A 115,343-nucleotide genomic window follows, 5' to 3' on the forward strand; every position below is an offset into this window, starting at 1 on the left:
ATGTACATTCTATTTTATATCAACTTACTTTTTGTCGCTAACTCTTGAGGAGATCCCAGTAGGAGTGGCTTATGCAATATGGTGTGGGGTTGGAATAGTTCTTGTTTCAATATTAGGAGCTTTCTTTTTCAAACAAAAACTCGATGCCCCTGCTATCATCGGAATATTGATGATAGTACTAGGGGTAGTTATAATGAACTTATTTTCTAAGGTTAGCGTATAGTATTTATCTCTTATAAATACTATATAACTATGTTACCTTTCACCAAACTAAATATAGCAATAAAAGCACCTATCATTGCTATAGCAAATATCACAAGTTCACTAGTAGAAAAAATTTTATTTGTTTTTTGCTCTCTCTTAGTTAAAATAAAAAAGATTGTACCAGGACCATATAGGACTGCAGATAAAAGAAGATACTTAAGACCTCCTGCATAAATCAACCAAGTTGTGAATATAGTAGCTAAAGCACCGCAAATAAAATCAAATCTTCTTTGTTTATAATCTTTTGAGAGATAAGTTTCACCTGTAAAAGCTAGTTTAAATCCATAAGCTGCAACCAAAAGATAGGGAATAAGATTCATAGAACTAGTTAGCTCCCTTGCTAAAACAAAAGCTTCCTGTGCTAGAACAGTAATAATAAGAAAAACCTGTATAGTTATGTTAGTCATCCATAATGCAGCAGATGGAACTTTATTTTTATTCTCTATCATTAAAAACTTTGGCATTGTGCCAGATGCAGCTGCAGTATACAAAACTTCTGCTGCTAACAAAGACCAAGAAAGATAGGCGCCTAATACAGCTATTAATAAGCCAAAACCTATTAAAACAGCTCCCCAATCACCAACAACTGCTTGTAATACACCGGACATAGATGGGTTTCTTAATCCTGCTAACTCATCACGATCCATAACACCATATGAAAGCATAGTAATTAAAATTAATATAATTAAAACACTTATAAATCCAACTAATGTTGCTACTCCAACATCTTTTCTATTTTTTGCATAACGAGAATAAACACTTGCACCTTCTATCCCTAAGAATACAAACACAGTTACAAGCATTGTTCCTCTAATCTGTTCAAAAATACTAGACCAACTAAATTCTCCTCCACCCCAAAAATTCCTCATAAAAATTTCTGGCTTAAATCCAATTGCAACTAATATTAAAAACATAATTATTGGAATGATTTTAGAAATTGTAACTATGTTATTAAGATAATCTGCTTCTTTAATTCCTCTCAAAATTAAAAAATGAAAAGCCCATAATATTACTGATGATAATAATACTGCATATATCGTAGTTCCATCATCTAACACAGGAAAAACAGCACCCATCGTAGAATTTATAATAATAAGATAGGTTACATTACCCAGACAAGTTCCAGCCCAATATCCCCAGGCGGAAGAGAAACCTAAATAATCTCCAAAACCAGCTTGTGCATAAGAGTGAACTCCAGAATCTAAATTTGGTTTCCTACAAGACAAACTCTGAAAAACAAAAGCCAACATTAACATACCAAAGCCAGAAATAGACCAAGCAATCAAAGCTCCAAATGGCCCAGTTACTTGACCAAAATGTTGGGGTAGAGAGAAAATACCTGCACCAATCATAGAACCTATAACCATAGCAGTCAGTGTCATAACAGAAAGCTTCTGAGTACTGGACTCACTCATATAAATACACTCCCATTAAAATTTTGCCTATTACAAAATCTTATTCTAAATAATATTCAAGGAAAAATATCATAAAAACTTTAATTAATATCTGTAAAAGTTATTATGACAGATTAAATTATTTCAAATATTGAAAGATACCATTATATAGTCTTTAATCAAGAAGTATATTATAATGATATTAAAGTTTTACTATAATTCATTGCATTTAAAAAATCGATTATAAATCAATTCAAATATATATGTAAAATAACTACATTTTTGGCAAATAAATTACCTTTTTATGTTTAATCCTTCTATAGAACAAGTTCGATTTTTTTTTATTGACGCCTGGAAAAAATTCAACAATCCTAAAACTCAATTACTATTATCTCCTATAGAATTATTAGCAATAGAATTGATAAAAGAACATCCTGAATATCACAAGGTTTTAGAAGACAAAAATGCTGTAAAAAAAGATTATAATTTTAGAGAATTAAATCATAATCCATTTCTACATTTATCTATGCATCTTGCTGTATCTGAACAAATAATTATAGACCAACCTTTTGGTATAAAAAAAGCATATATAAACTTATCTGAAAAAACTGATAAACATAAAGCAGCTCATGAATTAATAAAATGTCTAGAAACTGTAATGTACGAAAGCAATATAAAAAGACACCAAATTAACCAAACAAGATACATAGAACTCATAAAAACAATCTCATCAATCTAATAAATCATTATTAGCTAACTAAAGAACTCCTTAACTCTATCTGTCCATGATTTACTATTTGGTGAATGACGACCACCAGTATCTTTAAGAGACATTTCAAAATTTCTTAATATTTTTTTCTGCTCCTCGTTAAGTTTAACTGGTATTTCTACTATCACATGACAATACAAATCACCAGTATGACTAGATCTCATGCTCTTTATACCCTTTCCTTTTAACCTAAATATCTTGCCAGATTGAGTTCCCTCTGGAATAGAAATTTCAGCCTTACCATTTAGAGTAGGAACTTGTACAGACCCACCTAAGGCAGCAGTAGTAAAAGGTATTGTTAATTCACAATGCAAATTATCAGAATCTCTTTGGAAAATCTTATGTTTCTTAATATGTATTTCTACATATAAATCACCTGGTTGACCACCATGCAAACCAGGCTCTCCATTCCCAGATAAACGTATCCTCATTCCATTATCAACGCCAATAGGAATATTAACCTGCAAAGTTTTTTTACTACTAGTCTTACCTATACCATTACATACAGGACATGGGTCACTTATTTCTTCGCCAACTCCACGACAAACATGACATGTCTGTTGAACACTAAAGAAACCCTGTTGCATTCTTACAGAACCTTTTCCTCCACATAAAGAACATTTCTTTGGAGAATTTCCAGATTTAGATCTTTTACCATTACATCCTTTACATGTATCCCAACCAGGAACATGAATATCAACATTACAACCACTAGCAGCTTGTTCGAGAGTAATTTCTAAATCATATTTTAAATCGGATCCTCTAAAACGATTGCTGTCATCTCTTTTACCTGAGGAACCAAAAATTTCACCAAAAATATCGCCAAAAGCATCTGCAAATCCACCCTCCATGCCTTGCCCAGCAGAAAATCCATTTTGACCAAACCCGGAATGCCCGAAGCGATCATAAGCAGATCTTTTTTCTGAATTTCCAAGTATTTCATAAGCCTCATTTATTTCTTTAAACTTATCTTCAGCTTCTTTATTATTAGGATTGCGATCAGGATGATATTTCATAGCTAACTTACGATAAGCTTTTTTTATTTCATCTTCAGATGCATCTTTCTTTAAACCCAATACTTCATAAAAATCACGTTTTGTCATATCCAACACACAATTTAACTTTGTTAAAAAGAAATTTTCTAGTACCATGAAAAAAGCCCGAGAAAACTCGGACTTTTAATTTAAAAAAAGAAAATTAATCTTTCTTAACCTCTTTAAATTCAGCATCAACAATATCTTTATCAGAAGTTGATTCGCCAGCCGTTTCGTTAACTTCATTATGATTTTCTGATTTATTATCAGAATAAATCTTTTCACCTAACTTCTGAGCAGCAATTGAAAGAGCTGTTATTTTAGAATCTATCTCTGACTTATCTGATCCTTTTACTGCATTTTCAAGATCCTTAATAGCATTTTCTATATTTTCTTTATCAGATGCTTCTAGTTTTTCTCCATTCTCAGAAATAGATTTACGTGTAATATGGATCAAACTATCAGCCTGATTTCTAGACAATGCTAATTCTGCAATACGATGATCTTCTTCTGCATTTGCTTCAGCATCCTTGATCATCTTTTGGATTTCTTGTTCAGTTAATCCTGAATTAGCCTTAATAGTAATCTTCTTCTCTTTACCTGTTCCTTTATCCTTTGCAGAAACATGCAAAATACCATTTGCATCAATATCAAATGTTACTTCTATTTGTGGAGTACCACGAGCTGCAGCAGGGATACCTTCCAAATTAAACTCACCAAGAACTTTATTAGCTGAAGCTAATTCTCTTTCTCCCTGACATACCTTTATTGTTACAGAAGGCTGATTATCTTCCGCTGTAGAAAATACTTGAGAATACCTTGTAGGTATGGTCGTATTTTTCTGAATCATCTTTGTCATAACTCCACCAAGGGTTTCAATTCCAAGAGATAATGGAGTAACATCTAACAAAAGAACATCTTTTCTTTCACCAGATAAAACAGAGCCTTGTATAGCAGCACCAGCAGCTACAGCTTCATCAGGGTTAATATCTTTCCTTGGTTCCTTACCAAAAAAATCTCTAACTTTCTCCTGAACTTTTGGCATGCGTGTCATACCACCAACTAAAATAACGTCATCTATATCAGAAGCAGAAATACCTGCATCTTTAATAGCTATCTTGCAAGGTTCAATTGTTCTATCTATTAAACCTTCAACCATAGATTCCAGCTTAGCTCTAGAAATTTTTACATTTAGATGCTTAGGTCCAGAAGAATCAGCTGTTATATAAGGTAGGTTAATTTCAGTTTGCTGTGATGAAGAAAGCTCTATTTTTGCTCTTTCTGCAGCTTCTTTTAACCTTTGTAAGGCTAATATATCTTTAGAAAGGTCAAGACCTTGATCTTTCTTAAATTCAGCTATTATATATTCAATAATACACTGATCAAAATCTTCTCCACCTAGAAAAGTATCTCCATTAGTAGACAATACCTCAAACTGTTTTTCCCCATCTACTTCTGCTATCTCTATTATTGAGACATCAAAAGTTCCCCCACCAAGATCATATACTACTATCTTCCTATCACCTTTTTCTGATCTATCCAACCCAAATGCCAAGGCTGCAGCAGTTGGTTCATTAATTATTCTTTTTACATCTAAACCGGCAATTTTTCCAGCATCTTTGGTAGCCTGTCTTTGACTGTCATTAAAATAAGCAGGTACTGTTATAACAGCATCAGTTACTTCTTCACCTAAATAATCTTCAGCTGTTTTCTTCATCTTTCTTAGAATTTCAGCTGACACCTGTGGAGGAGCTATTTTCTTTCCTCGAATCTCTATCCAGGCATCATTATTTTCAGCTTTAACAATAGAGTAAGGCATAAGAGAAATGTCTTTCTGAACAGCCTGTTCATCAAACTTTCTCCCAATCAAACGCTTACTTGCATACACAGTGTTCTTCGAATTTGTAACAGCCTGCCTTTTTGCTGGAGTGCCAACTAAAATCTCCCCATCTTCCATATAGGCAACTATAGATGGAGTAGTACGAGCACCCTCGGCATTTTCTATTATTTTTATTTGATTTCCATCCATAACAGCTACACAGCTATTTGTAGTACCTAAATCGATCCCTATAGTTTTTCCCATAGCGTCTTTACCTTGAATAAATGATACTGATTAATGTTATAAAACAAACTTTCCTGACCTTTAATTTGGGATTAAAAAATATTTTTCAAGATCAATTGTTAGAAAAAACGATTATAATCATATATAATTATTTTCAGAAACAAATCAATCATTTGAAGAAGCTACGACAACCATAGCTGGGCGTAAAACACGATCACTTATAACATAACCTTTCTGTAGAATTTCTATCACCGAGTTAGCTGGATAATCAGACTTCACAGAAGAAATAGCTTGATGTAATGTTGGATCAAATTTATCACCCACAGCAGGACTAATTTCTTGCAACTTATTGCTTTTAAAAACTGAATCTAACTGTTTTAAGGTTAGAGAAACTCCTTCAGTTAAACTATTAATAGTTTGATTTTTTTGTAATAGAGCCGCTTCTAAACTATCCTTAACTGATAGCATACCTTCCGCGAAAGAATCAATAGCAAATTTACGAGTTTTAATTAATTCTTCCTGAGACCTTTTTCTTACATTTTCCATTTCTGCAGAAATTCTCAAAATTTTATCATTCTGACTATCAATAATTGATTCTAATTTTTCTAATTTCTCTTGCAAACTAATATTAAGTTCCTCAGGTGATAAATTCTCAACAGATTCATTGTCCACCTCTGGATCTTGTACAGCATCATTAGAATTAACCTTTATATTCATACCATTACCTCCAATTTAGAAAACATGGATTACATTCTTTTTAGTCGAAAAATCGACAAAACTATACCCAACCATATATATGGGTTTTAATGAAATTTTCTAGACCATTTATCCAATCATCATTATCATTTAAAGCATTTATATAATGAAAATCCTTTCCACCTGAATTCAAAAATAAGTGTCGACACTGTTCATTTATTTCCTCCAGTGTTTCTAGACAATCTGAAATAAACCCAGGGCAAACTACATCTACTCTATCAATACCACTCTTAGCAAGATTTACTAATGTTTCTGATGTATAAGGCTTTATCCATTCTGAATAACCAAATTTACTCTGAAAACTTATGTATATAATGTTTTTGTCAAAATTGAGTTGACTTGATAATAGTTTAAAGGTTTCAATACAATCCTTATAATAAGGATCTCCTTTATCAATAGAATATTGAGGTAATCCATGAAAACTTACTACAAGACTATTTGGAAATCCATGCATATCCCAATAGTTATGGATATTGGTTACTAAGGAATCTATATAAAATTTAGATGAACTAAATCTTTTTATATACCTAAATTCCGGAATATCTCTCTTGTGAATTAAATATCTACCGACATACTCCACTATACTTCCAGTAGTACTAGAAGAATACTGAGGAAATAATGGAAATAACAAAACTTTTTCACAAGATCCATCCATTAAAGAATCTAAAGATTCTTTAATGGATGGATAACCATATCTCATACAGAATTCTATTCTGACATTAATATTCTTTTGTAAAAATATTCTCTCTAATTTCAAAGCCTGCAATTTAGTATACACATATAAAGGAGAACCTTCTGGCATCCATATTTTTTCATAAAGACTTCTTAATTTTCTAGGTCGAGTTCTCAATACTATGGTACGTAATATTATCTGCCAAATAAATCTAGGTAATTCAACAACACGATTATCAGACAAGAAAGATCCAATATATTCCCTAATATCGTCAATACTTGTCGATTTAGGTGTGCCTAAATTAACCAATAATATACCTATTTTACTGTTTGAATTTTTCAAATAACAATTAGGGTCCATTACAGCAGAATTATATTTCTTAGAACTTTGAGTCATAGACAAGCAAAATAATAGACTTAGTTTATAATCGCTCAGGATAATCTAATATTGCTTGCTAAGCAACTATCATCATAACTATCTGTTAATCTTTATTAAATTGCTACTATTTTATATCATAGATATATTAGTTAGAATAATTTGCTATAATGATAAATTATAAGCAATCTAACAATTAAATTTACAAATAAAAACAAAACAAGCATTTTTTTAGTTAAATCAACATTAGTGAATTTCATATGCATTTCCCCACTGTGGCTCTTATTGGGAGGTACCAAGATACTGGCCTCGATACTCCGCTAAAAGCTATTGCTAAAACCTTAAGTGATATAGGCAGAAAAGTATTAATAGAATCTACAACAGCCCATAACACAGGAATTTATGAATATGATATAGCAAGCATAAGCCAAATAGGAAAACAAGCTTCTCTTGCCATCATTACTGGTGGAGACGGCACTGTATTAAGTGCAACAAGACATTTAGCCAAATATAATGTTCCTATTCTAGGCATTAATCATGGAAGATTAGGATTTATAACTTCCTTATCGATGGATGAAACATTTAGAGCAATTATACAAATAATGGAAGGATATTATTTATCTGAAAATAGAATGCTATTAGAAGGAATTGTCTGGCGTGATAATCAACAAATTTACTCAAACTGCGCTTTAAACGACGTAGTCTTAAATAGAGCTGGTATAGGGGGAATGATAGAAATAAAAGTAGAATTAAATAATACTTTTATGTATACACAGAGAGCTGATGGATTGATCGTAGCAACCCCAACAGGCTCCACAGCATATTCTTTAGCTTCTAATGGCCCAATACTACATCCGGAACTTAATGCCATGGTTCTAGTGGCAGTTGCACCTCAAACTCTATCTAATAGACCTATTGTTATTCCTTATAATGGGATATTAAAAATGACGTTAACTGCAGTAGGTAGAACAGACATAGGAGCGAGCGTGCATTTTGATATGCAGACACTATCTGAATTACATCCTGGTGATTATATTACAATACAAAAATCACAACACAATGCAAGGTTTATACATCCAAAAGGTTATAGTTTTTTTTCTACTTTAAGAAGAAAACTTCACTGGAATATTATGCCTATATCATCAGATATTGTAGAATAATAATCATGATACGTAATCTATTTATTCAGAACTTCATAATAATAAAAGAAGCAAAAATTGTTTTTAGCAACGGACTTACAGTATTTTCTGGGGAAACAGGGGCTGGAAAATCTATTATTATAGATGCTTTATCATTTGTATTAGGCCTTAAAGTATCCAATATAGATAATATAATTAGTAAGAATACTACTATTAATACTGAAGTAATAGCTTCTTTTGATATTACAAAGAATTCAAAAGAATGGCTTCAGAAACATGATTTTAGCATCAGCCATGAAATTAATCTAAAAAGAACTCTAGATAAAGAAAACAATAGCAAAGCTTTCATAAACAACACCCCTACTACAATTGCAAATCTAAGAACGATAGGTTCCATGTTGGTCAAAATTTACGGGCAGCATGCTTACCAAGATTTATTAAATACAAATTCTCAAAGGTCACTTCTAGATCTATACGGGCAACTAGACACTCCTTTGATAAAAACAAAAAAATTTTGGAAAACATGGCGCTCTATAAAGAAAGATTTAGATAATGCTATACAACTGGCAGATAACCTTAAAGAAGAATTAAATATTCTAAAACTACAAGCAGAAGAAATTGCAGACATCAATTTTTCAATGGGTGAATGGCAAAAAATTCAACACGAATATAACAAACTATCAAATGCAGAAGATATAATTGACACATGTGATTTCCTTCTTAAGAATTTGGATGGAGAAGAATTTTCTGTATATAAAACTTTAAATACTCTGATTCAAAGACTAAATAATATCTTATTAAAAGACCCTAGTCTAAAAAATATATATGATGAATTAAACTCAGCGCAAATAACAGTAAAAGAAATAATTCATGATTTAAACAATTATATAAGTAGGATTGAAGTTGATTCAAATACAATAAATGAGCTTGAATCAAGAATGACTCTAATTACAGATACAGCTAGACGCATGAAAATACCACCAAGTGAGTTACAACATTTTCATGACACTCTAAAAGATAGAATCAACTTTATACAAAATATTACTAATGTTAATGAAATAAAAATAAAAGAACAAGAAGCTAAAAAGAATTATCTCAAGGCTGCAAATATTCTTTCTGAAGAAAGAAGTAGAAAAGCTAATATACTTAGCAATGAAGTTACTAAAATTATGAAAAAACTATCTATGGAAGATAGTAATTTTAATATCAAAATTACAAAATCTAAAGAACATAACCATGGAATGGATAATATTGATTTTTTAATATCACACCCTGGAACTGAATCTAAGAGCATTTCAAAAATTGCTTCTGGAGGAGAGCTTTCTCGTATATATTTAGCAATATCAGTCGTAACCAATCATAGCAATGTTCCAACAATAATATTCGATGAAGTAGATAGTGGTATAGGGGGAGCTGTAGCTGAAACCATAGGCAAATTATTAAGCAAATTAAGTAATTATAATCAAATTTTATGCGTAACACATTTACCGCAAGTAGCTTCCTACGGTAAAAATCATTTCTTAGTAAGTAAACAGCAAAAAAAACAAGATATTACTTCCGAAATAAAAGAATTATCTTATGATGCTAGGGTAGCAGAAATTGCCAGGATGTTAGGTGGAATAGTAATAACACCAACAACAATACATCATGCAAAAGAAATGCTTATTAACGCAATACATCAAAATATATAAATTAGAGAATACTAGAAATGTTTTATAACACTATTAGAAGCATATTCATCATTTCATTTTTCGTATCCTTAGAAGGATGTTCCTGTATTCATAAAATACCAATCCCTTACAACCAAGACATGAATCAAGGTAACGTTATTAATCTAGAACATCAAAAAATGCTAAAAATAGGAATGACGAAGAAACAAGTCTTATCTATATTAGGAACCCCTATAACAAGAAATATTTATCAACCAGAACAGTGGAATTATATCCAATATCATAAAACAAATAAAGGTAAAAAAAACATATTACAATTTACGCTGTTTTTTAAAAATGACAAACTAATTAAATGGTCAGGAGATGAATTTCCAAAACAACGAGAATATAAAATTGATATAATAAAAAAAATTACAATAGATTAAAAATAATAAAAGTTGAAATACCTTAATTAATATGCAAGGAGCAAATATGAATATAGCCATCACTGGTGTCAGTGGGAAAATGGGACAAACATTAGTTAAAGCATCTCTAGAAGATAGCTCTGTTCAATTAACAGCAGCTATTGATCGCCCTGGTAGCTCTTTAATTGGAAAAGATGCAGCTATTTTATTAGGAAAAAAAACTGGAATAATAGTTAGTGAAAACTTAGACGAGATAAGCAAAGCTAATTGTTTGATAGATTTCTCAAGACCACAAGGAACACTAACACATTTAGAATATTGTTTAAAACATAAAATCAATATTGTTATTGGAACAACAGGATTTAGTAAAGATGAACTAAATACCATAAAAAATGCATCTAGAGAAATAGCTATTGTTCACTCATCAAATATGAGCATTGGAGTAAATGTAACATTCAAACTAGTAGAAATAGCTGCTAAAATGTTAAAATCCGGATATGATGCAGAAATATTTGAAGCTCATCACAAAGATAAAATAGACAGCCCATCAGGAACATCAATCACTATGGGTGAAGCAATTGCATCATCTTGGAATGTTTCATTATCAGATGTAGCAACATGGACACGCCATGGTAATATAGGAGCAAGAAAACCAGGAACCATAGGTTTCTCTGTTCTAAGAGGTGGTGATATTATAGGAGATCATAAAGCATATTTCTGCGGGAAAGGAGAAACTATTGAGGTCTCTCACCACTCTGGTAGCAGAGATGGATATGCAAGTGGAGCTTTACTTGCCTCAACTTTTTTGAAAAATAAGCAATCTGGCTACTATAATATGTCAGACGTATTAAATTTGAATAGTTACCAATAAAAATAATTAGAATACGACTGGCTCTATTTCTAATGAAATACCCGTTTTACGGCGCACGTCTTCTTGAATGGCGTGTGCTAATACCAATACATCATTTGCATTAGCATTGTTAATATTTACTAATATTAAAGACTGTTTTTTATAAACAGCTACCGGTCCAATAACCCTACCCTTCCAACCACATATATTGATTAGCCACCCAGCTGATATTTTACAAGACACACCTGGAATATAGTTCCAAAATACAATATTTGGAAAGAGTAACTTAAGATATTCTAATTCTGATAGTTCCAATATAGGGTTTTTAAAAAAACTACCTACATTACCTAGAACCGTCACACTTGGAAGTTTCCTCCTTCTAATAGAACAAACAATATCGAAAATATACTCAGGAGTTACATTTTTTTCTACACAATTAGCAATTTGATTTCTTATATCATGATATTCTATTCTGGGAGTCCAAATTTTATCTAAACACAAACGAACAGATAGTATCAAATAATCATTACAATTTTTCTTGAAAATACTTTCTCTATATGAAAATAAACAATCTTGAGCCTTAATTTCAATAAAACAACTACTTTTGAAACTCCATGCAAAAACACTATGACAGTACTCAGAAAACTCCAAACCATAAGCCCCTATATTCTGAACAGGGGCGCCTCCTACTGTGCCTGGAATTAATGCTAAATTCTCTAATCCATACCATCCTTGGCTTAAACAAAAAACTACTATATCGTGCCAAGATTCACCAGCTCCCACATCTATCAAAATATGATTGTTATCATTAGATAGAATCTTAATTCCAAGAATACCTATTTTTACTACTAGAGCATCAACAATATTAGGAGATAAAATAACATTACTACCACCACCAATCACAAACATTTTTGAATAATTCTTACGTATTTCTATTAAATACTTTAAATCATCATAATTAGAAACACAAAAAAAATTTTTTGTGTATATATCTATTCCAAAAGTATTAAGTTTTTTAAGATTTTTATAACAAGGTTTCTTCAAAGCGATACTGAAAAAATAATTATTTAAATAAAGAACAAACTTATTATATAATACATATATAATTATCATATATAAAAAATTATTTAGGCTTTTATAAAAACATATTAAAGTTGAAATTAATATTTTTGCAAAAACATTTTTTTAGATATATAATACACCCTGTTTTATATATTTATGTAAGCAGGATTCTTTATCTACAAAAGTGCGGGAATAGCTCAGTTGGTAGAGCGCAACCTTGCCAAGGTTGAGGTCGCGAGTTCGAGACTCGTTTCCCGCTCCAGTTCTAATAGTCTAATAGTGGCGCAATGGCAGAGTGGTCATGCAGCGGATTGCAAATCCGTGTACGGCGGTTCGATTCCGTCTTGCGCCTCCAAATTAATATAAAATGCTACATTAATTTATCTATAATTATTTTTTCTTGAAAAATGTTATAATTTAATAATAATTACCAGTTATAACTATAAAATTCAATAATCCAAAGACTATTACCATGTCTATAATTTCTCGTTCATACCCAATAATCAGAAAGATTTTATTTTCCATAGATGCAGAAACAGTCCACAATCTTACATTGTCTATGCTTAATAAAACATACAAATATAATTTTTTTAGAAAATCACTACACTCTTCTATAAACTTACCAAGCAAAATAATGGGATTACATGTTAAAAACCCTATAGGTTTGGCAGCAGGTCTTGATAAAAATGGAGAATGTATCGATGCTCTAGGAAATTTAGGATTTGGATTTCTAGAAATAGGAACTGTAACTCCTTATGCCCAAGATGGAAATCAAAAACCAAGAATATTTAGGTTACCTAAAGCTAATGCCATAATAAATAGACTAGGTTTTAATAATCATGGAATAGAAAAAGTTTTAGACAATATAAAAAATAACGAATGGCAAAAAAACAATAATTTACTAGGAATAAATATTGGGAAAAACTTCAATACAGAACTAAAAAATGCTGCCAATGATTATATTTTTTGTCTAAAAAAAGCCTATCCATATGCTGACTATATAACCATAAATATTTCTTCTCCAAATACTAAAAATCTTCGTGATTTACAAAATAAAGAATATTTAGAAAATCTTTTAACTCAAATTAAAGAAACACATAAAGAATTAGCAGATCATTACGGTAAATATGTTCCTATAGCATTAAAAATATCACCAGATTTAATGAATGAGGAAATAGAAGATATATCTCGATTACTCTTAAAACACAAAATTGATGGAGTAATAGCTACCAATACAACAACCTCAAGAAAAAAAATAGAAAAATTAAAAAACTATGATCAAGCAGGTGGATTATCAGGAGAACCTTTACATGAACTATCTTTAAATGTTATTAGACGATTAAAATCGTTAATAGGACAAGAAATAACAATAATAGGAACAGGTGGTATAATTTCAGGACAACAAGCAAAGGAAAAAATAGAAGCCGGAGCAACTGCTATACAAATATATACCGGACTAATATATAAAGGCCCTGGTATTATAGAAGAATGCTTTCATATGATTAAACAAAATATCAATATTAATTAATTTAATAAAATACTTTATATGATTTTGAGACCTGAAATAAATATAGTGAAATCTTCATATAATTCAAACAATTATATAATAGCCTGCTTCTGTGCTGAATGGTGTGGCACATGCAGAGATTACCAATCTAAATTTTCTGAATTATCAGAATATTTTAAAGAGTATAGTTTCTATTGGATAGATGTAGAAGAAAATGAAAATCTTCTAGATGATGAAGACATAATAAATTTCCCAACAATATTAATTCAGAATAAATATAAAACACTTTTTTATGGTGTTATAAATCCAAATATTAACTACCTAAAAAAAATAATTAACGGAATAGATAATATGAATAATTATTCTCTATCTACTCATGCACCAAAATTATGGGAAAAACTAAAAAAATAAATCATCATTATTTTTTTCCAGTACCACCTAACAATATAGCGTAATTTTCTTTGGTAATTCGTATATTATTGGTTTTAATTTTATTAGAATGATCTTTATTATAAGAAGTAATAATATTATTTGAACCTAAAAGTACAGATTGCTTATTCCTTAATTCATCATTTGATCCTAATATCTTATTATCATTAGCGACTAATTTCATATAATTTAGAGGTAAGCGCAATATTGTACTATCTGTAAATCTTTCAATACTTGATAACAAAGCATCTTCTTCATCATTAGATATTAATGAAATAGCAATCCCGGTATTATTTGCTCTACCAGTTCTTCCTATTCTATGCACATAATCTTCAGGACTATGAGGAATATCAAAATTTATAACACATGAAATGCCAATAACATCAAGCCCTCTAGCTGCTACATCTGTAGCAACAAGAATACGTAAAATACCGTTTTTAAACCTTTCTAATACAGCTGTTCTCTCTAATTGGCTTTTATCACCGTGAATAGAATCACACTGGATATCATTTGATCGCAAAAAAGATGTAAGTTTTATAGTGGATAATTTTGTATTAGTAAAAATTATTATAGTTTCTAGAACTCTAGATTTAAGAATAGATACTACTGCATCCATCTTAAATCTATCAGGAACAATATATGATAATTGTTCTACATTATCTGCGATAGAATTCTGACTAGTAATATCTAATTCAACTGGATCTTTTAAATAAGACATCCCTATTTTACGCATAAATTTACTAAATGTAGCTGAAAAGAAAAGAGTTTGTCTATTTTTAGGCAATTTACTTATAATTTTATCTATATCTGGCATAAAACCCATATCCAGCATTCTATCAGCTTCATCAAGAACAAAGATTTCTATATTTTGTAGATGTAAATTACCTTGCTCAATATGAGCTATTAATCTTCCTGGCGTTGCTACAAGAATCTCACATCCTAACTTCAAGTTATTTTCTTGACTATTATAATCTGCACCTCCAAACAAAACAACAGATCGTAAATTAGTATTTTTGCTATAAATAACAACACTATCATAAACTTGATTTGCTAGCTCACGTGTTGGAACTAATATTAAAACACGTAGCAAATGACGAGCTGGTGATGCGCTAGAATTAGCATAAGGCAATATTTTATTAATAATTGGCAAAACAAAAGCAGCTGTTTTCCCTGTTCCTGTCTGTGCTGCACCTAGAACATCTCTTCCATTCAATATAAAAGGGATGGCCTTTTCTTGTATTGCTGTTGGAGTTTCATATCCTATAGAATTTATGTTGCTCAATAAAAGTTTATCTAGACCAAAACTATCAAATAAAATCTTCTTGTTTTTATTTTCACTTTTTTCGTTCATAACTATATCTATATCTTCCTTATTTAAACATAAAGATGTTCATATTAAAAAATACAAATATGTAACAATAGTACCTGTTACATATTTGTCAACTAGAAGTAACGTCATATATAATCAACGACTACAACTTATTTAAACAATAGTTTAATTCTAAAAATTTATGTTACAAATATTGTCTTACAAAAACTAATTCTATAAGAGCTATATAATGAAAACAAATTATCTAGAATTTAATAATCAACACAATAAAACTATATCCTGTCCATGTTATACAAAAGAAATCTGGAACATGCATCCCAGAATATTCTTGGATTTAACTAACAAAAAGATAACAATTTGCCCTTATTGCGGAGCAAAATATCAAATTAATAAACAAGAATCCAAATAGTAATGAATATAATTCATGACATTTTATAGATGATAAATAGTGATTATATATGATAAATACATAAATATTATTTAGATTATATTATCACCTCAAACCATTGATAATTTTCTAACTCCAAAATATATGAATATATACTAGGAATTAATGACTACATACCTATACTACCTATATTAAATAATGAGCAATATTAGAAAGGCTATATTTCCATTAGGAGGTGGAATGGGAACGAGACTTCTACCAATCACAAAAGCACTTCCAAAAGAAATAATTCCAGTAATTGATAAACCTCTAATTCAATATGCTGTGGAAGAGGCTATATCGGCAGGAATAACTGAATTAATTTTCATTACAAGTCGTAATAAAAGAATTATAGAAGACCATTTTGACTCATCTCCAGAATTAGAAAAGTATTTAATTGATAATAACAAACCTGAAATATTGAGAGTAATAGATAATATTATACCAAAAAATATAAAATGTAGTTTTATAAGACAATCGAAGCCACTAGGTCTTGGCCATGCAATACTAAGCGCTGAGCATATCATAAATAATGAAGAATTTGCGGTAATATTAGCAGATGATTTAATAGACTCTAAAATACCTGTTGTTAAACAATTAATGATTATCTTTCAACAAACAAATTCTAATGTTGTTGCTATTCAAGATGTTTCATTAGAAGAAATAGAAAAATATGGTATAGTTGCTACGCAAAAATATAATCAAATAAAAAACACTGAAGAAATTACTAGCATTGTAGAAAAACCTAATCGAAAAAACTCTCCATCTCAAACAGCTATTGTTGGCAGATATATATTTAAATCTGATATTTTTGATCATCTGCGTATTACCACACCAGATATAAAAGGCGAGATTCAATTAACGGAAGCTATGATTTCTCTCTTAAAAGAAAAAAAGATCTTAGCATATAGATATGAAGGAAAAAGATTTGATTGTGGGACCAAACATGGACTGTTCTATGCCAACATATATTTTGGAAAAAAATATCATGGGTTCAATACAATAAGATCATAAACCAAAAGGTATGATGTAATGAAAACAATACATGTAACACAATTTCAAAAACGTAGGAATATATTAATAGAAAGAATAAATAAACTAGGTGGTGGAATAATAATTATTCCTAATGCCAAAGAATTTTATAGAAATAAAGATAATAAATTTCAATACAGACATGATAGTAATTTCTATTATCTATCAGGATTTACAGAACCAAATTCATGCATAGTGCTAGTAGCTGGGAAACAAAACAAATCATTTCTTTTCTGCTTGCCAAAAGACAAAGATAATGAAATGTGGAATGGTGAAGTATATGGACATGAAATAGCAAATAGAATATTTAAATTTGATTATTCATATCCAATAGAAAAATTTGATATGATTATATCAAATATAATAAAGAATCATCTATATAGTAATTCCATATATATAGAAATGAATAAATATATAGGACAAGAAAATAAAATCTTTAATTCTATAAATGAGCAAATAAAAACAACAAAAAAAATAAAAAATATTTGTGATATATCTGATATTATTAGCGAAATGAGGTTAATAAAAGATGGTTCAGAAATAGAAACAATGAGATTAGCAGCTCAAATCTCAGCAGAAGCACATTTAGAGCTTCTAGAATATTGCAAAGTTGGAATGTATGAATATGAATTAGAATCTAGAATTTCTTACATTTTTAGAAAACAAGGTGCACAAGCAGTATCTTATAATAGTATAGTTGCATCTGGCAAAAACTCTTGTATACTCCACTATACTAAAAATAATCAAAAAATCAAAGATGGAGATCTAATTCTTGTAGATGCGGGATGTGAATTAAATAGTTATGCGTCAGATATAACAAGAACATTCCCTGCTAACGGTAAATTCACTCCCCCACAATTAGCCATATATAACATAGTATTAGAGGCTCAAAAAGCTGCTATAGACTCTTGTAGAATAGGTAATAGTTTTAATGATCCTCATCAAACTGCCATAAATCTATTAGTACAAGGATTATTAGATGAAAAAATTCTTGTTGGTAATAAAGATGAAATAATAGAATATCATAAATATAAACAATTTTACCCACATAGCACAAGCCACTGGATTGGTCTTGATGTACATGATGTTGGATCATACTATTATTCATCGGAAGATAATACTAAAAATTGGACAAAGCTAAAAAATGGCATGCTACTTACAATAGAACCTGGTTTATATATTAGACCATCTCATGATATACCAAGTCATTTCTGGAATATTGGAATAAGAATAGAAGATACTATCCTCATCAAAGACAATGGATGTGAAATTTTAACAAAAAAAGTTCCTGTTAAAGCTCATGAAATAGAAAAAATAATGCAAGACAGCAATAAATAAATTGCGATTTCTATTAAAAACAGCAAATATAAACATAATAGAAATCGCTTATTTACATATAAAATATTAGACAGATAGTATATGATGATATACATATAGAATAACAAAAATTTAAATTTAGAAATACTGAGTTTTTATAAAATGAAAAAAGAAGATCTTTTTGAAGAATGTATAAGAATAAGCCTTTCTCGCTATCTAGAAGATTTAGGAGATTCTGAACCTTGTAATATGCTAAAAATGGTTATGTTATGCGTTGAAAAACCAGTTATAGAGGTTGCTCTAGAAAAGGCTGGTAACAACCAATCAAAGGCATCTGAAATATTAGGAATTACTAGAAGTACTTTAAGAAAAAAATTAATTGCTCACAATATATAGATTTAGGTCTATCATAAAAACCAAGAATTTTATTTATTGTGTTTTTATAAAATATATAACATTTTTATTATTATGAAAATTGAAACTGCACTACTCTCTGTATCAAATAAAGAAGGTATTATTGATTTTGCTAAAGCCTTAGAATCAAGAAATATTAGAATACTATCTACCGGAGGAACGTCTAAACTTTTAAAAGAATCAGGAATAAAAGTTACTGAAGTATCGGAATATACTGGTTTTCCTGAAATGCTAGATGGTAGAGTAAAAACCTTGCACCCTAAAATTCACGGTGGACTATTAGCTAAAAGAGACAAGCAAGATCATCTAGATATTATAAAAAAGTATAATATAGATAAAATTGATATTTTAGCAGTAAACCTCTACCCTTTCTACGAAACAGTTTCGAAAGATAATTGCACTTTTTCTAATGCTATTGAAAATATAGATATTGGTGGTCCAGCCATGTTGCGATCAGCAGCAAAAAATCATGGAACTGTAGATGGAGGGGTTACTGTAATTGTCGATCCTCAAGATTATAAAAAAGTCATTAATGAAATAGATCTATCTGGTAATACATCCTATAAATTGAGATTGGAACTTGCAAAGAAAGTATTTGCTCATACTGCCTTATATGATGGAATTATCAGTAATTATTTAAATAGCATCATAGATGAAGAACCAAATTATGATTTGGCTCCATCAAAACAAAAGTGGCCAGATGTTATAACTATACAGACAAATAAACAACAATCATTAAGGTATGGAGAAAATCCTCATCAAACAGCTTCTTTTTATGTGGATAGAAAAAATATATCAGGCTTGCTAGGCTCTTATAAACAAATACAAGGTAAAGAACTATCTTTTAATAATATAGCTGATGCTGATGCCGCTTGGGAGTGTGTCCGTAGTTTTAATAATGCAATAGCTTGTGTTATTGTAAAACATGCAAATCCTTGTGGAGTTGCAGTTGCTTCAGATACTTTAGAAGCTTATTCAAAAGCATTTCAAACGGATCCAACATCAGCATTTGGTGGAATTATTGCGTTCAATAGTCGTGTTAATGGTAAAACAGCTAAGACAATCATAAATAACCAATTCTTAGAGTTATTAATAGCTCCTTCTTATGATGAAGAAGCTATTAATATGCTCTCAGAAAAACAAAATATCAGAGTATTAGAAATACCAATTGGATATAATCAGAATGATTTTGATCTTAAAAGAGTAGGAGGAGGATGGTTGATGCAATCACCAGATTCCTATAAAACTGAATGGGATAAAATACAGATTGTTACAAAAAGAAAACCTACAGACCAAGAAACTAAAGATATGCTTTTTGCATGGACGGTTGCAAAATTTGTAAAATCAAATGCAATAGTATTTGCTTCAAATGGAATGACTTTGGGTGTTGGGGCTGGTCAAATGAGCCGTATTGACTCGGCCAGAATTGCCTCAATAAAAGCAGATAATGCTGGACTCAGTCTTAAGAATTCTGTAGCTGCATCAGATGCATTTTTTCCTTTTAGAGATGGTTTAGATGTAATCGTCCAATCTGGAAGCAGTTGTATAATTCAACCTGGTGGTAGTCTAAGAGATAATGAGGTCATTGAGGCAGCAAATGAACATAATATAGTTATGGCAATGACAGGAACTAGACATTTCAGACATTAAAATAAAACTATATAAATGAATATAAGAATATTAGGCATAGATCCAGGATTAAGAAAAACTGGATTTGGAGTCATAGATAAACATGGCACTAATATATCCTATATAACAAGTGGTACCATATTGGTACCACTTGGTATTCCTATGTCTGAAAGACTAAAAGTTATTTTTGATAATTTAAAACAGGTCATAGATGAAACAAAACCAGATGTTGCATCCATTGAAATAATATTTATGAATACGAATCCAGCTACCACCTTATTACTTGGCCAAGCTAGGGGAGCAGCTTTTTGCTCAGTTGCTAGTAATAATATACCAACTTATGAATATACAGCACTGCAAATAAAAAAAGCAGTAGTTGGCACTGGAAGAGCTGCAAAAAGACAGATGCAAACAATGGTGCAGCATTTGCTATCATTAAATGGTATGCCAGCATCAGATTCAGCAGATGCACTTGCATGTGCTATTTGTCATGCCCATGTTAGCTCCTTACAAAATAAAATTCTAAAAATAGAAAAATTATTAGGTAGCAAAAAGAAAATTAGAAATGGCCGTGTAATTATATAACATGGCTAATTATTATATTAGGTTGTATTCCATATGATAGAAAGAATATCTGGATTGTTGTTAGAAACATGGTCTAACAGCATTTGTATAGATGTACAAGGAGTTGGTTACGAGATAGAAATACCAACAAGTCTATTACCAAGATTACCAAATATTGGAGAAAAAGTTACATTATTTACTTATCTAGTAATAAGAGAAGATGCACATATATTATTTGGATTTGACAATCAACAAGATAGAGTGGTATTTAAATTGCTTATGAAAACAAATGGTATTGGCACAAGAACAGCTTTATCAATCTTATCAAACATGACTGTTAAAGAAATAATATCAGCCATTACATTACAAGATACATCAATTCTAACTAAAATACCAGGAATAGGACAAAAAACAGCAGAAAGACTAATATTAGAAATGAGAGATAAAATAAAATCTTCACATATTGAAGATCATATTTATGAATCAAGTAAAAAAACAGATATAATAGAAGCCATGATTTCTTTAGGATACTCATCAAAAGAGATTATGTCTATAATCAATTTGTTACCTGAGCAACTAACTCTGCCAGAAACTATAAAATATGCTCTTAGACTATTAAATAAAAGCTAAAACATATTCATTACAACATATTAAATTTACCAACATTCTTTTTAATTCCATAAATTATGGATTAGAATAATAACTATACTCATATCTTAAGAAGAAACAAAATATATGGCCATAAAATCTGACCATCTAAAATCAAATACTACCAGAAATATTTTAGAACCGGCAAAATATACAGTAGAAGAAAAAATTGAAAAAGCATTGCGTCCAAAAAGTCTATCAGAATATATAGGACAAAAAAACACATGTGAACAATTAAATATTTTTATAAAAGCTGCCACACAAAGAAATGAAGCTCTAGATCATGTATTGTTATTTGGACCTCCAGGATTAGGTAAAACAACAATGGCCCATATTATTTCTCATGAAATGAAGGCCAATTTACGCCAAACATCAGGACCAATATTAGAAAAACCTGGTGATTTAGCAGCTATACTTACCAATATGGAAAAAAATGATGTGCTCTTTATAGATGAAATTCATAGATTATCATCTGTTGTAGAAGAAATTTTATACCCTGCTCTAGAAGATTTCCAGATTGATATTCTTATAGGAGAAGGACCATCTGCTAAAAGCGTAAAGTTAGATCTGCAGCCATTTACTTTAATAGGAGCAACTACTAGAGCAGGAATGCTAACAAATCCCTTAAGAGATCGTTTTGGAATTGTTTCTCGTCTTGAATTTTATGACCCCAAAGAATTAACTCAAATTATTATGCGTAGTGCGAAATTACTTAACACAAGTATTACAAATGATGGAGCTAATGAAATAGCGAATAGATCAAGAGGAACACCTAGAATAGCGAATAGATTATTGAGAAGAGTAAGGGACTATGCTCAGGTAAAAGCTGAAGGAAATATAAATGCAGAAATAGCAAATCATGCGCTAACTATGTTAGAAGTAGATCCTCATGGCCTTGATTTAATGGATAGAAAATTACTAGAAGCCATAGTCTATAGATTTGACGGAGGACCAGTGGGAATAGATAGCTTAGCTGCATCGATAGGAGAAGAAAAAGATACAATTGAAGATGTTATTGAACCTTATCTTATTCAACATGGTTATATACAAAGAACGCCAAGAGGAAGAATCGCAACATCGATAACATTAAATCATATTGGCTCGACAGATATTATCAATAATAGACAGAAAAATATACAATTTGATGGAAAAGATAAAGAATATACCTATAAATAATATTTTATTGACAAGTATAATTCACGAAGAACAATCATCACAATATGTATTATATAATAAATTTTGTTTATTATTCTAACCACTAAACAACTCAAACAATCAAAAGCATTTATGGATCCATCTAAAATAAAACCAACTATTCAAAATTTTTTATGCAGAATTATAGATAATGATATAAAAAATCATCATCTAGAAAATAGAATATGGTCAGGAGTACCAGGAGATGCTATATTTCAAAAATTAGCAAACAAAATTGATACAGCAAAAATTAGGACTAGATTTCCACCGGAACCAAATGGCTACTTACATATTGGACATGCTAAAAGCATATGTTTGAACTTTGGGTTAGCTGAACAATATAATGGGGCATGTCACTTAAGATTTGATGATACAAACCCAACCAAAGAAGAACAAGAATATGTGGATTCTATTATTGATGCTGTAAAATGGCTTGGATTTAGCTTTATAGAAAATAATAAAACTAATCTATATTTTGCTAGTGATTATTTTGATTATATGTATGATTTTGCACAAGCACTAATTATATCTGGATACGCATATGTAGATGAACAAAATTCTGAGCAAATAAAAAACACAAGAGGTTCATTAACCGAAACTGGCATTAATTCACCATGGAGAAATAGACCTTACAAAGAATCTCTGGAATTATTTGAAAATATGCGAAATGGTAAATATCAAGATGGACAACTTGTGCTAAGAGCTAAAATAGACATGGGATCTCCAAATATAAATATGAGAGATCCTGTAATGTATAGAATTAAACATGTTTTTCATCATAGAACTGCTAACAAGTGGTGTATATATCCCATGTACAATTGGGCTCATCCCATAGAAGATGCATTAGAAGGAATTACTCATAGTATTTGTACATTAGAATTTGAGGATATAAGACCACTATATGATTGGTTCTTAAACAAGTTAAAAGATCTAGGAAAAATAAGAGAACCTTTACCAAAACAATACGAATTTGCAAAACTCAAACTCAGTCATGTTATTACTAGTAAAAGAAAACTCTTACAGCTGGTAAAAGAAGGGATTGTCGAAGGATGGGATGACCCTAGAATGCCAACCTTACTAGGCTTAAAACGTAGAGGATATACTCCTAGATCTATAAAGTTATTTTGCAATAGAATATCAATATCTAAATCAGAATCTATAATAGATTATGCCCTTCTAGAACAATCTTTAAGAGATGATCTTGATCCTATTGCACCCAGAGCAATATGTATTATTGATCCTATAAAATTAATAATCACTAACTATCCTGAGGACATTAAAGAAAATTGTTATGCCCCAATTAACCCACATGATAAAGATATTGGAACTCGTGAATTGATTTTTGAAAAAGAAATCTGGATTGAGCGAGATGATTTTCAAGAAATTCCTTATGAAGGATATTATCGTTTATTTCCAGGAAATATAGTAAGGTTAAAATATGCTTATATAATAAAGTGTACTGGATTCCTAAAAAATGAAAAAGGTGAAATTATCGAGGTATATGCAGAATATATGCACGATACAAAAAGCGGCTCTCCTGGATCAAATAAAATAAAGGTAAAAAATACCATAACATGGCTTTCTACTTCTCAAACACAATCTATTATTGTTAATTTATATGACAGATTGTTTTTCGACCCAGAACCAGATTCAGGTAATAAAGATTTCTTAAAACTTATAAATAAAAATTCGAAAAAAACTACTAAAGCTTTATTGGAACCAAATTGCTTTATTAAAAATGATACCAATTGGCAATTTGAAAGATTAGGTTATTTTGCTTTGGACTATAAAGAAAGCAAAGATAATTGTTATGTGCTCAACAGAGTTGTAACCTTAAAAGATTCTTGGTCAATTTAGAATATGATAAACAAATCCTTAATTGAATTTAAAAGTGCCAGTTTTAATATATATGCTCCGAAAATTATACTGCATACTGCTAATATAAACGACTTAAGAATTTTAATAACAAAACATATATATAATTCTGGAAATTTTTTTAAAAATGAATATATAGTTATAGATGCTAATCAGATAGACCAAATTATAGACTGGGACATACTGATTAAAATTTTTAAAGAACATGAGATCAATATATTAGGAGTAATAGCTAATAATATTAATATTAGGAATGCGATCAAAGCCGGCTTATCTCCGTTGGATATTATAAATAATAAGAATATTAAGATCGAAACAAATACTACACAATTACCAACTATGCTAATTGATAAACCGTTACGCTCTGGGCAAAAAATATATGCTGATAAATCTGATCTTATCGTCATTGGAATGGTTAGCCAGGGAGCTGAAATTATAGCAGATGGAAATATACATGTGTATGGTCCACTAAGAGGTAAAGCAATGGCTGGAGCACAAGGTAATAAAGAAGCTAGAATATTTACAACACAATTAAATGCAGAATTATTAGCTATATCAGGTGTTTATCAAGTTATAGAAAATAATTTAAAAAATACTGTTATGAATAAACCAGCTATAGTACATCTAATAGCTGAAAAACTAACAATAACTAGTATATAATTTTTAAGAATTAAACTTATTATAATAATAGTGGAATTTATTAAGATAATAAAGTATTATTAGAAAATAATATTGACATTATAATTTATTTATAGTATTAGCTTAGGTAAATTATAAATACCAAATATTAATTTTAAAACTTTGAACATTCATAAGGATTTACACGTCGTGGCGCGAGTTGTTGTAGTAACTTCTGGTAAAGGAGGCGTGGGTAAAACCACTAGCAGTGCTAGCTTTTCTGCTGGACTAGCTTTGCGCGGCTATAAAACTATCGTAATAGATTTTGATGTCGGATTACGTAATCTTGATCTTATTATGGGTTGTGAAAGAAGAGTAGTATATGATTTCATAAACGTAGTACAAGGAGATGCTAATCTCAAACAAGCTCTAATAAAAGATAAAAATACTGATAATCTGTTTATACTTCCTGCTTCGCAAACAAGAGATAAAGATGCATTGACACAATCTGGAGTAGAGCAAGTTTTAGAAGATTTAAAAAAAATGGGTTTTGAATACATAGTATGCGACTCTCCAGCTGGGATAGAGTCCGGTGCTTTAATGGCTGCCTATTTTGCAGATGATGCTATTATTGTAACAAATCCAGAAATCTCTTCTGTAAGAGACTCTGATAGAATTTTAGGGATACTATCTTCAAAATCAAAACGTGCTGTAGAAGGCTTAGAACCTATAAAAGAATTCTTATTGATAACTAGATATAACCCAAAAAGAGTTATTAATGGTGAAATGCTCTCAATTTCGGATATAGAAGACATTTTGCGCATTAACTTAGCTGGCGTTATACCTGAATCTGAATCAGTGCTACATGCTTCTAACCAAGGCCTGCCTGCTATTCATCTTAAGGAAACACCAGTATCAATAGCATATAATGATCTTGTTTCTCGTTATTTAGGTGAGTCCATTCCAATGAAATTTACAGAATATGAAAAACCTAGCTTTATCAAACGACTTTTTGGAGGTAGATAAAACATGTCATTTCTGTCGTTTTTATTAGGAGAAAAGAAAAAAACTGCCTCTGTTGCTAAGGAAAGATTACAAATCATTCTTGCGCACGAGCGCTCAAACAAAAACTCACCAGACTATCTAAATAAACTACAACAAGAACTTATAGCGGTTTTATCGAAGTATGTTGCAATAAATCCTGATGATATTAAAGTTAATATTGAAAGTCAAGGCTCTTTGGATGTACTTGAAGTAAAAATAGAGATGCAACAAAAAACATAATAAAATAAATAAGTCTATGAACATGAGCATAATTTCTGTTAACTGATATTAATGCTCATGTCAAATTCACGCTATACCTACCTTAATGATTTAAATTTTAGTCTTTTGGGAATTAAATCATTATCTTTCATTAATATTTTTTTGTTAGTTTCATATTCACTATAATTGCCATTAAAGAAAACTACTTTTGAATTACCTTCAAATGCTATTATGTGAGTAGCTATTCGATCTAAAAACCATCGGTCATGACTGATAACTAGAATTGAACCGGCAAACTCTATCAAAGCATCTTCTAATGCTCTCAATGTCTCTACATCTAAATCATTTGATGGTTCATCTAACAACAAAACGTTTGAACCATTTAATAGGGTTTTAGCTAAATGAAGCCGCCCTCTTTCACCTCCAGATAATAAACCTATTTTTTTATTTTGGTCACTACCTTTAAAATTAAACCTACTTAAATAGGCGCGTGTAGACATTAAAAATTTACCAACAGTAATATTATCTGCACCTTCAGATATATAATTAAAAACAGTTTGATCAGATAATAAATCATCCCTTGATTGATCAACATAGGATATACTAACCGTTTTCCCTATAGAAACAGAGCCTGTATTAATATCCTCTGCTCCTGTGATAATCCTAAATAAAGTAGATTTACCTGCTCCATTAGGGCCAATTATACCAACAATAGCACCCTGAGGAACATTAAAGCTCAAGTTATCTATTAATAATCGATCACCATAAGACTTGCTTACATTACTAAATTCTATGATATCGTTCCCTAATCTCTCAGCAACAGGAATAAATATTTCTTGTGTTTCATTACGTTTTTGATATTCATAAGATGACATCTCTTCAAAACGCTTCAAGCGAGCTTTTGATTTAGACTGCCTACCTTTAGCATTACTAGAGACCCACTCTAATTCTTTCTTGATCGTTCGTTGTCTAGCAGACTCTGTGCTTTCTTCACTCAATAAACGTGTTTCTTTTTGTTTTAACCAAGAACTATAGTTTCCTCTCCATGGTATGCCATAACCCCTATCTAGCTCTAATATCCACTCTGCAACATTATCTAAAAAATATCTATCATGAGTAACAGCAACGACTGTACCACTAAATTTATGTAAGAATTGCTCCAGCCATTCTACACTTTCTGCATCTAAATGATTAGTTGGTTCATCTAGTAAAAGCATATCTGGCTTAGATAAAAGCATTCTACATAAAGCTACTCTTCTTTTTTCTCCCCCCGAAAGATCGCTTATTCTAGAATCCCAAGATGGTATACGTAAAGCCTCTGCAGCTATTTCAATTTGGAGATCTAAATCATCAAAACCACTAGATGCAGAGGCCGTTATTATAGATTCTAACTCAGCCTGCTCTAGTGATAATTTATCAAAATCAGCATCAGGTTCAGCATAAGCCGCATATACTAGCTCTAAACGTTTCTTTGCAGCATAAATATTACCTAGTCCTTCTTCTATTATTTCTCTCACTGATAAATTAGAATCAAGTATTGGCTCTTGAGGAAGATAACCTATCTTAAGACCAGGCATAGGTGTAGCTTTCCCATCAATATCATTATCTAAACCAGCCATGATTTTTAACAATGTTGATTTTCCAGAACCATTTAACCCAAGAACACCAATTTTTGCACCAGGAAAAAATGACAGTGAAATATCACGAAGAATATTTTTATTAGATGAAACAGTCTTACTAACTCGATTCATCGTATATACATACTTAGTCATTTATATACTATTAAATATTAATTAAATCAAAGATATAAAAACATTATAACTTTAAAAAAATTTATACAGTAACCATAAACATCAGTTACTGTATAATCTAAGGAACTCTAATTGAAAACATCAATTTTAGCAAAAAGAATATAAAGATATCCTTATACAATGCTATAACAAATTATAATCATAGAAGGAAAAAATTTTCCAATATGGTCAAAATAAGCTAAAAATCAAATTTTCTTTATTTTTTCTAACATCTTAAATACATCTTTTGATAAATTTACAAACAATCTTTTATAAATTTTACTAAGACAACGACGTTCAAGTGTATTGCGTCTCACACGTTTACGTTCTGCCACAATAAGTCTCCTTAAATATTAAAAATAATCTATTTATTAAATAGGATCAATTATTATATAAATATGTTATCAATATACTATAATTACAAGAAAAACTGTACAACCTTTAACTATTAAATAAAAACAATAATTTTAGTTTATAACAGTCTGGGATTATATGAGTGGAAAAATCAAAATATCAGGAGCATTACAAAACAATCTAAAAAATATCAATTTAGAAATTGATACAAATGAATTTGTAGTTATTACTGGGGTATCTGGTTCTGGCAAAAGTTCACTAGCTATAGACACTTTGTTTTCTGAAGGCCAAAATAGATACCTAGAAACATTCTCAACATATGCAAGACAAATTTTAAATTCTGCAAATAAGCCAAAGGCAGATAAGATAGAAGGCATACTACCTGCTATTCTTATTAATCAAAAAAATACCATAAAACATTCCCATAGCACAGTTGGGACTATTACTGAAATATGTGACTACTTAAAACTATTCTTTGCAAATAACTCTAAGTTATTTTGCAAAGAATGCAATACTTTAATACAAAAGAATAATCCTGAATCTATATTTCAAAATGTTTTATATAAAACAAAAGAGATAGACAAACCAAAATTAATTATATCTTTTGACTTTTTAACTTCTGAAGAAATAAAAGATGATATATTAAAATTCTTAGCCAGCAAAGGATACTTAAATGTACATCAAGATAACGTTATTAAGCAAGAAAATGGCATAACTTACATTGTTTTAAATGTTATACAAGACAGATTGATTCTAACTCATCAAAATAAAACCAGATTCCTAGAATCCGTAAATACTGCCCTATCAATGGGTAAAAATATGGTTACAATCCAATTGTTGGATAAAGATAAAATTACTAATACATGGAAATATAGTGGTTCTCTATACTGCACGAATTGCAATATAACATACAGCGATATTACATCTGATCATTTTTCATTTTCATCTCCATTAGGAGCTTGTGTTGAGTGTAATGGTTTTGGCAATAAAATAGTTATAGATATAGATAAAGTGATCCCAGACAGCTCTATTTCTTTATTAGATGGTGCAATAAAACCATGGAGAACAGATACTTTTAAAAGTTGTCAAATGGATTTAGAAAGATATGCTGCAAAATACTCAATACCACTATCAAAACCATGGAAAAGCCTAAAAGAAAATGAAAAAAACTGGGTTATTAATGGAGAGGCTTCTTGGGAAAACAATGATTATTCTTGGAAAAATGTATGGTATGGGATAAAAAATTTTTTTGAATATCTAGAATCAAAATCATACAAAATGCATATTAGGATATTACTATCAAAGTACAGAAAACATATTATATGCCCAAAATGCAATGGAAATAGATTAAAAAAAGACTCTTTACTATGGTATATATGCTCAAAAATAGAATATAAAAATAATGAAATAACTGAGAAGCAAGAATATAAAAAAGAATTTAATATCAGCGATATACTAAATTTGCCATTAGAACAAACTCTCTCACTACTTAAAAAGTTTTCTAAAAATCAAGATCTTAATGAAAAATCGACAATACGAGAGATTATAAAAAGAATACAAACACTAAATAATATTGGAGTTGGATATTTAAATCTAAATAGGCAAAGCAAAACACTCTCTGGTGGAGAATTACAAAGAATTAATTTAACTACAGCACTTGGCTCCTCGTTAATAAATACTCTTTTTATAATAGATGAACCAACCAATGGTCTTCATTATTGTGATGTCCATAAAATTATTAGAGAACTAAAACAATTACGTAATATTGGTAATTGTGTAATTGTAATAGAACATAATAAAGATGCAATATTATCAGCAGATAGACTTATAGAAATGGGTCCAGGATCAGGAATAAATGGAGGAAAAATTATCTTTGATGATCATCCATCAAAGATAATAAAATCAAACACCATAACTGGCAAATATATACAAGAAAAAAATCATCATTATAAATCAAATTTTCAACAAACTAATCAAATAAATATTATAGGAGCGAATGCTAATAACCTAAAAAATATTAATTTAAAAATACCATTAAATAATTTTATATGTATTACTGGTATCTCAGGATCAGGAAAAAGTTCCCTTGTTAAAGAAATTATCTATAACTCTATATATGACTTTAAAGAAACAGGCACTATAAAAACAAAAACAGTAAAAAATATAACTGGAATAGAAAATATAACAGAAATATATCTTATAGATAGCAGTCCACTCATAAAAAGCTCGAGATCTACACCAGTTAGTTATCTTGGAATATTTGAAATAATTAGAGATATTTTTGCAAAAGCAGATATATCTATAGAAAGAAATTATAAATCTAATGTATTCAGTATGAATAGTGGTTTAGGTCGGTGTCCTGAATGTGAGGGTAAAGGATTAAAGAAAATTGAGATGCAGTTTATATCTGATATATACATAGAATGTGAAGAATGTGAAGGAAAACGTTTCCGCCCAGAAATATTGGAAGTTAAAATTTATAGGAACAATCAAAAATATTCTATAGACCAAGTATTAAATATGACTATACAAGAAGCAATAATTATATTTGATAATGATAATCTGCTCACAGACTCTCTTTCTTGTATGGTATCGTTAGGTTTAAATCATATAACTCTAGGTCAAACTATATCTATAATGTCTAATGGAGAAATTAGAAGATTAAAACTTGCAAAATACTTAGCAAAATTTAGATCAGGAAATGCAAATCAAAATTCTCTATTATTATTAGATGAACCTACTGCAGGCCTACATATTAACGAGATTGATTTGCTCATAACAGCCTTAAAAGACGTGGTAAAATCAGGAAATACAGTAATAGCAGTAGAGCATAATTTGCAATTAATTAGATCTTCTGATTGGATATGTGATTTGGGACCAGGCGCTGGAGAAAATGGAGGGAAGATAGTAGCAATAGGTACTCCAGAAGATATTAAAAAGAACGATATTTCGTTTACTGGCAAAGCATTAATAGAACAAGACATATTATCAAATAATACAATTTTGCAAAAACAATATTTCCATAGAAACAAAATAAAAAGAATAAGGAAAGATAATAATATTAAAATATTTAATGCATATGAAAATAATCTCAAAAATATTAATTTAGAGTTACCTTTAGGAAAATTTATCGCTATTACTGGTGTATCTGGATCAGGAAAATCAACTATAGCATTTGATATATTATTTAATGAAGGCCAACGAAGATATCTAATGACTATGAATGCTTATGCTCGTTCAATCATACATACAGCACAAAAGCCACATGTTGATAAAATCCTCAACCTACCACCAACTGCTGCTATATCTCAAAGATTAAATAGTACAAGTCATAAATCAACTGTTGGGACTATATCAGAAATAAATAATTTTCTAAGATTGCTATTTTCTAAATTGGGACAACAACACTGTTATAAATGTGGTTTAAAAATAACCACATTCACTATAGAACAAATTATTTCTCGCATAAAAAATATTTTTTATAATAGAACTATCATTATTTCAAGCCCTATAAAAACTAGCAATAAAACCTTGATAAGAAATCTTGCTAAAAAATTAAACCTATCTATAGATATAAATAAAACAAAAGAAAATACAATTATATATTTGCCAATAGAAGAAATCAAAATTAGTAAAAAAAATGAAATACTATTAAATAATATAATAAAAAATGCCTTAAAATATAGTGATGGATTCGTTCAAATAAGTGAGAAAATAGAATCTGAATCTCTTAAGCTAGAAAATAAAGCAATTATTTATTCAACAAAGCAAACATGTTTACATTGCGAAATTGATTATCCAAAAATAGATTCCCAATTATTCTCATATAATAATAAAAAAGGATGGTGTTATAGCTGCCAAGGCACAGGCATACTAATAAAAAATCAATCATTACAAAAAACAAATGATCTAAAACAAAACAACAATGATTTAAAATGCAAGGTATGTGATGGGAAAAGACTGAATAACATATCTCTATCTGTATTATGGAAAAACCTTAATATTAATGATTTCACTTCAATGTCTATAGATGATTTAAAAAATTTTTTTAATAAAAATTGTGCTGAAATCACAGAAAATAAAATAGCTAATGAAATTATAAAAGAAATTATAAAACGTTTAGATTTTATGGATAACCTAGGAATAGGCTATCTTTCTCTAAATAGATCTGAACCAACCCTATCAGGCGGAGAATTACAGAGAGTACATTTATCATCACAATTAGGATCAGAATCCCAAGGAATATGTTATATATTAGATGAGCCAACCATAGGATTGCATGCACGTGATAATAAATCATTAATCAAATCGCTTGCAAATCTTACAAATAATGGAAATACAGTTATAGTAGTAGAACATGATCCAGAAGTCATTAAAAGTGCTTCTTACCTTATAGAGGTAGGACCAGGTGCTGGGGTTAGAGGTGGTAAAATTATCAACCAAGGACCAATGGATACAATTTTAAAAAACAATCAATCTTATTTTACAAAACACAACATTACACTTAATAATATTAATGAACTGAATTCCAACAAAAAAATTTCTTCTAAAAATAATTTAGAAATTAAAAATGTATCACAAAACAACTTAAAAAATATAAATGTAAAATTTCCTCTAGGTTTTTTAAATGTGGTCACAGGAGTATCTGGATCAGGAAAATCAACTCTAATACAAAAGGTTCTGTTTAATAATATTAAATCTAAACTCGATGATAAATCATATATCTGGGAACACTGCACAAACATTAAGAATTTCGAAAACATAAATAAAATACTATCTGTAGACCAAACACCGATAGGAAAAAATTCTCGTTCTTGCCCTGCAACTTTTATAGGTTTTTGGGATGAAATTCGTAAAATTTTTGCTAATTCTAACGAATCAAAAATTAGAGGATGGTCAGCATCAAGATTCTCCTTTAATTCTAAAGAAGGTAGATGTGAAGAATGCAAAGGTACAGGCATAAAAACTATTGAAATGAACTTCATGACTAATTCTAAGAGTCAATGTAATTTATGCAAGGGCAGTCGATTCAATAGCGAAACAAAAACTATCGAATTCTCAGGATTTAATATTGGTGAAATTTTATCTATGGATGTTGATCAAGCTTTAAAAACCTTTACAAATTTTCCCAGAATTAGTCATCCCCTGAAACTAATGCAAGAAATTGGCCTAGGCTATCTACCTATTGGACAATCATCTTCAGATTTATCAGGAGGAGAAGCCCAAAGAATAAAAATAGTAACTGAATTGTCAAAAATAAAAGACTCTACACACACACACAACACTATATATGTATTAGATGAACCAACTATAGGATTATCATCTTATGATATAAAAAAATTGGTCTTAGTATTGCGTAAATTAACAGAATTAAATAATACTGTTGTCGTTATAGAACACAACTTAGATTTTATTATTCAATCTGATTGGATAGTAGATATAGGACCTGAAGGAGGAAAAAACGGAGGACAATTATTATTTCAAGGAACGATTAATAATTTATTAAAAGAAAATGTAAATTCCTATACAAAAGAAGCAATCATAGAATATATGAAACAATCTTTTTAACTAGAATTTTTTATACAGAATTCCTCCTCAATAATACTAATAGCTATACTAGAAGCAGCAAAACCCATAGAGGCCGTTGATGTCACAATAGATCCATATCCTGAACATGCAAGTCCATGCTGAAAATCTGTTTTAGAACAGTTATTAGGGTACACAGTATGTTGTTCAAACCACAAAGCATTTAAGCCAAATTTCCTAGGAAATCTATTGCTAGAACAACTGTTTTTCAGTAAGTTTAAAAACCTACTATCTTTACGAATTTTATATCTTAATGATGATAAAAGAGAATCATATTTAGCCAAAGAAATATCACCATACTTAAGAGAAAAGGGATCCGTTTTTCCTCCAGCAGCCCCACATAACAATAATGGAATTTTTTTACTCATTGAAAAAAATACTATTGCTAATTTTGACGCAACTTGATCTATACAATCTATAATAATATTATATTCATCTGATAAAATACTATTAATATTATCTGATGTAATAAATTCCTCTTTACAAACTATATGACACGATGGATTTATTTCTAATATACGTTCTGCCATTGTAAAAATTTTTGTTTTCCCTATAGTAGAACTTAAAGCATGAATCTGCCTATTAATATTAGATTCAGATATGTTATCTAAATCTACCATCGTAATATTCCCAACACCTGTCCTGGCTAATGCTTCTACAGCCCATGATCCTACTCCTCCAACACCTATAACAGCAACATGAGAGTTCCTAAAAAAATCAAAAAGCTTCTCATTATATAATCTAACTACGCCACTAAATCTTCTAGTCAAATTAACATCAATATTTTCTTTCATACATAATTACTTATTATAAAGGGTAATAATTTAAGATGAGATTCTTTCAAATCACTACCTAACTATTGTTAAAAACATATCTTTAAATTAATATTAAATTTTAGAATTATTTAAAGAAATAACAATTATGTCAAACATATCAAATCTACGCCAAAACTATTATAAAAACCAAATAATAGAAGAAAATCTATTGAAATCTCCTTTTGATCAATTTAGTTTATGGTTCTCAGATGCTGTAGATAATAAAATATATGAACCTAATACAATGATTTTAAGCACAGTAAATGAAAAATTACAACCATCTTCTAGAATATTATTGTTAAAAAACTTTGATAATAACGGCTTTGTTTTTTATACTAACTATAAATCTCGCAAAGGTTTAGATTTAACAAATAATCCTAAAGCTTGTTTACTTTTCTTTTGGCCTACTTTAGAGCGTCAAATTAGAATAGAAGGAATTGTTAATAAAATTTCTGCTACAGAATCTGATGAATATTTTAAAAGCCGTCCATTAGGCTCTAAGATTGGAGCATGGGCTTCTATTCAGAGTGAACAAATTGCAAGTCGTAAAATACTCGAAGATAAAGAAAAGTATTTTCAAAATAGATTTGGTGATAATCCTCCAAGACCTGACTATTGGGGTGGCTATAATTTAAAACCATCATACTTTGAATTCTGGCAAGGAAGACCTTCTAGGCTACATGATAGAATTGCATATATTCTGGAAAATGATAACTACTGGATCATCAACAGACTATCTCCATAAAACATCATAAGAATCATAAAAGCATAAATATAAAATATCCCTATGGAAGAAAAATTACGCAAATCATTTGGAAAATATGTTACTGGAGTAGCTATTGTAAGTACAAATTTCAATGACAAAGCTGTTGGGTTAACTATAAATTCATTTTCATCATTATCTCTTGATCCGGCAATGGTAATTTGGAACCTTTCTGTTAAATCATCGGCAAAAAATATATTTACAAATTGCAATAACTATGTAATACAAATCTTATCTAATCAACAAATTCATCTTGCAAAAATTTTCTCTAAAAAAAATATTTTTGAAAGATTTGATACCGTAAAAAAAATAATGTCTCCAAGTGGAACTTTTATGATAAATGATAATTTTACTGCATGGTTTGACTGTTACAATTACAAACAATATGTTGAAGGAGATCATATTATTATGATAGGAAAAGTCGAATATCTTTTTTATTCAGAACTTAATCCTTTAATTTTTTACAATGGAAGACTAAATGAAAATTTCAATTCCTAATAAATATTTTAGAATTCAGTATAAAAATGAATAACTATAATATAGACTTGTTTTTACCGAAGTCCAATAATACTGATTGTTTTGCAAAGATACTAGCCACAACTATACTAAATCATAATAAAAAACCTATTAGACTTTATCTAAAAGGAGAAATTGGTACAGGAAAAACTACTTTTGCAAGATCATTTTTAAAAACAATTGGAGTTATAGATAAAATTAAAAGCCCAAGCTACTCTATTTTAGAGCAATATAATATTAAAAATTTGAATATATATCATTTTGATTTTTATAGAATAAATAATCAGTTAGAATTCCTAGATCTAGGTTTCAAAGATTTATTAGATGAAAAAGCAATATTTATAATAGAATGGCCAGAAAAAACTAAAGAATTGCTACCTATACCTGATATAGAAATTTTTTTTCAATGTTATAAGGAAGGAAGAATAGCTAAAATATTAGCCCAAACAATACAGGGAATAGAATGGATCAAGATAATGGAGATAAAAAAAACAAATCTCTAAAATCTATTATGAAACGACAATTTATAATCCTGATTTCATTAATAATCTTATCTCTCTTATTTCCTAAAATAGGTTTCTCACACTCTAACAAGGTACTATCAATTAGGTTATGGCCCTCAGAAGAATATGTAAGAATAATAGTTGAATCATCAAAATACTTAAATCATAAAAGTTTTTTTTTGAAAAATCCCAACAGATTAGTTTTAGATATAGAAAATATAGAAATAGATTCTACTATAATAAAAAATATAGAAAATATTAAAATTACCAATTCTTATATTGAAAATATAAGAATTGGTAAAAGAAACTTGAACAACTTTAGACTAGTATTCGATTTAAAAGAAAAAATTGATTCTCAAATATTCACTCTAAAACCAATAGCTAGTTACAAATATAGGACCATTTTAGATTTATACCCAAAAATTACAAATGACCCAATTAAAGCAATCATATATAATCAAAAAGAATATAGAAATAATAAATTAGAAGAAATAATAACAAATCTTATAAAAGATAATGACCATTGTGATGAAAAAAACAATAATATAAATTTAACAAATCAAAAAATCATAATAGTAATTGATCCTGGTCATGGTGGAGAAGATCCTGGAGCTATAGGAGTTAATGGAACAAAGGAAAAAGATATAGTCTTATCAATAGCAAAAAAAATAGAAACATTATTAAAAACACAAAATAATATTGTGACTTACTTAACTAGAAATGATGATTGTTTTGTGCCTCTAACTATACGCACACAAAAAGCTAGGCTTTTAAAAGCAAATCTTTTTATTTCTATCCACGCAAATTCATGGATAGAACCTGGAACAAATGGAGCCTCAGTATTTGCATTATCAAAAGATAAGTCATCTAGCATACAAGCTAAATGGCTTGCTGACAAAGAAAATAAATCTGACTTAATAGGTGGAGTTAATTTACATAATCAAGATGAAAAAATAGCTAAAATATTACTAGATTTATCTACTGCTGCACAAATTAAAGATTCAAAAAGAATAGGAGCCATATTACTAAAAGAATTAGAAAAAATTAGCAAATTACATAGTAAAGATGTAGAACAAGCAGAATTTGCAATTTTACAAATTCCTGATATACCATCTATTCTAGTAGAAACAGCTTTTATTAGTAATCCCAAAGAAGAAAAATTACTAAATTCAGATCAACATCAAAATAAAATAGCTAATGCTATTTTTAAAACCATTATTAAGTATTTTAAAATAGAGTGTAACTCAAATTAAAAATAAAAAAATATATTAAATTTGATGATATGAATAAAAATTTAATTTACAAAAATCGTGCAATATTAAAACTCTCAGACTTATTAGTGAGTCAAATAGCTGCAGGAGAAATTATAGATAGACCATCTTCAATTGTAAAAGAATTGCTAGAAAACTCTATCGATGCAAAGTCAACGTCTATAGAAATTTATATTGATGGTGGAGGCATAAAACAAATAATAGTAATTGATAATGGTCAAGGAATAAGCAAACAAGATTTAGCAATGGCGATTACTAGACATGCAACAAGCAAAATATATAACCTAGAAGAATTAAATTCTACATTATCACTAGGTTTTCGAGGAGAAGCATTAGCTTCTATCAGTTCAATATCTGATTTAACTATCATTTCCCGTACAATCAAATCACAAAATGCTTGGCAAATTAACTCAAAAACACAAAAAATACTTCCTGCCCTAGGTTTGCCTGGAACAACAATTAAAGTACAACAGATTTTTGATAATATACCAGCACGCCGAAAATTTCTTAAATCTGAAGGAACAGAATGGCTTCATTGTCTATCTATAATAGAAAAAATAGCAATATCACACCCACAAATATGTTTTAAAATATTTCATAATAAAAAACTACAAAAACAATGGATGGCTAATGATACATATAGTAGAATCAAGGATATTTTTGGAAAAAAAATCTCAGATACATATCTTAAAATAGATCAATCAAGTAATGATATAAGGATTAGAGGTATTATTTCTCAATCAATTGATAATCAATTAAAATCACACTACCAATATTTATATGTAAATGATAGATATGTGCAAGATAGGATCGTAAATCATGCTATAAAATCAGCATATCAAGATATACTACACCACAATAGCAAATTATCATTTATTATATTTATTTATATTAATCCTAATCTAATAGATGTAAATATTCACCCACAAAAAAATGAAGTAAAATTTCGTGATAGCAATGCAATTTACAAATTTATAAGAACAGTAATTAATAAAACTATTTCTAATAATAGTAATCAAATTATTTCTAAACAGATAGAAGATGAAATAATAGAAAATATTGTTGAAGATAACTACAAACAAGTAAATATAGAATATTCTGCATTTAAGAATACAAATAATAATAATATTTTTGAAAATAATTCAAAAACACAACAATCACAAATAAAGCAGAATAATAAAGAATATCCACTTGGTTTAGCAATAGCACAGATACATGGTATATACATATTATCTCAAAATAAAAATGGACTAATTATAATAGATGCACATGCAGCACATGAACGTATAATATATGAAAAACTTAAAAAATCGTTTGTTAATCATTCAATACAGATACAAAAGCTTATTTCTCCTATAAATATAGAAGTTAAAGAAGAATTTTTAGAGATTGTTAAAAATCATCAATCTGATTTATTAAGTCTTGGGTTCGATATAAGTTGTAACATAGCTAAATCTTATATTTCTATAAAACATATTCCATCTATAATAAAACTAAACAATCTTGAAGAAGTACTATTAAATATCTTTAATGAAATTAATTTAATAGGACAGTCATGCTCTATTCTGGAAAATTATAATAAAATACTAGCTACAATTGCATGTCATTGTTCTATAAGGGCAAATCGTATATTAAATCTAGAGGAAATGAATAGCTTGTTAAGACAGATGGAACTTACAGAAAAATCTGACTATTGTAATCATGGAAGACCTACATGGGTTCAACTGAGCATTAAACAAATTGATAAATTCTTTTTAAGAGGTAAATAATTATTAATAATTATTCAACTATTATTTGTCTTACTGGCCCAACAGCTTCGGGAAAAACTGCTATTGCTATAGAATTATCTAAATACTGGCCAATAGAAATTATTAATATGGATTCAGCCACTATTTATAAAGGAATGGATATAGGATCTGCTAAACCATCTAGGGAAGAACAAATAATAACTAAACAACACCTGATAGATATAATTGACCCAATTGAATCATATTCAGCAGCAAGTTTTTGTTCTGATACATCAAATTTATTATCAGATATTTTAGAAAGAAAAAAAATCCCTATAATAGCTGGTGGAACGATGATGTACTATAAATCTTTAAGAGAAGGTATTGATGATTTACCTACATCAAATCGAATCATGCGTCAAATGATAGAAGAGAAAGCCAATAAAAATGGATGGCCTTTTCTACATGATTATTTAAAAAAAATAGATCCTACTACAGCAAGTAAAATAGGTGTTAGAGATAAACAAAGAATACAAAGATCGTTAGAGGTTTTTTTTACAACAGGAAAACCATTATCAAGTTTACTGAAAATCAGAAATAATCAATTAACTCATAATAAATATAAATATATAACTATCAGTTTAGAGCCATCAAATAGATCTATTCTACATGATAGAATAACTAAAAGATTCAACACAATGATACAAAATGGACTTTTAGAAGAAGTAGCTTCTCTTTTTAAGAGAGGTGATCTAAACACAACAATACCATCGATAAGATGTGTTGGATATAGACAATTATGGGAATATTTTGAAGGAAAAAACTCCTTAGAAATTGCCATTGAAAAAAGCATAATAGCAACTAGACAATTAGCTAAAAAACAGATGACTTGGTTAAGATCGCAGCCAGAAAGAATTATTATAGATTGTTTAGATAAAAACTATAATAAAAAAACTATAGACGCCTTAGCACCTATAGTTGAAAACAATTATAAAAATAGCAAGTAAAAACTTAGACTACATAAGTACTAGACATATCTTTTTCTCTACTTACTATTTCACCTATTTTGACTACATCTTCACCATTAGCCAAAAGATCACTCATTATTTCATCTGCTTGATTTCTAGGAACTACTAAAACCATACCAATCCCACAGTTAAAAACTCTGTACATTTCATTATCTTTTATATTTCCAGATTTTTGGAGCCAACTGAATAGATCAGGCATTCTCCAAGAATCCCTATATAATTTAGCTGAAATATTTTGGTTTAAAATTCTAGGAATATTATCTAACAACCCTCCTCCAGTAATATGAGCTAACCCTTTAATCCCTTTACTGAACTTATTAATTACAGATAAGATTGATTTAACATAAATTTTAGTTGGAGCCATTACTACATCAATAAGTGGCTGACCATAAAAATCTTGATAAGGTTTAGAATCAGTTACATCTATAATTTTTCTAATTAAAGAATACCCATTAGAATGAGCTCCACTAGAAGTTAGGCCTAAAATAATATCTCCAACATCTATTGAACTACCATTTATAATTGATGATTTTTCGACAGCACCAACAGCAAATCCAGCAAGATCATATTCACCATCTGGATACATTCCAGGCATCTCTGCTGTTTCACCACCTATCAATGCACAACCTGATAGTTCACAACCCTTAGCAATGCCAGCTATCACAGAAGAAGCGATATCTACTGACAGTTTACCACAAGCAAAATAATCTAAAAAAAATAACGGTTCAGCACCTTGTACTAATATATCATTTACACTCATCGCAACTAAATCTATACCTACTGTACCATGTGAATTCCATTCAAAAGCTAAACGTAATTTCGTTCCAACTCCATCTGTACCAGACACCAAAACTGGATTAACAAATTTTTTTGGAACTTCAAATAAAGCACCGAATCCTCCTATACCAGTCAATACTTCAGGACGTGTTGTCTTAGCTGCAAAAGGCTTTATTTTACTAATTAAAGCTTCACCTGCATCTATATCAACACCTGCATCACGATAATTTAAGGAAGTAGAATTTAAATTAGACATATTTAACTTTATATAAAAAAACTACAATTAGTTAAAATGAAAACAATATTTTAACCACCAACACTATAATGTATATTTATAACATTTTTTCTAGACTTGTTGTCAATGATTTTCATGAAACTCATTGATAGATTTCAACAAAGTATAGTATATACTAGAGATATAATTATTTATACTCAGTAATAGAATTAACCTGTAAAGCATGAAACAACATCAGCTTATTTTAAATATACTACCTAATATTGAACCATCTTTATCTAATTATATTTTAGGAATAAACACTGAAGCATTACATGCTGTTAAATCAATAACAGGAGGAAGAGCTTTATATATATGGGGCGAGAAAGGTTCTGGAAAAAGCCATATATTACGTGCAATTACTAAGGAGAGAAACAGCGCATATATTAATTATAAAAATTGCTATGAAATATTCGATCTAGCAATTAATAATGAAGTAGAATCTATTCCGAAGTTGATAGCTATAGATGATGTTCATCTGCTCAATAATAGCCAACAATCTGGACTATTTAGTCTATATAATCGTTGGCGTGAACTGTCACAAACTGAAAAATCTTTTGCTATGATTTTATCTGGTGATAAAAAACCAATACTAATGAATATAAGAGAAGATCTAAGAACTCGTCTAGGATGGGATATATCATTTCGTATTGAAACATTATCAGATAAAGACAAATTAAATGCGTTAAAAACCTTAGGAAATAAACTAGGAATTAGAAATCTAGATAATGTTATCCAATGGATGTTAAAATATTGTAACCGAGATATAAAATATCTCATGAATCTATTAATTCTATTAAATAAATACTCAATTTCGACAAAACGTCCTATTACTGTAAATTTACTTAGAACCATGCTAAAAGAATCGGAGTATATCCAGATATGAACAATAATCTTGCCCTATTCGACCTAGATCATACCTTGATACCTATAGATAGTGATTATCAATGGGCTAATTTCCTAGCAAGAACAGGAAGAACTGGGACAACACCAGAAATAGCAATTAAACTAAATAATGAATTAATGGAGAAGTATAATCAAGGCAAATTATCAATAGAAGAATCTGCAGAATTTATGCTTGGTTTACTAAAAATACATACTCCTTATGATTTATCAAAATTTCATGAAGAGTTTATGCAAAAAATAGTTAGACCTTCAATAAAAAATCCAGCAATAGATATTGTAGAAAAACATTTAAAACAAGGTGACCTTTGTGCAATAGTAACTGCTACCAATAATTTTGTAACTATACCAATAGCTAGAGCATTTGGAATACCATACTTGATAGCAACAGAGGCTGAATATATTAATGGTAGATATACAGGAAAATTTATTGGTACTCCTAGCTTCAGAGAGGGTAAAGTTATTCGCGTAAATCAATGGTTATCTACTTTAAATTATAGTTTTGATAATTTTAAAAAAACATATTTCTACAGTGACTCTATAAATGATCTTCCTTTACTAGAAAAAGTGACTAATCCAATAGCCACTAACCCTAGTAAAAAACTTAGGAATATAGCTCAACAAAAAAATTGGGAAACCATAGATATTTTTGAAAATTTAGATGACAATAAATCTTAATGTTGACAAAAATAATTCATAAAATATGCTATTTTTTCGGATATATGAAACCTAAAATAGTAAAAAAAAATAAACATAATATAAATATAGACGATATATCAACTAATGCTATAAAAGTATGTGAAACTCTACAAAAAGCAGGATTTATGTCTTATATAGTAGGAGGGGCTATTAGAGATTTGATTATTGGATTGAAACCTAAAGACTTTGATATAACAACAAATGCTAGCCCAGAAGAAGTTAAGTCACTATTTAGAAGAGCTTATATAATTGGCAAACGTTTTAGAATTGTCCATGTAATTATGGGGAAAGAACTTATAGAAATTTCAACTTTTAGATCAAATCCTTTGGAAAAAGATGAGTTTGGACGTATTTTAAAAGATAATTCCTTCGGCTCACATCAAGAAGATGCATCAAGAAGAGATTTTACTATAAACTCACTGTACTATAATCCTATGAAACAAGAAATAATTGATTATTATTCTGGATTAAAAGACCTAGAACATAAAAAAATTAGAATAATAGGAAATGCTGTAGAAAAATATAGAGAAGATCCTGTAAGAATGCTAAGAGCTGTAAGATTATCCACTAAAATTAATGGAACTCTAGAAAAAAACACCAATTTTGAAATAGATATATTAAAAGATCTGATTACTAATATCCCGCAAGCAAGATTATTTGATGAAATAATTAAAATTCTTACATGTGGAAATTCTTTTTCTTGTCTAGAACAATTACATGTTAAGAATATATTACATAACTTAATTCCATCATTAAATAAAACATTTACAAATAAAAAAGATATTAACTTCATAAAAATTGCATTGGATAATACTGATTATAGACTATCAACAAATAAAAGCATAAGCCCTGGATTTCTATTAGCTATAATACTTTGGGAACCAACAAAATCTTTATGGATCGAATTACTATCTAAACAAAATAATTCTTTTTTATCAATGGACCAAGCATCAGACAAAGTGCTATTTGATCAATCAAGAACTCTAAAAATACATAAAAGAATCACTATCGATGCAAAAGAAATTTGGTTAATGCAAGCAAGATTAGAAGCAAAAAATATAAAAAATTATTATAGAATCATCGAAAATACTAAATTCAGGGCTGCATTAGATTTTATGCAATTAAGAGCACAAGCAAAAGAGATAGATAATGTATTATCAAATTGGTGGCTTGATTTTTATAAAGCTAATGATGATTTAAGAAAACAAATGATCATAGAAAGACAAAATAAAAAATCAAAAAAAAAAAAAACAAAAGATAATTAAATTTTAAAATTTTAAATAATTAATGAAAATGCATTTTATAAAGACTTATATTGGATTAGGTTCTAATCAAGGTGACAGTATCGAAAATATTAAAAATGCTATAGATTATATTTATTCTGTTTTTCATAAAAATAATTGTAGAACATCTAAATTATATTCAACAACACCTGTAGATGCTGAAGGACCAAACTTTACTAATTCTGTAATGGAGATATATTTGACTAACAGCCCAATAAATCTCCTTGATAAGCTACACAGAATAGAAAACAAATTTGGAAGGATAAGGCCGTATAAAAATGCCCCCAGAACACTTGATATTGATATATTATTGTATAGTAATCAAATAATACAAAGTCACGATTTAGTAATTCCTCATCCTAGGATGCATGAAAGGCTATTTGTTTTAAAACCATTACAAGATTTAGAACCAAATATAGAATTACCTATTTATGGCAATATTAATAATTTAATAAAAAAAATTAAGAATCAGAAAATTAGTATTATTGAGTAATATAAAAAACAAATTCAAACAGAATAAAATCATTCAAATACAATATGCTTTTTTGCAAAAACACATAAAATGCTTACATTTCAACAAATTATATTTAATTTACAACAGTATTGGAATAAACAAGGTTGTATCATACTACAACCTTATGATATGGAAATAGGTGCAGGTACATCTCACACAGCTACTTTCCTAAGAGCTATAGGACCAGAACCATGGAGAGCTGCCTATGTTCAACCATCTAGACGTCCTAAAGATGGTAGATATGGAAAAAATCCTAATCGTTTACAACAATACTACCAATTTCAGGTAATTTTGAAACCATCTCCTCTTAATATTATAGATCTATACATAGAATCCTTAAAAGAACTAGGCATAAATCCAATAGATCATGATATCCGCTTTATTGAAGACAATTGGGAAAATCCGACATTAGGTGCCTGGGGTCTTGGATGGGAAGTATGGTTAAATGGAATGGAAATAACACAATTTACATACTTTCAACAAATAGGTGGAATGGATTGCAATCCAACTACAGGAGAAATTACTTATGGTTTAGAAAGATTAGCAATGTATTTACAAAATGTAAATAATATATACGATATTACTTGGACAAGAAATAATCATGATATTTCAATATCATATGGTGATATCCATCTTCAAAATGAACAAGAACAATCAAAATTTAATTTTGAATATGCTTCAATTGAAATGTTATTTAATCATTTCAATGACTATGAGAATGAAGCACAAAAACTAGTAGAACTATCGCTACCAATCCCAGCTTACGAAAGAACACTAAAGGCAGCTCATATATTTAATTTATTAGATTCACGTGGAGCTATAAGTGTAACAGAAAGAGCATCATATATAGGAAGGATACGTAATTTATCTCGATCAATTGCAAATGCATACTATATAAGCAGAGAAAAAATAGAGTTCCCTTTAATATCGAAAAAATAATATATTATCCAATGGAATATGAAGAAATGAGAACAAAGGCATTAACAATAGAATTATTAACAGAAGAATTACCACCAAAAAAATTATTTGAAATTGAGAATACTTTTACTAATTCTATAAGTTTAAATTTGTCTAATAATAATATTATAGGCGATAATAATATTACAAATTGTTACTCTACTCCCAGAAGATTAGCTATTTCATTTTCTCATATACTAGAAAACTCACCTGATGTAACAAAAAAAGAAAAATTAATGCCTAAAAAAATAGGCTTGACAGAAGATAATCATCCTACAAAAGCATTAATAAAAAAACTATATTCAAAAGGTTTAAGTGAAAAAGATGTATCCAGAATAAGAATTGAATTGAATGATCAACAAGAATATCTAATAATAGAAAATTCTATTACTGGAAAAAAAATTCAAACTATCGTCCAAGAAGCAATAGACACAACAATTCAGAATATATCTAACCAATATCAATCAATGAGATATCAACTTCAAGATGAAGTTAAAACAGTTAAATTTATTAGACCAGCAAGAAACCTACTTGTTTTATTTGGTGAAGAATTATTAGATATATCTGTTTTAGGCATAAAGTCTTCAAATGAAACTATTGGACATAGATTTATGTCCAATAGTTTCATAAAAATAGACCATGCTAATAAGTATGAAGATATTCTAGAAACGAATGGTTTTGTAATACCATCATTTATAAAAAGAAAAAATTATATTTTGAACGAATTAAAAGATAAAGCTTCTCAAGTAAATAATATACTGGGAGATCATAAAGAATTAATGAATTTATTAGATGAAGTGACAGCCACAGTTGAATATCCATCTGTACATATAGGTGAATTTGATAAAGAATTCTTAGAATTACCTAGAGAATGTTTAATTCTAACTATGCGTTCACATCAAAAATACTTTCCTTTATTTGAAAAAGAAAATAATAAATTAACAAATAGATTCCTAATTGTAAGCAATGTCTATTCTGGCAAAGAAGAAAATATAGTCCTAGGAAATCAAAAAGTAATATATCCAAGATTATCTGATGCCAAATTTTTTTATGAAACAGACAATATGGTATCTCTAGAGAATAGAGTCCTAAAACTTAAAAATGTAATATATCATAATAAAATAGGGAATCAACTAGAACGTGTAGAAAGATTGCGCTTGATAAGCAAATATCTTGCGGAAAAGTTATTAGCAGATCCCATATTAGCAGAACGTGCTGCTATGTTATCAAAATCTGATCTGGAATCATTAATGGTTAGCGAATTTCCTGAATTACAAGGAATAATGGGATCTTATTATGCTAAACAAAAGGGAGAGCCAGATAGCATAGTAGAAGCATTAAAAAATCAATATATAAACAGATTTGAAAACCCTGTTACAAACAAAAATATAATCTCAGCTATACTTTTTCTTTCTGAAAGAATAGAAAAACTTATAGGTTTATTTAGCATAAAAATATATCCTAGTGGAGAAAAAGATCCTTATGGACTCAGAAGAGCAGCTATAGGGATAATAAATATTTTTGAGAAAATGGTTGAAGGTAAAATATTAGAAGTAAACTACTTTAATTATATCGATATCTTAGACTTATCTGAACTAGCATTATCATTATTTCATAAACAAAACATTGATTTAGAAACTCCTAAAAAAGTGGTAGATTTCATACATGAACGTTACAAACACCAATTATTAAATAATTTTAATAAAGATATTATAGAATCAACTTTTGCAAAAACACCTCCACTACATTTAATATTGCCAATATTAAAAACATTAGAAGCATTTAAAGCCACACCAAATTTTTCATTTTTTCTTACAACAAATAAACGTGTAAACAATTTTTTGAAACAAAATAATCTGTCTATAAATTCTTTTGAAGAAAACCTAATAGACAATGATGCCGAAAAAATTCTTTATGAAAACCTCTTAACTACAGAACCTACCCTATTAAAACTATTACAACTTGGAAAGTTTTCAGAATATTTAGAATTAACTTTTTCATTAATCTACAAAACAGATAACTTTCTAAATAAGGTTACGATAATGACGACAGATAAAAGAATTTGTAATAACAGATTAGCTCTTTTATCAAAGATAAGAGAACTAATCAATAATTTTGTAGACTTTTCATACTTAACACATGAAAATAACAATATTTGATAAAAACATATAATATAAAAATAAAATTTATTTATTGGAATATGAAAGCATTAATAATTTTTTTAAGATCTTTTATATATATGTTGTTTTTAATAATAACAATTATACCTTATTCAATATTAAGTTTAATGACATTCGTTTTGCCTCTAAATATACGTTATAAAATAATAACATTATGGCCTAAAATAGCATTATTGGGATTAAAATTTATATGTAATCTTCGATGGAATATAAAAGGAATAGATTTAATTCCAAATCAACCTCTAATTATTGTGTCTAATCATCAATCTATATGGGAAACTTTATTTTTTATTGCCTATTTTCCTCAAAAAATATGTTTTATATATAAGAAAGAACTTAACTATATACCTTTTTTTGGATGGGGATTGATTTTATTAGACATGATAGCAATTAACCGATCTGAAGGCTTAAATTCTTTTAAGAAAATATCAGAAATAGGCACAAAAAAATTGGAAAATAATTATTCAATATTAATATTTCCTGAAGGAACAAGAGCAGCGCCTGGAAAAATAAAAAAATTCAAGATTGGAGCATCATTATTAGCAAATAATACTAGATGTAATATTCTACCAATAGCACACAATGCAGGTAATTTCTGGAAAAAAGATAGCTTTATAATACGACCTGGTATCATAAAGCTATCTATAGGTAATGTAATAAAAGTAGATTCATTAACTCCAAGTGAAATTAACATAATAATTTATGAATCGATCAAAAAAGAATTCACTAAAATAAACCGCGAAGATAATACCTGTCTTGATTAATTTATTTCATTGTATAAAACCATGGCAATGCTTAAATTTTTTTCCACTCCCACAATAACATGGATCATTACGTCGAATTTTCCCAACAGGTTTTGTATCTCTAAACTCATCTTCAGAAGAAATATTGCTATGAAAGTCAACTAATAACAAATTCTTTGCTATATCTTTTTTTATATTTTCTAACATTAAAGAAAAATTCTCAAATGCCTCTTTTTTATATTCTTGTTTAGGGTTCTTTTGAGCATACCCTCGAAGATGAATGCCTTGTCTCAAAGAATCTAAAAAAGATAAATGATCTCTCCAATTTGTATCAATAGACTGTAAAAAAATAAATCTTTCTATTTCTGTCCAATCTAAATTACTAGACATCTTTTTTCTATTTGAATAAAAATTTATTAAATAATCTGCGACTAAATTTAATAAAGTATCGATATCCTCGATATTATCGATATTCTTCTGAAAAAAATCTATTAAATCTAAATTCACATGTAATAGATTTTTTATAGCATATTGTAATTCGAGTAATTGCTCTTTATCAAAAAGATCTACCAATATAGAATGAGAAATATTATTTATGACTGTCTTAAAAACAATACTAATAGCGTCACTAAAAGACTGTCTTGATAAAATATCATTTCTTTGCAAATAAATTATTTGACGCTGTTCATTTGCTACATTATCGTACTCTAACAATTGTTTTCTTATATCAAAATTTCGACTTTCAACTTTACGTTGTGCATTTTCTATAGCCCGGTCAACCAAACTAGATTTAATTGGTTCCCCATCAGGCAATTTCAAACGCTTCATTATATGTTGTAATTTTTCACCAGCAAAAATTCTCATCAATGAGTCATCAAGTGATAAATAGAAACGAGAAGATCCTGGATCTCCTTGTCTACCAGCTCGTCCTCTTAATTGATTGTCAATTCTTCTAGATTCATGCCTTTCTGTACCTATAATATGTAGACCACCAGATTTTTTTACATCTAAATTTAAAGAACTCCATTCTTTTTTCAATTTATCAATAATTATATCTTTAGAACTAGCATCTATCTTATTGCTATACAAAACTTTCTCTATTTGCTTATCGATATTACCGCCTAATAAAATATCAGTACCACGTCCTGCCATATTAGTAGCTATGGTTATAGAATATGGTTTACCAGCTTCAGCAATAATATCAGCCTCGCGTTCATGTTGTTTTGCATTTAGAATGTTGTGTTTTAAACTCTTCTTTTTCAACATACCAGACAAAAGTTCTGAATTTTCAATACTGGTAGTTCCTACAAGTACAGGCTGACCTTTAGTATTACAAGAAACTATGTCTTTTAGTATAGCCTCATACTTTTCTTCCTGCGTCTTATAAATATGATCATTATAATCACATCTTATCAATGGTTTATTAGTTGGTATTACTAAAGTTTCTAAACCATATATTTCTTGAAATTCATAAGCTTCTGTATCAGCTGTTCCTGTCATTCCAGATAACTTATCATACATTCTAAAATAATTCTGAAAGGTTATTGAAGCCATCGTATGATTCTCAGCATTGATAGCAACTCCTTCTTTAGCTTCAATTGCTTGATGTAAACCATCTGACCAACGCCTACCATTCATTAGCCTACCTGTAAATTCATCTACTATAATAATTTCATTATTCTTAACTACATAATGGTGATCTCTTCTAAATAAATTCCACGCTCTTAAAGCTGCCATAACATGATTGATGAGATGAACGTTGTTATAATCATATAAAGATTCATTGTTATGTAATAAACTATGATTCTTTAAAAAGCGCTCTACATTTTCATGACCTGACTCTGATAAATACACCTGCTGATTTTTCTCATCAATCCAGAAATCTCCGTCAGGTTCATTCCCGTCTCTATCTGGCTCTGTAACCATGCGTTTTAATAAAGGAATAATACGATTAATTTTTATATATAAACCGGTACTGTCACTTGATGCTCCAGATATTATTAAAGGAGTACGAGCTTCATCTATCAGTATAGAGTCAACCTCATCAACAATAGCATAATTCAATGTTCTTTGACGTTTATTATCTAAGCTAAATTCCATATTATCTCTTAGATAATCAAAACCAAACTCATTATTTGTTCCATATGTAATATCAGCTTTATATGCAACAATTTTCTCTTCTGGAGTTTGATTAGCAACAACAACTCCTATAGATAAACCTAAGAAATTATATAGCTTACCCATCCATTCAGAATCTCTACGTGCTAAATAATCATTAACTGTAACAACATGAACGCCTTTAGAAGGTATAGCATTTAAGTAAACAGCTAAAGTAGCTGTAAGAGTTTTACCCTCACCTGTTCGCATCTCAGCAATTTTGCCATTATGTAAGGCAATTCCTCCTAATAACTGCACATCAAAATGACGCATATTATATACCCTTTTACTTGCTTCCCTAACAACAGCAAATGCTTCTGGTAATAAATCATCTAAAGAAATGCCTGTTTCAAATTGCTCACGAAATTGTTTAGTTTTAGATTTTAGCTCATCATCAGTTAAAACAATTAGTTGTTCTTCAAAACTATTTATTATATTAACTAAATCATAATATTTTTTTAATAACCGATCATTACGACTACCAAAAATTTTTTTGAATAAAAAGAAAAAGTCCATTGCCAAATTATAAGACTCCATTATAAGACATCTAGAATCAATCACTAGATTCTGATTTTTGCAGAAATTTAAATTTATATGCTTTATTAGTTATTGTAATTTCATTTGTAATAACTAATAATTATTTTATAATCTAAATATTTAAACCTATATAATAATTATTTTACCAGTATAAAACTATACTCTATATTTAAAATGGCTATTCATTATAAAAAAAATAAAGGAAACTATAAAAACATATTGGATATATTAGTTGTTAAATGGTTAACTTTAGATAAAAATACCAATAATATTATCAACATAGCACAAAACATAATAAATATAGAGCATGCTATTTCTATTTTCATACCTAATAACTTAAAAATTTCATATAAACTGATTAAATTTGAAAATAACATTCTATCAATTGCAGTGCCAAACTCAGAAAATGCAACAAGAATACGTTATTTCTCAAAAGAGATTATAAAAAATATGCAATCACAATTTTGTTTAAAAATTGATGCAATCAAAATAAAAATATATAGCAATTGTTTTATAACACATAAAAAAATTGCAAAGAATAATACAAAGTGTTTTCTAAACGAAAATAGTCTAAATAATTTCAAACAATTAGAAAATAAAATACAAGAAGGACCTTTAAAAAAATCTATATCAAATTTGATAAAGAAAAACTCTATGTTATAAAAACGCAAAATTATGTTATCATAAATTCATATTATAATCGTATTAATCAACTGTAATATATTCCCACATATCTTGGTTTTTTAATAAAGCTCTAACTAATTTATTGTTCAAAGAATGACTAGATTTACCAGCTGTATTCCGAGCTATTAAAGAATGTCCTAATAAATATAGATCTCCTATTGCATCTAGAATTTTATGCCTTAAAAAATTCATCTTTATAACGCAGACCTTCATTATTTACAATCTTATTATGATATAAAATAATAACATTGTTTAAACAAGACCGTAATGCTAGACCTTTAGGTCGCAAATAGTTAACATCTTCTATAAATCCAAAAGTTCTTGCCATAGAAATATTTTTTATGTAAGTTTCCTTAGAAATATTAATTTCCATATTATTAGTAGTAGATATAATAACAGGATGTCTATATTCATTGAAAAATTTATAATAAACTTACTACAAGGCTCTAATCTAGCATATTTTTTTATTTTTCATCCTCATCAAAAACCTCTATTGGCTTAAGTATTTTTATAAATTTTTTAGGTGCATCTTGTTCAACAATACCAGACGATAATAAATTAAAAAATGGAATAGAACTACCGTCCATTATTGGAATTTCCTCTGCATTAATATCTATATGCAAATTATCTATCCCCAAAGCAGATAGAGCAGACATTAAATGCTCTACTGTAGATACTCTTACGTCACCACACTGTAAGACTGTTACCAACTGTGTATCAGCTACATAATTCGCATAAGCTGGGATATCAACGACAGGATCTATATCTATTCTATGAAATAGAATGCCACTATTAACATTAGCAGGCCTTAAAATCAAATCAATAGTTGGATCCCAATACCTCTTATACTAACAATTTTCTGTATGCTATATTGTTTTAGCATAAATAAACCTTATTTACAGAATATAATATATATAATCTAATCGACTCGCTTTCTTAAGAAACTAGGAATATCAAAATCATTATTACTTTTGACAGATTTATCGTTGTCAACATTAGATTCTTTGACTCTAGGATTTGTAATTACAGATGGAGAAGAAACTTTATTTTGATATTTATTAGATTCAAAAGATGCTCTTTTCTTATCAATAGAGATACTCTGCAATTTATTATTGTTTATGTTATCTGAAGACTTATTCAAACCTGTCGCTACAACAGTAACTCTAAGTTCATCACCCATAGAATCATCATAAGCATTACCAAAAATCACAGTTGCATCTTCTGAGGCATAGGCACGTATTATCTCCATAATTTCACGAGTTTCCTTCATTTTTAGTGATCTACTAGAAGTAATATTAACTAACAATCCTTTTGCTCCTTCTAAATTAACTCCCTCTAGTAATGGACAAGCAATCGCCTGTTTTGCTGCAATTTTTGCACGTTCCTCACCAGATGCTACTGCAGTACCCATCATGGCTTGTCCATGCTCTCCCATAATTGTACGAACATCTTCAAAGTCAACATTAACATTACCATCTACGTTAATTATTTCTGCAATACCGGCACAAGCATTATGTAAAACACTATCAGCAGCTTTAAAACAATCTTCTTGAGTAGCATCCTCATCCATAAATTCATAAAGATTCTCATTCAAAATCACAATTAAAGAATCCACATGTTTTGATAATTCTTCTATACCCTCTTCTGCTAAACGCAGACGCTTATTACCTTCAAATAAGAATGGTTTTGTTACGATTCCTACTGTCAATATACCTAAATTTTTTGCTATTTCTGCAACAATAGGACTAGCTCCAGTACCTGTACCTCCTCCCATTCCTGCAGTAATAAATACCATATGAGAACCATCTAATACAGAACGGATCTCTTCTCTTGCCGTTTCAGCGTGTGCCCTTCCTTGTTCTGGTTTAGCTCCTGCACCTAAACCAGTCTCTCCAAGACGAATTTGTACAGGAGCATTAGTAGCAACTAAAGCTTGAGAATCTGTATTTGCACATATAAAATCAACACCCTTAATTCCACTATTAATCATATGTGCTACAGCGTTACCTCCTGCACCTCCGACACCTATAACTTTTATAATTGTTCCTTTGGAACTATTATCTAGAATCTCAAACCTCATATGATCCTCTCAAACCTTTTCAGTATTATTACTAATAAAAATAGTATTCAATATGTAAAATAATAACCACTAGAACTAGACTCTACATTATCTAAAATATACCATAATGTTATTTAATTCTTGCATGAAGCCATCGATAATATGTTCAAACATAAATCTTCATAACTAATTCCATTAGCTTTTGCCGCAATTGGCATTAGAGAATTTAAAGTCATACCAGGACAAGTATTAATTTCTAACAACCAAGCTTGATTAAACCTATCTAAAATTAAATCTATTCTAGCCCAACCTTTACAATGAATCACTTCATAAGCTTTTTTTGATATCTTTATAATATTGTTCTTCAGTTCTATAGGTAAATTAGCTGGACATAAATACTTAGTTTCTTTGGAAAAATATTTACTTTCATAATCGTAACATCTATTATCCGGGGTAATTATTTCTATAATTGGTAAAACTTTAATTCCTGAAGAATCTTCAATAATAGAAACTGTCAATTCTCGACCAACAATTAATTTCTCAGCAAAAACTTCATTATTAAAAACTGATGCATTGATATATGCTTTCTCCATATCCTCATAAAATTTTACTACTGTTGTTCCTACGGTGGAACCCTCTCCAACAGGCTTAACAATTAAAGGCAATCCTAAAAAATCGCATGCATTGCTAAAATCTTTTTTCCCTGATAAAGACATAAAACCAGGAGTCAATAATTCTTCATATTGCCATAATTTTTTCGTAATTATTTTATTGATTGCTATACTAGATGATAATTGACCACTTCCAGTATATGGAATACCCAATAGATCTAGAATACCCTGAATAACACCATCTTCTCCAAATCTGCCATGTAACGCAATAAAAACAACAGCAAATTTTTCTTTTATCAAATCATCTAGACTATTAATTCCTGTATCAAATAAATAAACATCTAATCCTTTACTTTTCAACGCATTAAATATATTTTTTCCTGAAATCAAAGATACCTCTCTTTCAGAAGATTGACCTCCATACAATACTCCAACCTTGCCAAAAGATATAGTCATATAAAATCTCCTATTTGACAAGCTACCTTACTAATAGATCCAGCTCCCATAATAATTACAAGATCATTATTTCTAACATAATGAACAATAGCTTGTGGTAAATCTGTGCTTTTTTCTATAAAAATAGGATCCACTTTTCCAGCTAATTTCACAGCTTTAGCTAATGACCTACCATTTGCCGCTATCAAATGATCTTCTCCTGCACTATAAACCTCTGTTAATAATAAACAATCAACTGTACTTAAAACCTTAACAAAATCGTCAAAACAATCTCTAGTTCTAGTATATCTATGAGGTTGAAAAACTAGAATTATACGACTATTAGGCCTAGCACCTCTTGCAGCAGATATTGTAGCTGCAATTTCTACAGGATGATGTCCATAATCATCTATAACCTCGAAAAAACCACCTTTATTATTAGAAACTGGAAACTTACCAATATAAGTAAATCTTCGCCCAACCCCAGTAAAAGAATCCAAAGCATTACATATATCATGATCTGAAATTCCTAGTTCAGTTGCGACTGCTATAGCAGCCAAAGCATTCTGCACATTATGCAACCCAGGCAAATTTAATCTGACTTTTAAAGGAATAAGTAATTTATCAATATATCTTCTAACTGTAAAACACATAGACATATCATTTGCTTGAATATCATAAGCATATATTTGAGCATCTGAATATATTCCATATGTAATAATAGGACGAGAAATATATGCTGCTATATCAGAGACTATTTCATTATCAGAACATAGAATTGCTTTACCATAAAAAGGCAATCTATGGACAAACTCTATAAAAGATTGTTTAAGTCTATCTATATTATGAGAATATGTATCCATATGATCTGTATCAATATTTGTAATAACTGCCATTACTGGTAACAAATTCAAAAAAGATTCATCAGACTCATCTGCTTCCACTACTATATATTCACCCTCACCCAAACCGGCATTAGAACCTATAGAATTTAATTTGCCACCTATAACAAAAGTAGGATCAAAACCACCAGAAGCTAACATACTAGCAATTAAACTAGTTGTAGTAGTCTTCCCATGTGTACCAGCTATGGCTATTCCTTTCTTAAATCTCATAAGTTCGGCTAACATGACAGCTCTAGACACAATAGGTATATGTTGACTTTTAGCTGCTATTAATTCAGAATTTGTATTTAAAATCGCTGATGATATAACAACCACTTCAGATCCACTTATATTTTTAGGATCATGTCCTATATGCACAACAGCTCCCAAGGAACTTAAATGTTTTGTAATCAAGGATTCTTTTATATCTGAACCAGTAATGTAATATCCTAGATTAAGCAGAACTTCAGCTATTCCACTCATTCCAGAACCACCTATCCCTATAAAATGTATATGTCTAATATTTTTTTTCATATATGTTATTTTTCTTAAATATCTCACAAGATTCAGCAATAATATTATTAGTATCAGGTTTATATAGCGAATATGCTTTAACAGCTCTTTCTAAGAGATCATCTCTATTAAGGTTCTTTAACCAACAAGCCAACCATTCTGCTGTAAATTCATCTTGTTTAATCAACCATGCAGCTCCAGCTTTGTATAAAAACTCAGCATTTTTCCATTGATGATTCTTTATAGCTTTAGGAAAAGGAATTAATAAAGAAGCAACTCCAACAGCTGTTATTTCAGCAATAGTCATTGCTCCAGCCCTACAAATTACTAAATCAGCCTTAGATAGCTCCTCAGCTATATTAGCTATAAAACCTACACAATCTACCTTTAAACCAAGTTTTTCATATTTATGAGTTATTTTATTTAAATGTTTATTTCCACATTGGTGAAGAACAATTGGCCTTTCTTCTGGCTGCAATAAGTAGATTGCCTCCGGTAAACAATTATTAATATCTCCAGAGCCAAGACTACCTCCCAATACTAACAATTTCAATGTTTTATTGGAACGAAGAGAATACCTAAAGTAGGGTGAAGAGATGCTTAAAAATTCATTACGAACAGGATTACCAACAAACTTTATATTTTTATACTGACTAATAGGGTAACCACTCAAAACCTGTGAGGCAAATTTATAGAGAAGACTGTTTGCTCGACCCATAATAGCATTTTGTTCATGTAAAATAATAGGTATTCTTCCCAGCGAAGCTACTAAGCATACAGGAATAGTTATATAACTACCCATACCAATTACTAAATCAGGTTTTTCCGAATAAAATATTTTCCAGACATTAATCATCGAAATTAACAATTTAAATGGGAAACTTAGTAGTGTAGTAATTTTTCTATTTGGTAACCCATAAAAATTAATAGAACGAAAATTTAATCCATTTGATCTAACTATATCATGCTCCATTTTATGTTTATTACCTAGCCATAGAACATCCCAATTTCTTTTTTTTAAAATATCAGCTATAACCAACCCTGGCATAATATGACCAGCAGTGCCCCCAGCCACAATAATTACTAAACTTTTTTTCATATGTGACTCTCTCAAAATTTTTAGGTTTTTCGAAGCAAAAAACTAATTTGAAATGAAATATTAGCTATATAAATATATCTAATATTATGCTAACAATAATCAAATAAATAAATTGTCATTATGATTTGGAAAGATTCATTACTACATCAGAAAAAACATTACCTCTATGACTATAGTTATCAAACATATCAAAACTAGCACAAGCAGGAGATAATAAGACGATATCTCCTTTTGTAGCACAACTTGAAGCTTTCAAAACGGCCTCTTCCATAGTAAGTGAGAAGAAACAAGGGATGTTAGTTATTTTAATTGCCTCATAAATCTCTAAACTATCTATACCTATCAAAATAACCATTTTTGTATATTCTGCAATTGTTTCACAAATACGTGAAAAATCTTGATTTTTCCCTACGCCACCCATAATCAAAATGGTTTTTTTATCAAAACTCTTCAAAGCTGTTATAGTTGCACTTATATTAGTACCTTTGCTATCGTCAAAATAACTAATGCCATCTATTTCAGCTACAAATTGTATTCTATGTGGCTCTCCTAAGTAATCATATGTTGTTTGTAACATCGAACTAGTTAATGGCATGATAAAACTAATTAACTGCAGAGAAGCTAATACATTGGTATAATTATGTATTCCTCTAATTTTTAATAAATTGGATTTTAATAAATAATAATTAAATCCTTTCTTTAAATCTTCTTTGTAGCTAAGATCATTACCTATCTTACAAGAACTCTTGGAACCTTTCTCAATAAAAGCTACAAGCCATCTTATATTTTCTCTAATAATCAAACCAAAACAAGAGTCATTCATAGGAATATCTGACCCAAAACTATATGAATCTATCTTAGATTCTAATATTTTTTGTCTTAAGATTCGATCATTACGATTAATTATTGATATTTTTGACATTCTTAAGAGTTTTAGCTTTGTATCCCAATAAGAATCCACTGTTCCATGCCAATCAATATGATCAAAGTCCAAATTAAGAATAACTGAGACATCTGAACATAAAGACTTGATTGTATACAACTGAAAACTCGATATTTCTAAAACCCATACTTCAGGCAAAATATTTTGTTCTAATGCATCCATCAATGCCTTTAAAACTGGAGGTCCTATATTACCAGCTTTACAAACCAATACACCAGATTTTTTCAGTATTTCATAAGTTAAAGAGGTAACTGTAGTTTTACCATTGGTACCAGTAATAGCTATTATTTTAGGATTATAATCATATACTATTTTTAAATCACTTAAAGCCCTAGCAAATAATTCAATATCTCCAATAATTTCAATATTTTCATTACTAGCTGCTGCAAAAATTTTTTTAGCAAAAACTTTATTAGGACTAATTCCTGGACTAATAACTATATAAGCAACTCCGGTTAACCACTCTATACAAAAATTTTCTTCGCATCCTAAATGATATATAATATTTTTACTAGGGAATTTCTTCGTTAACTCTACAATACCTTTAGAATCCTTGGAAGAATCTATCACTATAATATCGAAACCTGAATATAAACACCACAAAGCAGAAAACAATCCAGAATCACCTAGACCTACTATCATCACCAGCGGATTATTTTGAATGTTCATCTTATGATCAAAGAAGATAATGCTATCAATACCAATATAATATTTACAATCCAAAATCTTACTACTACTTGAGTCTCTTTCCAACCTACAATTTCAAAATGATGATGTAGTGGGGTCATTTTGAAAAATCTTCTACCAACTCCATATCTTTTTTTTGAATATTTGAACCAAAAAACCTGAATCATAACAGACATAGCTTCAGCAACAAAAATACCACCCATTATGATAAGTGTTATTTCCTGTCTGACAATAATAGATATAACTCCCAATGCTGCACCTAAAGATAAAGAACCTACATCACCCATAAATACTGTAGCAGGATGTATATTAAACCATAAAAAGGCTAGTTCAGAACCTATTATGGCTGCACAAAAAACTAATAATTCATTAGACGCATTTACATAAGGAAATAATAGAGTATTAGAATATGTTTCATTCCCAATTACATAAGCAAAAATACCTAAAGAACCAGCAACTAAAATTACAGGGAAAGAAACAAGACCATCTAGACCATCAGTTAAATTAACCGCATTACTTGTTCCGACAATAACAAAAATAGTTAAAAAAATAAAAGTTATAAGACCAATTTTGCAACTAAGATATTTAGAAAATGGTAACAGTAAATCATAACTAAAAACAGACCTTTCATCTATGATCATATATGATATGCTAAGAGCAATTATTCCTGCACTAATTATCTGTAATAATATCTTTAATTTTGCAGAAATTCCCTCTGGGTTATTATAAATAACCTTAACAAAATCATCAAAAAAACCTATCATTCCGAATAAAACCATTGTTATAGATACAATCCAAATATACTTATTATTTAAATCAGTCCACAAAAAAGAACTAACAAAAATTGATATTAATATAATTAGCCCTCCCATTGTCGGAATTCCATCCTTCACTAAATGAGATTTAGGACCATATATACGAATTGACTGTTTAATTTTTAATTGTTGTAATTTCCTAATTAGATATGGAGATAATAAAACACCTATTAACATAGATGTAAAACAAGCAAATAAAGCTCTTAAAATAATATTTTCACACACTTGCGAATAAGCAAGGTATTTAAAAAACTCATAAAACATTTATTCCTCTATCATAGATTATCATTTTCAAAATGAGATATAACCTGTTCCATTTTCATAAAACGAGATCCTTTAACTAAAATACTAGCAGGACCTGGAATCTTACTTATTATTTCAATAATTTCTTCTATATCTTTACAAACCAAAGAGTTACTACCAAAAGATTTTGACAAAATACTACTAAATTTCCCTATAGCTATTAATGAATCAATACCATTTTCATATGCATATTTTCCTATTTCATAATGCATACTGCTTCCCTCTGAACCAACTTCGCCCATATCACCAAATACTAAAATTTGAGGTTTCTGTAATTTTTTTAAAACGTCTATTGCAGCTATAGCAGAATCAGGATTGGAATTATAAGTATCATCTATTAGTAAAACTCTATTCTTCAATCTGTGAAAACACATTCTTCCTTTTAAAGATTTAAAACAGGAAATATATTGAATAATCTTAAAAAATGGAATACCGAAAGCCAATGCAACAGTAATTGCAGCTAAAGCATTCTTTAAATTATGTATTCCTGGAATATTTAGCGTTAATGGAGATGATATTTCTCCATTAAAAACAACAATACAACTAGTTTTTTCTTTCGATAGAAAAACATCTTTTGCGTATACGTTACAATTTTCCTTAAGACCAAACCGTAAAACTTTTTTCTCAATAGCTAACTTATCCCAAATTCCTGTACAAACGTCATCTCCTGGATATATAACAAACCCATTATCTGTAATAAAATTTATGACACTACCATTTTCGTAAGCTACGGAGTTGACATCTTTCATAAACTCTTGATGTTCTCGTTGTGCATTAGTTATAACAGCTATATTAGGATTTACTATTTCAGACAATATGTTAATTTCACCAGGATGGTTCATTCCAAGCTCAAAAACACCAACTCTATGATTTTTTTTAAGACCCAATATAGTTAAAGGTACCCCTATATGATTATTAAGATTACCTTTTGTGTAAAGACAAAAATTATTGCCTACAAAACTAGATAGAATAAGCGCAATCATTTCTTTAGTAGTCGTTTTTCCATTGCTGCCAACTACTGCTATAGACGAAATATTGTACCTTCTTCTCCATGAAAAACTTATATCAACTAATGCATCATGAGTATTATTAACCAAAATTTGAGGTATTTTTTCTAAAGAATTATATAAATCATGAGAAACAATCGCAGCACAAGCACCTTTTCTATACGCAGAACCTAAATAATCATGACCATCAAAATTAGGACCTTTTAGAGCAAAAAACAAATTACCTTTCTCTAAAGATCTCGAATCTATTGAAATACCAGAAACATTAGGCAAAATCATAGCTAACTGAGCCCATTGAGCATCATCAAAAAATATTTTTCCATATATACCTTCTTGATATTTTTCATGCCCTTTACCTGCTATTAAAACAATATCTCGATAGTCTGAATTCCATATTGCATACAATATCGCTCTAGAACGTTCAATAATAACGACAACATTGTCAGAATAATTATTTCCTTCCAACATTTGGGCTATAATTACTTTAGGATCTTCAGTACGTGGATTATCACTAGTAATCACTACTTTATCTGAAACTGATAAAGCAATTTTAGTCATATCCTTTCTTTTTCCTGGATCTCTATCTCCTCCACATCCAAAGACACATATTAATTTTCCTTGTCTCAAAGTACTTTCTTCTTTTAAAGACATCAATGTTTTCTCTAGAGCATCAGGAGTATGAGCATAGTCTACAATCACAGTTACAATGTTATTACGTCCAAAATCTAATATAGGTTCAACAATCTCCATTCTTCCGTGAATATTTTTTAGTTTTTCAATAGCGTAGATAATATCTTTATTGGCCATACCAATTACTTTTAAAACACCAGCTACTAATAAAACATTCGATATATTATATTTCCCTATAACGCCAAATTCCACATTAGACAGATAATCAAAAATAGCTATCCTGAAACGATAACCTATATCAGTTTTACTTATATCATAAGCAGTTATATTAGGATTTAAATTATGATCCAAACCAAATGTTATTTGTAAACTACGGGGAATTTGTTTTAAAATTTGCCTACCAAAATGATCATCAATATTTATTAAAATATTACTTAAAGATTCAAAACTAAATAACTTACTCTTTGCTAATTGATAAGCATTTAAATTTTTATGATAATCCAAATGATCTCTAGTTAAATTACTAAAACAAGCAACTTTTAATTTTACTGAATCTAATCGTCCTTGATCTATACCTATAGAAGATGCCTCCATAACTATAAACTCCACCCCGTTCATATACATCTCACTGATTATCCAATGCATCGTTAGAATATCAGGGGTAGTTAATCCTCTATAAATAACTTTACCATCTGGCAAAATAGCACCAATAGTTCCAATAGCCCCACATTTTTTGCCATAATTATTCAAAGACTGTACTATCCAATTTACACAAGTAGTTTTGCCATTAGTTCCTGTAATAGCAATAATGTTAATTTTTGATGAAGGATGGTCATACCATTTATCTGCTAAACGACCTAATATAGCACCTAAATTTCTAACCTTTAAATACTTGATATTTTTATGTCTTCTAATTTCATTAGAAACCTCGAAATGTTCTTCTATTATAATAGAAGAACATTTCTTATTTATAGCTTCTAGTATATAAGATACAAAATCATTTTGATTTGATACACTATTCAGAATAAATACATCACCATGCAATATCTTCCTAGAGTCTGGAATTAGACGAGCGTAATTAGGCGCATTTTTTTTTAGCCATAAAAATACTTCCTCAACCTGATACGGGGAGGTATCTATTAAATTTATCATAAATATACAACCCTTAATTTTTTGTACATATTAAAACAAAAAATTAACTCTAAACCTATTCATTAAAAGATTTTTGAGCAACTCTTAAAACTGCAGAACGAGCTCTTGGATTTCTTAAAATCTCACTTTCATCAGGTAATACTCTTAATATTTGTCTTACTTTGGGAGTAGGCAAGTCCTTTTGTAGCAAAGGAAGTTCTGAATATATAGATTTTTTTGACTCATCAAATGTAATAATATTTTTAACGATTCTATCCTCCAAAGAATGAAAACTTATAGTTACCAATATTCCTCCTGGTTTCAATATTTCTATGGCTGATGCGATACCTTTCGATAAATCAAACAATTCGTTGTTAATATAAATCCGTAAGGCTTGGAAACTCTTAGTTGCTGGATGCTTACCATTCTTTTTTTTGGGGACGACACAGGATATACACTCGGCCAGATCAAGGGTTGTTGTAAACGCCTTCTTCTCTCTACGAGCAACAATTGCTTTTGCAATCTTAAAAGCAAACCGTTCTTCGCCATAATTAAATATCACCTCCCTAATTTCATCAATACTTGCTATAGATAACCATTCAGCTACTGAAATGCCTTTTGTAGGATCCATCCTCATATCTAGAGGACCATCTTTTAAAAAAGAAAATCCTCTATTACCATTATCAAGTTGTGGAGAAGAGACTCCAAGATCTAGAAGAACACCATCAACACAAAAAATATTTCTGCGGAAAAGTTCATCTTTAATATTAGAAAAACTATTATGAATAACTTTTATCCTATTATCTTTTTCTGACATTTTCCTAGCAAACTCAATAGCTTCTGGATCTTTATCAAAAACAAATATTTTAGAACTATTATCTAGAAAACTTAATAATTCCTTACTATGTCCACCTCTACCAAAAGTACCATCTATAAATATACCATTTGTGAGTTCATCCTCTCTTGAGGAAAACATATGCGTCTTTTGTTCCTTTTTTAATAAAGAATTTACTGCCTCTTTTAATAAAACTGGTCTATGTTCAAAATACATACCAAAAAGATATAAGAAAATAAAATTTAAAATATTTATTCAATATTAAGTCAACAAATAATCAATAATAAGAAATTGAGCAATCAAAAAAGAGTAAGTCTATAGGCCGGATTCTGTAGGTTTATTAAAATATAATAAACTGACGATCATTCATCTGCACAAATTTTTGCAAATTTGTTGTAGCCATCTACCCGCATACTAAAGCGGATTACTCTTCATGATATACTATCAAACGTATGCCTATTTGATGTTGCTCCGGATAAAGGTTGCCGCGTTTCACCTTGCAAAAATAATATTTTATCAAAAAATTAATTGCAAACTCGTCTCTGTGGCCCTATTTCTTAGCTTTATGCAAAACTAGACGGCTGTTAGCCGCTATCCCATCCTATGGAGTCCGGACCTTCCTCGAGATATGTAACACCCCGCGATCATCCAACTTACTCTTAAATATATTTTAATGTAATTTGAAATTATATGAAACAATTTTATTTTCTTGAAAACTTATTAATTTAAAACATATGAAATTATTTGACCTAATTATTATCTCTGGAGCTACTTTATCACATGCAAATTATAAGATATTAGATAATATTAGCTTAGTAATAAAAAATACTGATCGCATTGGGTTGATAGGAAAGAATGGATCTGGAAAGTCATCTTTTCTTGATATGATTAATGGGAAACATTTAATCGATAATGGATCTATAAGCAAAAAGAATAACATAAAAATATCATATGTTGAACAAGAGCCCATATTACAAGAAGATATTGATATATTTAGAACTATATATAATGATATATCATCTGATTATCAATATTATGATAATAGCAAAGTAGCAAGAACAAAAAAAATAATCAATGATCTCAATCTTAAAGAGAATATTTTAATAAAGAATATATCAAAAGGAATATACAAAAAAGTTGCCTTAGCAAAAGCAATAGTAGATGAACCTGATTTATTAATATTAGATGAACCAACCAATCATCTAGATATTGAAGGAATAGAATATTTTGAAGATAAATTATCTAAATGGAAAAAATCATTAATTTTGGTAACACATGACCGTTATTTCCTAGATAAAATTTGCAATAAAATTATTGAAATTGATAGAGGCAAATTACTTTATTTTCCTGGTAATTATTCCAAATGGCAATCTCACAAAGATCACATTATTGAATCAGAAGAAACAATAGAAAGAAAACTTGATGAAGTCTTATACCAAGAAGAATTATGGATTAGAAAGGGTGTCCAAGCAAGAAGAAAACGTAATGAAGGAAGAGTTAGACGTTTGGAACAACTCAGACAACAACGAGAAGAAAGAATAAAAAATATAGGGAAGATAAAAATAAAATTTAATGAAAGCAAAACATCTGGAAAAATAGTATATAAGGTTACATCAGTTAGTAAAAGCTATAATAATATAAAAATTATAAATAATTTTTCTACTGATATAATAAGAAAAGATAGAGTTGGCATAATTGGCCCTAACAGTGCTGGAAAAACGACATTATTAAACATAATTTTAAAAAAAGACCACCCAGATTCTGGTAATGTAGAAAGTGGAACCAACATAGATGTCGGCTATTTTGATCAACACAAAAATTCACTATATGAAGACAGAACTATTTTAGAAAACATAAGCATAAACGGAGAATGGATATTTTATGATAATCAAAACATACATGTTATTAAATATCTAGAAAATTTTCTATTTCATCCATCAAAGATTAATAACCTAGTGAAGACTTTATCAGGAGGAGAAAAAACAAGATTAGCACTAGCAATGTTATTATCAAAGCCAACAAATGTACTGATCCTAGATGAGCCCACTAATGATCTAGATATAGAAAGTATAGAAATACTAGAAGAAAAACTACAGAATTACCATGGAACTATCATAATAGTTAGTCATGATCGAGCCTTTCTAAATAATATAGTTACTCAAACAATAGCATTTAAAGGAAATGGTAAATGGCTTAATACATTTGGAACAATAGATGTAAATGAATACTTTTACCATAAAAAACAAGACAAAGTTAATAAAAATATATTGATAAATAAAAACTTAGAGAAAAAAACAGAAAGAAAATTAAGCAAGCTACAACCTTGGGAAGAAAAAGAATTAGAAGAAATTACAAAAACTATAAGTATATTAGAAAATAAACTACATGAACTAACTATAGAACTTAGTAATCCTGAAATATATCAAAAACCTAATTCGTTTTTAGAAGAAATAAATATTAGAGTAAAAACAATACAGCTAGAAATTGAAGAAAAATATACAAGATGGGAAGCTCTTGAAGAAAAAAATAATAAACAGAAATAATAACTAATTAAATACACCAGTTAATCATGCTGCCAGCGCCTAAAGGAATAAGTTGAATTTTACCCATCTCTAACATATCAGGAATAATATTTTCTTGTCTACGCAAAATAAAAGAATCTCTATTTCTAGGTAAACCATAAAAATCAGGCCCATTAAAACTAGCAAAAGCCTCAAGCTTATCTAGGCTATTATTCTCATCAAAAACATTTGCATATAAAGACATAGCATTATATGCATTATAACACCCTGCACATCCACATCTATTTTCTTTTAAAGAACGACTATGGGGAGCACTATCTGTCCCCAAAAAAAAACGTTTACTACCACTAAAAACAGCTTTAAGTATAGCATTCCTATGTTCTTCTGTTTTTAGTATAGGCAGACAATAAAAATGAGGATTTAATCCTCCAACAAAAAGGCTATTTCTGTTATATATCAAATGTTGAGGAGTTACTGTGGCACCAATTGGGCCTATATCCTCTATAACAAAATCAACCCCTTCTTTTGTAGATATATGCTCAAATACTAATTTGATTTCAGGAAAATCTCTTCTTAGAGGAATCATGACTTTATCAATAAAAAATCTCTCCCTATCAAAGATATCAATATTTTTATCTGGTAATTCTGCATGAATTAAAAGAGGCATACCAATATATTGTAATTTTTCAAGCACTCCTCTACAGTTTCTAAACAAATTAGAAACACCTGCACTAGAATTTGTTGTAGATGTAGCAGGATAAAACTTAAAAGCAAAAACAAAACCTGACGAATGAGCATATAAAACTTCTTCAGGTTTAGTATTATCTGTTAAATATATAGTCATTAATGGTGTAAAATTATTTTCTTTGGATATTTGCTTATTTTTTTTCAATCTAGCAAGTGCATCTAAAATTCTAAACCTATAATTCTCTGCCATTTTAGTCGTTGTAATAGGCTCTATTAAATTTGGCATTATTATAGCTCTTGAAAACTGCTTAACCGTATCAAAAATAACAGCATCCAACATTTCACCATCTCTGAGATGAACATGCCAATCATCAGGCTTAGTAATTATAACTCTATCAACTAATTTATCCATATATTAAAAATCAAGCAAAATATAAAATCTATGTATTTGTATTATAAGGAGAAATATCATCATATAAACAACTAAAACCTTTAACCAAACGATACATTACCCAAACAACAGTTAACAAAATACCTAGATAACCAATATAAATAAAAGTTAAAATGAGACATGTTGTTATTAAAAATAAAGATAACCAAAAAGTGTATAATAACCAATCAAAATGCTCTACATATACAGCATTATGAAGATCGCCCCTTTTGTTATATATAATGACTACAGATAAGATAGTTGAGGGCCAAAAAAAACCTGATGTTATAAAGCCTAAGGCAAAAAGAATATATACAGTCTTTACTATTGTTTTAGGATCTGAAAAAAATCCTGAAGATGAAGAATCATAAAAGTTCACTATATTATCTCCTTGAAAAATCAAATATTTACTAGTTCAAGTCTAGTACTAATAAATATTTAGCACAAGAAAAAAATAAATATAGCCATAAATATAGCCACATATAAAATATCATAGAGATTAATTATTAAGAATTAATTTTAGATACAAAAATACCCTACAGACTTTTATCTGTAGGGTTTTAAATAATAGCCTGACGATAACCTACTTTCACAGACTAAAAGTCTACTATCATCGGCGCAAAGGCGTTTAACTGTCCTGTTCGAGATGGGAAGGAGTGGAACAACCTTGCTATAGTCATCAGGCATAACCTGTACACTGTTTGTCTAAAAAAATAACAAACATAAAAACAATCTAGAAGAAGCAACAAAAATATAAATTAGGATGTAAGAACCTTAATTAATAACATAACATATAATTATCTTAATAACCTGTAGAGTTATAGGATCAAGCCTCACGGGCAATTAGTATCGGTTAGCTTAATACATTACTGTACTTACACACCCGACCTATCAACGTCCTAGTCTTGAACGACCCTTTAGGGGGATCTAGTCCCCGGGATACCTTATCTTCAGACGAGTTTCCCGCTTAGATGCCTTCAGCGGTTATCTCTTCCGTACTTAGCTACCCGGCTATGCCATTGGCATGACAACCGGTACACCAGAGGTACGTCCACTCCGGTCCTCTCGTACTAGGAGCAGGCTCTGTCAAGTATCCAACGCCCACGGCAGATAGGGACCAAACTGTCTCACGACGTTTTAAACCCAGCTCACGTACCTCTTTAAATGGCGAACAGCCATACCCTTGGGACCGACTACAGCCCCAGGATGAGATGAGCCGACATCGAGGTGCCAAACACCGCCGTCGATATGAACTCTTGGGCGGTATCAGCCTGTTATCCCCAGAGTACCTTTTATCCGTTGAGCGATGGCCCTTCCATTCAGAACCACCGGATCACTATGTCCTGCTTTCGCATCTGTTCGACGTGTCAGTCTCACAGTTAAGCACGCTTATGCCATTGCACTAACAGCACGATTTCCGACCGTACCTAGCGTACCTTAGAACTCCTCCGTTACTCTTTAGGAGGAGACCGCCCCAGTCAAACTGCCCACCATGCACTGTCCCAAATCCGGATAACGGATCAAGGTTAGAATCGCAAACAATCCAGGGTGGTATTTCAAGGTTGGCTCCACATAACCTAGCAGTCATGCTTCAAAGCCTCCCACCTATCCTACACAAGATTATTCACAACCCAATGCAAAGCTACAGTAAAGGTTCATGGGGTCTTTCCGTCTAGCCGCGGGTAGATTGCATCATCACAAACACTTCAACTTCGCTGAGTCTCAGGAGGAGACAGTGTGGCCATCGTTACGCCATTCGTGCAGGTCGGAACTTACCCGACAAGGAATTTCGCTACCTTAGGACCGTTATAGTTACGGCCGCCGTTTACCGGGGCTTCGATCAAGAGCTTGCACCCCATCACTTAACCTTCCGGCACCGGGCAGGCGTCACACCCTATACGTCGACTTTCGTCTTTGCAGAGTGCTATGTTTTTAATAAACAGTCGCAGCCACCGATTATCTGCGGCCTCTTCATGCTTTGAGCGCAAGCTCATCACAATAATGAGGCATACCTTCTCCCGAAGTTACGGTATCAATTTGCCGAGTTCCTTCTCCTGAGTTCTCTCAAGCGCCTTAGAATATTCATCCCGTCCACCTGTGTCGGTTTGCGGTACGGTCTTGTACAGCTGAAGCTTAGAGGCTTTTCTTGGAACCACTTCCAATCACTTCGCGAAATTTATCCGCTCGTGCCACACCCTTGAATTACGTGACCGGATTTGCCTAATCACCATCTATAATGCAGCAACAGGGATATCCAACACCCTGATGATTTTCCACGATCCGTCCCCCCATCGCACTGTACAATGGTACTGGAATATTAACCAGTTTCCCATCAGCTACGCATCTCTGCCTCGCCTTAGGGGCCGACTCACCCTGCGCCGATGAACGTTGCGCAGGAAACCTTGGACTTACGGCGAGGAGGCTTTTCACCTCCTTTATCGCTACTCATGTCAGCATTCGCACTTCTGATACCTCCAGCAGCCTTTACAAGCTACCTTCACAGGCTTACAGAACGCTCTCCTACCGCGTGTAATAAAACACGCCCGCAGCTTCGGTTTATTGCTTAGCCCCGTTACATCTTCCGCGCAGGACGACTCGATCAGTGAGCTATTACGCTTTCTTTAAAGGGTGGCTGCTTCTAAGCCAACCTCCTGACTGTCTATGCCTTCCCACTTCGTTTCCCACTTAGCAATAATTTGGGACCTTAGCTGGCGGTCTGGGTTGTTTCCCTTTTGAGTCCGGACGTTAGCACCCGGTGCTCTGTCTCCCACGCTGTACTTGTACGTATTCGGAGTTTGCCATAGTTTGGTAAGTCGCCATGACCCCCTAGCTATAACAGTGCTCTACCCCATACAGTAATACGTGAGGCACTACCTAAATAGTTTTCGGAGAGAACCAGCTATTTCCAGATTTGTTTAGCCTTTCACCCCTATCCACAGCTCATCCCCTAATTTTTCAACATTAGTGGGTTCGGTCCTTCAGCACGTGTTACCGTGCCTTCAACCTGGCCATGGATAGATCATCTGGTTTCGGGTCTACACCCAGCGACTAAATCGCCCTATTCGGACTCGCTTTCGCTACGCCTCCCCTATTTGGTTAAGCTTGCCACTGAATGTAAGTCGCTGACCCATTATACAAAAGGTACGCAGTCACGGAATAAATCCGCTCCTACTGTTTGTATGCATACGGTTTCAGGATCTATTTCACTCCCCTCCCGGGGTTCTTTTCGCCTTTCCCTCACGGTACTGGTTCACTATCGGTCGATCACGAGTATTTAGCCTTGGAGGATGGTCCCCCCATATTCAAACAGGATTTCGCGTGTCCCGCCCTACTTTTCTTACGCTTAGTTCCACATCAAAGATTTCGTCTACAGGGCTATCACCTACTATGGCAAAGATTTCCATCTTTTTCGACTATCAATAACGCTATAACGTAAAGGCTGATCCGATTTCGCTCGCCACTACTTTCGGAATCTCGGTTGATTTCTTTTCCTCGAGTTACTTAGATGTTTCAGTTCACCCGGTTCGCTTCTACTGACCTATATATTCAGTCAGTGATACCCTCTTAAGAGGGTGGGTTTCCCCATTCGGAGATCTGCGGATCAAAGTTTGTTTTCTAACTCCCCGCAGCTTTTCGCAAGATACTACGTCCTTCATCGCCTGTGATCGCCAAGGCATCCACCATATGCACTTATTCACTTGATCCTATAACACTAAAGGCTATATGAATTAAAGTTAACTACATGTTTGTGCTGTTCATAAATATTCTAAAGATTTTACTCTCAAAGAACATAATTATAATTAATGCAATCACAACCCTAATTATATATATTATACAAAATATATAATATATACATATTTATGTTGCGTCTCTTCTAGATTTTTAAAGAACAATCAGCTAATAAAACTTAATTTTTAAACTTGAAACAAGCCTAAAGATTAAATTCTAACTTGGTGGAGGTGAACGGGATCGAACCGATGACCTCCTGCTTGCAAAGCAGGCGCTCTCCCAATTGAGCTACACCCCCATAGTACTACAGAAAGGTATCGCTCAAACAGATGGTGGGTCTGGTTGGACTTGAACCAACGACCCCCGCCTTATCAAGACGGTGCTCTAACCAGCTGAGCTACAGACCCATGCATTTATAGGGTTAGCATAACTTTGGGCAAACCCCAATGAAGAATCTGTCACAACCCTGCTTACTACCAATCTCAGCTAAATAACAATCGATAATTGTGGGAACTTAATATGTAGTTTATATGCTCTTAAAGGAGGTGATCCAGCCGCACCTTCCGATACGGCTACCTTGTTACGACTTCACCCCAGTCATGAATCCTACCGTGGTAATCGCCCTCCTTGCGGTTAGGCTAACTACTTCTGGTAAAACCCACTCCCATGGTGTGACGGGCGGTGTGTACAAGACCCGAGAACGTATTCACCGCGACATGCTGATCCGCGATTACTAGCGATTCCGACTTCACGTAGTCGAGTTGCAGACTACGATCCGGACTACGATCGGGTTTGTGGGATTAGCTCCCCCTCGCGGGTTGGCAGCCCTCTGTCCCGACCATTGTATGACGTGTGAAGCCCTACCCATAAGGGCCATGAGGACTTGACGTCATCCCCACCTTCCTCCGGTTTGTCACCGGCAGTCTCATTAGAGTGCCCTTTCGTAGCAACTAATGACAAGGGTTGCGCTCGTTGCGGGACTTAACCCAACATCTCACGACACGAGCTGACGACAGCCATGCAGCACCTGTGTTCTAGTTCTTTTGCAAGCACTCCCAAATCTCTTCGGGATTCTAGACATGTCAAGGGTAGGTAAGGTTTTTCGCGTTGCATCGAATTAATCCACATCATCCACCGCTTGTGCGGGTCCCCGTCAATTCCTTTGAGTTTTAATCTTGCGACCGTACTCCCCAGGCGGTCAACTTCACGCGTTAGCTGCGCTACTAAGATCCGAAGATCCCAACAGCTAGTTGACATCGTTTAGGGCGTGGACTACCAGGGTATCTAATCCTGTTTGCTCCCCACGCTTTCGTGCCTGAGCGTCAGTGTTACCCCAGGAGGCTGCCTTCGCCATAGGTGTTCCTCCGCATATCTACGCATTTCACTGCTACATGCGGAATTCTACCTCCCTCTGGTACACTCTAGTTCGGTAGTCAAAAATGCAGTTCCAAGGTTAAGCCCTGGGATTTCACATCTTTCTTTCCGAACCGCCTGCGCACTCTTTACGCCCAGTAATTCCGATTAACGCTCGCACCCTACGTATTACCGCGGCTGCTGGCACGTAGTTAGCCGGTGCTTATTCTGCAGGTACCGTCATTCACATCAGATATTAGCCGATGCTATTTCTTCCCTGCCAAAAGTGCTTTACAACCCTAAGGCCTTCATCGCACACGCGGAATGGCTGGATCAGGGTTTCCCCCATTGTCCAAAATTCCCCACTGCTGCCTCCCGTAGGAGTCTGGGCCGTGTCTCAGTCCCAGTGTGGCTGGTCGTCCTCTCAGACCAGCTACGGATCGTTGCCTTGGTGAGCCATTACCTCACCAACTAGCTAATCCGATATCGGCCGATCCAGTAGCGCGAGGTCCGAAGATCCCCCGCTTTCCCCCTGAGGGAATATGCGGTATTAGCCACGCTTTCGCGTAGTTATCCCCCTCTACTGGGCACGTTCCGATATATTACTCACCCGTCCGCCACTCGCCACCAAACCGAAGTTCGTGCTGCCGTTCGACTTGCATGTGTAAAGCATTCCGCTAGCGTTCAATCTGAGCCAGGATCAAACTCTTCAGTTTAATCTCTGTATTGCGCAAATTCAAAATAATTTGAAATTACGATTCACTCAAAAAAATAAACAGGTCTCTCAGATCTCTCTGAGAAAAAAGTTATAATTTAATGAGTACTTACTTGTTTGTTTTTAGCACGACATATATTATATGTCTAAAAACTACTATCAAGTACCCACAATTATCGATTGTTCAATTGTTAAAGATCACTTAAATTCACAAACTCAATTATTTGCGAAACAGATGACTATTGTCTAATATAAAGAAGACAATGTCAACATTTTTATCAAAAAATAAAATATCTCAATAGCAACATTAAGACTAATTTATATTCTTAAAGTATGCTAACTATCCTTGATATTATAATAACATTAATTATAGATATGCAATAATGAAAATAGAACAACCTATATATATAAATCCAATAGCAATATCCATAGGAAATTTCCATATATATTGGTATGGTATTATGTACTTAATTGGATTAATACTTATATACAATATAAGTTTAAGAAATATTTCTAAACCAGAATACACTAAAATAACAAAAAAATCTTTAGAAGAAATTCTATATTGGGGAATGATATCAGCAATAATAGGAGGGAGGCTAGGTTATGTAATCTTATATAAAGCAGATTATTTTTGGAATCATATATTAGAAGTATTTTATATAAGAAATGGAGGCATGTCTTTCCATGGGGGATTAATAGGTGTAATAGTATTTATGTATTACTATGCTAAAAGCAAAAAAATATCATTTTGGGAAGTATCTGACTTAATAGCTCAAGCTGTGCCTGTAGCCCTAGCAATAGGAAGAATAGGAAATTTTATAAATGGTGAACTCTATGGTATCCCAACCAATCTTCCATGGGGAGTTATATTCCTAAATGCACATGATAATATATACCGTCACCCTTCTCAGCTATACGAGTGCATGTTAGAAGGCCCCATATTATTTATAATAATAAAACTATTTTTATATAAGAAAAAAAGAATATTGGGACAAACTAGTGCAATATTCTTAATATTTTATGGTGTATTAAGATGTATAGGAGAAATTTGGAGAGAACCTGACTATATTATTAATATATGCAATTATAACTGTAGCATGGGGCAAATGCTTTCAATATTTATGATAATCATAGGATTGATGCTTTATTATGCTCTAAACAAAAAACAATAGAATTATTTTGTTTTTTTTAAAAAAGATTCTATTTTTAAAATAATAGAATCTATTTTCTTGCTTATCTCTCCCATTGAAAATCCTGATTCAAAAGAATTTTCTGATCCTAAAACTTTCGTACTCATTAGCTCACTAGCAATTTGTAAAGCGGCCATAACCGCCACTCTTTCATTAGTATAGTTTTTTGTAGAATCCTGAATTTGAGATGCTAATCTATTAAAATAATTTACTGCTTCAATAAGATTATCTTTTTCATCTTTTGAACATCTAAAAGAGTATTCTCTACCTAACACAACTGCATCAAGCTGCTCCATTTATATCTCCATTTTTTAATTCAAATGAAGGCAAGATAGCTTTCAATCTTTTCAATCTATCTACACCATTTAAAATACTTTCTCTAAGATAAGCATTTTTATTTTCTAAGGATAGAATTTGCTCTTCTAATTTAGCCTTGTAAGCTAAATTAGATTTTTCTTTCTCATTCCAAGAAATTTCCTTTTCATTCCAGACAATTTCTTTCTTTGCCAATTGATCTCTCAAATCTTTCTCAATTTTTTTTATATCTATTTGAAGTACAAAAACAAGGTCTTCTAGTTTTTTAGATTTAGCTCTCAAGGAGGAAAGTTCTGACTCTTGATCAATAAGAGACTTTTTAAGATAAGTTATTTCATCCTCTGCATATTTATTGCTTGATTGCAATGCAAGATTTTCAGAAGATAATTTAATAGAGTACTCCGTTAATTTATCTACCAACAAAGAAAGTTTTTCTATATTTTCTAACATGTTTAGTTGATATATTTATCTTTAAAATTAATAAAAAAACGTAAAACTTTTCGCCCATATAAAACAAACAAGTAATTACGTCCTATTGGGAAATAATATCACAGATAATTCTTTTAAAGCTTGACTATATACTTTTCTCTTAAATTCTATAGCAACATCCAATGTAGTCCAATAATCACGCCATTTCCACTCATCAAACTCTGGATGTCTTGTAGAGCATAAGCACACATCACTATCTTGTCCGATTAATCTCAATAAAAACCATATTTGTTTTTGCCCTTTATAAAACCCTCTACATTCTTTACGAATAAAATTTACGGGAACGTTGTAATGTAACCACTCTTTAGTCCTACCTATTATTTTAACATGTTCTGGTCTTAATCCTACTTCTTCATTAAGCTCTCTATACATAGCCTCTTCCAGAGATTCTCCTTGTTTCACACCTCCTTGCGGCAACTGCCATGAGTTTTCCTTTATTCTTTTACCCCAAAAAATTTCATTTTTATAATTGGCAATAATGATTCCAACATTAGAACGATATCCCTCGCTATCTAACATGATGATAGTCTACCTAATCAAATTCAGTACAATTTAGTACAATGGACAATATAAATTATTATTATAAACATTTAAATAACTACAGAAAATATGTACGCTACTAAATATCACATACACACAGCAAAAGAAACACCTTCTGAAGCAGAAATTATAAGTCATCAACTGATGATTAAATCTGGGATGATACGAAAATTAGCAGGAGGAATCTATAATATAATGCCCATAGGCTTAAGAGTTCTAAGAAAAATAGAAAAAATTGTCAGAGAGGAGATGGTAAATTCTGGTGCTATAGAAATACTTATGCCTATAGTACAACCTGCTGAACTATGGCAAGAATCTCGAAGAATAGAGGAATATGGCCCTGAATTGCTAAGATTTAAAGACAGGCATAACCGACACTTCGTATTACAACCAACATCAGAAGAAGTTATATCGGATATAGCTAGAAATGAAATATACAGCTATAAACAATTGCCTTTAACTTTTTATCATATTCAAACTAAATTTCGTGATGAAGTAAGACCAAGATTTGGCATGTTACGAAGCAGAGAATTCATAATGAAAGACGCTTATTCTTTTGATATTAGTCAAGAAGATGCTTTAAAAAGCTATCATGTTATGTTCGAAACTTATTCAAAAATTTTTAGAAAAATGTCGCTCAATTTCTGTGCTGTTTCTGCTGATACTGGATCTATAGGCGGAACATACAGTCACGAATTCCATGTGCTAGCAGAAACAGGAGAAGACATAATAGCCTATGATAAAGAATCAAATTATGCAGCCAATCTAGAATTAGCGATAGCTCCCTGCTTATTAAATAAAAGACTATCAGCAGAAGAAACAATAACGCTTGTATCAACTCCAGAAATAACGACCTGTGAAGAACTATCAAAATTCTTGCAAATACCGATTACCAAAACAATCAAATCTATTGTTTTGGCAAGTGAAAATAATAATATAATAAACATCTTCTTACTCTTAATTAGAGGAGATCATTCATTAAATGAAGTGAAAACAAAAAAAATACTAGGAATAGATAATTATCGTTTTGCAACACCAAATGAAATAGAAGAATATTTTAATTGTCCTCCAGGATATATTGGACCTATCAATACAGCAAAGCCAATCTTTATTGTGGCAGATACGACAGTTGCGAATATGAATGATTTTGTTTGTGGAGCTAATAAAAAAAATGCTCACTATACTGGAGTCAATTGGTCAATAAACCTTAAAGAACCAGATATAGTTGCAGATATAAGAAATGTCGTTGAAGGAGACCCATTGCCTAATGGCAATGGGTCTTTTTCTCTACAAAAAGGAATAGAAGTTGGTCATATATTTTTCCTGGGAACAAAATACTCTCAAGATTTAAGAGCATCTTTTTTAAACAAATCTGGAGAAAAAGAGTATTTGCAAATGGGATGTTATGGTATAGGAATAACTAGGATAATGGCTGCTGCTATCGAACAGAATAATGATTGTCTAGGAATAATATGGCCAAAACCTATAGCTCCATTTGAGGTAGTTATCTGCCCAATAGGATGGAAACATGAAAATGTAAAGAACATATCAATACAAATATATAATATTCTAAAAAAAAATAATATTGATGTAATTCTCGATGACAGAAATATCAGACCAGGAATAATGTTTGCAGAATGGGATTTAATAGGAATACCTTGTAGAATTAACATAGGACCTAAAGATTTAGAACATAATTTAATTGAAATTAAGACTAGAAAATTACCAAATGATTCAATAAAAATCCCCATAGAATTCGCATTGCAAGAAGTCATAAAAATTTTGAATACTTTGTAAAAAGTAATACTTTAATAACATTTCCTAAAACAATATAAAAACAAGGCATAAGCATGTCTCTAATTTTAGCCTATTACAATCTAAGTTTAATATCAAAAATTATAATTATCTATCAATTTTTAATTGTAGCTTTATTCCTTAGAACCGCAATAAAAACTATAATAAGGTTAAATACTAATTCAAATAATAACAAAAAATTCACAAAAGAATTCTGGTCTGGAATAAACTTAATAGACCTACAGAAGAAGAATTACAATATAAAAGACAAAGCCTCTATAGCCAAAATTTTTGAATTGGGAATGACTGAATTTTCAAGAGCTCAATTTTTAGAAAGAAATAATTCTGCTAAGAATGCTATGGAAGCAACTTTAATAAAAGAAATAATAAATATCCAAGATAATATTGATGTAATGTATACTCTGATCAATAGTGTTTTCTATATAGGTATATTAGGATTCATCATGCATAATGTTGAAATAATTAACTATTTTTTCAAACAACAAAATCTTGATTCTGCTTTCTTTACACCTCGAGCAATAGAGTCAATATTATTGCTCATGATAACTATATTAGTCTCATCATTGTCAGAAACAATTTATATATACATCATAAAAATGATAAAAAAATATTCGATGGAATCAAAAATTTTTATAAAAGAGTTTCTAACTATAATACAAAGACAAAATATAGTTAAAAATAAATAAGAACATCCTATACAGACAGCATTAGTAAAACAAGGTATGTTTTTATGTTAATTAATTTTAGATATTTAAACTCTAGCCTATTGTATAGAGTGTTGTAGGAATTCATATCTATATATGGTTAAATACTTATTGTTGCCCTAGAAGATGAAAATTATTAAACATAAAAAAACATTTAATTTCATAAGTTTGCTATATTTATTATTAGTATATATACAGATTGATATGTACACATCAAAAAATAATGAGGAAACAAAATATAAAAATCAAACTAATACAACTCTATATTTACAAAAAACCAGCTTAAATAAAAAAACTAAAAATGATATAAAAACATGTATTCTCTCAGGAATAGTCTACCCTAGATTTTCGTATCAACAATTAGAGAATAACAAATCAATAGAGTTCCTATTTAAAAAAAATAAAAAAACTGAACCAAATAAATTAATTTTGATAAAATCGTCTAAAAATCCAACCTTAGATAAAGCTGTAGAAATAGGCATTTTAAGATGTGAAGAGTTTCTACAAAAAGAAGTTTCCGATGAAGACTATCAACTACATATAATATATAAAACATTCGAAGAATAGGAAAAAAATGAATATTCGCAAAGAAAAATTGATATTAGTAATGTTATTTTTTCTATATATCGTTTCATACCTTACTCAAGCAACTGCACAACTACACATAGATAAAAATCAATCAGCAACAAAAGAGTTTAATATTAAAATACATGAATATGATAACAATACATACGAAGGACAAAAAGTTATAGAAACAATACAAAATAATTTATTAAGCACAAATAAATTTAAGATAATAAAAATTTCAAACAAAGATGAAAAAAAGAATATTTATAATAGATTCCTGAAAAAAAATAACTTCGACTACATGGTATCTATACAAGTAAATCATCTACAAGATGACCTTTATGAAATAAATTTCACTCTTGAGAATTCTGAAAACCTCCTAGACAAAGTATCATTCTCTGGGTCAATAAAAGATATTATAAGAATATCTCATACAATATCCGATAGAATATATGAAGCAAGCACAGGAAATAAAGGAATCTTTAATTCACGCTTAGCTTATATAGTTAAAAAGAATAATATTTTCGAATTGCAAATTGCAGATCATGATGGCAAAAATCACCAAACAGCACTCAGATCATTGAAACCAATAACATCAATAAAATGGTCTCCAGATGGAAGCAAAATTCTTTATGTAAGTTTTGAAACTGGTAGAGCCATAACATACATGCATGATTTATTCACATCTAATCGGGTTATTATAGCGAATCAAAAAGGAAGCAATAGCGCTCCATCTTGGTCTCCAGACGGAGAGAAAATAGCTCTAACTATGACAGAGACCGGCTTATCTCAGATTTACATATTAGATGTTCCAACAAACTCTTTTAGAAGATTAATTAAATCATCAGCATGTGATACAGAAGCTTGCTTTTCTGCTGATGGTAAAAATATCTTTTTTGCCAGTGATAGAAGCGGTAGTTATCAAATATATTCAACTGATTTGTATGGTCAAAATATCACAAGACTTACTTTTGATGGAGATTACAATGGATCTCCTATAGCGACTCCTAATAAAAACATTATCATTTATGTAAAAAAAGTTGATAATGCTTTTAATATATGCGTTCTGGATTTATCATCAAAAAAAGAAAAGTTAATTACATCAGGCAAATATGATCAATCTCCATCTATATCACCAAATGGAGAATATCTAACATACTCCTATATCAATAACAAAGGCATGAATTCTATAACTCAAATATCACTATCTAATTCACAAATAAAAACAATTCAAGAGAATTCAAATTATGAAATATTTGATCCTTCTTGGGGACCTATAATTAAATGAAAAACAGATCAATTAATAGTATCAATTCGCACATAAATAAAAGCATTACTATTATTATCTTGCTTTTATTAAGTATTACAGTAACATCCTGTTCATTCCATGAGTTTTATCATAATACTAAGATAAACAAAGCAAATAAAACCATGAAAGAAACTCATATTTTCTTTGATAAAAATAGTTATATTATTTCTGATGACTACATAACAGAAATAGAAAATTTTGTATTTTCAATAGCAGATAAGCCTTCTTTAAAAATCAAGATTATTGGAAATACAGATCAGAATGGAGGAGTCGAATATAATCTCGCTCTAGGACAACGCAGAGCTTATGCTGTCTACAAAATACTTAAAGTTTTAGGAATCAGCGATAATCAAATTGAGGTTATAAGTCTCGGTAAAATAAATTCTATACTAGACCATTCTAATTATAGTGAAGAAAATTTGGCAAAAAATCGACGAGTTGACATTATGTGTTATAAATAAATGTTTACTAGAAATGCTAAATTTATATATAAATACATTACATATGAAAAAACTGCTATCATCCATACTAATTTTTATTCTAATACCACAACCTGGATATGCCGCATCAAAAAATAATGATCTACAACTACAGATAGAGAACATAAAAAAATCCAATTTGGAATTGCTGAATCGTCTTGATATGCTAGAACATGAACTAGCAAACATTCTAAATCAAGTTGAAATTATTAAGAATAATTCTATAGAAAACAATAACTCTAAAAGTTCTGAAATAGTTCTTTCAGAAAGAAAACCAAAAGATATCTTAGAAGAAGAATTCAAAACCGCTCTAGATCTATTGAAAAAAGAACAATACTCAGAAGCTGAGGAAAAATTTAATAAAATCTTGGAAATAAATTATGATACCAAACTAATAAATGAAATTAAATTTTACTCTGGAGTTTGCAAATATAAACTTGGCAAATTTAAAGAATCAACAATACAACTACAAAGCTACATTAGAAATAACTCAACAAATAAAATTCCAGAAGCTCTAATGATAATTGCAGACAACAAAATAGCTATGAACGATATCTCAGATGCTACAGAGATTTTAAGAACAATTATCAAACAATATAAAAATTCAGAAGTTTCTTTAAAAGCTGAAAAGAAACTAAAAATGATAAATTAACACTATAAACAAATATCCATAAAAAAATTAATGCTATTATGATTGCAACAGAAATTAATAATTATACGTTATATTACAATAAAATTGGCAAAGGCAAGCCTATTGTCATGGTACATGGTTCATTATGTGATAGCAGATACTGGAAAAAACAGATAGATATTTTTAGTAACTTCTTTGAAGTTTATCTAATAAACTTGAGACATTATTGGCCAAACGATTGCAATAGTAACGATGAAAGCTTCTCTATACAGCAACATTCTGATGACTTAATATCTTTCATAAAAAAAATTATTGCTCGTCCTGTTTATTTACTAGGACACTCAAGAGGAGGCGCTATATCAATAGAAACTGTAATTAAAGAGCCAAATATAGTAGACAAACTCATACTAGCAGATCCTGGAGGATTTAAAATAGAAGGTATGGATAATATATTTGAAGATAGAAATAATTTTCGACTTAGATCTAGCAAGTTAGTTACTGAAAATAGACAAGAAGAAGGTTTGCAACTATTTATTGACACTGTCAGTGGGAAAAATACCTGGGCAAAAATGGTGAGTTGGTTTAAACAAATGGTATTTGATAATGCAAATACTCTTATTGCACAATCTAAAGAACCGCCTTTGATTCTAAATATAGAAAACCTTTCTAATATTTCAATGCCAACTCTATTAATTGGAGGCTCACTAAGCCCAAGTCCTTACCCAGAAATACTGAATAAATTACAACAAATTATACCTAATAATACAAGAATAAATATTGCTGGATCTTCACATGGTATGAATATTGGAAGCCCAAAAATATTTAATAGTCATGTTTGCAATTTTTTGATAAAAAATTCGCACTAGATTTTTATATAATTCTAAGTATAGAATTAAATTCAAATATGTTAATGTAGTAAACAATATTTATTAAATAAATAATATAACTTGGAAAACATAAGTCTAAATATAGTGAATTTGTTATACATGTTTGCTATTATGTTACGACGTAAAAAATAACTTAATTAAAAATTTGTTTTATAAACAAATTAGTTAATTTATACAACTTAATATTTATTTCTGCTTTATCAAACATTATTGATCAATAAAATATGATTTCTGCATATTAAAATGTTAAGTTTTGTTATAATCATAAGTTAATTTTTTTAATACATAATTTAAAAACAAAATACAACAAAAGAAATGACAATAGAATTAAGAAATAAAAAATTCTATGCTTATAAAAGCTGTACAACAGCCATATGTGTTCAATACTGGTTCCAAAGACTGAAAAGTATTAGCACTGAATCAAAACAAGTCACTATAAATAGGAAACATTTTGTTAAAATATTGAACTTGTTTATTATTTTTGTTTGTAATGGCTCAGAGTACTTATCTCAATAATATTGAATAAGTTAATCTGTTTTTTTTAAATAAGCCATAAAATAATAAAGGCCCACATGATTTCGCTTTCATTAATACAATCACTACTTGCCTGCTGTCTTGTTTTGCTTAGTGGGCGCTATTTGACACAAAGAATTACAATTTTAGCTAAATATAGTGTTCCTGACTCTATAGTTGGAGGACTTATTTTTGCTACTATGACGCAAATATTATCTGCATGGTTTGGTATTCAAATATATCTTGATACTGCCATTAAACCAACTTTCTTATTATTGTTCTTTGGATGCGTTGGTTTAACAGCAAACTTAAAACTATTAGCAAAAGGAGGGTCTAGACTAATAAGATTAATATTAGTTTTAGCACCATTTCTTCTTTTGCAAAATATGGTAGGATTAGGATTAGCAAATTTGTTAGATATGCACCCATTAATGGGTCTAGTTGGCGGAACAATAACTTTAGTTGGTGGCCATGGTACTGGTGCTGCTTATGCAGCACGCTTTGCTGATTTCAACAATATTCAAAACATAACAGCATTAGCAATGACTTCTGCTACCATTGGACTTGTATTTGGTGGAGTTTTGGGAGGACCTATTTCGGAATGGCTAATAAAACGTAATAAAATAGTTACTCCAAAGCAACAAGGAATCAAAGCAAAAACTGATGGTGAGGTAAGTGAGAAGGAAAATAATACACAACAATTAACCCCAGCAGAATTTATAACATCGTTAACAGTTGCTTTAATTACTTTAGTTGGTGGAACATACTTATCTAAACTAGTAGGAAGTTCTAATGTTAGCCTACCTAATTTTCTATGGTGTTTAGCAATAGGTATTATAGTAAGAAATCTTGGTCCTATTTCTGGGCTCAAGCTTAATGATAAAGCAACAGAAATACTAGGTACCGTCATGTTATCTCTGTTCTTAGGACTAACTATGATGACTTTAGATTTAGCTAGCGCAGCTAGATTAGCAGGTCCTTTAGCATTTATTCTCGTAATACAATCTATAGTTTGTGCCTTGTATTGTTGTTTAGTAGTATTTAAAGCTCTAAAAAAAGATTATGAGGCTGCAGTTATGGCAGGAGCATTTTGTGGTATAGGACTAGGAACTACAGCCACTGCTATAGCTAATATGCAGGCAATAGCAGGAAGACATGGAAATGCCCCACAATCATTTATTGTAATTCCTTTAACTGGAGCTTTTCTAGTTGATATTATGAATGTGATTGTCCTTACAGCTCTAATATCATTACCTTGTATTGGAGGAGTATAATGAATTTTTTTAAAAAAATATTGTTATTGTCATTATGCTTTATTCTAGCTGCCTGCGAGAGAAAACCTAGTTCTAGTGAATTATATAGCACTTTAAACAAAAGACTCCAAGAAACCTTTGGAGCTAATTCTTTTAAGATAGTAACACTAAATAGAATGGGTAGTGCTATAGATAGTACAGCACCATCCAATGAAAACAGAAGAGTAGTTTATTATGATGTAATATTAGAGGCCAATAAAAATATAGACCTAGGGGCTTGGGATCAACCAGGAGCTGCTGCTTTAGTAACCTTAATGGGAGCTGGCCCTAGAAGCATTATAGGAGTAGATTCAAGTGGTAACAAAGCTGGTGATAGAATCATAGCACATGCAACTGCTATATACCGTAAAAACGGTAGCAATTGGGAGAGAGTCTCTTCTGATAACTATACAACAGAAGAATCTATAGAATCAGGATTGCAAAAACCTGCAACAGAAAGACTTTTAAGCACTTTAAATACAATAACTACCTCGATTCCTTATACTTCTTCAAAAACAGCACAAAAAGTCGTGCAACAAGAATTGGAGCGTTCAGTTACAAGAATAAACGGTAGATTAGCAAGATTGCAAGATGGATATCCTTTTGCAGGTGGCCCAAACAAAGGTGAATATCTAGTCTTTGCTCAATCAATAGCCGATATTACACAAAGAAATCAAGTAAAAATGATACCATTAATAACAAGTGGTAGCACTGAAAACATTGATTTACTGAGAACAGGAAATGCAACTATAGCCTTGGCTCCTGCCGATATTGCTTTAATGGCATATAATGGAACAGGTCCTTTTGAAGGACATGGTCCTTTTGCTGAACTACGTACTCTTGGAAGTCTTTATCCAGAATTAGCGCATATAATAGTCAGACAAGATTCAGAAATAAAAAGAATAATGGATCTTAAAGGTAAAAAAATATCTCTAGGACCAGATGGATCTGGGGGAAGGACAACTATTGAACAAATATTGGCAGCGCATGGACTACATGCTCATAAAGATTATAAAGTTATAGATGCACCTTTTACTAATTCGTTACAACAGCTTAATAAAGAAGAAATTGATGCGGTAACTCAAATTATTGGAGTTCCAGCAACCCCAATAAGAGCAGCTATGACTCAATCTAACTTAAGAATTCTTCCACTGGAACCATTAGCAGTAAAAAGATTAATACAAAATAATCCAGCGCTATTATCTTTAAATATAGCTGGAGGAACATATTCTAATCAAAGCAAAAGAATTCCAACTGTTGGGACAGCAGCATTAATGCTAACTACTTCTGAACTTACTGTAGCTGAAGCTGAAAACATGGCAAATGCTGTGTATAAGGCAGGTCAATATCTATTAGCTGCAGGATCAGCACAAGGGGCACAGGTATCAGTCACAACTTCAAAAATATGTCTTACAGTTCCAATCCATCCTGGAGCAGATGAGGCTTTAAGAAAAATGGCTCATACTGCATTACCGAGAGCTGTCCTACCTAGAAAAATACAAAAACAACCAATTAACAATTAAAACATATGGTTTGATAATTATCGATAATATTAAAAAATATAATAATAAAATAATTAAAAATAGTTATCAAACCATTTTATTTACGATTCTTTAAGTTTTTTATCTAACTCTATCCATAAAACACTATCAGGAGATTCTTTCTCCATATTTCTCAAATATTCCTGATGTGCATTAATTTCTTCTTCTTTCGCAAAAATTACTGGTAATGATAATTTTTCATAATTATCTATAACCTGGTTAGACTTAGTATTTCTTTCACAGTCATCAATTAAAAACTCGTTTTGTCCTCTGGTCATAGCCAACCAAACTTGTGACAAAAGCTTAGAATCAAGTAAAGCTCCGTGCATCTTTCTTTCTAAATTTGAAATACCATAATGATCACATAAAGCATCCAAAGAATTTCTTTTACCAGGTCTTATTTTTCTAGCCAAAGATAGTGAATCTGTTATTCTTCTACAATAATTAGATAAATCCCCTAAATTTAATTTATCCAATTCACTATTTAGAAACTTCACATCAAATTGTGCATTATGAGCTATAATTTCAGCATCATTAATAAAATCAAGAAATTGCAAAACTACGTCTGCAAAATCTGGTTTATCTGATAAAAAATCTTTTGTTAAACCATGAACAGATAAAGCACCAGCATCTATTTCTCTATGTGGATTAATATATAAGTGCAAATAATTATTTGTAATAATACGATTGTTTATTTCAACACATCCTATTTCAATAACTCTATGCCCATCTGAAACATCCAATCCTGTGGTCTCAATATCAAAAACAACTTGTCTCATAACAATTAAACTTTCAAATAAATCTTTATATAGTTTCCACACCCATATTTGCTAACCTATCAGCTTTATTATTTCCATAATTATCTGAATGACCTTTTACCCAATTCCAATTAATATTATAATTTCCTGACAATTCATCTAAAGACTCCCAAAGATCTTTATTCTTCACATCCTTACCATTTGATAACTTCCAACCTTTATGTTTCCAACTATTTATCCAGTTAGTTATTCCGTTCATAACATATTTAGAATCAGTATAGATTGCTATATCCATATAACTACTATTACCTAATTTCTTTAATCCATTAATTACGGCTAATAACTCCATACGATTATTTGTTGTTTTACTTTCTCCCCCGTAAATATTATCTTCTCTTCCATCTGGCCATTTGATAACAACACCCCATCCTCCTATGCCAGGATTTCCTTTACAGGCACCATCGGTCCAAATTTCAACATAATTAACGTTATTTGTCATAGAATTATATAAATTAATAAGTAGATAGACTTACAGTCAAATTATAATGTATATATTATATACTTTACTTGGATTCTTTATAGATAAAAATATAAGTTATATAAAATAGATTATTTAAATTTAAAATTAATAGAATTAAATAATCTAAGAAATATAGGACACATAAATGTTAGATGAAAAGTTTTTAAAAAGAATTATAAGCTTTGGAGGAATTATTCCAATAAAAGCCTTTAAAGATAACTACATATGGTCTATCATAAAAAATGGAAAAATTGCAGTAATCGATCCTGGTGATTATAAAGTAGTATTAGAATTTATAGAAAAATATTCATTAAAACTTATCGCCATACTAATTACTCATCATCATAAAGATCATACAGCAGGTGTAGAAATACTATCTAAAAAGTTTAATATCCCCGTATTTGCATCAAAAAAATCTAAATTACCATTTTGTAACAATCATTTGATAGAAAATGATATTATAAAATTACGTGAACTAGATCTTAAATTAAAAATAATAGATGTTCCTGGTCATACTGATGATCATATTGCTTTTTATGGAAAAACAATTAAAAATCGCAAAGTTCTATTTTGTGGCGATGTCCTATTTTCAGCTGGATGTGGACGTGTTTTAGAAAACAATTACATACAAATGTTTAATTCACTTAAAAAACTCTGTAAGCTACCACTAAATACCATAATTTTCTGTGCCCATGAATATACTATAAGCAACTTAATTTGGGCAATGAATGTTGATAAAGATAACAAATACTTGCAATTTTGCTATAAACATGCAAAATTACTAAGGAAATATGGTTACCCAACATTACCATCTTCCATTATTAAAGAGTTATATATTAACCCATTCCTAAGAACAGATTATATCAATATCATCAAATCAGCCTCTTTGCATGCTAAAATCCAACTTCAATCACAAATAGATGTCTTTATAGAATTAAGAAAATGGAAAAATGCGTCTTAAAAAAAATTTAATTATACAGTTTTATTTTATATTTATATGTGTCCTTATAACAGGGTGTACTATGCTTGTACGTCCACAAATAGGGCAATTAAAAAGTATAATTCTTTCTAACAATACTAGTAGTAATACTGATGATATATGGGATGTAATTAGAGAAGGCTTCCAAATTCCTAATTTAAACAACAACCTATCAAAACAATGGACTCAGTATTACAAAGAGCATCCTGAATCTATAAGACGTATCGCTGAGAGATCTGTGAAATATTTATATTTTGTAGTTAATGAGATAAATAATAGAGGTTTACCAACTGAATTAGCTCTTATGCCTTTTATAGAAAGTGCTTATGATCCTTCTGCAATTTCAAAAAATAAAGCTTCCGGATTATGGCAATTTGTTCCTAGGACTGCCAAACACTTCAATTTAAAACAAAATTGGTGGTTAGATGAAAGAAGAGATCCAATAATATCAACATATGCCGCCTTAGATTACTTAGAATCTCTATATAAGAGACAAGGTGATTGGCACCTTGCGCTAGCTTCATATAATTGTGGTGAATCAGTCGTACAAAAAGCTATAGAAAAAAATAAAAAATCTAATAAATCTACAAAATATATAAATCTTCAACTTCCAAAAGAAACTACTAATTATGTACCAAAACTACAAGCTGTAAAAAATATTATCACAAACCCACAAAAATATGGAATTGATCTACCTAGGGTCGAAAATAAACCATACTTTCAAACAGTAAAGAAAAATAGAGACATTGATATTGAAGTAGCTGCAAAATTAGCAGAAATATCCCTTGAAGAATTTAAAGCTCTCAACCCATCTCATAACAGACCAGTAATATCTTCTAAACATTCACAAACAATTTTATTACCAGCAAAAAATATAGATAAATTTCATATAAATTTAAAAAAATTTACAGATAACTTAAGCAACTGGAAAATATATAAATCCAAAGATGGTGAAACTTTTTTTTCAATAGCTAAAAAATTTGGAGTTTCTGAAATAAAACTAAAAAAGATCAACAACATAAGAACTCAACAAAAAACAGCTTCGGGACAACTATTATTAATAGAACAAAAAAATGTCATTTCTTCAAATAAAAAAACTTATGATTATCTTGTACTCCCTGGAGATAATTTATCAAAAATTGCAAAAAAACATAATACAACTGTCAAAGAAATACGCTATTTAAATAGACTAAAGGATGATCGCATTAAACATGGCAAAAAAATAAAATTGCCTTGTAAGGGATGATTTAACAAAAACTAATCTTAACCTATTAAATAGGAGTAGAATGTGGGGCTTCTAAAATCAAAAAAAATTTTAATTACAGGTGTAATATCAAACCGCTCTATTGCATATGGAATAGCAAAGTCTTGTAAAAATCAGGGAGCAGAATTAGCTCTAACATATGTAACAGATAGGATGAAAGATCGTGTTATAGAATTATCTAGAGAGCTAGATTGCAAAATATGCTTACCTTGTGATGTAAGTAGTGATGATTCTATAGAAAAATTAAAAACTAAACTCTCAGAATATTGGGATAATTTAGATGGTTTAGTCCACTCAATAGCTTTTGCAAATAAAGACTCTATATCAGATAAATTCTTAGACGGATGCAATAGAGAAAATTTTCGTATTGCACATGAAATTTCTTCCTATAGTTTACCTGCTTTAACAAAAACATTACTACCTTTAATGAATACACATGCATCTATAGTTACGCTAAGTTATATAGGATCTGAAAGATTTGTACCAAATTATAATATGATGGGACTAGCAAAAGCTTCTTTGGAATCAAGCATAAGATATCTAGCTAATGATTTAGGATACAGGGGAATAAGAATCAATGGAATATCTTCTGGTCCAATAAAAACATTAGCAGCAAGTGGGATAAAAGATTTCTCAAATATACTAAAATTTGTTGAAAATAACGCACCACTCAAAAGAAATGTTACAACAGAAGATATAGGGAACGTAGCTTCTTTTTTATTATCAAATTTATCTTCTGGGATAACTAGTGAAATAATACACGTAGATGCTGGATTTTCTAATATAGTAGGATTATGCTAGAGAATATAAACTAACTATGACATGTATTTTGGAAAATCAGCTTTAATGTTATATTATTAAATACTTTAATTATAATTTATCCAGGGAAGTATTATGTCTGATGAAAAGTCATGTTTTTCATATTTTGAAAATCTGATTGATCCATTCAGAGAGACACCAGATATTCCACCTCCGTATAAAGTATCTTCGTTTTTTTACTACTACTTAAAACAAATAAAAACGATCTTGATAATTTTGCTTTTTATAGGACTGGGAGTTTCTTTAGTTGAAATTGCATTATTCAAATATGTAGCAAATATAATAGACTTGGCTCAATCAAGTAATCCTGAAAAAATATTTGGAACGCATTATAAAGAATTATTGTTAATGACGTTAGTAATATTAGTATGTCGACCTATCATATTCGCTTTGCATGACCTGCTAGTTCAACAAACCATTACATCTAATATGGCAGCATTAATAAGATGGCAAAATCATAAATATATTCTTAAACAAAGTATTAGTTTTTTCTATAATGATTTTGCTGGAAGAATATCTAACAGAGTGATACAAACTGGCGCTGCATTAAGAGATTCGGCAATACAAGCAATAGAAGCAATTTGGCATGTAGTTGTTTATACAAGCAGTGCGATATTCATATTTTTACAAACTGACTGGCATTTAATATTTCCTTTATTAATTTGGATCGTTATATATGTATTCTTTCTTATGCATTATATTCCACTAATTCAAAAACGCTCTGCTATATCATCTGAAACTAGATCTAAATTAATTGGACTAATTGTAGATACTTATTCAAATATAATTACTATTAAACTATTTTCACACACAAAACAAGAAGAAGAATATGCTAAAAACACCATGATAGAACAAATAAAAACACATCAATTAGCTTTAAGACTTATAACGGAAATGGATACAGCACTAACTGCTATTAATGGCCTATTAATAGTATCAACAGCAGGTATAGCATTATGGTTATGGAGCAAAAACATAATATCCTTAGGATCTATTACTTTAGCTATAAGCTTAGTAATAAGAATAAATAATATGTCAAGTTGGCTAATGTGGGTAGTAAAAAATATATTTGAAAATGTAGGAGTTGTACAAGATAGTATTGGAACAATATCTCAATCTAGAGAGATTGAGGATTTTGATAAATCAAAAGTCTTAAAAATAACGGATGGAGAAATCAAATTTGATTCAGTATTTTTTGCTTACGAAAAAAAACATGAGGTTATAACAAACCTAACATTAACAATCAAAGCAAAAGAAAAAATAGCTATAGTTGGACCATCTGGAGCAGGTAAATCAACATTAATACATTTATTACTTAGATTACATGAAGTAAAAAATGGATCTATATGTATAGATGGACAGAACATTAAATATGTTACTCAAGATAGTTTAAGATCACAAATAAGTGTAGTCACACAAGATGTTTCTCTACTACATAGGTCTATAAGAGATAATCTTATTTGTGGAGCTAATAATATATCAGAAGAGCAACTAGATAATGTAATAAAAAAAACAAAATTAGACTTTATATATAGTATTAAGGATACTAATGGAAATATTGGACTAGATGCACATGTCGGAGAAAGAGGTATAAAACTATCTGGAGGACAAAAACAAAGGATAGCTATTGCCAGAGCACTGCTAAAAAATTCTCCAATAATCATATTAGATGAAGCAACTTCAGCTCTAGACTCTGAAACTGAATCTATAATTCAACAAAATTTAGAAGATATGATGACTGGCAAGACTGTTATAACTATCGCTCATAGACTATCTACCATTCTCAAAATGGATAGAATTATTATAGTCAGTAAAGGAACAATTGTTGACTCAGGAACACATATGGAACTAGTATCAAAAGAAGGAATATACCAAACACTTTGGGATAAACAATCTAGATATCTTACAAAATAATATTCTATGGCGGACAGAGGGGGATTCGAACCCCCGATACGCTATAAACGTATACACGCTTTCCAGGCGTGCGCCTTCAACCACTCGGCCATCTGTCCTACTGAAACACAAGGACTTTTATTATAGCATATTTTATCTATTAAAAGTCAAAATTCGTTCAACATATCTAGCAATGCTATCTATTTCTATATTTACAAAATCGTTTTTTGATAATTTATATAAAGTAGTAGCAATCTGAGTATGTGGAATAATGTTGATCGTAATTCTAGAAAAATTATTGTAATCCATAACTGAATTAATAGTTAAACTAACTCCATTAATTGCTATAGATCCTTTATAAGCTAGAAATTTAGAAAAATCTGTAGGAATATCTATAAGCAATTCTTTAGATTCACCACAAGGACTAAAATCATATACTTTACCTATACAATCTACATGACCATATAATATATGCCCACCCATTCTTGACTCTAATTTTAAAGCTCTTTCAATATTAACTTCCCCTACTGAAGAAAGGCCTACTGTACATTTCAAACTTTCTTGAGAAATATCAACATAAAAACCCTTGCCTTCTATATTAGTAACAGTCATACATGCTCCTTGTATAGATATAGAATCTCCTATAGAAATACTCTTTAAGTCTATATTGTTGACTTCTATAAATAATCTAATACCATTACTAATATTTTTTAAATTCTCATCGTTATATACTTTAGTTATAAAACCAATATCTTCTATTATCCCTGTAAACATAATAAAATCCGTTATTAATTTATTTCTTACAAATGCATTTTTCTTTTATTAAATTCCATCTATTATGGTTATATAACCTTATTCTTATATCATTATCAATTAATTTAGATTCGAGAGTCGAAAAAACAACAGCATCTTCTAAATAATCTATAGCTGGTTTTTTTATAAATGTATTTGCATCACCAATCAGAATTGGAGCAATATATAATAAAATCTCATCTATAAAACTATTTTCTAATAGTTTTCCATTTAATCCTGGCCCTGCTTCAACATGGACTTCATTAACACAATCTTTAGAAAACCATTTCATTACGCTAGATAAATTTATACTGTTTGAATTTTTACTTATACTATCTACTATAACTATTTCACCATTCTTATCAAGAATCTCTTTAGCTTTTTCTTTATTATCAATGGTTGTAAATATAACCACTCTGGAACCATCAAAAATATTTGCATTAGAATTAATTAAAAATGTATTATCTATAATTGCTTTAATAGGATTTCTAGACACTGGAAAATGCCTAACTGTCAAAATAGGATTATCATTTATTATTGTTCCTATACCTGTTAATATAGCTCCACTGCGAGCTCTCCAATAATGACCATCCTTGCGTGAATTTTCTGATGTTATCCATTGTGACTTTTTGTTATACAAAGAACTTCTTCCATCTAACGATGATGCTATTTTTGTTCTGACCCAAGGTAGACATGTTATAATTCTAGAAAAAAAACCAATATTTAACCATATTGCCTCTTCTGCACAAACCCCTATTTTTACATTTATACCAGCTGATCTCAATATTTGTATACTTTTACCATTTACTAATGGATTTGGATCTAATACAGCTATAACAACACTTTTTGGTTTTGCTTTTAATAAAGCATTAACACACGGTGGAGTTTTTCCATAATGACAACAAGGTTCCAATGTTACATATATGGTAGATCCTTCCAAAACATACTGTTTGCTAATAGCATCATGCAATGCACATACTTCAGCATGAGATCCTCCAAATGACTGAGTAGAACCTTTACCTATACAAAAATTGTTCTTTACTATAACACAACCAACACTTGGATTTGGCCATGCTATACAAGCAGATTCTCTAGCCAAATCTAAAGCTTTAGACATCCAAAATTCATCAGGAAAATTATATAAATGAGACATAAAATGATTTTGCTAAAAATTTAATAAGAACTATATTACCTCTTGTATTAACTTTATAAATTCATCTATATTTTTAAAACTTTTATAAACTGAAGCAAATCTAATATAAGCTACTTTATCCAGAATTTTTAATTCATGCATAACTAACTCCCCAATATACTCAGTTGTTACATCGCGCATACCACTTGACAATATCAATTTTTCTATATTAAACACAGATTTTTCTAAATCATCTGAATTTACAGAGCGTTTGCGCAAAGCTATAAAAATACTTCTACGTAATTTACTAACATCATAATCACATCTTGATCCATTTTTTTTGATTACAGAAGGAAAAAATAACTCAACTTTCTCATATGTAGTAAATCTTTTGTCACATAAAAGACAACGTCTTCTTCTTCGAATTGAATCTTTATCATCTGAAACACGACTATCTATAACCTGCGTTTCACAATGACAACAAAAAGGACACCTCATAAAAAATAAACTTTTATAAAAAACTATTTGTATAGTCATATACCTTAAAAAAACTAGCTAATGACTATACAAAAAATTAAAAAATTAGCATAACTATATTTTATAGACAGGCAATCTAGATGTTAACTCATGAACCTGCTTACGTACATTATTAATATTTGTATCATCATATGGATTACCTAAAACATCGGCGATTAAGTTTGCAGTAAGCTCGACATCTGACTCTATAAAGCCCCTAGTAGTAATAGCACAAGTTCCCAAACGAATACCACTAGTAATAAATGGACTTTCTGGATCATTTGGAATAGCATTTTTATTTACTGTGATATGAGCTTTTCCAAGAGATGTTTCTGCATCTTTACCACTTATTCCTATAGACCTTAAATCTACCAACATTAAGTGACTTTCTGTTTTCCCTGAGACAATACGCAACCCTCTTTTTACTAAAGTATCAGCCATAATTTTTGAGTTATTTAACACTTGTTTGGCATACTGTTTAAAACTTGGATCAAGAGCTTCTTTAAAGGCAACTGCTTTACCAGCAATTACATGCATTAAAGGTCCTCCCTGAATTCCTGGAAAAATAGAAGAATTAATAATACGTTCATACTGAGATTTCATCATTATAACGCCACCCCTAGGACCACGAAGAGACTTATGTGTAGTAGATGTAACAAAATCAGCATAAGGAACAGCATTAGGATAAACTCCTCCTGCTATTAATCCTGCATAATGAGCAATATCTGCCATTAATAATGAATTATTATCATGAGCAATCTTAGATAAATATTCAAAATCTATTTGTAATGAATAAGCAGAAGCTCCTACTACTATAAGCTTTGGCTTATGTTTTTTAGCTAAAATTTCAATATTTTTATAATCTAATACTTCATTTTCATCTAAGCCATATGATATAAAATTATAAGTTTTTCCAGACGAATTAACAGAAGCGCCATGAGTTAAATGACCTCCTTCAGCAAGACTCATCCCAAGAACTGTATCACCAGGCTTTAAAATAGCATTATATACACCTTGATTTGCTTGAGATCCTGAGTTTGGCTGCACATTAGCTGCTTCAGCTCCAAATAAATCTTTAAGCCTATCTATAGCTAAACGCTCTACTATATCAACATATTCACAACCACCATAGTATCTCTTACCAGGATAACCTTCTGCATATTTATTAGTTAGACAAGATCCCTGTGCCTCCATAACAGCTTTACTGGCATAATTTTCAGATGCAATAAGCTCTATATGTTGCTCCTGGCGAACTGCCTCTTCTTGAATGGCATTCCACAATTCTGGATCCATTTGACTTATAGTACGATTGTTTTCAAGCATAACAGCTCCCCTTCTTTACTATTTATAAAAAAATACTGCATTTATTTTTTAACTTGGCAAAAAATATCAAAAATCAAATAAAAATCCACCTATATGATCAAATCCTAATCTAAACGAACTTTTATAAATTTACGTTTGCCTATTTGAATAATATGTAGGCCTCTATTTAATAATAAAGATTTGTTATCTATTCTTTCCCCATTAACCTTGACACCTCTCTGTTCTATATATCTTTGAGCTTCAGAGTTAGAGGAAGTTAGACCTGAACGAAACATAGCATTTATTATATTTAATGGAGCCAATCCCAGATATATTTCTTCAATATTTTCTGGAGCTATACCATCACGAAACCTACTATTAAAATTTAGCAATGCCTGATTAGCTTCCTTAGCAGAGTGAAATCTAGAAACTATTTCTATAGCTAAAGCAATTTTAATCTCCTTTGGATTAAGACCACAACTAACATCTTGTTGCATCTTTTTTATATCATTTATTGATCTAAATGATAAGAGATCAAAATATTGCCACATTAATTCATCTGAAATTGACATAATTTTAGCAAACATAACATCAGGAACCTCATTAATAGCTATAAAATTATTTTTAGATTTTGACATTTTTGCAATGCCATCAGTTCCTATTAATAAAGGCATTGTCATAACACATTGAGGTTCTTGCCCATATTCCTTCTGTAGTTCTCTTCCTACAAGCAAATTAAACTTCTGATCAGTTCCACCTATTTCTAAATCAGATTTTAAAACAACTGAGTCATAACCCTGCATCAATGGATATAAAAATTCATGCAATGCTATAGAAATACCATTTTTATATCTTTTAGTAAAATCATCTCGCTCTAACATCCTAGCAAGAGTATAACTAGAAGCAAGTTTAATAATACCACGAGAACCTAATTGATCAGACCACTCTGAATTATACCTAACTTCAGTTTTATTTTGATCTAGGATTAAAGATGCTTGTTTATAATAAGTTTTTGAATTTTCTTCTATTTGCTCTCTACTTAAAGGAGGACGAGTTACATTTCTACCACTAGGATCTCCGATCGTAGCTGTAAAATCACCTATCAAAAATACAACAATATGACCAATATCCTGTAATTGCCTTAATTTATTTAAAACTACAGTATGACCAAGATGTATATCTGGAGCTGTCGGATCTAATCCTAATTTAATGCGAAGAGGAACTCCATTAGAATAACTTCTTGATAATTTAAGAATAAAATCTTGTTCTACCAATAATTCATCACAACCCTTTCTAATAATAGATAAATTTGATGCAATTTCTGAATTCATATAAGGTTCTTGACAATATGTAATTAAAGATATAATTTAAAATGCATTTAGTGTAAATATATAAATTTTTTACTGTAGATTTTCATGTCAGTAATAACGCTTACTTAAACAATAGCACTAGAATGAAATTATGTGTGTTGTATTTAAGATTATGCAATTATAAACTATCAATCGCTTTTTCTAAAATAAAAGTTTTTTATTACTGAATTCTATAAAATTAAACCTATCAATAAAAGTCATCTTTAACTTTGAAACTATACTAGCAAAAATATGATTAAATCTTCTTGTGTACGCAAATATACTTTTATCGCAACTATATTTTTAGCTATTGTAGTAACATTAGGCCTTTTATTACAAAAATATGAAAACGCACAACAGCCTCAACTAAAAATTGTTAGAGGAGAACGAAAGTTTAATGTAAATAGCAAAATACTAGAAATAAATGATATTCATAAACCATATATAAGCGAAACTATAATTAAAACTGGTGATAATCTAAATTCTGTTTTACAAAGATTAAAAATAAGTAACATAAAAGAAATTCAAAGATTCATTAGCAATGACAAAAATGCTAAAAAATTAGCAAAATTACTGTCTGGAAGACCTATGTATGCAGCTACTGATTCAACAGGTAGCTTAATATGGCTAAAATATTTGCATACGCCAAATTCAGAATTAAACAGCAAGATAGCATCCAAGTATTTACAAATAACAAAAGATAAAAATAACTATTATAAGGCTTCAGAAGAAGTTGAAATACCTACTAAACATGTTCATGTAGCCTTTGGAAATATTCTTTCATCTCTGTTTGAAGCAACAGAATCAGCAGGAATTCCTAATTTTATTGCATTGCAAATGACAGATATTTTAAGTAATAAAATAGATTTTGTAAGAGAGTTAAGACAGGGAGATCAATTCATAATAATTTATGAATTGCAAACAATCAATGGCTATAATATAGGTAGTGGCAAAATACTTGCTATGGAATTTAAAAACCATGACAAACAATACAATGCTATATGGTTTGATAATAATGGCCTAGAAACAGGAGCTTATTATGATTTCGATGGAAATAGTCTTCAAAAAGCATTTCTAAGAAATGCTGTAAAATTTACTAGAATAAGTTCTACATTTGGCAAACGTTTACACCCTATTAATAAAACTTGGGTTGAACACAAAGGTGTGGACTATGTAGCCCCTACAGGAACTCCAATATATGCAACAGCAGATGGAATTGTAGAATTTGTAGGATGGCAAAACGGTTATGGAAAGGTAACAATATTAAAACACTATGATAAATATTCCACTTTATATGCCCATCAAAGTCAAATAGCTCCTAAAATATCAAAAGGCAAAAAGGTACATCAAGGACAGTTACTTGGATATGTTGGATCAACAGGATGGGCTACTGGACCACATTTACATTACGAACTCAGAATAAATAATAAACCTGTTAATCCTCTAACAACAAATCTACCAATTTCTAAAAAAATTGATAAATCAAATTTTGAAGCTTTCAAAAACACCATGGCTTTTTATCAAACACAAATAAATTTTTTAGCTAAATTTAATAATGATTCTATTAAATTAGCTTCTAGCAACTAGATTTTAATTTAAATAGAGAAAGATGAACCACATCCACATGTAGTTACTGCATTAGGATTGTTTATAACAAACTGTGCTCCTTCAATATCTTCTTTATAGTCTATTTCTGCCCCTTTCAAATACTGAAAACTCATTTCATCAACAACTAACTTAATGTCTTCTTTGTTTAATACAATATCATCCTCATTTATATCCTCATCAAAAGCGAAGCCATATTGAAAACCAGAACAACCACCACCTTGAATAAAAACACGTAAATTTAAATTTTGGTTATTTTCCTCTATTAAAAGTTCTCTGACTTTTGAAATAGCTGAATCTGTAAAAATTAATTCTGAATTACATGACAAAGTTGTATTTTCTATAAAATCCATAATGATACTTTCTACTCCTTATACAGGATAAACTATAAATAAAATTAAAACTTATGGTAAAACAGCTATTTGTTCTAATCCTGTTGTTTCTGGAAAATCAAACATTATATTCATGTTCTGTACAGCTTGACCAGCTGCCCCCTTAACCAAATTATCTTGAATTACTAATATAATCAAATCGTCACCATTATTTGGTCTATGAACAGCAATACGAATATTGTTCGATGATTTTACAGATCTAGTTTCTGGAAAACTACCTGGTGGCATTACATCAATAAAAAATTCATCTTTATAACGTTCTTCAAAAATTTTCTGAAAATCTAGATGAGAGTATTCAGGCAGTATTTTAGTATAGATAGTAGAAAACATTCCTCTTATCATAGGCACTAAATGAGGTACGAAAATAAGATTCACTTTATTACCAGAAATTTGTTCTAACTGAGATACTATTTCAGGATGATGCCTATGCCCCAAAACACCATAGGCTTTAAAATTATCAGATGACTCAGCAAATAGTGAAGATGTTTCTAATTTTCTACCAGCACCAGATATACCTGATTTACAATCCGCTATTATTCTATCTAAATCTATAAATATATTATTGTTCTCTAACACTGGCGTCAAACCAAGTATAACAGTAGTAGGATAACAACCAGGATTACCTATTAAATTAGTTAAAGATATGCGATGACGATTAATTTCAACTAATCCATATTCAGCATTTTCTAAAATATCAGGACATACATGTGGTATTTTATACCATTTCTCAAATGTATCTTTATTTTTTAAACGAAAATCAGCAGCAAGATCAATAATTTTTGTACCAGAATTCAATAAATGTTTAGCCTGTGACATTGCTACACCATGAGGAGTTGCAAAAAAGACAACATCACAAACAGTCAAATCAACTTCATCAGGAGAAGAAAATTTTAATAATATACGATTACGTAGGTTAGGATATAATTCTTCTACAGCTATACCACTCTCTTTACGAGACGTAATTACACATATTTCGACCATTGGATGATTTAACAAAATTCTTAGTAGTTCTACTCCTGTATAACCAGTTCCACCAACTATTCCAACTTTAATTTTTTTATTTAGAAAGTTTTTCATATAAGGGTACGATAGTTAAAGTTTATAAAAAATTCTACAATGCCACAAAATGTAACACATAAAAAAATGGCTGTCTCGCAGTACTATTGCTAACAGCCATTTTTCGAGTAGTTTCAAAGATTTAACGTTTACTAAATTGTTTTTTGCGTCTAGCTTTACGAAGACCAACTTTTTTTCGTTCAACCTCTCTTGCATCACGAGTGACAAAACCAGCTTTAGATAATGATGCTTTTAAATTAACATCATAATCTATTAAAGCCCTAGTAATTCCATGACGGATAGCACCAGCTTGTCCAGTTTCGCCTCCCCCTGAGACATTTATATTAAAATCAAAAGAATTCAAAAAATCTGTTTGATTTAATGGTTGTCTTACAATCATTCTACCCGTTTCACGAGCAAAGAAATCGTCTAAAGGTTTACCATTGATTATGATATTACCTACACCTTTTTTCATAAAAACACGTGCAACTGAAGTCTTACGTCGACCTGTGCCATAATTCCAATCACCAATCATACATATTTCCTTAGAATTTCAGAAGCTTAGGCTGCTGAGCAGAGTGAGGATGAGTTTCACCAGCATAAACTTTAAGTTTTTTGATCATAGCATAACCCAAAGGGCCTTTTGGCAACATTCCTTTAACAGCTTTTTGAATAGCTCTTCCTGGAAATTGTTTTTGCATTTTTTCAAAATTAGTCTGACGAATTCCACCAGGATAAGTTGTATGTCTGAAATAATTCTTACTAAAAGATTTATTTCCTGTAACTACTATATCAGAAGCATTAACAATTATTATAAAATCTCCAACATCAACATGAGGAGTAAACTCTGGCTTATGTTTTCCTCGCAAAATATGTGCAACTTCGCTGGCTACACGACCCAAAACCTTTCCTTTTGCGTCAACTACAAACCAATTCCGCACTACTTCATGCGGTTTAGCCACAAAGGTCTTCATTTTTAATTCCTAATATAAAACCAGACAACAAATAAATAAAATTATTATTTGTTGTATTGATTCTTAGTGAAAAAGTAAATATAAAAAAGTTCAATAATGGAAAAATGCCTAGATGTTATAAATCATCTGTACATCAAATTGAAATCTAAATGATTCTTACATAAAAAATATACATTTGCAATATTTTATAGAAAATATAAAGATCAATTAATATCCAGCAACAGACATGTTTTCTATCAGAATTGATCCTGAAGTTTTATTACCTCTCGTAATTTGATCTGAACCTACCGCAACAATCTTACTAAACATTTCTAGCAAATTACCAGCTATGGTTACTTCTTGAACGGCATGTTGTATTTGACCATTTTCAACCCAATAACCAAAAACTCCTCTTGAATAATCACCAGTCACATAATTAATACCTTGCCCAATTAATTCTGTAACTAATAACCCTCTATCCATTCTTTTTATCATCGCATCAAGACAATCTTTTTCTAAAGTTCTGTTAGAACTAATATATAAATTATGCGAACCACCTGCATTTCCTGTAGTAGTCATACCTAGTTTTCTAGCTGAATAGGTAGATAAAAAGTAACCTTCTAAAATACCTCCTGAGACAATTTTTCTTTTCTTAGTAGCCACTCCCTCAGAATCAAAAGAAGAACTACCAATTTCCCCATATATATGAGGATCATCAACTATATCAATAAAGTCCGGAAAAATTTTTCTACCTAAAGCATCAATTAAAAAACTAGATTTTCTATAAAGATTACTACCACTTGATGCCTGCGCAAAAGATCCGATTAACCCCAATGCAACAGGAGCTTCGAACAAAACAGGATATTTACCTGTGGGAATGCGTCTAGCATCAATGCGAGATAATGTTCTTTCAGCAGCAATACGTCCGACAACAACAGGATCCAAAAGTTTATTAGGGTTACAATTATTAGTACACCAAAAATCTCTCTGCATACTACCATTATTATCACTAGCTATAGGCACAACAGACAGCGAATAGTCAGAGTAATAGTGGTCTCCACAAAATCCTAATGTATTACTTATCAAAGAATAACTCTCTTCACAATCAATAAAAGATCCATCTGTATTAATAATTTTATTATCAAACTCCATAGCAGAACATTCAGAAATTTTTGCTATATCTATTATTTCCTCTGTTGTTCTATGCCATTTATGATAAACATCAAAATCCTTTTGTTCTTGTGCAAAAAGACTTGGTTCAGGCAAACCAGATGCATAATCAATAGCTGTATGCTTAGCTATATAAAAAGCAGCTTCTACTGTTTTTTTTATAGATTCCGCAGAAAAATCTGAAGTAAAAGATGATCCACTTCTTTTTCCATTAAAAACAACTAAACTTAGAGAACGATCATGTGTATGCTCAATTGTATCAATATTGTTCTTTCTTACAGAAACTGATAAACCTTTGCTTTCAGAAATAGAGGCAACTGCATCACTAGCTCCTAGAATAATAGCATCTTTTAATGCCATGCTAATTACCTCTCTTAGGTAATTTCGATCATTTTCTGATAATGATAATGAGGTAGAAGAATTAATCATTAAAATCCAATAATATCAAGACTTAAGTTTAAAATAATAAATTACATAAGCAAAATGATATATTAAATCCTTATATCATCTGAATAAGATACATTATAATGTAATAAATTTTGTAAAAGCAATTTTTGAAAAATCAAAATACTAACAATAAAAATTAGCATTTTATAATAAACATATAATTTTATAGCTATAAACAATGAATATTAGTACTGTAGAAATTAAAACTCAAGAAAACCCTAAGCATACAATCATTTGGCTTCATGGGCTTGGAGCTGACTCTAGAGATAGCTTACAACTACTAAGCTATCTAAACATAACAAAATCAAAACTAAGGTTTATATGTCCTGATGCGCCAAAAAGAACAATAACAATCAACAATAATTCAATCATGAGAGCTTGGTATGATATAAAATCTAGTGAATTAAATGAAAATATTGATATTAGAGGTATCCAAGATTCAGAAGAAATAATTAGACATCTTATACAGGAAGAAATAAATAAAGGGATTAGAAGTGAAAATATTATATTAGGAGGCTTTTCGCAGGGTAGTGTTATATCTTTGTATACAGCAATGAATTTAAATGTAAAAATAGCAGCTGTGATATGTTTATCTGGTTATTTACCAGATATTAAATATGAAAAAATAAACAATATCAATATAAACACTCCATTTTTCGTTGCACATGGCTTATTTGATGAAGTAGTACCAATTAATAAATTCTATACATATATATCAGAACTAAAAAAAAATGGTTATTATCTAATTACAAAAAAAGAATATCGACATGGACATACTGTCAATGAACAAGAGCTACAAGACCTTAGGTCTTTCATAATAAACATAATTAATAATCCTATTTTTTCAAATTAAACCTAACGAGACGTATAGATGGATCTTCTTTATCTTGAATGTTAGAAAACCCAAGTTTTTCTAACAAAGTAAGCATTGGTTTGTTATTCTTTAGAACATAACCATTTATATAATCAAGCCCTCTTTTTCTAGCGATTTCAAGAATGTATGTCATCAAATGCCTACCTATACCTAGTCTTTGCCATTCATCACCTACCACTAAAGCATACTCAGCACCAATTCCATCTTCATTATATAAATAATGTACAAAACCCATCATGTTTTCTGTTATTGCATGAACATCATTGTTATATTGTTTTTTCTCAGGAGCAACGACAACTAAAGCTAGTTCTCTGTGGTAATCAATTTGAGTATAATGAGCTAGCATTTTTGGAGTTAATTCCTTCATTGCTGAAATAAACCTCATATATCTTGTTTTATCAGACAACTTTCTAATAAAACCTTGCAAAATTTCAGCATCTTCTGGTCTAATTGGTCTAATAGTACAAAGCATATTATTTTTTAAAATAATTTTTTTAATTAAATCAACTGGATAAGGATGTATTGCCATATGTGGGTAGTTAATTTCCTTATAGGATATATTGCTCAGAACATTAGACCTTAGTAAGATCTTTGTATCTAATGATCTCAAATAATTTTTTCCAACAAAAAAATCTTTTATGCTCAAATTATCTATTTCTGGAAATTCACTTACTAACTCTGAAATCTGGACTAAAATATGTTGCAAATTATTAAATACTTCTTTAACTACAGTTGGCTTTATATTATTTTTGTAAACTCCACTACGCTCAATTAATAAGTTAGCAAGAAAATTATTTAAAGGTGGTATATCTATACCAATATTTTCTTGTTGATAAAAATCATTACTAGCACCTCCATGCAAAGCAATAACTGGACCAAATACCATGTCAGACCATACATTTATAGTAATAGGACCTATTTCCTGATTCACATTAATATTTTTAGAAAAATTGATATCGAATAAACCACATAAAGATTCTATCTCTTTCCTATCTAAGAAAAGATTTTTTTTAAGAATCGCTTTCTTTATCAGTTTTCGACCCTCCTCAATATGACCAGATAAATAAAATGGTAAAGAAGGCTGAACTTGTAATAGCATTTGCTGATTATAATAATATTCTGCTAGAACACCCATAGCATATGCAGAAGACTCTGGAGTCCGAAAAGCATAAGTTCCTACGGAATTTAATAATTTTCTCAAGGGCCTCATTTCAGCATCACCCATTAAACAAGTGACAACTGGTTTTTTGGTTTTTGATGTTATTTCTGCTAAAGACTTAGTAACTGTGAAACTATCCAAAGAAAAATCAGGCGTTAACAATATTAAAATACCATCAACTCTCTTATCAATCAAAAGAGCATTAATAATTTTATATATAATCTCACTTGTAATAGGCTTATATAAAATAATAATATTTTCCTTAATTCCATCCTTTTCTATAAAAGATTCCAAATATTGTAATGTTTCAATACTTAAGTGCGCTTTCATCAGAATAGAAGTACGATTCATCATGTCTGAAGCTAGTTGAGGTGGACCACTTCCATTTGATAATAATACTATATTACGACCATAAATTTTATTTGGATATGATAAAACTTTAAGTGCAGAAAATAAATGTATGAAATATTGTACTCTGACAGCACCAGCTCTTCTCATAACAGCACTAAACACTAGATCAGCTCTATAATCATCTTGTCCCGCTTTTAAAACAATCACAGGCTTAACTCTGGCTAGAGCTCTTAAGGCACTAATAAATTCTCTGGCAATACCTGTAATATCTTCCAGATAAAGAACTATACTATCTGTGTGTATATCCCAAATTAAATAGTCTAATATCTTAGATATACTAAGAGAATCTTTCTTACCAACAGAAGCTATCAAAGAAAAACCAACACTCACGTCTTCCGCCCAATCCATCACAGAAGCTGCAATAGATCTGGATTGTGTTATCAAAGCAACTTTACCAGATTTAGACGTATGATTATATAAACTAATATTTAAGAAAATATGCGGCCTCTGTATTCCTGACGATTCTGGTCCCAATAATTCACACTGATTATCAATAGCCCATTTTTTACAAAAAAAAATGCTTTTATCATCAAACCTATCATGAACAGGACAATGCAAAATTATGAGAGATTTGGGCTTAAATACAGATATAAAATCTAATGCTTCAAATATTAAATCTCTAGATATACATATTACAGCTAAATCAACCATTTCAGGTAGCAATTCTTCAATAAAATTTTCTTTCAAATGAAATCCTGAAATAGTACTATAATCGACATGTAATATTTTCGTAACTATATTAGAAATAGAAATTCTTATCTTTACCTGTGAATCAATAACAAGCAGTACAGAACGAGGTTCGAACAAAGAAGTAAGAAAATGTCTCGACATCAAAAACCTCGAGAAATGTTTATTAATTTATGGGCTATAATCACTATATATTGTTTAAATTTTAACAATTAGCATTTTATTCTAATACATTTTAATAAATTTTATGTCTAATAATCAAATCAGAGTTCGCTTTGCTCCTTCTCCAACAGGAGATCTTCATTTAGGCGGTGCACGTACTGCACTATTCTCATGGGCCTTTGCTCGTCATAATAATGGTGTTTTTTTATTAAGAATAGAAGATACAGATTTACAAAGATCAACTAAAAAATCTCTTGAATCCATAATAGAAGGAATAAATTGGTTAGGATTAGTTCCTGATGAAGTACCAATATACCAAACTAACAGAATGGAACGTTACAAAGAAGTACTTCAAAACATGTTAACTGATGGCTCCGCTTATTATTGCTATAGCTCGCCAGAAGAAATTGAATTCATGAGAGAGTTAGCAAGAAAAAATTTCTTGAAACCAAAATATAATGGCATGTGGCGACCAGAAAAAGGAAAGCAATTACCTCAAATACCAAAAGGACGAACTCCAACAATACGATTCAAAACTCCACAACATGGAATAACCAAATGGAATGATATAGTAAAAGGAGAAATTATTTTTCCAAACGAAGAATTAGATGATTTGATAATTGCTCGTTCTGATGGAACACCAACTTACAATTTCTGTGTAGCAGTAGACGATTGGGATATGAAAATTTCACATGTTTTACGTGGTGATGATCATGTAAATAATACTCCTAAACAAATAAATATATTAAATGCAATAGGAGCAAATATACCAGAATACGGTCATATTCCTATGATTCTAGCTTCTAATGGGGAAAAACTATCTAAAAGACATGGAGCTGTAAGTATACTAGAATATAAGAAACTAGGGTATCTGCCTGAAGCAATGGTAAATTATTTATCCAGATTGGGCTGGAGTCACAAAAATGATGAAATTTTTAGTAGGCAAGAATTAGTCAGATGGTTTGACCTAAAAAACCTCTCAAAATCATCTGCTCAATGGGACCCCAAGAAATTAAATTGGATAAATTCTCATTACATTAAAAACACAAGCTCTACCGATCTATCAAAAATGATATATAAGCAATATATGATAGAAAAAAATATAGATCTTAATGTAGCAAACTTACAAGGAATAATTGATCTTTTTAAGGATAGGGTTAACACTTTATTAGACCTAGTAGAATCTGTCATGCTTTTCTATTTAGAACCAACAAGAGAATCTCTGAAACAAATAAGTAAAGAAGATACAAAAATATTAAAATTATTCCTTACAGAAATAGAAAATATAGAATGGCAAATAGATAGTATAGATATAGCAATAAAAAAAATCTTAAATGATAATAATATTTCAATGAAACAATTAGGTGTCCCAGTAAGAATCGCTCTGACAGGAAATACAAAAACTCCTTCTCTTAACAAGATATTAATTGTTATGAATAAAGATACAGTAATTCATAGAATAAATAACGCAATCAAAACAAACAATTAAACTATCAAAAAAATCAATATTTTTTATCTTATATCTGTCAATAATTATTTGTAAAAAAACAAAACAAAATATTTTTAACTTGTATAAAAAATATCTAAACACTACTATTAGTGTTTAGATTAAAGAAAAGTACTATATGTTGTATTATAAACGTATAGGCTAGATTAAAATTTTTGTACTGCTTAATAATAAAATTAAACAGTACTTATAAAAAGAATTAAGACATGGAAAATAAAACAAATAATTCAGTTGAAACATTTTCAAACAATAGTAATGAAAACCAATGGATGAAATATAAGGTAATTCGTCGTGATGGATCAGTAGTATACTTCTCACCTAATAAAATAAGCACAGCAATGGCAAAGGCTTTTATCGCCGTTCGAAATGAGCAGAATACACTGTCAGTTAGCAATAGAGAGCTTATAGAAAAACTAACTAATCAAGTAGTAATATCTTTAACACGAAATAAAATTGATAACGCAACTTTCCATATAGAAGATATTCAAGATCAAGTAGAATTATCGCTAATGCGTTCTGGTTTACATGATGTAGCTAGATCTTATGTTCTATATAGAGAAAAAAGAAATCAAGCTAGAAAAAATGAATATATTTCTTCCCTTCAACAAAAAAATGAATTTCAATCAATAATTGTCGAAGATTCCGGATTAAAACGTCAACTAGATATAGATAAACTTAAATCAATTATAAAATCTGCATACACTAATTTTGAGAACTTACTCGATATCGAAGAAATTCTAAAGGAAACAATAAGAAATTTATATAACGGCATCAAAATAAGCGAAGTATTTAAATCTCTTATTCTTACTACTAGAGCAAAAATTGAAAAAGAACCAGCATATAACTATATTACTGCCCGTCTTTTGCTACATTCTATTAGAAAGGAAGTTTTAGGAAAAGAACTGAACCATGAAGATATGGAAACGAAATACAAAGAAGCTTTCGAATCATTTATCACAAAAGGTATCTCTTCAGGGTTATTATCACCAAACATGGGTAGTTATGATCTTAAAAAACTTGGAAATGCATTAAATCATAATAGAGATCTAAAATTTAAATATTTAGGATTACAAACTTTATACGATAGATATTTTTTACATATAAATAATGCTCGCATTGAATTACCACAAATATTTTTCATGCGAGTAGCTATGGGCATAGCACTAAAAGAAAACAACAAAGAAGAAAAGGCCATAGAATTTTATGAAATATTATCTTCTTTTGATTTTATGAGTTCTACACCAACTTTATTTAATTCTGGAACAAAACATTCGCAAATGTCTTCCTGCTATCTAACAACTGTACCAGATAGTTTGGAAGGTATTTATGATGCAATTAAAGAAAATGCATTATTAGCAAAGTATGCTGGAGGACTTGGGAATGACTGGACTCCAGTTAGAGCTTTAAGGAGTCATATAAACGGCACTAATGGGGAAAGTCTAGGTGTCGTTCCTTTCCTTAAAGTAGTAAATGATACTGCTGTCGCAGTTAATCAGGGAGGTAAGCGCAAAGGAGCTGTATGTACATACCTAGAAACCTGGCATCTAGATATAGAAGAATTTCTGGAACTCCGTAAAAATACTGGGGATGAACGACGAAGAACTCACGACATGAATACTGCTAATTGGATTCCAGACTTGTTTATGAAAAGAGTGCATGAAAATAAAGAATGGACTTTATTTTCTCCTTCAGATTGCCCTGATCTACATGATAAATACGGTAAAGAATTCGAAATAGCTTATATGAATTATGAGAATAAAACTACAACAGGAGAAATAAAATTATTTAAAAAAATTCCTGCTGTTACTCTATGGAGAAAGATGCTTTCTATGCTATTTGAAACTGGTCATCCATGGATAGCATTTAAAGATCCTTGCAATATAAGATCTCCTCAACAACATGTAGGCGTTGTTCATAGTTCTAATCTCTGTACAGAAATTACATTAAATACAAGCAACACTGAAATTGCAGTTTGTAATTTAGGATCTGTTAATTTGGTTAATCATATCAAAGAATCCGAAAATGGAAATCTTGAACTAGATTTAGAAAAATTACAAAAAACAATAACAATAGCTATGCGCATGCTAGACAACATAATAGATATTAACTATTATGCCGTATCTAAAGCAAAAACAGCAAATGAAAAACATAGACCTGTAGGACTTGGATTAATGGGATTCCAAGATTGTTTACATATGATGAAAATTCCATATTCTTCCCAAGAAGCTGTAAATTTTTCAGATAAATCTACAGAAGCATTATGCTATTATGCCTATTTAGCATCTAGTAATTTAGCAAAAGAAAGAGGCAAATATAGTACATTTGATGGCTCGCTTTGGTCGAAAGGAATTATGCCACATGATTCTTTAGAACTTTTGTTAGAAGAACGAGGTAATTACCTTAATTTTGATAAATCAACTTCTCTAGATTGGAATCACTTGAGATCCCATATTCTAGAACATGGTATGAGAAATTCAAATTGTGTTGCAATTGCACCAACGGCTACAATTTCAAATATAATTGGAGTATCAGCCAGCATAGAACCTACATTTCAAAATTTATATGTAAAATCAAATCTTTCTGGAGAATTTACTATTATCAATGAATATTTAGTAGAGGATTTAAAAAAAATAGGTTTGTGGGATCAAGTGACAATATCTGATTTAAAATACTTTGATGGAAGTTTGTCAAAAATAGATAGGATTCCAAATTTCATCAAAACAATATATAAAACAGCATTTGAAATAGAATCATACTGGCTAATAGAATGTGCCGCAAAACGTCAAAAATGGATAGATCAGGCTCAATCTTTAAATATATATATGCATGGAGCATCTGGCAAAAAAATAGATGAAACATATAAATTAGCATGGACCAAAGGATTAAAAACGACATATTATTTAAGAACATTAGGTGCTACTAGTGTAGAAAAATCTACCGGGAATGGTGGTGAGTTAAATTCAGTAAATATCTCAAACAATAACCTGAAAGATAATAAACCAACTTGTTCTATAGGAAATAATTCTGAAGAATGTGAAGTATGCCAATAATACGTTTATGAAGTATTTAAAAGAGAACTGAATATGAATGCAGAAAAAATATTAATAGATGATGGAATAACATCTTCTACTAAGCAAAATGGAAGAGTAAATGTCCTCGAAAAAAGAATTATTAATGGCAAAACAGATGTGAATCAACTTGTACCATTTAAGTATAAATGGGCATGGGAAAAATATCTTAGTACTTGTGCTAATCACTGGATGCCTCAAGAAGTAAATATGTCTAGAGATATAGCACTATGGAAAAATCCAAATGGACTTACAGAAGATGAACGTAGAATTGTAAAACGTAATTTAGGATTTTTTGTTACTGCTGATTCATTAGCAGCTAACAATATAGTCCTAGGAACATACAGGCATATTACAGCACCAGAATGTCGACAATTTCTCTTAAGACAAGCTTTTGAGGAAGCTATTCATACTCACTCCTATCAATATATAGTTGAAAGTTTAGGATTAGACGAGTCTGAAATATTTAATGCTTATCATGAAATAGAATCTATTAAAGCAAAAGATGAATTTCTAATTCCATTCATAGATTTAATCTCTGATAGTAATTTTAAGACAGGAACTTTAGAATCAGATCAAAACCTACTAAAATCATTAATTGTCTTTGCATGTTTGATGGAAGGTTTATTTTTTTATGTTGGATTTGTTCAAATATTGTCGCTAGGTAGACAAAATAAGATGACAGGAGCTGCAGAACAATATATGTATATATTGCGTGATGAATCTATGCACTGCAACTTTGGCATAGACTTAATAAATACTATAAAGCTAGAAAATCCTCATCTATGGACAACTGAGTTTCGTCAAGAAATAATTAGTTTATTTGAAAAAGCTGTAACGTTAGAATATGCCTATGCTGAAGATACTATGCCTAGAGGCATATTAGGATTAAATTCTTCAATGTTTAAATCATATCTTAGATTTATAGCTAATAGACGTTGTCAACAAATAGGTTTAGAACCACTCTTCGATCACGAAGATAATCCATTTCCTTGGATGTCAGAAATGATAGATTTAAAAAAGGAAAGAAATTTTTTCGAAACAAGAGTAATAGAATATCAAACTGGTGGAGCCCTAACCTGGGAATAACATCTTTTCTTAAATTAGTAATCTAATATTGCAAATACATTATTAGATTACTAATCTTAAACAAATTTATCTAATACCATGTAAACATGCCCAACCATCTTTAACTTTCCAAACAGATAATTTTATATAATTACTATAGGCTAATTTTATTGATTCAATTTGACTAGTAAGTATTCCTGATAAAAGTAAACTGCCACCAATTTCTACTCTTCTACTTAACTCTACAGCCAAAATTTGTAAAGGTTCCTTTAAAATATTGGCTACAACTAAATTATATCTTTCATCTTTTAACTCTGATGGAAGCTTAACATGTACAAGAACTTTGTTAATTTTTGCATTACTGACAGTAGTATCTATTGCTAAAGGATCAATATCCACAGCAACAGCCTTTTTTGCACCTAATTTCAAAGCAGTTATAGCTAAAATTCCAGATCCACAGCCATAATCTAGAACAGTACTATTATTTACAAGATTCGAATCCATCCATGATAGACATAAACTAGTAGTGGGATGTGACCCAGTACCAAAAGCCATACCAGGATCAATTCTTACGTATATTCTTTTATCTAAATTATCTTTTATATTAAGAACATGATTAATAGGAACTATTTTCAATTTATCTGTAATGTCAAAAACAGAAAAATTACTCTGTACTAAAGATACCCAATCAATATCTATAATTTTTTTTAAACTTATATTATCTACAACAAAACTATTTCCTAAATGATCTAAGGCATAATTTAAAACTTCTAATGGATCTAAATGTTCAGATATCAACACTGATAATTTATTTCTTTCCCATGATAAATTATGTAAAACAATACCAGGTTCTCCAAAAATTGGAGTCTCATAATCACCTCCTGCATCTGCATCCTCAATAGAAACAGAACAAGCTCCCACCAATAATAACTTATCAGATAATATCTCAGCATCTGAATGAAAACAATTAAGAACTAATTCATGCATAAAAATCTTAAAAAATCTGTTAAATACGTTGTGATATCTTTTGTTCTAGATAATGTATACTAGTTCCACCTTCTATAAATCTTGCATCTTGGAGTAATTCTCTATGCAAAGATATATTAGTAGAAATGCCTTCTACTACCATCTCAGACAAAGCTACTCTCATTCTAGACAATGATTGTTCTCTAGTATCTCCATATGTTATCAACTTAGCAATCATAGAATCATAATAAGGAGAAACAAAGTAACCATTAAAAACATGTGAATCTACCCTAACACCTGGACCTCCAGCCACATGCCAATTAGTTATTTGGCCAGGACTAGGTGTAAAATTAAAAGGATCTTCAGCATTAATACGACATTCAATAGCATGTCCTTTTATACTAATATCACGTTGCCGAAATCTTAATTTCTCACCAGCTGCTATTCTAATTTGTTCTTGTACTAAATCTATACCAGTAATTAACTCTGTAACCGTATGTTCAACCTGGATACGAGTATTCATTTCTATAAAATAAAACTCGCCATTCTCAAATAAAAATTCAAACGTACCTACGCCTCTATAATTCATTCTTTTACAGGCATCTACACATCTATTACCTATGCGTTCAATCAATTTTCTAGAAATATTAGGAGATGGAGCTTCCTCAATAACTTTCTGGTGTCGCCTTTGCATAGAACAGTCTCTTTCCCCTAACCATACAGTATTACGCATCTTATCAGATATAACTTGTATTTCAATATGCCTAGGATTTTCTAAAAATTTTTCTATATATACATCTATATTATTAAACGTTATTTCAGCTTCAGAACGAGTCATTGAAACAGCATTTAATAAGGCAGCTTCCGTATATACCACTCTCATCCCTCTACCACCACCACCAGCAGAAGCTTTGATTATAACAGGATAACCTATTTTCTTTGCAATATTCAAAATCTCTCGAGGATCTTCTGGCAAAACCCCATCTGAACCAGGTACAACAGGAACTCCAGATTCAAGCATCATCTTTTTAGCACAAATCTTGTCTCCCATTTGTCTAATAGTTTCTGGACGAGGCCCAATAAATACAAAACCACTTTTCTCTACACGTTCAGCAAAATTCGCATTTTCAGAAAGAAATCCATAGCCAGGATGAATTGCTTCAGCATCTGTTACTTCAGCAGCAGAAATAATAGCTGGCATATTTAAATAACTGTCTTTAGAAGAAGCTGGTCCAATGCAAACTGACTCATCTGCCAATCTTACATACTTTGCATCACTATCAGCCTCAGAATGTACAACGACCGTCTTAATACCCATCTCCCGACAAGCCCTCTGTATTCTGAGTGCAATTTCACCACGATTTGCTATTAGAATTTTTTCAAACATAAATTTATCAATCAATAATGAACAAATGCTGTCCATATTCTATTGGAGCACCATTTTCAACTAAAATTTCTTTTATAATACCTGTCCTTTCTGACTCTATTTCATTAAGCAATTTCATAGCTTCTATGATACACAAGGTATCTCCCTCCTTAACCATTTGCCCTATATGAACAAAAGGAGAAGTTCCTGGCGAAGATGACCTATAAAACGTTCCTACCATTGGAGCCTTAACTACATAAGAATTATCTACATTCTTTGTTACAGAATTATGATCTGATATAACAACTTCACTATTCAATGAATTAGAAATCGTAGATTGATTACCAGAATTTGGAGACTTAACTATCTTGATCTTTTCTTCTCCTTCTGTAATTTCAAGTTCAGTAATTGCAGACTCAGATACTAAATCTACTAACGTTTTTATTTTTACAAGATCCATTTCATATCCAAAAAGTGCTGAGGATTTTTACATAAAAATAGTTATTAATATATTAATATTCTATTGCATATCTCAATGCTGCTTCATAGCCATTTGGGCCAAGACCTGAAATCATTCCTAAAGCAATATCAGATAAATATGAAACATGTCTAAACTTTTCCCTCTTATATATATTTGAAATATGGACTTCTATAAAAGGAATACATACTGAAGATAAAGCATCACGTATTGCAATACTTGTATGA

General features: G+C 30.4%; 94 protein-coding genes, 5 tRNA genes, 3 rRNA genes, 1 other RNA gene and 3 pseudogenes (2 of these 106 cut by a window edge). 57 read left to right on the forward strand and 49 right to left on the reverse strand.

What is annotated here, in order from left to right; all coding sequences use genetic code 11:
* Nucleotides 1-223, forward strand: the 3' portion of a protein-coding gene (locus I1N47_02695; GenBank protein WBF65346.1) for a QacE family quaternary ammonium compound efflux SMR transporter. The gene continues 104 nt to the left of window position 1, outside the view; 223 of the gene's 327 nt are visible here — the last part of the coding sequence; its start codon lies beyond the left edge, outside the window; the stop codon is at nucleotides 221-223.
* A 19-nt stretch (nucleotides 224-242) separates the two neighbouring features.
* Here I1N47_02695 and I1N47_02700 read toward each other — a convergent pair whose 3' ends face one another.
* Nucleotides 243-1,679: an amino acid permease gene (locus I1N47_02700; protein WBF65347.1), complete on the reverse strand. Its 1,437-nt coding sequence runs from the start codon at nucleotides 1,677-1,679 to the stop codon at nucleotides 243-245.
* Nucleotides 1,680-1,962: 283 nt separating this feature from the next.
* On the opposite strand from I1N47_02700, the gene I1N47_02705 reads away from it, so the two are divergent.
* Nucleotides 1,963-2,397, forward strand: a complete 435-nt coding sequence (locus tag I1N47_02705) for a DUF1841 family protein (GenBank protein ID WBF65348.1) — start codon at nucleotides 1,963-1,965, stop codon at nucleotides 2,395-2,397.
* Nucleotides 2,398-2,411: 14 nt separating this feature from the next.
* Here the strand turns inward: I1N47_02705 and dnaJ are convergent, their stop codons facing one another.
* The 4 genes from dnaJ to I1N47_02725 form a co-directional block, all read right to left on the reverse strand.
* Nucleotides 2,412-3,530, reverse strand: coding sequence for a molecular chaperone DnaJ (gene dnaJ / locus I1N47_02710; GenBank protein ID WBF65349.1), 1,119 nt, complete (start codon nucleotides 3,528-3,530; stop codon nucleotides 2,412-2,414).
* A gap of 94 nt (nucleotides 3,531-3,624) precedes the next feature.
* Complete coding sequence (gene dnaK, locus I1N47_02715) at nucleotides 3,625-5,544, reverse strand: molecular chaperone DnaK (protein ID WBF65350.1); 1,920 nt, start codon at nucleotides 5,542-5,544, stop codon at nucleotides 3,625-3,627.
* A gap of 144 nt (nucleotides 5,545-5,688) precedes the next feature.
* Nucleotides 5,689-6,240, reverse strand: coding sequence for a nucleotide exchange factor GrpE (gene grpE / locus I1N47_02720; GenBank protein WBF65351.1), 552 nt, complete (start codon nucleotides 6,238-6,240; stop codon nucleotides 5,689-5,691).
* Between the two features lie 61 nt (nucleotides 6,241-6,301).
* Entirely contained in the window at nucleotides 6,302-7,348 is a 1,047-nt protein-coding gene (locus I1N47_02725; protein WBF65909.1) for a ferrochelatase, read from the reverse strand.
* A 239-nt stretch (nucleotides 7,349-7,587) separates the two neighbouring features.
* Between I1N47_02725 and I1N47_02730 the strand changes: the two genes are divergently transcribed.
* The 4 genes from I1N47_02730 to dapB are packed head-to-tail and all read left to right on the forward strand — an operon-like array spanning nucleotide 7,588 to nucleotide 11,411.
* Nucleotides 7,588-8,487: an NAD kinase gene (locus tag I1N47_02730; GenBank protein WBF65352.1), complete on the forward strand. Its 900-nt coding sequence runs from the start codon at nucleotides 7,588-7,590 to the stop codon at nucleotides 8,485-8,487.
* Between the two features lie 5 nt (nucleotides 8,488-8,492).
* Nucleotides 8,493-10,157: a DNA repair protein RecN gene (gene recN / locus I1N47_02735; protein WBF65353.1), complete on the forward strand. Its 1,665-nt coding sequence runs from the start codon at nucleotides 8,493-8,495 to the stop codon at nucleotides 10,155-10,157.
* 17 nt (nucleotides 10,158-10,174) lie between these two features.
* Nucleotides 10,175-10,561, forward strand: coding sequence for an outer membrane protein assembly factor BamE (locus I1N47_02740; protein WBF65354.1), 387 nt, complete (start codon nucleotides 10,175-10,177; stop codon nucleotides 10,559-10,561).
* Between the two features lie 46 nt (nucleotides 10,562-10,607).
* Nucleotides 10,608-11,411 carry a 4-hydroxy-tetrahydrodipicolinate reductase gene (dapB, locus tag I1N47_02745; GenBank protein WBF65355.1) on the forward strand — a complete coding sequence of 268 codons (804 nt, stop codon included), beginning with the start codon at nucleotides 10,608-10,610 and terminating at the stop codon, nucleotides 11,409-11,411.
* 6 nt (nucleotides 11,412-11,417) lie between these two features.
* Here the strand turns inward: dapB and murB are convergent, their stop codons facing one another.
* Entirely contained in the window at nucleotides 11,418-12,434 is a 1,017-nt protein-coding gene (gene murB, locus I1N47_02750) for a UDP-N-acetylmuramate dehydrogenase (protein ID WBF65356.1), read from the reverse strand.
* A gap of 204 nt (nucleotides 12,435-12,638) precedes the next feature.
* On the opposite strand from murB, the gene I1N47_02755 reads away from it, so the two are divergent.
* From I1N47_02755 to I1N47_02770, 4 genes are all read left to right on the forward strand, one after another.
* Nucleotides 12,639-12,714 (forward strand) — tRNA-Gly (locus I1N47_02755).
* Between the two features lie 19 nt (nucleotides 12,715-12,733).
* A tRNA-Cys gene (locus I1N47_02760) sits at nucleotides 12,734-12,807 on the forward strand.
* Between the two features lie 117 nt (nucleotides 12,808-12,924).
* Nucleotides 12,925-13,980, forward strand: a complete 1,056-nt coding sequence (locus I1N47_02765) for a quinone-dependent dihydroorotate dehydrogenase (protein WBF65357.1) — start codon at nucleotides 12,925-12,927, stop codon at nucleotides 13,978-13,980.
* An 18-nt stretch (nucleotides 13,981-13,998) separates the two neighbouring features.
* The gene (locus I1N47_02770; GenBank protein WBF65358.1) at nucleotides 13,999-14,370 is read left to right on the forward strand and encodes a thioredoxin family protein; all 372 of its coding nucleotides are present in this window, start codon (nucleotides 13,999-14,001) and stop codon (nucleotides 14,368-14,370) included.
* Between the two features lie 7 nt (nucleotides 14,371-14,377).
* On the opposite strand, the gene I1N47_02775 is transcribed toward I1N47_02770, so the two are convergent.
* Nucleotides 14,378-15,739, reverse strand: a complete 1,362-nt coding sequence (locus tag I1N47_02775) for a DEAD/DEAH box helicase (protein WBF65359.1) — start codon at nucleotides 15,737-15,739, stop codon at nucleotides 14,378-14,380.
* A gap of 208 nt (nucleotides 15,740-15,947) precedes the next feature.
* Here I1N47_02775 and I1N47_02780 point away from each other — a divergent pair, with 208 nt between their 5' ends.
* The 12 genes from I1N47_02780 (at nucleotide 15,948) to minE (ending at nucleotide 26,720) form a co-directional block, all read left to right on the forward strand.
* Nucleotides 15,948-16,127: a zinc-finger domain-containing protein gene (locus I1N47_02780; GenBank protein WBF65360.1), complete on the forward strand. Its 180-nt coding sequence runs from the start codon at nucleotides 15,948-15,950 to the stop codon at nucleotides 16,125-16,127.
* Nucleotides 16,128-16,304: 177 nt separating this feature from the next.
* Nucleotides 16,305-17,159, forward strand: coding sequence for a UTP--glucose-1-phosphate uridylyltransferase (locus I1N47_02785; protein WBF65361.1), 855 nt, complete (start codon nucleotides 16,305-16,307; stop codon nucleotides 17,157-17,159).
* Between the two features lie 18 nt (nucleotides 17,160-17,177).
* Complete coding sequence (locus tag I1N47_02790) at nucleotides 17,178-18,515, forward strand: aminopeptidase P N-terminal domain-containing protein (GenBank protein WBF65362.1); 1,338 nt, start codon at nucleotides 17,178-17,180, stop codon at nucleotides 18,513-18,515.
* A 141-nt stretch (nucleotides 18,516-18,656) separates the two neighbouring features.
* Entirely contained in the window at nucleotides 18,657-18,890 is a 234-nt protein-coding gene (locus I1N47_02795; protein WBF65363.1) for a Fis family transcriptional regulator, read from the forward strand.
* 72 nt (nucleotides 18,891-18,962) lie between these two features.
* On the forward strand, nucleotides 18,963-20,558 hold the full coding sequence (gene purH, locus I1N47_02800; protein WBF65364.1) for a bifunctional phosphoribosylaminoimidazolecarboxamide formyltransferase/IMP cyclohydrolase: 1,596 nt from the start codon (nucleotides 18,963-18,965) through the stop codon (nucleotides 20,556-20,558).
* A 21-nt stretch (nucleotides 20,559-20,579) separates the two neighbouring features.
* Nucleotides 20,580-21,122, forward strand: coding sequence for a crossover junction endodeoxyribonuclease RuvC (ruvC, locus tag I1N47_02805; GenBank protein WBF65910.1), 543 nt, complete (start codon nucleotides 20,580-20,582; stop codon nucleotides 21,120-21,122).
* A gap of 33 nt (nucleotides 21,123-21,155) precedes the next feature.
* The gene (ruvA, locus tag I1N47_02810; protein WBF65365.1) at nucleotides 21,156-21,731 is read left to right on the forward strand and encodes a Holliday junction branch migration protein RuvA; all 576 of its coding nucleotides are present in this window, start codon (nucleotides 21,156-21,158) and stop codon (nucleotides 21,729-21,731) included.
* 105 nt (nucleotides 21,732-21,836) lie between these two features.
* A complete protein-coding gene (gene ruvB, locus I1N47_02815) occupies nucleotides 21,837-22,925 on the forward strand; it encodes a Holliday junction branch migration DNA helicase RuvB (GenBank protein ID WBF65366.1) in 1,089 nt (362 codons plus the stop codon).
* Between the two features lie 111 nt (nucleotides 22,926-23,036).
* Complete coding sequence (locus I1N47_02820; GenBank protein WBF65367.1) at nucleotides 23,037-24,800, forward strand: glutamine--tRNA ligase/YqeY domain fusion protein; 1,764 nt, start codon at nucleotides 23,037-23,039, stop codon at nucleotides 24,798-24,800.
* Between the two features lie 6 nt (nucleotides 24,801-24,806).
* A complete protein-coding gene (minC, locus tag I1N47_02825) occupies nucleotides 24,807-25,478 on the forward strand; it encodes a septum site-determining protein MinC (GenBank protein WBF65911.1) in 672 nt (223 codons plus the stop codon).
* A 168-nt stretch (nucleotides 25,479-25,646) separates the two neighbouring features.
* The gene (gene minD / locus I1N47_02830) at nucleotides 25,647-26,462 is read left to right on the forward strand and encodes a septum site-determining protein MinD (GenBank protein WBF65368.1); all 816 of its coding nucleotides are present in this window, start codon (nucleotides 25,647-25,649) and stop codon (nucleotides 26,460-26,462) included.
* 3 nt (nucleotides 26,463-26,465) lie between these two features.
* Entirely contained in the window at nucleotides 26,466-26,720 is a 255-nt protein-coding gene (gene minE / locus I1N47_02835; GenBank protein ID WBF65369.1) for a cell division topological specificity factor MinE, read from the forward strand.
* A 77-nt stretch (nucleotides 26,721-26,797) separates the two neighbouring features.
* Here the strand turns inward: minE and ettA are convergent, their stop codons facing one another.
* Nucleotides 26,798-28,471 carry an energy-dependent translational throttle protein EttA gene (gene ettA / locus I1N47_02840; protein ID WBF65370.1) on the reverse strand — a complete coding sequence of 558 codons (1,674 nt, stop codon included), beginning with the start codon at nucleotides 28,469-28,471 and terminating at the stop codon, nucleotides 26,798-26,800.
* A gap of 510 nt (nucleotides 28,472-28,981) precedes the next feature.
* Here ettA and uvrA point away from each other — a divergent pair.
* Entirely contained in the window at nucleotides 28,982-34,411 is a 5,430-nt protein-coding gene (gene uvrA / locus I1N47_02845; protein ID WBF65371.1) for an excinuclease ABC subunit UvrA, read from the forward strand.
* Here uvrA and I1N47_02850 read toward each other — a convergent pair.
* Nucleotides 34,408-35,223, reverse strand: a complete 816-nt coding sequence (locus tag I1N47_02850; GenBank protein WBF65372.1) for a ThiF family adenylyltransferase — start codon at nucleotides 35,221-35,223, stop codon at nucleotides 34,408-34,410. The genes uvrA and I1N47_02850 overlap by 4 nt on opposite strands.
* Before the next feature lie 127 nt (nucleotides 35,224-35,350).
* Here I1N47_02850 and pdxH point away from each other — a divergent pair, with 127 nt between their 5' ends.
* Genes pdxH through miaA form a run of 6 tightly spaced genes read left to right on the forward strand, consistent with a single transcriptional unit; the run spans nucleotide 35,351 to nucleotide 41,031 of the window.
* Nucleotides 35,351-35,989, forward strand: a complete 639-nt coding sequence (pdxH, locus tag I1N47_02855; protein ID WBF65373.1) for a pyridoxamine 5'-phosphate oxidase — start codon at nucleotides 35,351-35,353, stop codon at nucleotides 35,987-35,989.
* A 42-nt stretch (nucleotides 35,990-36,031) separates the two neighbouring features.
* Nucleotides 36,032-36,505 (forward strand): flavin reductase family protein, encoded by a 474-nt coding sequence (locus tag I1N47_02860; protein WBF65374.1) that lies wholly within the window; start codon nucleotides 36,032-36,034, stop codon nucleotides 36,503-36,505.
* Between the two features lie 26 nt (nucleotides 36,506-36,531).
* The gene (gene tsaE / locus I1N47_02865) at nucleotides 36,532-37,026 is read left to right on the forward strand and encodes a tRNA (adenosine(37)-N6)-threonylcarbamoyltransferase complex ATPase subunit type 1 TsaE (GenBank protein WBF65375.1); all 495 of its coding nucleotides are present in this window, start codon (nucleotides 36,532-36,534) and stop codon (nucleotides 37,024-37,026) included.
* An 8-nt stretch (nucleotides 37,027-37,034) separates the two neighbouring features.
* Complete coding sequence (locus tag I1N47_02870) at nucleotides 37,035-38,279, forward strand: N-acetylmuramoyl-L-alanine amidase (protein WBF65912.1); 1,245 nt, start codon at nucleotides 37,035-37,037, stop codon at nucleotides 38,277-38,279.
* A gap of 29 nt (nucleotides 38,280-38,308) precedes the next feature.
* Nucleotides 38,309-40,066 (forward strand): DNA mismatch repair endonuclease MutL, encoded by a 1,758-nt coding sequence (mutL, locus tag I1N47_02875; GenBank protein ID WBF65376.1) that lies wholly within the window; start codon nucleotides 38,309-38,311, stop codon nucleotides 40,064-40,066.
* A 20-nt stretch (nucleotides 40,067-40,086) separates the two neighbouring features.
* Nucleotides 40,087-41,031, forward strand: a complete 945-nt coding sequence (gene miaA / locus I1N47_02880; protein WBF65913.1) for a tRNA (adenosine(37)-N6)-dimethylallyltransferase MiaA — start codon at nucleotides 40,087-40,089, stop codon at nucleotides 41,029-41,031.
* Nucleotides 41,032-41,035: 4 nt separating this feature from the next.
* On the opposite strand, the gene purM is transcribed toward miaA, so the two are convergent.
* A complete protein-coding gene (gene purM / locus I1N47_02885; GenBank protein WBF65377.1) occupies nucleotides 41,036-42,085 on the reverse strand; it encodes a phosphoribosylformylglycinamidine cyclo-ligase in 1,050 nt (349 codons plus the stop codon).
* 202 nt (nucleotides 42,086-42,287) lie between these two features.
* On the opposite strand from purM, the gene I1N47_02890 reads away from it, so the two are divergent.
* The 7 genes from I1N47_02890 to I1N47_02920 all read left to right on the forward strand — a co-directional run bounded on the left by I1N47_02890 (nucleotide 42,288) and on the right by I1N47_02920 (nucleotide 49,403).
* Nucleotides 42,288-42,989, forward strand: coding sequence for a DnaA regulatory inactivator Hda (locus I1N47_02890; GenBank protein ID WBF65378.1), 702 nt, complete (start codon nucleotides 42,288-42,290; stop codon nucleotides 42,987-42,989).
* Entirely contained in the window at nucleotides 42,986-43,684 is a 699-nt protein-coding gene (locus tag I1N47_02895; protein ID WBF65379.1) for an HAD family hydrolase, read from the forward strand. The genes I1N47_02890 and I1N47_02895 overlap by 4 nt, the downstream gene beginning before the upstream one ends.
* Entirely contained in the window at nucleotides 43,684-44,970 is a 1,287-nt protein-coding gene (gene pcnB, locus I1N47_02900) for a polynucleotide adenylyltransferase PcnB (protein ID WBF65380.1), read from the forward strand. The genes I1N47_02895 and pcnB overlap by 1 nt, the downstream gene beginning before the upstream one ends.
* A gap of 28 nt (nucleotides 44,971-44,998) precedes the next feature.
* The gene (folK, locus tag I1N47_02905) at nucleotides 44,999-45,481 is read left to right on the forward strand and encodes a 2-amino-4-hydroxy-6-hydroxymethyldihydropteridine diphosphokinase (GenBank protein WBF65914.1); all 483 of its coding nucleotides are present in this window, start codon (nucleotides 44,999-45,001) and stop codon (nucleotides 45,479-45,481) included.
* Nucleotides 45,482-45,550: 69 nt separating this feature from the next.
* Complete coding sequence (gene glyQ / locus I1N47_02910) at nucleotides 45,551-46,441, forward strand: glycine--tRNA ligase subunit alpha (GenBank protein ID WBF65381.1); 891 nt, start codon at nucleotides 45,551-45,553, stop codon at nucleotides 46,439-46,441.
* Nucleotides 46,442-46,467: 26 nt separating this feature from the next.
* The gene (locus I1N47_02915) at nucleotides 46,468-48,618 is read left to right on the forward strand and encodes a glycine--tRNA ligase subunit beta (GenBank protein ID WBF65915.1); all 2,151 of its coding nucleotides are present in this window, start codon (nucleotides 46,468-46,470) and stop codon (nucleotides 48,616-48,618) included.
* A 41-nt stretch (nucleotides 48,619-48,659) separates the two neighbouring features.
* Nucleotides 48,660-49,403, forward strand: a complete 744-nt coding sequence (locus I1N47_02920) for a 1-acyl-sn-glycerol-3-phosphate acyltransferase (GenBank protein ID WBF65382.1) — start codon at nucleotides 48,660-48,662, stop codon at nucleotides 49,401-49,403.
* A 6-nt stretch (nucleotides 49,404-49,409) separates the two neighbouring features.
* Here the strand turns inward: I1N47_02920 and secA are convergent, their stop codons facing one another.
* Nucleotides 49,410-52,055, reverse strand: coding sequence for a preprotein translocase subunit SecA (gene secA, locus I1N47_02925; protein WBF65916.1), 2,646 nt, complete (start codon nucleotides 52,053-52,055; stop codon nucleotides 49,410-49,412).
* 195 nt (nucleotides 52,056-52,250) lie between these two features.
* On the opposite strand from secA, the gene I1N47_02930 reads away from it, so the two are divergent.
* Nucleotides 52,251-52,739 (forward strand): DUF721 domain-containing protein, encoded by a 489-nt coding sequence (locus tag I1N47_02930; protein WBF65383.1) that lies wholly within the window; start codon nucleotides 52,251-52,253, stop codon nucleotides 52,737-52,739.
* A 42-nt stretch (nucleotides 52,740-52,781) separates the two neighbouring features.
* Here I1N47_02930 and I1N47_02935 read toward each other — a convergent pair.
* The 10 genes and pseudogenes from I1N47_02935 to rnpB all read right to left on the reverse strand — a co-directional run bounded on the left by I1N47_02935 (nucleotide 52,782) and on the right by rnpB (nucleotide 65,372).
* Nucleotides 52,782-53,643: pseudogene (locus I1N47_02935) on the reverse strand (UDP-3-O-acyl-N-acetylglucosamine deacetylase).
* 36 nt (nucleotides 53,644-53,679) lie between these two features.
* Nucleotides 53,680-54,840, reverse strand: a complete 1,161-nt coding sequence (ftsZ, locus tag I1N47_02940) for a cell division protein FtsZ (GenBank protein ID WBF65384.1) — start codon at nucleotides 54,838-54,840, stop codon at nucleotides 53,680-53,682.
* Between the two features lie 113 nt (nucleotides 54,841-54,953).
* On the reverse strand, nucleotides 54,954-55,886 hold the full coding sequence (locus I1N47_02945) for a D-alanine--D-alanine ligase (GenBank protein ID WBF65385.1): 933 nt from the start codon (nucleotides 55,884-55,886) through the stop codon (nucleotides 54,954-54,956).
* Nucleotides 55,883-57,283 (reverse strand): UDP-N-acetylmuramate--L-alanine ligase, encoded by a 1,401-nt coding sequence (locus I1N47_02950; GenBank protein ID WBF65386.1) that lies wholly within the window; start codon nucleotides 57,281-57,283, stop codon nucleotides 55,883-55,885. Before I1N47_02950 ends, I1N47_02945 begins: the two co-directional genes overlap by 4 nt.
* Complete coding sequence (gene murG / locus I1N47_02955) at nucleotides 57,267-58,361, reverse strand: undecaprenyldiphospho-muramoylpentapeptide beta-N-acetylglucosaminyltransferase (GenBank protein ID WBF65387.1); 1,095 nt, start codon at nucleotides 58,359-58,361, stop codon at nucleotides 57,267-57,269. Before murG ends, I1N47_02950 begins: the two co-directional genes overlap by 17 nt.
* Nucleotides 58,362-58,479: 118 nt before the next feature.
* Nucleotides 58,480-59,973: a UDP-N-acetylmuramoyl-L-alanine--D-glutamate ligase gene (gene murD / locus I1N47_02960; GenBank protein ID WBF65388.1), complete on the reverse strand. Its 1,494-nt coding sequence runs from the start codon at nucleotides 59,971-59,973 to the stop codon at nucleotides 58,480-58,482.
* Entirely contained in the window at nucleotides 59,970-61,070 is a 1,101-nt protein-coding gene (locus I1N47_02965; GenBank protein ID WBF65389.1) for a phospho-N-acetylmuramoyl-pentapeptide-transferase, read from the reverse strand. Before I1N47_02965 ends, murD begins: the two co-directional genes overlap by 4 nt.
* 11 nt (nucleotides 61,071-61,081) lie before the next feature.
* Nucleotides 61,082-63,898, reverse strand: a complete 2,817-nt coding sequence (locus tag I1N47_02970; protein ID WBF65390.1) for a UDP-N-acetylmuramoyl-L-alanyl-D-glutamate--2,6-diaminopimelate ligase — start codon at nucleotides 63,896-63,898, stop codon at nucleotides 61,082-61,084.
* Nucleotides 63,899-63,953: 55 nt separating this feature from the next.
* Nucleotides 63,954-64,928, reverse strand: coding sequence for a 16S rRNA (cytosine(1402)-N(4))-methyltransferase RsmH (gene rsmH / locus I1N47_02975; GenBank protein WBF65391.1), 975 nt, complete (start codon nucleotides 64,926-64,928; stop codon nucleotides 63,954-63,956).
* Nucleotides 64,929-65,014: 86 nt separating this feature from the next.
* Nucleotides 65,015-65,372, reverse strand: an RNA gene (rnpB, locus tag I1N47_02980) — RNase P RNA component class A.
* A gap of 74 nt (nucleotides 65,373-65,446) precedes the next feature.
* On the opposite strand from rnpB, the gene I1N47_02985 reads away from it, so the two are divergent.
* The gene (locus tag I1N47_02985; protein WBF65392.1) at nucleotides 65,447-67,255 is read left to right on the forward strand and encodes an ATP-binding cassette domain-containing protein; all 1,809 of its coding nucleotides are present in this window, start codon (nucleotides 65,447-65,449) and stop codon (nucleotides 67,253-67,255) included.
* A gap of 7 nt (nucleotides 67,256-67,262) precedes the next feature.
* Here the strand turns inward: I1N47_02985 and pyrC are convergent, their stop codons facing one another.
* The 7 genes from pyrC to I1N47_03020 all read right to left on the reverse strand — a co-directional run bounded on the left by pyrC (nucleotide 67,263) and on the right by I1N47_03020 (nucleotide 74,149).
* Nucleotides 67,263-68,333 carry a dihydroorotase gene (gene pyrC, locus I1N47_02990; protein ID WBF65393.1) on the reverse strand — a complete coding sequence of 357 codons (1,071 nt, stop codon included), beginning with the start codon at nucleotides 68,331-68,333 and terminating at the stop codon, nucleotides 67,263-67,265.
* 28 nt (nucleotides 68,334-68,361) lie between these two features.
* Nucleotides 68,362-68,730 carry a hypothetical protein gene (locus I1N47_02995; protein WBF65394.1) on the reverse strand — a complete coding sequence of 123 codons (369 nt, stop codon included), beginning with the start codon at nucleotides 68,728-68,730 and terminating at the stop codon, nucleotides 68,362-68,364.
* Between the two features lie 191 nt (nucleotides 68,731-68,921).
* Nucleotides 68,922-69,035: ribosomal RNA gene (gene rrf, locus I1N47_03000) — 5S ribosomal RNA — on the reverse strand.
* A gap of 138 nt (nucleotides 69,036-69,173) precedes the next feature.
* Nucleotides 69,174-72,055 (reverse strand): 23S ribosomal RNA (locus I1N47_03005).
* Nucleotides 72,056-72,302: 247 nt separating this feature from the next.
* Nucleotides 72,303-72,378, reverse strand: a tRNA-Ala gene (locus I1N47_03010).
* Between the two features lie 32 nt (nucleotides 72,379-72,410).
* Nucleotides 72,411-72,487: transfer RNA gene (locus tag I1N47_03015), tRNA-Ile, on the reverse strand.
* Between the two features lie 131 nt (nucleotides 72,488-72,618).
* Nucleotides 72,619-74,149, reverse strand: a 16S ribosomal RNA gene (locus I1N47_03020).
* The 16S, 23S and 5S rRNA genes sit together here with 2 tRNA genes alongside, the layout of an rRNA operon.
* Nucleotides 74,150-74,531: 382 nt before the next feature.
* Here I1N47_03020 and I1N47_03025 point away from each other — a divergent pair.
* Nucleotides 74,532-75,366, forward strand: a pseudogene (locus I1N47_03025) (prolipoprotein diacylglyceryl transferase).
* On the opposite strand, the gene I1N47_03030 reads toward I1N47_03025, so the two are convergent.
* From I1N47_03030 to I1N47_03040, 3 genes are all read right to left on the reverse strand, one after another.
* Nucleotides 75,326-75,637, reverse strand: coding sequence for a cell division protein ZapA (locus tag I1N47_03030; GenBank protein ID WBF65395.1), 312 nt, complete (start codon nucleotides 75,635-75,637; stop codon nucleotides 75,326-75,328). The pseudogene I1N47_03025 and the gene I1N47_03030 overlap by 41 nt on opposite strands.
* A complete protein-coding gene (locus tag I1N47_03035; protein WBF65396.1) occupies nucleotides 75,624-76,106 on the reverse strand; it encodes a hypothetical protein in 483 nt (160 codons plus the stop codon). The genes I1N47_03030 and I1N47_03035 overlap by 14 nt, the downstream gene beginning before the upstream one ends.
* Before the next feature lie 75 nt (nucleotides 76,107-76,181).
* Complete coding sequence (locus tag I1N47_03040) at nucleotides 76,182-76,664, reverse strand: RNA pyrophosphohydrolase (protein WBF65397.1); 483 nt, start codon at nucleotides 76,662-76,664, stop codon at nucleotides 76,182-76,184.
* 90 nt (nucleotides 76,665-76,754) lie between these two features.
* Between I1N47_03040 and I1N47_03045 the strand changes: the two genes are divergently transcribed.
* The 9 genes and pseudogenes from I1N47_03045 to I1N47_03085 all read left to right on the forward strand — a co-directional run bounded on the left by I1N47_03045 (nucleotide 76,755) and on the right by I1N47_03085 (nucleotide 86,405).
* Nucleotides 76,755-78,482 (forward strand): proline--tRNA ligase, encoded by a 1,728-nt coding sequence (locus I1N47_03045; protein WBF65398.1) that lies wholly within the window; start codon nucleotides 76,755-76,757, stop codon nucleotides 78,480-78,482.
* A 53-nt stretch (nucleotides 78,483-78,535) separates the two neighbouring features.
* Entirely contained in the window at nucleotides 78,536-79,186 is a 651-nt protein-coding gene (locus I1N47_03050) for a hypothetical protein (GenBank protein ID WBF65399.1), read from the forward strand.
* A 114-nt stretch (nucleotides 79,187-79,300) separates the two neighbouring features.
* Nucleotides 79,301-79,771, forward strand: a pseudogene (locus I1N47_03055) (hypothetical protein).
* Between the two features lie 7 nt (nucleotides 79,772-79,778).
* Nucleotides 79,779-81,059 carry a PD40 domain-containing protein gene (locus tag I1N47_03060; GenBank protein ID WBF65400.1) on the forward strand — a complete coding sequence of 427 codons (1,281 nt, stop codon included), beginning with the start codon at nucleotides 79,779-79,781 and terminating at the stop codon, nucleotides 81,057-81,059.
* Nucleotides 81,056-81,541, forward strand: coding sequence for an OmpA family protein (locus tag I1N47_03065; GenBank protein WBF65401.1), 486 nt, complete (start codon nucleotides 81,056-81,058; stop codon nucleotides 81,539-81,541). The genes I1N47_03060 and I1N47_03065 overlap by 4 nt, the downstream gene beginning before the upstream one ends.
* A 43-nt stretch (nucleotides 81,542-81,584) precedes the next feature.
* Complete coding sequence (locus I1N47_03070; GenBank protein WBF65402.1) at nucleotides 81,585-82,211, forward strand: hypothetical protein; 627 nt, start codon at nucleotides 81,585-81,587, stop codon at nucleotides 82,209-82,211.
* A gap of 38 nt (nucleotides 82,212-82,249) precedes the next feature.
* Nucleotides 82,250-83,056, forward strand: coding sequence for an alpha/beta hydrolase (locus I1N47_03075; GenBank protein ID WBF65403.1), 807 nt, complete (start codon nucleotides 82,250-82,252; stop codon nucleotides 83,054-83,056).
* A gap of 593 nt (nucleotides 83,057-83,649) precedes the next feature.
* Nucleotides 83,650-84,864, forward strand: coding sequence for a sodium/glutamate symporter (gene gltS / locus I1N47_03080; protein WBF65404.1), 1,215 nt, complete (start codon nucleotides 83,650-83,652; stop codon nucleotides 84,862-84,864).
* Nucleotides 84,864-86,405, forward strand: coding sequence for a TAXI family TRAP transporter solute-binding subunit (locus I1N47_03085; protein WBF65405.1), 1,542 nt, complete (start codon nucleotides 84,864-84,866; stop codon nucleotides 86,403-86,405). Before gltS ends, I1N47_03085 begins: the two co-directional genes overlap by 1 nt.
* A gap of 80 nt (nucleotides 86,406-86,485) precedes the next feature.
* On the opposite strand, the gene dnaQ is transcribed toward I1N47_03085, so the two are convergent.
* A complete protein-coding gene (dnaQ, locus tag I1N47_03090) occupies nucleotides 86,486-87,202 on the reverse strand; it encodes a DNA polymerase III subunit epsilon (GenBank protein ID WBF65406.1) in 717 nt (238 codons plus the stop codon).
* A 25-nt stretch (nucleotides 87,203-87,227) separates the two neighbouring features.
* A complete protein-coding gene (gene rnhA / locus I1N47_03095) occupies nucleotides 87,228-87,680 on the reverse strand; it encodes a ribonuclease HI (protein ID WBF65407.1) in 453 nt (150 codons plus the stop codon).
* A 166-nt stretch (nucleotides 87,681-87,846) separates the two neighbouring features.
* On the opposite strand from rnhA, the gene gloB reads away from it, so the two are divergent.
* The 4 genes from gloB (at nucleotide 87,847) to I1N47_03115 (ending at nucleotide 92,677) form a co-directional block, all read left to right on the forward strand.
* Nucleotides 87,847-88,662 (forward strand): hydroxyacylglutathione hydrolase, encoded by an 816-nt coding sequence (gloB, locus tag I1N47_03100; GenBank protein ID WBF65408.1) that lies wholly within the window; start codon nucleotides 87,847-87,849, stop codon nucleotides 88,660-88,662.
* Nucleotides 88,652-89,926 (forward strand): transglycosylase SLT domain-containing protein, encoded by a 1,275-nt coding sequence (locus I1N47_03105; protein WBF65409.1) that lies wholly within the window; start codon nucleotides 88,652-88,654, stop codon nucleotides 89,924-89,926. Before gloB ends, I1N47_03105 begins: the two co-directional genes overlap by 11 nt.
* A gap of 42 nt (nucleotides 89,927-89,968) precedes the next feature.
* Complete coding sequence (locus I1N47_03110) at nucleotides 89,969-90,745, forward strand: SDR family oxidoreductase (GenBank protein WBF65410.1); 777 nt, start codon at nucleotides 89,969-89,971, stop codon at nucleotides 90,743-90,745.
* Between the two features lie 93 nt (nucleotides 90,746-90,838).
* On the forward strand, nucleotides 90,839-92,677 hold the full coding sequence (locus I1N47_03115) for an ABC transporter ATP-binding protein (GenBank protein WBF65411.1): 1,839 nt from the start codon (nucleotides 90,839-90,841) through the stop codon (nucleotides 92,675-92,677).
* 7 nt (nucleotides 92,678-92,684) lie between these two features.
* Here the strand turns inward: I1N47_03115 and I1N47_03120 are convergent.
* The 6 genes from I1N47_03120 to I1N47_03145 all read right to left on the reverse strand — a co-directional run bounded on the left by I1N47_03120 (nucleotide 92,685) and on the right by I1N47_03145 (nucleotide 97,729).
* Nucleotides 92,685-92,775 (reverse strand) — tRNA-Ser (locus I1N47_03120).
* Between the two features lie 34 nt (nucleotides 92,776-92,809).
* A complete protein-coding gene (locus I1N47_03125; GenBank protein WBF65412.1) occupies nucleotides 92,810-93,430 on the reverse strand; it encodes a riboflavin synthase in 621 nt (206 codons plus the stop codon).
* Nucleotides 93,431-93,449: 19 nt separating this feature from the next.
* Nucleotides 93,450-94,601, reverse strand: a complete 1,152-nt coding sequence (ribD, locus tag I1N47_03130; GenBank protein WBF65413.1) for a bifunctional diaminohydroxyphosphoribosylaminopyrimidine deaminase/5-amino-6-(5-phosphoribosylamino)uracil reductase RibD — start codon at nucleotides 94,599-94,601, stop codon at nucleotides 93,450-93,452.
* Nucleotides 94,602-94,631: 30 nt separating this feature from the next.
* Entirely contained in the window at nucleotides 94,632-95,078 is a 447-nt protein-coding gene (nrdR, locus tag I1N47_03135) for a transcriptional repressor NrdR (protein WBF65414.1), read from the reverse strand.
* Between the two features lie 93 nt (nucleotides 95,079-95,171).
* Nucleotides 95,172-96,419, reverse strand: a complete 1,248-nt coding sequence (locus tag I1N47_03140; protein WBF65415.1) for a serine hydroxymethyltransferase — start codon at nucleotides 96,417-96,419, stop codon at nucleotides 95,172-95,174.
* 104 nt (nucleotides 96,420-96,523) lie between these two features.
* A complete protein-coding gene (locus tag I1N47_03145) occupies nucleotides 96,524-97,729 on the reverse strand; it encodes a tyrosine--tRNA ligase (GenBank protein WBF65416.1) in 1,206 nt (401 codons plus the stop codon).
* A gap of 270 nt (nucleotides 97,730-97,999) precedes the next feature.
* On the opposite strand from I1N47_03145, the gene I1N47_03150 reads away from it, so the two are divergent.
* Entirely contained in the window at nucleotides 98,000-99,334 is a 1,335-nt protein-coding gene (locus I1N47_03150) for a M23 family metallopeptidase (GenBank protein WBF65417.1), read from the forward strand.
* An 8-nt stretch (nucleotides 99,335-99,342) separates the two neighbouring features.
* Here the strand turns inward: I1N47_03150 and erpA are convergent, their stop codons facing one another.
* From erpA to pmbA, 5 genes are all read right to left on the reverse strand, one after another.
* Nucleotides 99,343-99,705 carry an iron-sulfur cluster insertion protein ErpA gene (gene erpA / locus I1N47_03155; protein WBF65418.1) on the reverse strand — a complete coding sequence of 121 codons (363 nt, stop codon included), beginning with the start codon at nucleotides 99,703-99,705 and terminating at the stop codon, nucleotides 99,343-99,345.
* A 51-nt stretch (nucleotides 99,706-99,756) separates the two neighbouring features.
* On the reverse strand, nucleotides 99,757-100,821 hold the full coding sequence (locus I1N47_03160) for an N-acetyl-gamma-glutamyl-phosphate reductase (GenBank protein WBF65419.1): 1,065 nt from the start codon (nucleotides 100,819-100,821) through the stop codon (nucleotides 99,757-99,759).
* A 121-nt stretch (nucleotides 100,822-100,942) separates the two neighbouring features.
* A complete protein-coding gene (rpsI, locus tag I1N47_03165; protein WBF65420.1) occupies nucleotides 100,943-101,335 on the reverse strand; it encodes a 30S ribosomal protein S9 in 393 nt (130 codons plus the stop codon).
* A gap of 10 nt (nucleotides 101,336-101,345) precedes the next feature.
* Entirely contained in the window at nucleotides 101,346-101,774 is a 429-nt protein-coding gene (gene rplM / locus I1N47_03170; protein WBF65421.1) for a 50S ribosomal protein L13, read from the reverse strand.
* 207 nt (nucleotides 101,775-101,981) lie between these two features.
* Complete coding sequence (gene pmbA, locus I1N47_03175) at nucleotides 101,982-103,352, reverse strand: metalloprotease PmbA (GenBank protein ID WBF65422.1); 1,371 nt, start codon at nucleotides 103,350-103,352, stop codon at nucleotides 101,982-101,984.
* 196 nt (nucleotides 103,353-103,548) lie between these two features.
* On the opposite strand from pmbA, the gene I1N47_03180 reads away from it, so the two are divergent.
* Nucleotides 103,549-104,223 (forward strand): prolyl oligopeptidase family serine peptidase, encoded by a 675-nt coding sequence (locus I1N47_03180; protein WBF65423.1) that lies wholly within the window; start codon nucleotides 103,549-103,551, stop codon nucleotides 104,221-104,223.
* On the opposite strand, the gene I1N47_03185 is transcribed toward I1N47_03180, so the two are convergent.
* The gene (locus tag I1N47_03185) at nucleotides 104,207-106,645 is read right to left on the reverse strand and encodes a bifunctional acetate--CoA ligase family protein/GNAT family N-acetyltransferase (GenBank protein WBF65424.1); all 2,439 of its coding nucleotides are present in this window, start codon (nucleotides 106,643-106,645) and stop codon (nucleotides 104,207-104,209) included. The two genes, I1N47_03180 and I1N47_03185, sit on opposite strands and share 17 nt — an antisense overlap.
* A gap of 103 nt (nucleotides 106,646-106,748) precedes the next feature.
* Between I1N47_03185 and I1N47_03190 the strand changes: the two genes are divergently transcribed.
* From I1N47_03190 to I1N47_03200, 3 genes are all read left to right on the forward strand, one after another.
* Nucleotides 106,749-108,152, forward strand: coding sequence for a glutamate--tRNA ligase (locus I1N47_03190; GenBank protein WBF65425.1), 1,404 nt, complete (start codon nucleotides 106,749-106,751; stop codon nucleotides 108,150-108,152).
* A 224-nt stretch (nucleotides 108,153-108,376) separates the two neighbouring features.
* Nucleotides 108,377-111,220: a ribonucleoside-diphosphate reductase subunit alpha gene (locus I1N47_03195; protein ID WBF65426.1), complete on the forward strand. Its 2,844-nt coding sequence runs from the start codon at nucleotides 108,377-108,379 to the stop codon at nucleotides 111,218-111,220.
* Between the two features lie 33 nt (nucleotides 111,221-111,253).
* Nucleotides 111,254-112,327: a ribonucleotide-diphosphate reductase subunit beta gene (locus I1N47_03200; GenBank protein ID WBF65427.1), complete on the forward strand. Its 1,074-nt coding sequence runs from the start codon at nucleotides 111,254-111,256 to the stop codon at nucleotides 112,325-112,327.
* A 66-nt stretch (nucleotides 112,328-112,393) separates the two neighbouring features.
* On the opposite strand, the gene prmA is transcribed toward I1N47_03200, so the two are convergent.
* The 4 genes in view from prmA to aroQ are tightly spaced (at most 52 nt apart) and all read right to left on the reverse strand, a layout consistent with a single transcriptional unit that may run on beyond the window.
* Complete coding sequence (gene prmA / locus I1N47_03205) at nucleotides 112,394-113,293, reverse strand: 50S ribosomal protein L11 methyltransferase (protein WBF65428.1); 900 nt, start codon at nucleotides 113,291-113,293, stop codon at nucleotides 112,394-112,396.
* Nucleotides 113,294-113,312: 19 nt separating this feature from the next.
* A complete protein-coding gene (gene accC, locus I1N47_03210) occupies nucleotides 113,313-114,659 on the reverse strand; it encodes an acetyl-CoA carboxylase biotin carboxylase subunit (protein ID WBF65429.1) in 1,347 nt (448 codons plus the stop codon).
* A 7-nt stretch (nucleotides 114,660-114,666) separates the two neighbouring features.
* The gene (locus I1N47_03215; protein ID WBF65430.1) at nucleotides 114,667-115,098 is read right to left on the reverse strand and encodes an acetyl-CoA carboxylase biotin carboxyl carrier protein; all 432 of its coding nucleotides are present in this window, start codon (nucleotides 115,096-115,098) and stop codon (nucleotides 114,667-114,669) included.
* Nucleotides 115,099-115,150: 52 nt separating this feature from the next.
* Nucleotides 115,151-115,343 carry the 3' portion of a type II 3-dehydroquinate dehydratase gene (gene aroQ, locus I1N47_03220; protein ID WBF65431.1) on the reverse strand. 242 nt of this gene lie beyond the right edge of the window, so only the last 193 of its 435 coding nucleotides appear in the window; its start codon lies off the right edge, out of view; the stop codon is at nucleotides 115,151-115,153.

This window comes from Candidatus Kinetoplastibacterium crithidii (assembly GCA_027557655.1).
Lineage (GTDB): Bacteria > Pseudomonadota > Gammaproteobacteria > Burkholderiales > Burkholderiaceae_B > Kinetoplastidibacterium > Kinetoplastidibacterium crithidii_C.

Bases quoted from the DNA above. Each gene is read 5' to 3' on its own strand.
- pdxH (WBF65373.1), top strand. From the start codon at position 35,351: ATGTCAAACATATCAAATCTACGCCAAAACTATTATAAAAACCAAATA.
- I1N47_02985 (WBF65392.1), top strand. From the start codon at position 65,447: ATGAAATTATTTGACCTAATTATTATCTCTGGAGCTACTTTATCACAT.
- pmbA (WBF65422.1), bottom strand. From the start codon at position 103,352: ATGATTAATTCTTCTACCTCATTATCATTATCAGAAAATGATCGAAAT.
- dnaK (WBF65350.1), bottom strand. From the start codon at position 5,544: ATGGGAAAAACTATAGGGATCGATTTAGGTACTACAAATAGCTGTGTA.
- minE (WBF65369.1), top strand. From the start codon at position 26,466: ATGTCATTTCTGTCGTTTTTATTAGGAGAAAAGAAAAAAACTGCCTCT.
- purM (WBF65377.1), bottom strand. From the start codon at position 42,085: ATGTCTAATTTAAATTCTACTTCCTTAAATTATCGTGATGCAGGTGTT.
- I1N47_03045 (WBF65398.1), top strand. From the start codon at position 76,755: ATGTACGCTACTAAATATCACATACACACAGCAAAAGAAACACCTTCT.
- glyQ (WBF65381.1), top strand. From the start codon at position 45,551: ATGCTTACATTTCAACAAATTATATTTAATTTACAACAGTATTGGAAT.
- I1N47_02965 (WBF65389.1), bottom strand. From the start codon at position 61,070: ATGTTTTATGAGTTTTTTAAATACCTTGCTTATTCGCAAGTGTGTGAA.
- I1N47_03075 (WBF65403.1), top strand. From the start codon at position 82,250: ATGATTGCAACAGAAATTAATAATTATACGTTATATTACAATAAAATT.
- I1N47_03215 (WBF65430.1), bottom strand. From the start codon at position 115,098: ATGGATCTTGTAAAAATAAAAACGTTAGTAGATTTAGTATCTGAGTCT.
- dnaJ (WBF65349.1), bottom strand. From the start codon at position 3,530: ATGACAAAACGTGATTTTTATGAAGTATTGGGTTTAAAGAAAGATGCA.
- pcnB (WBF65380.1), top strand. From the start codon at position 43,684: ATGTTGACAAAAATAATTCATAAAATATGCTATTTTTTCGGATATATG.
- prmA (WBF65428.1), bottom strand. From the start codon at position 113,293: ATGCATGAATTAGTTCTTAATTGTTTTCATTCAGATGCTGAGATATTA.
- I1N47_03035 (WBF65396.1), bottom strand. From the start codon at position 76,106: ATGTTAGAAAATATAGAAAAACTTTCTTTGTTGGTAGATAAATTAACG.
- I1N47_02785 (WBF65361.1), top strand. From the start codon at position 16,305: ATGAGCAATATTAGAAAGGCTATATTTCCATTAGGAGGTGGAATGGGA.
- I1N47_03060 (WBF65400.1), top strand. From the start codon at position 79,779: ATGAATATTCGCAAAGAAAAATTGATATTAGTAATGTTATTTTTTCTA.
- I1N47_03160 (WBF65419.1), bottom strand. From the start codon at position 100,821: ATGAAAAACTTTCTAAATAAAAAAATTAAAGTTGGAATAGTTGGTGGA.
- I1N47_02970 (WBF65390.1), bottom strand. From the start codon at position 63,898: ATGATAAATTTAATAGATACCTCCCCGTATCAGGTTGAGGAAGTATTT.
- mutL (WBF65376.1), top strand. From the start codon at position 38,309: ATGAATAAAAATTTAATTTACAAAAATCGTGCAATATTAAAACTCTCA.
- I1N47_03040 (WBF65397.1), bottom strand. From the start codon at position 76,664: ATGTTAGATAGCGAGGGATATCGTTCTAATGTTGGAATCATTATTGCC.
- purH (WBF65364.1), top strand. From the start codon at position 18,963: ATGAAAATTGAAACTGCACTACTCTCTGTATCAAATAAAGAAGGTATT.
- I1N47_02770 (WBF65358.1), top strand. From the start codon at position 13,999: ATGATTTTGAGACCTGAAATAAATATAGTGAAATCTTCATATAATTCA.
- I1N47_02820 (WBF65367.1), top strand. From the start codon at position 23,037: ATGGATCCATCTAAAATAAAACCAACTATTCAAAATTTTTTATGCAGA.
- dnaQ (WBF65406.1), bottom strand. From the start codon at position 87,202: ATGAGACAAGTTGTTTTTGATATTGAGACCACAGGATTGGATGTTTCA.
- I1N47_02700 (WBF65347.1), bottom strand. From the start codon at position 1,679: ATGAGTGAGTCCAGTACTCAGAAGCTTTCTGTTATGACACTGACTGCT.
- I1N47_03065 (WBF65401.1), top strand. From the start codon at position 81,056: ATGAAAAACAGATCAATTAATAGTATCAATTCGCACATAAATAAAAGC.
- I1N47_02730 (WBF65352.1), top strand. From the start codon at position 7,588: ATGCATTTCCCCACTGTGGCTCTTATTGGGAGGTACCAAGATACTGGC.
- I1N47_02920 (WBF65382.1), top strand. From the start codon at position 48,660: ATGAAAGCATTAATAATTTTTTTAAGATCTTTTATATATATGTTGTTT.
- I1N47_02705 (WBF65348.1), top strand. From the start codon at position 1,963: ATGTTTAATCCTTCTATAGAACAAGTTCGATTTTTTTTTATTGACGCC.
- rplM (WBF65421.1), bottom strand. From the start codon at position 101,774: ATGAAGACCTTTGTGGCTAAACCGCATGAAGTAGTGCGGAATTGGTTT.
- I1N47_03140 (WBF65415.1), bottom strand. From the start codon at position 96,419: ATGCTTGAAAACAATCGTACTATAAGTCAAATGGATCCAGAATTGTGG.
- I1N47_02950 (WBF65386.1), bottom strand. From the start codon at position 57,283: ATGAAAAAAAATATTAGACATATACATTTTATAGGGATAGGTGGTTCT.
- tsaE (WBF65375.1), top strand. From the start codon at position 36,532: ATGAATAACTATAATATAGACTTGTTTTTACCGAAGTCCAATAATACT.
- uvrA (WBF65371.1), top strand. From the start codon at position 28,982: ATGAGTGGAAAAATCAAAATATCAGGAGCATTACAAAACAATCTAAAA.
- I1N47_02765 (WBF65357.1), top strand. From the start codon at position 12,925: ATGTCTATAATTTCTCGTTCATACCCAATAATCAGAAAGATTTTATTT.
- I1N47_03150 (WBF65417.1), top strand. From the start codon at position 98,000: ATGATTAAATCTTCTTGTGTACGCAAATATACTTTTATCGCAACTATA.
- I1N47_02870 (WBF65912.1), top strand. From the start codon at position 37,035: ATGAAACGACAATTTATAATCCTGATTTCATTAATAATCTTATCTCTC.
- I1N47_03105 (WBF65409.1), top strand. From the start codon at position 88,652: ATGCGTCTTAAAAAAAATTTAATTATACAGTTTTATTTTATATTTATA.
- secA (WBF65916.1), bottom strand. From the start codon at position 52,055: ATGGACTTTTTCTTTTTATTCAAAAAAATTTTTGGTAGTCGTAATGAT.
- I1N47_02945 (WBF65385.1), bottom strand. From the start codon at position 55,886: ATGACTATATCTTTTGGCAAGGTTGGAGTATTGTATGGAGGTCAATCT.
- I1N47_03190 (WBF65425.1), top strand. From the start codon at position 106,749: ATGTCTAATAATCAAATCAGAGTTCGCTTTGCTCCTTCTCCAACAGGA.
- rpsI (WBF65420.1), bottom strand. From the start codon at position 101,335: ATGATTGGTGATTGGAATTATGGCACAGGTCGACGTAAGACTTCAGTT.
- ftsZ (WBF65384.1), bottom strand. From the start codon at position 54,840: ATGAGGTTTGAGATTCTAGATAATAGTTCCAAAGGAACAATTATAAAA.
- I1N47_02790 (WBF65362.1), top strand. From the start codon at position 17,178: ATGAAAACAATACATGTAACACAATTTCAAAAACGTAGGAATATATTA.
- I1N47_02775 (WBF65359.1), bottom strand. From the start codon at position 15,739: ATGAACGAAAAAAGTGAAAATAAAAACAAGAAGATTTTATTTGATAGT.
- I1N47_03085 (WBF65405.1), top strand. From the start codon at position 84,864: ATGAATTTTTTTAAAAAAATATTGTTATTGTCATTATGCTTTATTCTA.
- dapB (WBF65355.1), top strand. From the start codon at position 10,608: ATGAATATAGCCATCACTGGTGTCAGTGGGAAAATGGGACAAACATTA.
- murD (WBF65388.1), bottom strand. From the start codon at position 59,973: ATGAACATTCAAAATAATCCGCTGGTGATGATAGTAGGTCTAGGTGAT.
- I1N47_02860 (WBF65374.1), top strand. From the start codon at position 36,032: ATGGAAGAAAAATTACGCAAATCATTTGGAAAATATGTTACTGGAGTA.
- I1N47_03070 (WBF65402.1), top strand. From the start codon at position 81,585: ATGAAAAAACTGCTATCATCCATACTAATTTTTATTCTAATACCACAA.
- I1N47_03125 (WBF65412.1), bottom strand. From the start codon at position 93,430: ATGTTTACAGGGATAATAGAAGATATTGGTTTTATAACTAAAGTATAT.
- I1N47_02795 (WBF65363.1), top strand. From the start codon at position 18,657: ATGAAAAAAGAAGATCTTTTTGAAGAATGTATAAGAATAAGCCTTTCT.
- I1N47_03145 (WBF65416.1), bottom strand. From the start codon at position 97,729: ATGAATTCAGAAATTGCATCAAATTTATCTATTATTAGAAAGGGTTGT.
- I1N47_02740 (WBF65354.1), top strand. From the start codon at position 10,175: ATGTTTTATAACACTATTAGAAGCATATTCATCATTTCATTTTTCGTA.
- I1N47_02915 (WBF65915.1), top strand. From the start codon at position 46,468: ATGAGAACAAAGGCATTAACAATAGAATTATTAACAGAAGAATTACCA.
- I1N47_02930 (WBF65383.1), top strand. From the start codon at position 52,251: ATGGCTATTCATTATAAAAAAAATAAAGGAAACTATAAAAACATATTG.
- pyrC (WBF65393.1), bottom strand. From the start codon at position 68,333: ATGGATAAATTAGTTGATAGAGTTATAATTACTAAGCCTGATGATTGG.
- murG (WBF65387.1), bottom strand. From the start codon at position 58,361: ATGAAAAAAAGTTTAGTAATTATTGTGGCTGGGGGCACTGCTGGTCAT.
- recN (WBF65353.1), top strand. From the start codon at position 8,493: ATGATACGTAATCTATTTATTCAGAACTTCATAATAATAAAAGAAGCA.
- I1N47_03050 (WBF65399.1), top strand. From the start codon at position 78,536: ATGTCTCTAATTTTAGCCTATTACAATCTAAGTTTAATATCAAAAATT.
- I1N47_03115 (WBF65411.1), top strand. From the start codon at position 90,839: ATGTCTGATGAAAAGTCATGTTTTTCATATTTTGAAAATCTGATTGAT.
- folK (WBF65914.1), top strand. From the start codon at position 44,999: ATGCATTTTATAAAGACTTATATTGGATTAGGTTCTAATCAAGGTGAC.
- ettA (WBF65370.1), bottom strand. From the start codon at position 28,471: ATGACTAAGTATGTATATACGATGAATCGAGTTAGTAAGACTGTTTCA.
- gloB (WBF65408.1), top strand. From the start codon at position 87,847: ATGTTAGATGAAAAGTTTTTAAAAAGAATTATAAGCTTTGGAGGAATT.
- I1N47_03180 (WBF65423.1), top strand. From the start codon at position 103,549: ATGAATATTAGTACTGTAGAAATTAAAACTCAAGAAAACCCTAAGCAT.
- ruvB (WBF65366.1), top strand. From the start codon at position 21,837: ATGGCCATAAAATCTGACCATCTAAAATCAAATACTACCAGAAATATT.
- accC (WBF65429.1), bottom strand. From the start codon at position 114,659: ATGTTTGAAAAAATTCTAATAGCAAATCGTGGTGAAATTGCACTCAGA.
- rnhA (WBF65407.1), bottom strand. From the start codon at position 87,680: ATGACAAATAACGTTAATTATGTTGAAATTTGGACCGATGGTGCCTGT.
- I1N47_02780 (WBF65360.1), top strand. From the start codon at position 15,948: ATGAAAACAAATTATCTAGAATTTAATAATCAACACAATAAAACTATA.
- I1N47_02850 (WBF65372.1), bottom strand. From the start codon at position 35,223: ATGAAAGAAAATATTGATGTTAATTTGACTAGAAGATTTAGTGGCGTA.
- I1N47_02895 (WBF65379.1), top strand. From the start codon at position 42,986: ATGAACAATAATCTTGCCCTATTCGACCTAGATCATACCTTGATACCT.
- ribD (WBF65413.1), bottom strand. From the start codon at position 94,601: ATGTCTCATTTATATAATTTTCCTGATGAATTTTGGATGTCTAAAGCT.
- I1N47_03030 (WBF65395.1), bottom strand. From the start codon at position 75,637: ATGGAGCAGCTTGATGCAGTTGTGTTAGGTAGAGAATACTCTTTTAGA.
- I1N47_02890 (WBF65378.1), top strand. From the start codon at position 42,288: ATGAAACAACATCAGCTTATTTTAAATATACTACCTAATATTGAACCA.
- ruvA (WBF65365.1), top strand. From the start codon at position 21,156: ATGATAGAAAGAATATCTGGATTGTTGTTAGAAACATGGTCTAACAGC.
- grpE (WBF65351.1), bottom strand. From the start codon at position 6,240: ATGAATATAAAGGTTAATTCTAATGATGCTGTACAAGATCCAGAGGTG.
- nrdR (WBF65414.1), bottom strand. From the start codon at position 95,078: ATGAGGTGTCCTTTTTGTTGTCATTGTGAAACGCAGGTTATAGATAGT.
- rsmH (WBF65391.1), bottom strand. From the start codon at position 64,928: ATGTATTTTGAACATAGACCAGTTTTATTAAAAGAGGCAGTAAATTCT.
- I1N47_02725 (WBF65909.1), bottom strand. From the start codon at position 7,348: ATGACTCAAAGTTCTAAGAAATATAATTCTGCTGTAATGGACCCTAAT.
- gltS (WBF65404.1), top strand. From the start codon at position 83,650: ATGATTTCGCTTTCATTAATACAATCACTACTTGCCTGCTGTCTTGTT.
- I1N47_03185 (WBF65424.1), bottom strand. From the start codon at position 106,645: ATGTCGAGACATTTTCTTACTTCTTTGTTCGAACCTCGTTCTGTACTG.
- erpA (WBF65418.1), bottom strand. From the start codon at position 99,705: ATGGATTTTATAGAAAATACAACTTTGTCATGTAATTCAGAATTAATT.
- I1N47_03200 (WBF65427.1), top strand. From the start codon at position 111,254: ATGAATGCAGAAAAAATATTAATAGATGATGGAATAACATCTTCTACT.
- I1N47_03195 (WBF65426.1), top strand. From the start codon at position 108,377: ATGGAAAATAAAACAAATAATTCAGTTGAAACATTTTCAAACAATAGT.